Raw genomic sequence first — 110,776 nt, 5'->3', positions numbered from 1 at the left:
GTTCTCCTACGAGTTCCCACCCGGGACCACCGCCATCGTGGGCCCCTCGGGTTCGGGAAAAACCACGCTCCTCAACCTGCTGGCGGGTTTCGACCTCCCCAGCGAGGGCGAGGTGTACTTGGCCGATCTCCCCCTCCACACGCTCTCCGAAGATGAACGGGCGGAAGCCCGCCTCACCTACGCCGGGTTCGTGTTTCAAAGCTGGAACCTCCTGCCCACGCTCACCGCGCTGGAAAACGTCGCTTTTCCCTTGCTTTTGAAAGGCACGCCGAGAAAGCAACGCTTGGAGCGCGCGGCCGAGCTGTTGAACCAGGTCGGCCTCGCCGCTCGGGCCAACCACTTCCCCAACCAGCTCTCGGGAGGCGAGCAGCAACGGGTGGCCATCGCCCGGGCGCTGGCGCTGGAGCCGCTGGTCATCTTCGCCGACGAGCCCACCGGGAACCTCGACACCGCCGCCGGGCGCAAAGTCCTCGAGCTGCTCAAACGCCAGGCCCAAAACGGCCGCCGACTGGTGCTGGTGACCCACGACCTCGAGGTCGCCTCGAGCGCCGACCGGGTGCTTCGCCTTAAAGACGGCCGCCTGGTCGAGGTTACAGTCGCAAAGAAACCCGGCGCGGGCTCACTTGGCGATTAAGGCGAGCCCTCGAGCCTTGGCCTCATACATCCGGGAGTCGGCGATCCGTAAGAGCGTCTCGGGGTCCTCGGCGTCCTCGGGGAAAACAGCGACGCCGACGTTGGCCCCGAGGCAGATCTCACCCACGCACACTTCGGCGATCTTGGCCACGTAGCGCCTGGCGGCGGCGATCACACCCTTTCGATCGGTGTGGGGGAGCAGGATCGCGAACTCATCGCCCCCCCAGCGAAAGGCGAGGTCGCCGTTGCGCCGCGTCTTTTCCAGGGTCCGCGCCACCCGGATGAGAGCCTCGTCACCGACCGCGTGTCCGTAGAGGTCGTTGATCTCCTTGAAGTGGGTAAGGTCGATGACCATGAGTCCGAGGGGGTAACCGTAGCGCTGAGCGCGAGAGACCTCTTCTCTCAGGAAACGGTCAAAGGCCCGGCGGTTGGGCAGACCGGTGAGGAAATCATTGAGCGCGGCCTCCTCCAGCCGCCGCCGCTGGCGGGCCTCGTGCAAAAGGGTCGCCACCTGGACCACGAACACCCGCACCGCCTCGAGCGAATCGTCGCCAAAGGCCTTGGGGTCGGTGAGCGAGTCGAGGTTCAGCACCGCCAGCGGCTCGCCGCCATAGGGGATGGGAACGCAGAGGTTGGCCTTGAGCTCGCCCACCCGTCCGGCCGGCCTTATGATCTCGGGCGGTGCGGAGTGGGCGCTGAGCGCCGCGAGATCGACTTCCTCCGAGGTCAGGATGCGGGGCACCCCCCCATTCCATTCCTTCTCGCTCCGGCCGTACCACTCGTCTCGGACCTGCTCGAGGGTAAAGGCAACGTCTTTGAGCGCCTCGGCATCGTAGCCCACCACCGCGCCAAAACGATAGCGCGACCCTTCGCGCACGAGGAGACTGCCCGCCTCGGCCCCGGGCACGAGCTCGACCGCGGCCTGGAGCAGCTTGGGGTAGAGATTTTCGGGCTCCTCGGCCACCAGCTCGCGCTCGAGGTCGAGCAGGGCCTTGAGCCGGGCCGCGTCCTCGTGACGCGCGAGCATGATGCCCAGGATCTGGGCGACCACCTCGAGCAGTTTCTGATCTTCCCGCAACCAAAACCGATCGGGCCGGTAGCGGAGGGCGAGGACGCCTCGAGGGCGGGGCGCCCTACCGAGCCAAACCGGCTGCAGAACGAGGCGCCAGCCCTCCCTTTTCTCGCAAAGGCCAAACCCCAGATCGTCCTCGGCCGGGAGTTCGCTGAAGATGGCCTTGCCGTTTTGGTAGGCCTGCCACAAAAGGCCCTGGCCGAGCGGCAGCCCGCTCCGGAGCCGTGCCCGCTGGGCCTCGCTCATCTCACCGTCCACGGCCAGGGCGAGGAAGCGGGACCGCCGCTGCAAAAAGAGCGCCGCCACATCCCCGCCCAGAACGCCCCGGAGACGGGTCACCGCTTCCTGGGCTGCCTGGTAGAGATCGTCGCTGGAGGCAAGTAGGTAAGAGATCTCCGCCACCAACCCCGATTCCCTGCGTTCGAAAACGACCTCGAGCATCTGGGTTACGGTGCGGGCGAAATGCTCGAGCACCCTGCGCTCGGTGCGACCAAAGGGCTCGGCTCGTTCGATCGTCACCACCGCGACCACCCGCCCTTTGACCTTCAACGGGAGCGCGATCTCGGCGCCAAAACCGCCGCCCTCGGGCGGAACGTAACCCTCAGCGCCCCGGACGTCGTCGTAGCACACCGTGCGACCGAGCCTGTAGGCTTCCCACACGACCCCCTTCGGCCCCAAAAACTCGACCGAGGCCGCGCCGGCGTAGGCCAGGCGCCGCATGCCCTGTCCGTCGGGCCGAGGTTGCCACACGCTGACGTGGACCCAGCCCTCGGCGTGCCGGGCCAGGACCTCGGGGAGCGCACCGAGCAACGCATCCGGGCTCGGCTGGCCCGATAATTCCGAGAGCCCCTCGATGAGGAACGAAAGGTACTCCCGCAGTCTCTTTTGACTCCGGTAGGCCTGCCGCAACACCGAGCCGCTGAGCCCGCCGGCGAGGCTGGCGACGAGGAGTGCCCCGCCAGTCCAGACTGAGAGATCCCGAAACAGGGCGGCCTCAAAAGCAAAGGCGACCAACGCGGCAAAAAGTCCCCAGCCAAGTCCATAGCCCACGGCCGCCGAGGCCACGGGCACCACAGCGAAGGCCAGGCCCACGGGGTTACCGAAGACCCAGGCAACGAGCGCCAGGAAGGCAGCACTTATGGAGAGGACCCAGGCCAGCAAGATGTACCTTCGCACCTTGGGCCAAGTTTACCCCGCCGTCCCAGGGCCAGGTGACCACCAGGTCACAAATTCTTAGAGTCACCGGTTGCAAAAACGCAGCCGACCGCGATTGGCCCCGACGAGCTCCGACGGGGTTTAACCAAACCGCCCGGTGATGTAGGCCTCGGTCCGGGGATCGGAGGGGTTGGTGAAGATCTTTTCCGTGGGGCCGAACTCGACCATCTCTCCGTTGAGGAAGAACGCGGTGTGGTCGGATACCCGGGCCGCCTGCTGCATGTTGTGGGTCACGATGACGATGGTGACCTGGTTTTTGAGCGTGCCGAGCAGATCTTCTATGGCCTGGGTCGAGATCGGATCGAGGGCGCTGGTCGGCTCGTCCATCAGCAGCACCTCGGGCTCAACCGCCAGCGCCCGGGCGATCGAAAGACGCTGCTGCTGCCCGCCGGAAAGCCCCACCGCCGGTTCGGAGAGCCGGTCTTTGACCTCGTCCCAAAGCGCCGCTGCCTTGAGGGCCCGCTCAGCCGCTACCCTAAGGCGCTCGCGATTTCGCTCGCCCACCAGGCGCAGCCCCGCCACCACGTTGTCGAAAATGCTCATCGTGGGGAAGGGCGTTGGCCGCTGGAAAACCATCCCCACCCGCCGGCGAACGACCACCGGGTCGACCTCCGGGGCGTAGATGTCCTGGCCATCAAGGCGCACCTCGCCCTCGACCCGCGCCCCTGGCGTGAGGTCGTGCATGCGGTTGAGGGCGCGCAAGAAGGTGGTCTTGCCGCAGCCCGAGGGGCCGATCAGGGCGGTGACCTGGTGGTCGTAAATCGGGAGGGAAACCTCTTTGACACCAGGTGTCTTACCGTAATAGACGCTGAGTTGCCTGGTCTCCATGCGAAGCTGCAATCCCATCAACCTCCTTGCCCGCGGGCACGAAGCGCCCGGCGCGCGAGATAGCTCGAAATCATGATCAAAAATGCCAGGAGAAGGGCAGCGCCCCAGGCCTGACGATGCCAGTCCTCATAAGGCGAGACCGCGTAGACGAAGATCTTCAGGGGTAGGGTGTCCATGGGCTTCAAGGGGTCAAAGACGAGGAAGGGATTGCCGAAAGCGGTGAACAAAAGCGGCGCCGCCTCCCCTGCGCCTCGAGCGAGCGCCAGCATCAGGCCGGTCAGGATTCCCCCCTTCGCCGCCGGGAGTACCAGATTCAGGATGACCCGCCACCTGGGGAGCCCGAGGGCCAGCCCCGCCTCGCGGAGTTCCCAGGGGATCAGCCGCAGTACCCCTTCCGTGGCTCGGGCGATGATCGGGATCATGAGCAAAGCCAGCGCCACCGCGCCCGAGAGCCCCGAAAAATGCCCCATCGGTCTGACCACCAGGGCAAAGGCCACGAGCCCCATAAGAATCGCGGGGAGCCCGGCCATGACGTCGGAGACCAGCCTGAGCAGGGGGTTCAAGCGGTGATCGGGATACTCGGCCAGAACGACCCCGGCCGCGAGCCCGAAGATCGCGGCAATGGCAAGCGCGATGAAGTCGATGATCAACGAGCCCACGATCGCCGGCAGCATGCCGCCGCCCGTTTCGCCGGGCGGCTTCGGTCGCTGGGTAAAGAAGTTCCAATCCAAAGCCCCGATTCCCTGAACAAAGACGTAGACGAGGATCATGACCAGTGGCAGCAACACCAAAAGCGTCCCCAGGAGCAAAAGGCTCACCATCAGCCCGTCGCGGAGGCGCCTCCGTCGTAGGTTCACCGCGTTACCTCCTTCGAGCGCAAGCGGGCCAGAACCAGGTTCGCGCCGAGGTTGGTTAGGAGTGCGATCAGGAGGAGCACGAACCCCAGCGCCAGGAGCGATGAGAGGTGGAGGTCTCCCGTCGCCTCGGTGAACTCGTTGGCGATGGCGCTGGCCATGGTGGCAGCGGGGCCGAAGAAGGTGAATGGCAGCTGCACGCTGTTGCCGATCAGCATGGTCACGGCCATGGTCTCGCCGAGGGCCCTGGCCAGGGCGAGGACCACGCCGGCGAAGATTCCGCCGCGGGCGTAGGGAACCATCACCAATCGCACCACCTCCCAGCGGGTGGCACCCAGGGCGTACATGGCCTCTTTCTGTTCTTTTGGAACCAAATCGATAGCATCCCGGGCCAGCGAACTCGCATAGGGAACGATCATGAGGGCCAGCACCAGCACCGAGGAAAGAAGTCCGATACCGGTCGGTGGACCGAGGAGTGGCACCAGCCAAGGGGCCTCTGCCGCCGCCCAGGTAAAGAGCGGCAGTTCGAAGGCATTGCGAACCAGCGGAGCCAAAACGAAGATGCCCCAAAGACCGTAGACCACGCTGGGGAGCGCCGCGAGCAAGTCAACCATGAACGCAAGCGGCTCACGCAACCATCGCGGCGCGTACTCGACGGAAAAGATGGCCGCCGCCAGGGAAGGGAAAAAGGCCAGGACGAGCGCGGCGGCGCTGGTGAGGAGGGTGCCCAATAGCGGCGGCCAGGCACCGAAGCGCTCGCTCACCGCGTTCCACTCCCGCCCGGTCAAAAAGCTCCAAAAGCCAAAGGTGCGAAACGCCAGCCACCCCCCTCGCAAAAGCTCAAAAGCCACGAGAAGGGCCGCCAGAACAACGCCAAAAGCGAGCAAAAGGACGACCCAGGCAAAGACCCGATCGCCGAGTTTTCGGTAGAGCCAGTGCGGCATGCCACCTCCAGCGTCAGGGCGGGGGCGATCCGCCCCCGCCGCTTTCCGCTTACTGCAAGGGCTGGTTGCCGTACCTGAGCGATGCGATATTCTTTTCGCTCACCCGCACCACCACTTCCGGCAAACGCGCGTAGTGCAATTGCTCGTTGTACTGCTGTCCCTCGTGGATCACCCACCACAGAAGATCGCGCACGGCCTTGGCCACCCTCACATCCTTCACCGCGCGGTTCTTTGCCATGTCCTGGTAAACGAGCAGCCAGGTGAAGCTCGAGATCGGATAGCCGTTCTCGGCCGGGGTATCGGTGAGCGAGACCCGGGTGTCTTGGGGGATGCGATCGAGGTTCGCGGCTTCCCTCACCGACTCCAGGCTGGCCAGGATGAACCGGCCCGAACGGTTTTTGACCGCAGCGTAGGGGATTTTACTCTGGATCGCGTAGATGAGCTCGTTGTAACCGATGGCCCCGGGGACCTGGCGCACGAGCCCGGCCACGCCTTCGTTCCCCTTCCCACCGAGTCCGACCGGCCAGGCCACGCTTTTGCCAAACCCGACCCTGGTCTTCCACTCAGGCGAGACCTTTGCCAGGTACTCGGTCCAAATGTAGGTGGTGCCCGACCCGTCGGAGCGGTGAACCACGGTGATGGGCAACGGCGGGAGCGAAACGCCGGGGTTCAAGGCCGCGATCTTCGGATCGTTCCACGTGGTCACCTTGCCCAGGAAGATCTCGGCCAAAATCGGGCCGCTCAGCTTCAAGGGCTGGGTCAGACCGGGCAGGTTGTAGGTCGGCACCACGGCGCCGAGCGCGGTCGGGATGTGCAGAATTTTGGTTCCGTAAGCGTCTTCAAACTTCTTGAGCTCCGCGTCCGAGAGCGGGGCGTCCGAGGCGCCGAACTGAACCGTCTGCTCGAGGAGCTGGCGGATCCCTCCGCCGGAGCCGATCGACTGGTAGTTGACACGGACCCCCGTCTCCTGGCTGTAGACGTCGAAGTACTTGGCATAGAGGGGATAGGGAAAGGTGGCCCCGGCCCCGGTGAGGGCCACGCCCTGAGCCAGCGCCAGCCCTACCGCCAGGGTCAGGATTCCAAGCGCGCGTGCTGCGATCGTCTTCAACAACCTCACCTCCGCCGTCAAGGTAATGCCCCTATGTCATGGCCCTGTCAGCGGTTCGGCGTCTCTCCGGTGATCCAGAAGATGACCCGTTCGGCGATGTTTTCCAGGTGGTCGCCGAGGCGTTCGTAGCTCCGCGCCACCCTGAGGAGGACCAGCGCCTTGGAGATGGTGCGGGGATCCTCGAGCATGTAGGTGATCAGCTCCCGGGTAATCTGCTCGTAGGAGTCGTCCACCTCGTCATCGGCAAGGAGCACGCCGCGCGCCGCCTCGACGTCGTGCTCGGCCACCGCTTTGGCCACGCTTTCGATCATCATCGCCGTCCGCTCCGCCATCCGCGGCAACAGCACGTAGCGTTTGAGCGGCGGTTCCTTGGCCAGCACGATCGCGTCCTCGGCCACGTGGGCGGCGTAATCCCCCGCGCGTTCGAGGTCGGTCACCGCCTTGAGGATGCTCACCAAGAAGCGGAGGTCACCGGCCACAGGCTGGTGACGGGCGATGGTGGCGATCGCCTCGTCGTCGATCCTGGCCTCGAGGCCATCCACCTCCGCGTCCATGGCCATCGCCGCCCTCGCCTTCTCAATGTCCGCTTCAACCAGCGCCGCGTTCGCCAGCTTGACCATCTCCTTCACCATGCTGGCCATGGTGAGGAACTTCTCGCTGATCGAAGCGAGTTCCCGGTCCAAAACCTCTCGCATACCTTTCCCTCCTAAGGATTTCTCTCCGCCAGCACCGCCGCCGGCAGCACCACACCGAACGCGTTTTTCCCCTCAATCCGCCGCCCGTACGCGTCGCCCCCGAGCCCCCGGGCGATCCGGCGTACGATGGCAAGTCCCAGACCGCTCCCCCGCACGCTCGCGGCGTGGACCCCGCGCTGTCCGGGTTGAAACAAACGCTCGTAGTCCGAAAGCGGGGGCCCGGCATCCCGCACCTCGATCCGGAGCCCTTCTTCGGTCACCTCGCTGGTGACCGAAACCGGCGCCTTGCCGTACTTGAGCGCGTTTTCCACCAGGTTGAGGAGGATTTGAAACACCGCGTCTTCCTCGACCACGACCTCGTGTCGAAGCGAGAACTCGACCGAGGCCGCCTCGGGCACTAAGCGCAAGAGCCGCTCGCGGAGACTGGCGAGGGGCCACGGCGGAACACCGAAACCCAGCGCATCTCCCCGCACCAGCCGTTCGAGGCGCAGGACCTCCTTGCGCACCAGCTCGAGGATGGCGTCGCGCTCAGGGCGCTTTGGGTCCTGGTCCAGGGCCTCGAGCAGGGCTTTAATTCCAGCCACCGGCGTGCGCAGCTCGTGGGCCAGGAGCTCTCGGGCGAGCCGGGTTCGGGAAAGTTCGCGCTCGCTCTCGGTGACATCGAGCAAATAGAGCGCCCCCGGGACAGCGCGGACCAGGAGGATCCGCCCACCGAGCTCGACCCGCCCCTCTCCCCCGCTCGCGGCTATGGCAGCCAGCCGATGATCGCGCAGGGCAAAGAGGAGGGGCTTACCCGCGACGCGGTCGCGATCGACCGCCAAAAGGGCGCTGGCCGCCGGGTTGATGTAGACGACATGGCCCTTTTCATGGAGGACGAGCCCCTCAAAGGCTGACTCCCAGGCCGAAATCAAGGTTCGATCGCTCAAGATTCCTCTCCCCGGAAACGATAGCCCCGGCCGCGTACGGTTTCGATCCAGGAAGGCCCCAACTTTTCCCTGAGCTGGGCCACGTGCTGATCCACGGTGCGCGGGGTGCCGAAGTACTCCACCCCCCACACCGCATCGAGCAGGGTCTCGCGATCGAAGACCCGTCCCGGATGGCGGGCCAAAAACACCAGCAAATCGAACTCGCGACGGGTAAGCCCCACTTTCTGCCCGCCCAAATGGACCTCGGCCGCCTCGAGGTCGAGGATCAGGGCCCCGAACACCAGCCGGTTTTTCCGCCCCGACCGCCGCAGCAAAGCCTTAAGCCGGGCCGCCAGCTCAGCCAACGAAAAGGGTTTGGTGAGGTAGTCGTCGGCGCCGCGTTCAAGCCCCTCGACACGATCAACCTCCCTGGCCTTAGCGGTCAGGATCAGCACCGGGAGATCGGCATAGGCTTCGCTCTTGCGCAAACGCTCGAGGAAACGCACGCCCGGCTCATCGGGGAGCATCCAGTCGAGGACCACGACGTCGCACTCCGCCAAACGGGGCCAGGCCTGAGCGGCGTTTTCGGCCTCGATCACGTGAAAACCCCGGCCCTCGAGCCCGAGCCTGAGGCCCATGCGCACGCTCGCTTCGTCCTCAACCACCAGTACCCGCGCCACGTCCAAGTTCAGTCTAGCGCGGGTGCGTCATGGCCTTGTCATCGGCACCGGCATAGACTGGTCCCATGGAACCAACGCTGACCGCCTATGGGGCGGCGAAAACCGTCACCGGAAGCTGCCACCTCCTCACTTACAAAGGGACGCGGATCCTCATCGACTGCGGTCTTTATCAGGGCGAGGCCGAGGCCCAAAACCACGCCCCGTTCGGCTTTGACCCGCGAGCGGTCGAGGCAGTGGTGGTGACCCATGCCCACCTCGACCACATCGGACGGCTCCCCCGGCTCATACGCGAGGGCTACCGGGGGCCGGTCTACGCCACCGAACCTACCCTTTTGCTCGCTCGCCCGATCCTCGAGGACGCCCTGAAGCTCATGCTCGAGGAAATCCACCGTGCCGAGCGGAAAGGCAAAAAAGCCCCCGAGCTGCTTTGGAACGAAGACGACCTGCACGCGCTCTACGAACGCTTTTCCCCCTGGCCCTACTACCAGCGACTCGCCGTGGGCCCGTTTGAGATCGAATTCCGAAATGCCGGCCACCTGCCGGGCTCGGCCATCGTCGTGGTTGAGGTCGGGGGGCGACGGGTGGTTTTCTCCGGCGATCTGGGGAACCGCCGTAAGGAAGTCCTGCCCGACCCCGACTACCCGCCCCAGGCCGATCTCGTGGTCTCGGAGGGGACCTACGGCGACCGAAACCACAAACCCTTGCAGGCCACCTTGGAAGAGTTCGCGCAGGTCATGGCCCGGGCGCTGGGACGCGGGGGCAAGGTGCTGATTCCAGCCTTCGCCATGGAACGCGCGCAGGAAGTTCTCTTCTATCTCCGCGAATTCGAATCCGCGGGTCGAATTCCGGTGCACCCGGTTTACGTCGACTCGCCGCTCACCACCCGGGTGACCGAGGTCTTCGAGCGCGTACGAGGGGCCTTCTCGTTTAAAGTCCAGCAGCTCTACGCCAGGGGCATCGACCCCTTCAGGCCCCAGCACCTCCACCACACCACGAGCGTCGAGGAATCGAAAGCGATCAACGACCTCGAGGGCCCAGCCACCATCATCGCCGGCAGCGGGATGCTCAGCGGTGGGCGAATCCTCCACCACCTGCGGCACCATCTCCCCGACCCCCGGGCCAGCCTCATCCTGGTCGGTTATCAACCCCGCGGTGGGCTCGGGCGGCGTCTGATCGACGGGGAAACCCCTATCCGCATCCACGGGCACACCGTCCCGGTCAGGGCCGAGATCCACACCCTGGGTGGGTTTTCCGGCCATGCCGACCGGGACGAACTCCTCGACTGGCTCGAGGTGGCCTCGAACGTGGTGCTGGTGCACGGCGAGGCCGACAAACTCGAGCGCCTGGCGAGCGGTCTTTCGGAACGAAAAAAACGCGCCACGCTCGCCGAGTTCGGCCAGGCCATACCCATTGGGGCCTAAAGCCGCGCCGGGTTCACGGGAGATCGCTTGGTGTATTGACGTTGGCGAAGAGGTCGGGGTCGAAATCGCCAGCGAGCGCTTCCCAGGGAACGCGCACCGCCTGGGCGGCCTCGAGCACCGCCCCGACCCGCAGCTCTCCCTGCTGAAGATGGCGGGTCACGATCGGGAGCACCGCCTTGGAATACAGCGCCGCCAGAGGCTCGGGGTAGCCCGAAGGCCCCAGCGCGACCACGGCCAGTCCCTGGCCGCGGGCCTCGAGGAGACGCCGCCAAAAGCGGGCGTCGAGCCGGGGCAGATCGCAGGCCGCCACCGCAACCCAGGGCGATCGGGCATAAAGCAGCGCCGCATGGAGCCCCGAAAGGGAGTCGCCTCCGGGGATGACGTCGGGATAAACGGGGAGGCCGAACTCGGGGTAAGGGCGGTTAGCGACGATGAAGCGCTCATCGGCCTCCTCCAGGCTCTCAAGGACATGTTGCATGAGCGGTTTCCCCCGCCAGATGAAGCGAGCCTTATCGGCCCCGAACCTGGCCGAACGCCCGCCCGCGAGGACTGCGCCGGAAAATGTCATCGTCTTACCCCGGAACCTCGGCCACCACGCGTGTCCCGGAGCCGGGCGCGCTCTCGACCGAAAAGCGCCCGCCCTGGGCGAGGATTCGCTCGTTCATCTGGGCGAGACCAAAATGCCCCTCCTTGGGCACCGCCTGCGGGTCAAACCCCACCCCGTCGTCCTCGACCACGAGCCTCGCACCCCCTTCGGGGAGGGGATCGAGCCTCACCCGCACCTGATGGGCACGAGCGTGCTTGGCAACGTTGTTGAGCGCTTCCTGGAGCACCCGAAAGAGCGCCAGCTCCGACGCCTGAGTCAGATCGACCTCGGCGGGAACATCGACCTGAATGCGAAATCCAGCCTGCTCAGCAAAGGCCTCGGCGTACCGGCGCAAGGACTCGAGAAAGCCGTAGCGCTCGAGGTCGATGGGCCGAAGGGCGAAGATCGACCGCCTGACCTCGCGGATCTGCTCCCTGAGCGTTTGCTGCACCCTTTGCATCTCCCGCTCGGCCCGGGACGGGTTCTTGGAAAGCAAACGCTGGGCTAAATCGAGCTTCAAGGCCATGAAGGCCAGCGCCTGGGCAAGCCCATCGTGGATCTCGCGGGCGATGCGCGTGCGCTCCTCGTGAATGGCGAGCTCCTCGGCCCGCAGGTAAGCCTGGGCGTTTCGCACCGCGAGGGTCACCTGCGAAGCGAGGAGTTTCAGGAACGGCAGCTCGCTCTTCAGCCGCTGGTGCTCGCCGAGCAAAAGCAACACCCCCACCGGATCCTTATCCCCAAGGGGCACGGCCAAACGCCCCGGACCGAGAAAGACCGGCCGCCTGAGGGCGTCGCGCCACGGCCCCTGAGGCAAGAACGCCCTGCGCCCGGGCGCGTAACCCACCGAGGCCCAGAGCTTGAGCACCCCGCCCTCATCCAGCAGGTACACGGCGCCCCCCTCGGCCCCCGCCCACTCCAAAATGCGTCCGAGGAGGCGATCGAGAAGCTTTTCCAAATTGGCTTCGGCGCGCAGCGCCTCGTCGACTTCAAAAAGGGTCAGGAGATCGCGGGTTCGGGCCTGGGCGGCCTCGATGACCGAGTCCACCTCGCCGGCGAGGATCTCCAGAAAGCTCGCCTCGGCCTCTCCAACGAAGCACAACCTTCCCCCACTCCGGGGAAGATCAACGTAGATCACCCCGGGCGCGTCGCACCCTCCCGGGGGAAAGCCGGCGGTGGTGTAGCGAAAGTCTTCCAGCTCGAGGGCAACCTCGCCGTGCAGGGCCTCGCGGATGGCCTCGGCGACCGCCCGCATGACCTCATCGAGGTTCTCGGCCTCAAGAGCCCGGTGCACCACGGTTCGCACCGCCGAGAGCCGGCGGTTGGCCTCGAGCAGCGCCTGCTCGGCCTGCTCTCTGGCCCTGAGCTCATCGGAGATCCAGTCAAGCGTCAGGTACACCACGAACGGCCCCATGAGGCCATAAAACCCAAGCATCAACCAAAAGGCGTGGGGGTCGGAAAGGCTACCGCGCAGGGTGAACTGAAAGACGAGCACGAAGAGCCCGATGATGGGAGGAAGGATCAAACGCGCCGCCCGTACCCGGCGGGCAAGGCCTTTTAAGCTCTCCTGGGGTACCATCACCCGCCTCCACGCCCAGCCGCCCACCTGGTCTGGCGCACCAGGCCCCGGAGCATGGCCAGCTCGTTCGGGGTCAGCAAGGCCTTGTGGAAGATGCGGCGAAAGGTGCGCATGACGTGGGGCATACGCTTTTCGTCGGCATAGCCGATCTCGAGCAGCATGGTCTCAAAATCGGAGAAGAAGGCCTCGAGGCCCTCGACCGGCGCCGGCCTGGGCGCGGTGAAGGGCTCGGATCGGGCCGAAAAAAGCTCATAGGCCACGACCAAAACCGCCTGGGCCAGGTTCAGGCTTTTGAAATCGGGGGCGGTGGGAATGCGCAGCACATGGTGGCAGCGGGCGAGTTCATCGTTGGTCAGGCCCGATCGCTCGCGCCCGAAAACGAGAGCCACCTCGAGCCCTTCCTCGGCCGCCCCCCGCAGGATGGGCGCGGCCTGCCTCGGGGTCATGAGCGTTCCCGGGTAGACCTCTCTCGCCCTCGCGGTGGCCCCGGCACAAAGCTCGACCCCGGCCAGGGCCTGGGACAGGTCGTCGACGACCGTGGCGCCCTCGAGGACGTCGCGGGCGCCGACCGCGAACTTCAAGGCCTCGTCGTTCACCCTGGCTTCCGGTGAAACCAGCACCAAACGGCGCAGGCCAAAATTTTTCATGGCCCGGGCCACCATGCCCAGATTGCCGGATTCCTGGGTGCCGACGAGAACCACGCGTACGTGCTCCACGGCAACCATCTTAAAGCCCTTCGGGCCCCTTGCCGGTTGCCCGGAAAGAGACCCGAAGGGCACGGCCGGCGAATCAGCTCAAAAGCCAGCGCACGAGCGTGCGCACGCCAAAACCCGTTCCTCCCGCCGGACCGAGCGCCCAGGCCTGCTTTTGGAACGCGGGACCGGCGATGTCGATGTGCACGAAGGGATCGCGGACGAACTCGGTGAGGAACAAAGCAGCCTGGATGGCGCCGCCTTCCCGGTTCCCTACGTTGGCGATATCGGCCACGTCGCTTTTTAAAAGCTGCTTATAATCCTCCTCCAAAGGCATGGGCCAGAGCTTTTCGCCCTCAACCGCCCCGGCGCTCCGCAGCGCCTCGCCGAGCCGCTCGTCGGTGGCAAAAAGCCCGGCGATGTCCTTCCCGAGCGCCACCACCGCCGCTCCGGTGAGGGTGGAGAGCTCCACGATCGCATCCGGAGCCTCCCGGCCGGCGTAGACCAGAGCGTCCGCCAGCGTGAGGCGCCCCTCGGCGTCGGTGTTCTTGACCTCAATGGTCTTGCCGTTCATGGCCCGGATGACCTCGTCGACCACGTAGGCCGACCCGCTGATCTTGTTCTCGGCGGCGGCGACGTAGGCGTGGACCTCGACCGCGGGCTTGAGACGGGCGATGGCCTGCATGGCCCCGAGCACGGCAGCCGCGCCACCCATATCGCCCTTCATGTGCTTCATAAAGTCGGTCGGCTTCAGCGAATAGCCGCCGGTATCGAAGCAAAGTCCCTTGCCCACCAGCGCCACCTTGCGCCTCGGCTTCACTTCCGGGCGGTAGGTGAGGTGGATCAGGCGGGGCGGGTTCGACGAGCCCCGGGCCACCGCGAGCAACGCCCCCATGCCCAGGGCCTCCATCTCTTCCGGTCCCAAAACCTCGATCTCCAACCCCGACGCTTCGGCCAGGCGCCGGGCCCGCTCGGCGAGCGCCTCGGGCGTCAGGACATTGGGGGGCTCGTTGACCAGGTCGCGGGCGAAGGCCGTGGCTTCGGCCATCACCAGGGCTTCGGCCACCGAGCGTCCCCGGCCACGGGCGATCCAGTAACGAACCCGCGGCGCGCGCTCGCCGGATTTGTATTTCACGAAGCGGTAGCTGCCGAGGTAGAGCCCTTCCGTCAGCGCATAGCTGGCCTCCGCCTTGCCCAAACGGTCGGCGAAGAAGTTTTCGACCGCCACCTCCCGCACCTTCAGGCGAAGCGCTTCCCGGGCCACCACTGCCCCGGCGCGGCGTACGCGGTCCGCCGACACCCCACGCTTGCCACCAAGCCCCACCAGGAGCACGAAGGTTTCTCCCTGGGCCAGGGTGAGGGTTTCCCCCACGTTGCCCTTGAACTTGCTGCGCCTCAGCGTCGCGCTCAGCTGTCCGCCAAGCGTCTCGTCGAGCGCCAGGCCTTCTTCGGTGAGCGCTCCAGCCACCACGCCGACGGCCCGCATGCGGGCAGGAAGCGCCTCAAGCGGACGCCGGGCCGAACGTATATCGATCTTCATCATGGTTTTGAGCATAGCATGCAAAAATTCCTCGACAAAAGGGGCGAAACATAGGAAAATACGGGCGTGAAGCAGATTGGTGGAAGTGCCGCCCTCGAGGGCGTGATGATGAAAGCCCCGGATGCATGGGCCCTCGCGGTCCGCCTCCCTTCCGGAGAAATCCACGTCGAGCGCCACGAGGAAGCCTCGCTCGCCTCCCGCTACGCCTGGGCGCGCTGGCCCCTCATTCGAGGGGTGATCGCGCTTTTTGACGCGCTTTCGGTTTCCTACACCGCACTGGCGAAAAGCGCCCAGCTCGCCGAAGGCGACGACGGGCCCGCGCTGAGCAAGGGTTCGCTCTACGCCACGATGGCCCTGAGTACGGCGGTCGGCATCCTGCTCTTCATCGTTTTGCCGGCGTTCGTCGCCGGGCTTTTTACCGACGCCAAGAACGCCCCCTGGCTCTACAACGGCGTCGCCGGCCTCATCAAAACCGGCCTCCTTGTCGGCTACCTCCTCTTTCTCCGCCGTTTCGAGGATACTCGGCGCTTCCTCATGTACCACGGCGCCGAACACAAGGCCATCCACGCCTACAGCCTCGGCCTGCCGCTGACGGTCGAAAATGTCCGGGCCCAGCCCCGCTTTCACCCCCGGTGCGGGACCACGTTCATCGCCTTCGTCATCGTGGCCTCGATCTTCGTCTACAGCTTTTTGCCCCACGCCGAAATTCTCTGGTGGCGGCTGGCGGGGCGGGTGGTGCTCTTGCCGCTGGTCGCGGCGGTCGCCTTCGAGATGCTCCGCTACTCCTCGTCCCACGACGACCCGTTCAGCCGGGCGCTGCGCTGGCTCGGGTTTCAATTCCAGGCGCTCACCGTGGACGAGCCCACCGACGACATGATCGAGGTGGCCATCGAGAGCACCAAGGCCGCGCTCGGCACCTCCGACCGCGAACGCCTGGTGGCCTGAGCACCGACGCCAGATTTTCGGTCTTTTAACCTTCCCTGGGGCCCCGCCGTGGCCTTTGCCACGGCGGTCTATTTAAGCGCCCCGGTTTCGCAAATATTCCGCCAGCGCCCGGGCGTGGTTACAGCGTTCGTTTTTAGCGGCGTAGATCAGGGTTACCGGGCCTTTCGCCAAAGCACTCAGAACCGGCCTCAGGGCCTCGGGATTTCGATCGAGCTCGGCGAAGTACTTGGCCTTAAAGGCTTCCCACCGCTCGCAGTCGTGGGAAAACCAACGTCGCAAATCCTCCGACGGGGCGACCGACTTGAGCCAGAGATCAATCCGCAGGGCTGATCGCGAACACCCCCTTGGCCAGTAGCGGTCCACCAGGATGCGCACGCCGTCAGACGGATCCGGCGGTTCGTAGGCCCGCTTGACCTTGAGTTCCATCGCTTTCTCGAGGCTAAGGGGTTCCAGCGCGCTTTTTCAATGCGCCGTGCGCAAAAGCACCGGCCCAGGGAACCGCCGATCGAGCTCACCTTGTAGCCACCCGCCAGCAGGTAGACTGAGAGCTCGTGAGCGATCGGGTGGTCCTCGGCATGTCGGGTGGGGTGGATTCCTCCGTCGCGGCCCTGCTGCTCAAAGACGCGGGCTTCGACGTGGTCGGGGTCATGCTGAAGCTCGAGTCCGGCGAGGCGGAAAATTCCTGTTGCAACACCGCGGCCCAGGCCCGGGCCGCGCGGGTGGCCGGGCAGGTTGGCATCCCCTTCGTCGTCGTCGACGCCCAGGAAATCTTCCGGCGGCAGGTCATCGAGCCCTACCTGGAGGCGCACGCCCGGGGCCAGACCCCAAACCCCTGCGTCCGCTGCAACCCATTCGTCAAACTGAGCGGGCTTTTGCAGGTGGCCGATCGGATCGGCGCCGCGTACATCGCCACCGGCCACTACCTGGAACGCCGGGAGGCGCGCTTTTTCCGGGGGCGCGACCGCCGAAAGGACCAGAGCTACTTCCTCTGGGCCATCGAGCGCAGGGTGTTGGAGAGAACCCTCTTCCCCCTCGGATCAATGCACAAGGCCGAAATCCGTGCCATCGCCGAAGCTCACGGCCTGGTGGTCGCCGGAACGCCCGAGAGTCAAAACCTCTGCTTCGTCCAACAAAGCCCCAAGAACTTCCTGCTCCAGCGGCTCGGGGGAACCCCCGGGCCGGTGGTGGACCTTTTGAGTGGGGAAGTGATCGGCCAGCACCAGGGGGCCCACCTCTACACCGTGGGCCAGAAACGCGGCCTCGGCCTCTACCAAAGCCACCGCGTCCGCTACGTGGTCCGGGTGGACATCGAACACAACACGCTCTACGTAGGACCGCGCGAGGCAGCGATGTGGCTCGGCCTCGAGGGCGTGGCCCTGAACGCCATCCAACCCCTCGAGTCATGGCCGGAGGAAATCCTGGTGCAGATCCGGTACCAGGCCCGCCCGGTCGCCGCCCGGGTGGTAAACGTCAGCGAAGACGCCTTGACCCTGGCGTTCCGCGAGCCGGTCTTCGCCGTCACCCCAGGGCAATCGGCGGTGTTTTACAACGGGGATGAACTCCTCGGCGGGGCCATCATCAAAAAGGCGAGGGAAAACCTCCTCGCGTTGAAGCAAGATCGGCAAGACGCGCCGCGAACTGTGGGGGCCTAAAGGAAAGGGGCGCGAGCGCGCGGTAAATGCTGTAGCTGGCCATCACCTTGGCCAGGTATTCCCGGGGCTCGTCGCGGGCAAAGCGCAGGAAATCCTCAAAGCTGCCGTGGGCGCTGATCCCGCGACGGACGTAGCCGGGACCACCGTTATACGCCACGATCGCTTCCGGTAAGCGGCCGCCAAAATACCGAAGCAGCCACGCCAGGTAGCGTGCGCCGTAGCGGATCGAGGTCTCGGGGTCAAAGGGGTCGCCCGGAGACTCCCCGAACCAGCCAGCGACCTCGCGCCAGGTGGGATCGATGAACTGCATCAGCCCCTTCGCCCCAGTGGGACTCACCGCCCGGGGATCGAACGCCGATTCGGTGCGCATCACCGCGTAGATCAGCCAGGGGTCGATCCCGTTCCGGTCGGCCTCCCGCCGCACCGCATCGAGGTAGGGCCGCGGATAGCGGAGCAAGATCGCCTCCCGCCCTTCAAGCCCAACCGCCAGCTGCATCGCACCGCGGACGTCGCCGAGCGCATACAAAGCCCAGGCCCAACCAAGCCGCGCCTCCCCTTCGGCCCTCTGCCCGCGCCAACGGACCTCGCCCGAAGCCCACGCCTTGTGGCGGGCGCCAAGGAGCGACCGGACGGTGTCCAGGCCAGCCGGGGGGGGCAGCGTTCGAGGACGGACCGAGATCGGGGCCAAGGGTTTCCCCGCGAGCAGCCCGAGCCCGCCGCCCAGCCGGTCATAGGCCTGCTGACGGAGGTCGTCCCGCCCCAGCCGGCCAGCGAGCACCCAGGCCCGAAACGCCGCGTCGTCGGCGTATCGCGACCGCCCGCTTGCGAGCTCGAGGTAAAGGCCAATCGCCCGCAGCGGGTCTGTGGCCTCGAGCAACCCCGCGGCGGCGAATTGCCCCCTCGCACCGGCGTTCAGGTAGGCGGAAACGGCGGCCTGGACCTTGCCCTCGGCCTGGTAGATGCGGGCCTCGCCCCAAGCGCCGGCAGCGCCCCCGAGCCTTTGGTAAAGATCGAGGGCAGCCCGGCGCTCACCGAGGGCCCAAAGGCTGTCGGCCAGGGCCAGACCACCGGCCCGGGAGCCTTGAGCCCAATCCCGGAGGGGGGCAAGCGCCTCGCGCAACCGCCCGAGTCCCAACAACGCCCGGGCTCTCAGGTCAGGTCGATTGCGAGGCGCGAGCGCCAACACCTTGGAAAAGGCCCGTGCCTTGAGCAAACCCTCGAGGGCCACCAAGCTTCCCGAATCGGCAAGGCGCGAAAGCGCTTCCTTCGCTTTTGCCTCGGGCAAAAGGCGTACCCAAAGCGCCGCCGCCCGGTCCAACTCGCCCAGGGCCTCGTAGCGGGCCGCCGCCCAGGCGTAAGCGTGCCTGCCCTCGAAATCGGTGACCACCTGGACGTACTTCAGGCGTTCACCAGGCGGAACAGAGGGCAACTCTGCCAACGCCCTGGCCGCCACCACGCGGGCGTAGGCATCGCTCTCAGCGAGCTTGCGAAGACCTTCGACGTCACGCGCCTTCAAGGCCACCACCAACGCGTCATACGGCTCGGGTAGGCCGGTGGCGCCCGGTTTCACCCGCCAAAGCATCAGAGCGAGGCCGGCGAGCACCAGGAGAAAAAGGGCGGCGGCTCGGCGCACACCTCCAAGGTACGGCATAGGCGCGAGCGGGGCTGGCGGCTTTTCCTTGGACGGGACGACGCTCGAAAGGCACCACCCTTCGCCGAAAAACAGACGGGCACTCCCCTAGCCAAGCTGGAGCCCCCGTGCTAAAATCCCCCTTGGCACGGGGGCCGTTAGCTCAACTGGTAGAGCACCGGTCTCCAAAACCGGGGGTTGGGGGTTCGAGTCCTCCACGGCCCGCCAAAGACCGCCCAGCAACGCGCTGGGCGGTTTTCGTTTTTCTTCGTGTGGTTCAGTGGTGGCCGCAGCCGCATCCCCCATCGTGGTGATGGTGGTGCTCAGCCTCGGCGCCCCCGTGAATGACGAACCCCCGCCGGTGGCCTTCATCGACAAAATCCAGCACCCCGCCCTCGAGGGCGGCCGCGCTTTTGGGGTCGAAGAGAAATCGGACGCCCTCGATCTCAAGGACCCGGTCCCCTTCCCTCACCTCGTCGTCGATCGCCATCCGGTAGCGCGAACAGTTGCAACCCTTTTCCTTAACCAAAATCCGAATCGCCGCCTGCTTGGCACCCAGGCGCTGAAGAACGCTTTGAGCCTCAAGCAATGCCCTTGGGGTCACTTCGATCATCGCACCCTCCCTTTCATACCCCTCTGCCACCAACTATCCCAGGTGAACGCCTGAAGCGTGTATGACCCCGGTTACACTGAAAGCGTGATCACCAAGATTCAAAAGGGACTCCAAGCAACCGGCGCCGACGCCTGGCTGGCCTACGACTTCGCGGGTCAGAACCCGGCGGTGCTCGAGGCCCTCGGCCTTGAGGATCTCCACCTCACGAGGCGGTTTTTCTACCTGGTTCCCGACCACGGCGAACCAGTGCTCATCGCCCACACCATCGAGGCCGACCACCTCGCCCCTCGCCTTACGGGCGAGGTCGTGCGCTACACGAGCTGGAGCGAGCTTCGAACCGCCCTCGCTGCCGCGCTCGAACCCTTTTCCCGGGTGGCGATGACCTACAGCCCCGGGGGGCACATCCCCTACCTTTCCCGAATCGACGGCGGTACGATCGAACTCATCCGCAGCTTCGGCGTCGAGGTCGTCTCCGACGCCATGGTCCTCCTCCAGTTCCAAACCTGGGATCAAAAGGCCTACCGCGCCCATCTGGAGGCGGCCCTGGGCGTTCTCGCGGCAAAGGACGCCGCCCTCGAGCTTTTGCGGCGACGCCTGCCGGAAGACCCGCCGAGCGAACTCGAAATCCAGCGCGAGATGCTCCGGGTGCTCTCCGAACGGGGCCTGCAAACGGACCATCCGCCAATCGTGGCCTTCGGTGCCCACGCGGCGAGCCCGCACTACGCGCCGAGCGAGGCCACCGACGCCAGGCTCGCGCCAGGCGAGGTCGTTTTGCTCGACGTGTGGGCGAAAACCGCCGGTGGCCCTTACGCCGACATCACCTGGATGGCGGCCTGGGCGCCCGGCGAGGAAGTTGTCCGGGCGTTCGAGACGGTCAAGCAAGCGCGCGACCGCGCGGTCGCCTATGTGCGGGAAGCCTACGCCGCCGGGCGCTACCCGCTGGGCTTCGAAGTCGACCGGGCCACGCGGGAGGTCTTACGCGACCACGGGTTCGAGACCGCGATCCGCCACCGCACCGGTCACCACCTGGGCTGGCGAAGCCCCCACGGCGGCGGAACGCACCTCGACGACCTGGAAACCCACGACACCCGACCCCTCATCCCCGGGCTTGCCTTTACCGTTGAACCTGGGGTGTATCCGGGCCCCTTTGGCATTCGGAGCGAGATCGATGTGTTCTTGGAAGCCAGCGGCCCGGTGGTCACGACCGAGGTCCAGTCAAACCTGGAGATCCTGGGATCCCCCTGAGGGAAAGCTTCCGGCCCCGCGTGGATCGATAGACGGCCTCGAGAACCAGCGCCAGGGCGAAAGCCAGCTGGGTGGTCCAGAATGCCGCCGGGCTGGTTCGCCACTGGTAGGACTCAAGGGCAAAGAACGCCACCAAAACCGCCAGGAAGGCCAACGTCACCACCACGATCCGGCCGGGAACCTGCCCTTTGGCGATCAAGTGCCCGTGGGCAGCGATGACGAAGAGGTAGATCACCATGAACACCGTGCTCGTCATGCCCGCAATCCCCGCGAGGTCAAAGCCCAGGGCCAGCACGAGCCCCAATGCCGCGGTGATGTAGAGGCCCTCGGTGGTCCCAAACCAGACCTTTCGCTCAAAGACCTCCGGTAAGTCGCCATCCTTGGCCAGGGCATAGGCCACGTTGGCCCCGCCATAGAGGGTGGCGTTCAAGGCTGAGGCAATCGAAAACAACGCCCCCACCGACACCAAGACGTAACCGAAGCGCCCCAGCGTCGGCTCGGCGGCCCGGGCCAGGGCGTACTCCTGATCCTGGATCAAATCGGAAAGCGGAAGGGTCCCCACCGCCACCACCGCGACCAGGACGTACACCACACCCGCAATCGCGATCGCCAGATAGATGGCAAGCGGCACGGTTCGCTCGGGGTTTTCCACCGCCTCGCTGGCATTGGTGACCAGGCCAAAGCCCATGTAGGAGAGGAAGAAAATCGACACCGCCGAGAGCGTCGCCCCGAGGTGCGCGGCGTCGAGGCTGGGCGCGATCCACTCCGGACGCACCGCACCCAAGCCAACCACCACGAAGAGCCCGAGCACGAAGAGCTTCACCACGACGATCCAAAACTCAGCCCGCCCCACCGACTTGGCCCCGAAAAAATTCAGGGCCACGAAGAGCGAAATGGCGCCGGTCTCGGTTAGGCCCAGCCCCAAGGGAGAGAGCGGCAGCCCGAAGAGCGGCAGGAAGTAACCGCTGAATCCCTTGGCAAAAAGGGCAATCGAGACGACGTAGGTGAACCACATCAAGATCGCGAGCGCCCCGCTGACCACACCGTCGCCAAACCCGGCCACGACAAAGGAGATCGGCCCGGCGTTGGAAACGATCCGCGAACCAAGCTTGGCGTAGGAATACCCCACCAAAAACGCCAGCAATCCCGAGAGGACGAAGACCAAGGGCAGGTTCCGGCCGGCGATCTCGGCGCCGAGACCCAGCATGGTGAAGATGCTGGCACCGATCATCGTCCCCACGGCGAGCGCGACGACCTCGAGCAGGCTGAGCTTTTTCATACCCCTTTTCTACCACCATCAAAAAAAAGCCCGGCGCTTGGCCGGGCTTTGGTGGAGGCGGCGGGACTCGAACCCGCGTCCGAGAGCCCCTCCGGTGGGGATCTACGAGCGTAGTCCGCGTACTCAGTGTCGCCCTGACTTGGCCCACGGACAGGCGGTCAGGGCCGAGCCCCCTTGAGGTCTCGCCGAGGCTTAGAGGGCGTCGCCTCGGCCAGCCGGGCTTTGGGAACCCGTCAGATGAGCCCCCGGCAGGCTATCCGACGGGTTGGCGGGGATTAAGCCGCCAGAGCGTAGGTGCCGTTGTCGTTGGCACTTGTCAGCTTGCGGGTTTTTTACGAGGCCACCCGCACCTCGGCTCGCACCCGCACCTTCGGTGACCCCCGTCGAACCCAGGATCGCCCCCAGGCAACCTCATTCTACCACACCGGGGCTTCCCTCCCGAAGCTCCGTATAATCCCGATATGGATCGCCTTCGCATCGCCCTTCTGGGCGCCGGCACGGTCGGCGCATATTTTCTCAAGCTGCTCGATGAACACAGAGATCGCCTCGAGGCCCTCTCGGTAGACCTCGAGCTCACCGGAATCCTGGTTCGTGACGCCGAAAAGCCCAGGCCCGAATGGGTTCCGAGGAACCTCCTGACCACCGACCCGAGCGCCCTGCTGGATGAGGCCGACCTGGTCGTCGAGCTCATCGGCGGCACCGAACGCGCCCACGAACTGGTCGAGTACGCCTTGGAACAGGGACTCCCGGTCATCACCGCCAACAAAGCCCTCCTGGCCGAAGCCTGGGACGCGCTCAGGCCCTTTGCCGAAGACGGCATGCTCTACTACGAAGCCGCGGTCATGGCCGGCACACCGGCCGTTGGCCTCGCTGCCGACGCACTCAAGGGGAACCGTACGCTCGAGCTCCACGCGATTTTGAACGGCACCTCGAGCTACATCCTTTCGCGCATGGAAGCCGGGCACGGCTTTGCCGAAGCGCTCCGGGAAGCCCAGCAAAAGGGCTACGCCGAAGAGGACCCGCTCTTCGACGTGGCCGGAATCGACGCCGCCCACAAGCTCACCGTGCTGGCGCGGCTCCTCGTCGATCCCGAATTCCCCTGGGAGGCGGTCCGGTCGAACACCCGCGGGATCACCCACCTCCACGCGCGAGAGGTCATGGAGGCCGCGGACCAGGGCACGCCGATCCGTCTGGTCGCGAGCCTTTTTGGCGAAAACGGCCAGTGGCAGGCAAAGGTCCGTCCGGTGAAGGTCCCGTCAACCCATCCCCTCTTTTCCCACGGTGTCCAAAATGCCCTCCTCTACCGGGGCGACGCCGTGGGCGAGGTCCTGATCAAGGGGCCGGGTGCGGGCGGCGCGGCCACCGCCAGCGCGGTCCTGGCCGACCTCATCCGGTTCCTCGAGGGCCTCCCCGGACACACCCCGCTCCCGGCCCCGATCGCGGCCCCGACCCAGCACCAAGCTCACTTCGAGGAGGTCTAAGGTGAAGCGGCCGCTCATCGAACGCTACCGGGACCGGCTCCCGGTCACCGAAAAGACCCCGGTGATCACGCTCTTCGAGGGCGACACCCCGCTGATCCCGCTCAAAGGCCCGCCCGAGGCCACCGCCAGGGGGATCACGCTCTTCGCCAAGTACGAGGGACTGAACCCGACCGCGTCGTTCAAGGATCGGGGGATGACCCTGGCGGTCAGCAAAGCCGTGGAAGCCGGCGCCGAGGCGGTGGCGGCCGCGAGCACCGGAAACACCTCGGCCTCGGCCGCGGCCTACGCCGCCCGCGCCGGAATCAAGGCCATCGTCGTCCTCCCCGCCGGTCGGGTGGCGCTCGGCAAGCTGGCCCAAACCCTGGCCCACGGGGCGGAGTTGATCCAGATCGACGGCAACTTCGACGACGCCCTGCGCATCGTGGTGGAGCTCACCGAGGCCTTCCCCGTCGCGCTCGTCAACTCGCTCAACCCCTACCGCATTCAGGGTCAAAAGACGATTGCCTTCGAGGTGGTGGAGGCTCTCGGCGACGCCCCCGAGTTCCACGCGCTGCCGGTCGGGAACGCGGGCAACATCACCGCCCACTGGCTCGGCTACACCGAGCTCTTCGAAGCTGGGTTGATCCCCAAACGCCCCAGGATGCTCGGCTTTCAAGCCGAAGGGGCGGCCCCCATCGTCAAGGGGCACCCCGTCGCCCGACCGGAAACCGTGGCCACGGCCATCCGCATCGGCAATCCGGCCAGCTGGGAAGGGGCAATCCGGGCCCGAGACGAGTCGGGCGGCGCCATCGAAGCGGTCTCCGACCAAGAAATCCTCGCCGCCTGGCGCTACCTGGCGGCGAGCGAGGGGGTGTTCGTCGAACCCGCGAGCGCCGCTGCCCTGGCCGGGGTCTGGCGCTGGCTCAAAACCGGGCGAATCCCCGAGGGCAGCCGGGTGGTCCTTACCCTCACCGGCCACGGACTCAAAGATCCCCAAACCGCCGAGCGAGAAGCCAAGCTCCCCGGGGTCGTCGCGGCCAGCCTCGAGGCGGTAGCCCGCGCGGCGGGACTTGGGTAGACTCAAGAGCATGGAAGCGAAGCGGTCGCGCGAGCCCTTCCCCGGCGCCTACTACGTGGGGCTCGCCATCACTCTGGTTGTGCTCTACTTCACGGTCGCCCTCGCCAGCGGGATGCCGCCCGGGCTCGGCGGGTTTTTTGTGGCCTTGTTCCTCGGCCTCACCGTGAACCCGCGCTACGCCGTCATCTTCCTGGTGATCGGCCTCGTCAGCGTCATCCTCGGCGCCTTGGGTCAGGAACCGGAAGTCGCCTGGGGCGGGGTGGGCCTGGCGCTGGCCCAGATCGCCCTGATCTTCAAGGGTGCCCGACGGCCATGAAACCTGCCTGGCTGAGCCGAACCCTGGTTTGGGCGGGGACCCTGCTCTTCGTCTACTGGGCGCTGATCAACCCCAATCACGAAGGCGCGGCCTACGCGGTGGGGCTCATGATCGGCGCCGGCACCTTCGTTTACGGTGGCCCCCGGCCCCACTTGGTCCCGCTCATGGTGGTCTTCGTGGTCTTGATCGGGGCGCTGGAGCTCGTCGCCCCCGTGTACCTCAAAAACCAACAGGCAAGCCCCGGTGGCTTTTTCACCGGTTACCTCACCGGATTGATCGCCCCCTACATCGCTCACCGGCTGCGCAAGTAATCGATCGCCGCCTCGAGCGCCGACTCCGGCTCGACGAAAACGTCGGGCTGGACGCCGCGCCCTTCCCAGGTTGGCCCCGAAATCGGCGCAAGGACGCCGGCGGCGACCAGGGCCACCGCCCCCTCGGGGAAGCAATAGGGGAGCACGATCTCGGTGTTGCCGGCGGTAGGCTGGCCGAAGAGCCGCGCCCGTCCCGCATCTTTGAGCGCACCGGCCAGACCCTCGGCGGCCGAGTTCACTCCACCGTCGATGAGCACCGCCAGCGCCGCGCTCGCCTCCGGCTTCCCCCAAAAGGGAATGGTCGGCTGGGGCATCGCCGCGCTGCCCCGAACCACCAGTCGCCAGGGCCAGCCACGCATGAAGAGCGATGCCACCTGAGCCATGCGCAGCGCGAGCCCGCCGGGGTTGCCCCTGAGATCAAGGACGTAGCCCCGCACCCCCGGCTCTGCCGCGATGGCCCGGCGCAGGGTGGCATAGGCCTCAGCGCTCACCAGCTCGGGCAGCCTCAGGTAGAGGATATCCCCCATCCGCCGGGCTTCGGGCGGCGCCCACGCCCTCGAGGCCCCCGCCCTTCCTTCCCCAGCCTGGACCGGCGGGGCCGGACGCTGCCAGACCTCGGGATAGGGCACCGGGTAGCAGGCCCCCTGGCCGAGCAGTCCCGCAGCCGCCTGCGGTGAGAGGAAGCGGGTATGCCCATCGCCAATCTGGAGGTACATCTCGTCGATGAGGTCGTAGAGCTCGTTCCAAGAGCTCACCGTCGATGCGCGCCGGAGGTACGTCTGTCGAATCCCCTCCCAATCGACGCCGCCGAAGGTTCGATCGTAGTAAAGATCGTGGACCAGCCGCCAGGCGACCTGAAGCCGCTCCCGGTACGTCGGGGTCGAGTCGGCGCCGGTTCCCGGGGCGGCGAAGGCCGGGAAGAGGAGCAAAAGAGCCACCCCCAGCCAGAACCGGCGCCTCACTCGAGGACCTCCCGCAGCGGAGGCACGTTCGCGAGCCGTTCGACCAAAACCTCAAGCCCCTTTTCAACCGCTTTATCGTGGCTTTCACCGGGAATGATGGGGATTCCTGCCGCCTCGGCGATCTCCAGGAGATAGTCCTGAATCCAGCGGATTTCCTGAAAGTGGCGTAAATATCGGGCTCGGGAACGCTTCTTGCCGGTCTCGCGCTCCCGCAGGAGGAATCGGGAGCGGTGCACCTCCTCGTCGGTCAAAACCACGATCATCGGAACCTGGATCACCGAATCCTGGTCGGGATGGTCGAGCTGGTGAGGCAACACGTGGACCCCTTCCATCACCATCGAGGTGGCCTCCCGGGCGCTCCGGGCCTGGATCGCCCGCAACCCGACCGCGACCCGGGAAACCTGGTCCAAAAAGCCGCGCAAGACCCGATCCGGCGTCGGTTTTTCATCCTCATCGCCCCAGGCCAGGACCCGCCAGGCCTCGAAGGTCGAAACGTGAAGGGTTGGCAGGAGGTCTTTGGGCACGGTCGAACGCAAGATTTCCCGGACGCTGTCGGAACTGATCAAGCGGGTGATCCCGAGCCGCCAGGCGAGGGCCGAAGCTAGGGCGCTCTTCCCTACCCCGGTCACGCCCCCGATGAGGATGTGCAGGGGACGATCGAGACGCCGGGCCATCCGCAAGAGCAGGTAGCGGCGGGCGATCTCCTCCCCCGCTTCCTCGACCAGGCGCTGGTAGACGATATCGCGCAGCTGGTCACGGGTGATGACCTTCCTCCCCGACTCAGAGAGCGCCCGCTCCACCTCGCGAGCGATGCGGTAGGCGCGTTCGGGGCTGAGCCCGGCGCTCATAACCGACTGGGCCAAAACCCCCTTGGAAAAGGGGACCCGGGGCTCACCCTCGGGTTCGGCGACGAAGACCGAGCCCATAAAGCGCAGCCGTTCGCGGTAGCGGGCGCTGGCCTGGGGCCCGTAGCGCCGCTCGATCTCTTCGGCGACGACCGCCTCGAGGTTTTGCCCGCAGATCCTCGAGATCCCCTCGGCCCGGAGCCGCTGCTCGACGCTTTTCGCGAGCTCGTAGGCCTCGCGCAGGGAAAAGCCGACGTCCTCGAGGCTTCGCACCAACAGCCCCTTGGAAAAGGGCCGGCTCCCCTCCTCGTCCTCGACGACGACCTCCTCGAAACTCTGGGTCTGCTGCGCAAAACGCGAGGCTACTTCGGCAAACCCGCGCCGGCGCAGTTCGTTCGCGATGCGTCTTTTGAGCTCCTCAACGTGCACGACACGCCGACCCTCCATGAGCAGCGAGGCCTCGACGGCGTGCGCGAGGGCGCTGGCCTCCTCGGCATCGAGCCCGGCCCGGATGAGCGACTCGGTCACCAGGCCCTTTGAAAAAGGCCAGCGGTAGCCCCGTTTGGTTTGTACCTCCAAACCCCGGTCCATCATCGAACGCCTCAGATCCCGCCTTGGTTGACGGCGGCCATGACGCATGCTAGCATGCCTTTTGGCTGCGGGGCGCCGTAGCCAAGTGGTAAGGCAGAGGTCTGCAAAACCTCCATTCGCCGGTTCGAATCCGGCCGGCGCCTCCAAAAGGCAAGGGCGCGTAGCTCAGGTGGCTAGAGCGCCGTCTTGACACGGCGGAGGTCAGAGGTTCAAGTCCTCTCGCGCCCACCAAAGAAGGCCCCTTCGGGGGCCGCTTTCATTGGAAACCCTGGAGGCGGTAAGCGCCGGAGATCGAAAACAAAACGCCGGAACTGTTCCCGAGCGCGCTCACCTCCACCCCCCACTCCGGCCACCAGTAGGCCACGCCCCCGCCCCAAAGGCCGAGCCCGTAGTCCCGTCCGAGAAGCCGGATCCCCGCGTAGACGCCTTTGGCGAAGAACGTCCAGGAACCCCGGTCAACCAGCAGCGCGGCGTCAAACGCCGGTCCCGGCAGCGAAGCGCCCCCCATGAGCGAGACCCCCTCGGCGAGCTCGGCCCTGGCGTATCCCCGCAGCGCCACCTGGGCCGAAACGCCATAGGCCAGGCCATCCCTCCCCCACTCGACCGACACATAGGGCAGCGGGACGACCTGGAACTGCCCCTGGCCAACGGAAAAGGCCGCCGTGGCCCCAAGGGTGGCCCCGAGTCCGGGCTGAACCGCCGCCGGGGTCAGTGTGGCAAAGGGCGCGCAGGCGGAAAGGAGAACCGACAGCATGAGAAAGAACAAACCGGTACGCCTTTTCATTTGCCATCACTCTACGAAACCTCCGCCGGGAAGACAACGTGATCCGGCCTCCGATCGGGCCTTTTTGGTAAAGTGAGCCCCAGCTTGGTCTTGGGAGGCCCGAAGATGAAGATACGTCTTCCCGACGGAAAAGAACTCGAACTCCGGCCCAACGCGACCGCCGCCGACGTGGCCGACGCGCTTGGAGGTCGGTGGCGAAAAGAGGCGGTCGGGGCCATCGTTGACGGCGAACTCTACGACCTTTTGAAGCCACTTCCAGACGGAGCCGAGGTTCGGCTCCTCACCAAGAAGGATCCAGAGTTCCAGTACCTCTTCCGGCACACCCTGGCCCACGTCCTCGCGCAGGCGGTCAAGGAATTCTTTACCAAAAAAGGCTATCCCGAGGACGCGGTCAAGCTGGGGATCGGTCCGGTGATCGAAAACGGCTTCTACTACGACATCGATCCCCCAGAGCCCATCTCCGATGCCGATCTCCCGGCGATCGAGGCCATCATGCGCGACATCCTGCGCCGCAACCTCCCCTTGAGCCGCTTCGTACTCTCGCGCGAGGAAGCGCTCGAGCGCTACCAGGATAAAGACCCCTACAAAACCGAACTCATCGGCGACATTCCGGAAGGCGAGCCGATCAGCTTTTACGCTCAGGAAGGCTTCACCGACCTTTGCCGGGGCCCCCACGTCCCCCGGACGGGAATGATCCCCCCGCACTTCAAGCTGACCCACGTGGCCGGGGCCTACTTCAAGGGCGACCACACCCGCCCCCAGTTGCAGCGGGTCTACGGCGTGGCTTTCCGGACCAAAGAGGAACTCAAGGAACACCTTTGGCGTATCGAGGCGGCCAAGCAACGAGACCACCGCAAGCTGGGGCGTGAGCTCGAACTGTTCCTGATCGACCCGATGGTGGGGAAAGGGCTGGTGCTCTGGCTGCCCAAAGGGAACGTGCTCCGCGAGGAGCTCATGACCCTCATGCGCAGCGAGCAGAAAGCCCGGGGGTATCAGCTCGTGACCACGCCCCACATCGGGAGCCTCGAGCTCTACAAAACCAGCGGCCACTACCCCTACTACGCCGAGAGCCAGTTCCCGCCCATGGCCCTCGAGGACGACGAAGCCTACCTGCTCAAACCCATGAACTGTCCTCACCACATCCGCATCTTCGCCGCCAAAAAGCGTTCGTACCGGGAACTCCCCCTGAGGCTTGCCGAATTCGGAACCGTCTACCGCTTCGAGCAGTCCGGAGAGCTGCACGGCCTGACCCGGGTCCGCGGGTTTACCCAGGACGACGCCCACATCTTCTGCACCCCCGACCAGGTCAAGGATGAATTCAAAAGCGTCATCGAGCTGACGCTCCACGTCCTCAAGATCCTCGGCCTGAGCGACTTCCGCGCCCGAATCGGCACCCGCGAACCGGGTTCGGACAAATACGTGGGCGACGACGCTCTGTGGAGCCGGGCCGAACGGCAGATCCAGGAGGCGGCGGAAGAAATGGGGCTCGATTTCACCATCGAGGAGGGCGACGCCGCTTTTTACGGCCCCAAGCTCGACTTCGTGGTCAGGGACGCGCTTGGCCGCGAGTGGCAACTGGGCACGATCCAGGTGGACTACAACCTCCCGCAGCGCTTCGACCTCACCTACACCGGCCCCGACGGCACCCCCCACCGGCCGGTGATGATCCACCGGGCGCCCTTTGGTTCCATTGAACGTTTCGTGGGCATCATCATCGAGCACTTCGCGGGGGAGTTTCCGCTCTGGTTGGCGCCCGTTCAGGCGGTCATCATCCCCATCACCGATCGTCACACCGAATACGCCCAGAAGGTCAACGCTCGACTCAGCGCCGCTGGCCTGCGCAGCGAGGTGGATAGCCGCCAGGAGCGGATGCAGGCCAAGATCCGCGACTGGGAAAAACAGAAGGTCCCCATTATCCTGGTGGTAGGTGACCGGGAAATGGAGGAAGGCACGGTGGCGGTCCGTGATCGCCGGAAGAAAACCCGTTACGTGATGGCCGTCGACGAGCTGATTCAAACCCTCAAAGAACGCATTGCCGAACGACGTTTAGAATAGTGCGCGCTCGATCAACACTCTTCACCCTCTTTATGGAGTTTTTGTGGCCCACCAGCCGGGCCCCGGTCTGGCTCCTGGTCCGCTGGATGGAGCATCTCGGGTTCTCAGAACCCGCCGTGCGGGCCGCGGTCTCCCGGAGCGCCGCTCGGGGCTGGCTGGTTCGCGAAGACGGGCCCCGGGCGGTCTACCGACTCTCGACCCGCGTGCAGTGGCAGGTGGCGCGGGTACGGGAACGTCTTTACGGAGCGCCCGAAGAATGGGACGGGTTGCTTCGGGTTCTTCTCTACCACGTACCCGAGGAACGTCGGCCCGACCGGGATCGTTTCCGCAAAGAGCTCGCCTTGCTCGGGTTCGGCACCCCCAGCCCTGGGGTCTGGATCACCCCGAGCCCGAGGCTGGACTCGGCGCTCGACCTGGTCCGCTTTTACGACCTCGAGGGCTACGTCGAGCTCTTCGAGGCCAGGCGATTTTCACCCCGCCCCCTCGAGGAGCTCATCCGCCAGAGCTTTGACCTCGAGGCGGCCCGTGGCGTCCACGCCAACTTCCTCGACCAGGCCTGGTCGGTTCCCAAAACGCCCGAGGCCGCGTTCGCCAACCTGGTGCGGCTGGTCCACCAGCGGAGGAAGACCTTTTTCACCGACCCGGGCCTCCCTAAAGCCCTTCTCCCCGAGCCGTGGCCCGGGGAGAAGGCGCAGGCAAGGTTTCTCTCGCTCAGGGAAACGCTCTACCACCACGCCGAGCCGATCATTCGGCTTCGGGAGTCCACCTGAGGACGGGCCTGCGGTTGGCGCGGACCTCGTCGAGCCGACGGACCGGCGTGGTGTAGGGGGTCCCTTCGAGCCAGCCGGGATCGGCCAGGCCTTTTTGCGCCGCCTCGCCGAGCGCCTCGGCAAAACGCTCCAGCGTTTCCTTGGCCTCGGTCTCGGTCGGCTCGATCATCATGGCCTCTTTGACGATCAGGGGAAAGTAGATGGTGGGAGGGTGAAAACCAGCGTCGAGGAGAGCTTTGGCCAGGTCGAGCGCCCGCAGCCCCTCCGGCGGCTGGGCCACGAACTCGTGCATGGTGGGCCCGTCGTATGGGACGCGAAATCCCTTTTCCTTAAGCAAGGCCTTTAAGTATCGGGCGTTGAGCACACTGAGCGCCGCGGCCCTTTTCAAACCGGCAAGCCCCAGCCTACGAATGTAAGCGTAAGCCCGGACCAAAACCCCGAAGTTGCCGTAAAAGCTCCTGACCCGTCCGATACTCTTTGGCAGGTCCTCGTCGAGGACATACGCCGACCCGCGCTTGCGGATGAGCGGCACGGGCAGATAGGGCGCGAGGTGCGCCTTGACACCCACAGGCCCCGACCCCGGACCGCCCCCACCGTGGGGGGTGGCGAAGGTCTTGTGGAGGTTGAGGTGGACGACGTCAAAGCCCATGTCGCCGGGGCGAACCCAGCCCATGATCGCGTTCAGGTTGGCGCCGTCGTAGTAGAGCTGGACCCCGGCCTGGTGCGCCGCCTCGGTGAGCTCGAGAATCCGCTTTTCAAAAAGCCCCAGGGTGTTGGGGTTGGTGAGCATGATCGCCGCCACGTGTGGCCCGAGCTCGCGCTTTAAAGCCTCGGTATCGACCTCGCCATCGGGCCCCGAGGGCACCTCCCGGACCTCAAAACCGGCCATCGAAGCCGTGGCCGGGTTCGATCCGTGGGCACTGTCGGGCACCAGGACCACGCGCCGGCGATCGCCTTCCCCGCGATCCTCGTGGTAGGCGCGGATCACCAGGATCCCGGTGAGCTCGCCGTGAGCACCGGCCGCCGGCTGCAGGGTCATCTCATCCATGCCGGTGATGGCCTTGAGGTACTCGGCGAGCTCGTACATGAGCTCGAGGGCCCCTTGCGCCGTCTCCGGGTCCTGGTAGGGGTGCAGCCCGCCAAAACGCGCCGCAGCCGCCTCGAGCAGCCGGGGGTTGTACTTCATGGTGCAGGAGCCCAGGGGGTAAAAGCTGGTGTCGACCCCGATCTGCCGCCGGGAAAGCAGGGTGTAGTGGCGCACCACGCCGAGCTCGTCCACCTCGGGCAGCTTCGGCGGGGTTTCCCTTAAGTTCTCCCGGCCAAAGAGCGCTTCCGGATCCGCATCTCCGGCCGAGGGGGGGCGGACCCCCCGACGCCCCTTTTGCGAACGCTCGAAGATGAGGGGAAAGGCCCGATCTTCACGTCGGTCCATCAGAGAACCTCCCAAAATGCCCGGGCAAAGGCCTCGAGGTCCTCGGGGCGCGCCCGCTCGCCGGCGGCAAAAAGCGCCGCCCCCTTGCCGTATTCAGGGATCGGGTAGGCGCCGTGGAAGCCGCGCCGGGCGAGCAATCGGCGCACTTCCCCAGCCGGCTTCGGCAGCGCCAGCGCGAACTCGGCGAAAAAGGGCGGCCGGGTCAGGGGCTCGACGCCGGGGGCCTCGAGCAAGAGCTCGTAGAGGCGGCGGGCGTTGGCGGCGCTGGCCAGGGCCACTTCGGCGAGCCCCTTTGGCCCCAGGGCAGCCATGTGTATCGTCGCCCGCAGGGCGGCGTTTTGGCTGTTGGTGGTGATGTTCGATTTGGCCTTCGAGCGCCGGATGTGCTGCTCGCGGGCGGAAAGCGCCAGCACGAAGCCCCGCCGGCCCTCGCTGTCCTCGGTCATGGAAACCAGACGGCCCGGGAGCTGCCTGAGCAGTCGTTCGCGGACGGCGATGAAACCGAAGTGGGGACCGCCGTAGCTCATGGCGTTGCCAAGCGGCTGCCCCTCCCCCACGGCCACATCGGCCCCCCAGTCCCCCGGCGGACGAAGAACGGCGAGCGCCAGCGGGTCGGCGACGGCGACCACCAGCGCCCCGGCCCGGTGGGCGGTCTCGGCGAGGGGGGCCAGGTCTTCAATCGCGCCGAGGAAGTTGGGGTTCGCCAGCACCACCGCGCCCACGCCGTCCCCGATCTCGAAGGCCGGCGTCCGGTCTCCAGCAAGGGCAACCGTTTCCAGCGTCGCGCCCACGGCGTGCAGGTAGGTGGCGAGGACCGCCCGGTATTCCGGGTGAACGCCCTGACTGACCACCACCCGCATGCGTCGGGTCGCCCTGAGCGCCAGCAAAACCCCCTCTGCCAGCGCCGTCGCCCCGTCATAGAGCGAGGCGTTGGCGACATCGAGCCCGGTCAGTTCGGCGATCATGGTCTGGTATTCGAAGATCGCCTGCAGCACGCCCTGGCTCGCCTCGGGCTGGTAAGGGGTGTAGGCGGTCAAAAACTCCCCCCGGCTTGCCAGTTCATCGACGATCGCCGGCACGAAGTGGTCCCGCACCCCGCCCCCAAGGAAAACGGGCCCGCCGCGATTTTTCGCCGCGAGCCCATCGATCACCCGCAGCACCTCGTCCTCGCTCAGGGGTTCTGGAAGCGGGATCTCGGGATTCAGGAGCGAGGGGGGGAGGTGTGCGTAGAGGTCCTCGAGGCGCGAAAGCCCAAGCGCCTCGAGCATGGCCCGAATCTCCTCCTCGGTGTGGGGGGTATAGGCCATGCTACCCCTCTTCCTCGAGAACCTTCAGGTACGCGTCGGGGTCGAGGAGGCTCTCGAACTCGGATGGGTCCTTGGGCCGGATTTTGAAGAGCCACCCCTCGCCATAGGGGTCCTCGTTGACCCGCTCGGGGCTCTCCTCGAGGGCGCCGTTGGCCTCGACGACCTCGCCGCTCACGGGCGCGTAGATGTCGGATGCGGTCTTCACCGATTCGACGACGGCCACCGCCTCCCCAGCTTCGACCTCCCGCCCCACCTCGGGCAGTTCGACGTAGACCACGTCCCCGAGTTCGTGCTGCGCGTAGTCGGTGATGCCCACCGTGACGACCTCGCCCTCGAGCTTGGCCCACTCATGGGAGCTGCGGTATTTCCGATCCGCTGGTACGTTCATCGCCTACCTCCGAATAAAGGGTAACGGATGGACGCGGGCTTGGTGCTCGCGTCCCCGAACCATGACCGCGAGGTCCGCCTCGCCCTCGAGGACCTCGCTCTTGACCCAGGCCAGGGCGATCCCCTTGCCCAGAACGGGCGAGAGCGTGCCCGAGGTCACCCGCCCGACTTCCTCTCCCTCCGACACCACCGGGTAGCCTTCGCGGGGAATCCCGCGCTCGAGCACGAGTCCAACCAGGCGCGTCTCGCACGCCTGCCCGAAGATCGCATCCCGACCGAAAAACGGTTTGTCCTTGACCACCCAGGCATAGGGCGTGCAAAGGGGGTTGGTCGCGTCGTCAAGCTCGTGGCCGTAGAGCGGGAACCCCATCTCCAGCCGCAGCGTGTCCCGGGCGCCGAGCCCCGCAGGCCTTGCCCCGGCCTCACGCAGCGCGGTAAAGACGTGGGGCGCGTCTTCCGGCTTCAAGAAGATCTCGAAGCCGTCTTCGCCGGTGTACCCCGTCCGGGCCAGCATCGCTTCCTTGCCCGCCACTCGGGCGAAGAACACCGAGTTCTTCTTGTAGGCTCCGAGATCGACGTCGCACAGGTCACGAAGGCGTTCCTCAGCTTCGGGCCCCTGCAACGCCAGGAGCGCGGTCTCATCGCTCCGGTCGGCAAGGCGAACGTCGAAGTCGCGGGAGAGGGCCTGGAGGTGGTCCCAGTCCTTGGCCACGTTGGCCGCGTTCACGACCAGAAGATAGCGCGCGTCATCGGGTCGGTAGAGGTAGGCGTCGTCGACCACGCCCCCTGTAGCGTTCGGAAACATCGTGTACTGAGCCCGGCCGGGTTTGAGCCGGGCGGCTTTGTTGGTGGTGACGTACTCCAAAAAGGCCAGGGCCTCCGGCCCCTCGATCCAGAACTCCCCCATGTGGCTAACGTCAAAGAGGCCAGCCCCCTGACGAACCGCCAGGTGCTCGGCCTTGATCGACCCGTAATCGAGGGGCATGGCCCAGCCAGCGAAATCGACCATGCGGCCACCCAACTCTCTATGGAGCGCATCGAGCGGTGTCTTTTTCACGGCTCAAGAATACTTCACGAAAGGCCGTCCACCGGCAGCGTCTCGAGCGCCCGGACGCGATCCCGTACCGCCTGGGGCAGGGGCGTCGGACGCCCGTCCTTCCCCAGCCAGACATGCACGGTCTTGGCCTTGGCGGCAAGCGCCCCGTCGGCCTCGATCTGGTAGAGCATGTCAAAGCTGCTGCGACCGAGCCGTGAGACGCGGGCCCCCACCCGCAGCCTGGCGCCCAGGAAGATCGGGCGCTCGTAATCCACCTCCGCCCGGGCCACCACCGGCGCCGCGTCGCCACGGACCACGTCGGCGCCGAAGGCCTCGAAATATCGCACCCGGGCCAGCTCGATATACGAGAGATACACGGCGTTGTTCACGTGACCGAGGGGATCGAGGTCCCGGTACCTGACTTCGAGCTCTACGACGATGGGAAAACCTTCCATGTCCCCATTAAATAACCCATTATCGCCCCCTGTGGCCGGGGCAAATGTCGCATTGCCAGCGATGCCCCCCGTGGGTATCATTTCGGCATGCGAGGCGTTCTCATTCTCGTTCCACTTCTCCTGGTCCTTCTCGCCGCCTGTCAGCCCAAAGGACCATCGCCCCTCGGCGCTGAAATCACCTTTGATCCAAACCCACCGGTGCTCGGCCCAAACCGGATCACGATCCGGGTCGACACCAAGAAAAAACTTAGCGAGCTCAAGGTGGTTGGAGACATGACCCACGCCGGGATGGTCCCGGTCGAGGCCGAGGCCAGGCGGGTCTCCCCCGGCCTTTGGGAGACACGGGACTTCAAGTTCACCATGCGGGGCGACTGGGTGATCACCCTCGAGGCCAAGGACAGCTCCGGAAAACGCTACCAGCAAGAGGTACGCATCACGGTGCCATGAAGACCCTGCGTTTCGACCTCTTGAGGCTCCCCCTCCTGGGACGTTTCCTCCGCTGGCGCTACAGCCGATTCGCGCTGCAGCTGCCGTTATTGCTCGTCGCCCTGCTTGCCCTCTACGACGGCTTTTTCGGCCGGCAGCTCGCCCCCAAAAACTTCGCCACCGTCTCCGTGTGGCTCCACTACCGGGGATTGCTGGTGCTGGCTGTGGCGGTGGCGGGGAACCTCTTTTGCGCCGCCTGCCCCCTGCTCCTCGTTCGCCGCCCCACCCGTTTCGCAAAACGCTACCTACCTCAGTTCACCTGGCCCGTCCGCCTGCGCAGCAAGTATTTCGTCATCGCGCTCACCCTCGTCTATCTCTTTGCCTACGAATACTGGGACCTCTGGGCCAGCCCCTGGCTTACGGCCTGGCTCATCGTTGGCTACTTCGGCGCCGCCTTCGTGGTCGACGCGCTCTTTCCCGAAGGCACGTTCTGTAAATACGTCTGCCCACTCGGCAATTTCAACTTCGCCCTGAGCACCGCAAGCCCCAGCCAAATCGGTGCTCGCGACCCCGAGGTCTGCCTTCGCTGCGAGGGCAAATACTGCGTCAACGGGCGGGTCGACACCCCCGAGGGGCCGAAGACCCTCAAAGAGGCCCCAACCGAGAGCGCACTCCGTTACCCCGGGTGCGAAACCAAGCTCTACGTGCCCCAAATCCGCTCCAACATGGACTGCACCTTTTGCATGAACTGCGTACGGGCCTGTCCTTACGACAACGTCGCCTGGGGCCTGCGCTGGCCGGGTCTCGAGTGGGTACGGGCGCGCTACAAGCAAGACGTGGTGTGGCTTGGGGTGTTGCTCTACTTCGCCGGGTTCATGAACGCATTCGGCATGATCCCCGCCTACTACAGGTTGGCGGAAGACCTTTCCCGACTCCTGGGCACGCGGAACGAAGCCTTGCTCTTGGGCAGCATCTACCTCCTGTGGACCGGGCTCGGCGTCGGCCTGACCCTTGGGGTCTCGGTGCTCGCCGACCGGGTCTCGGGAAGGCGGGACCGCCCTTGGCGTTCGCTCAGGCGATGGGGCATCGCCTACTTCCCCATGGCCTTTGCCATGTGGGCCGGCCACTACGCGTTTCACTTCCTTACCGGCTGGGCCTCGATCGTCCCCGTGGCCCAGCAGGCTCTCCTCCACCTCGGCCTGCCGCTCGGGCAGCCGGACTGGACGCTCGCCGCCCTGGTGCCTGAGAACTGGCTCTACCCTCTCCAGGTCGCCATCATCTACCTCGGCCTGGCCGGGGCCAGCTACACCCTCTTCACCCGAGCCAAGCGCGAAGGCGCGACCGCCGGCGCCGCCGTGATCTTTGCCTATCTGCTCATCCTTGCCACCCTCACCCTTTGGGTGCTGGCTCAGCCAATGGAAATGCGGGGCACGCTGCTTCTCTCTCCCTCGACGTAAGGGTAAGGTGAAAGCCGTGCGTAGATGGATTTTACTGCTCGCCATGACCCTTTTTTCCGGCCTCGCCGGGGCACACTCGGAGCCCGTGCAGGTGGTGGCCATGCTCGAGCATGGCAACGGTGGCCTCGAGATCAAGGTCAACCTGGTCGGTGAGGTGAGCACGCTGCCGATCCGGGGCGCGGTCCTCGAGGCCCGCCTCACCAAAGCCGACCCTGGCATTCTGGCCTGGATGCAAAACGGCGCCTTCGCCAGAACCGGGAAAGCCAGTCTCCCCGCGGAGGTGGTCGCCAAGACGGCCTTGCAGGAGGGCAAGGCGGGTGAGTACACCGGCCGCCTCGAGGTCCCCGGACCCGGCGCCTACGTCTTCGTTCTCGTCGACACCACATTCCGCGCAGAAGCCACGATGACCGGTTGGCGCCTCGATTTACCCTTGCCTTCCACGCCCACCATCTTTACCGGACTAATGCCCAAAACCACCACGCCGAGCCGCTACCTCACCTACGCCCTCATCGGCCTTGCGGTCCCAGCGCTGATTGGGGTGGTTTTCGCACTGCTCGCGAGAAGCGATCAACGCCTTTAGGAGACAGGTATGGACCGGGAAATTGAAGCCCTACTGGAACAAAAGCTCAAGGAAGCCCGGGAAAACACCGAAAAAGCCCTGGCCTACATGGCCCGCTTCGGGATACGGCCCGAGGGAGAAGTTCGCCTTTTCTACCCTCCGGAATCGCGAAGAACCAGCATCGACCGCATTCCCTACAGCCGGAACGTCCGGGAAGTCGTCGTATACCAAACCGAACCCGGGGAGTTCTCAGCGGTCTGCCCCTACTCGGGGCTGCCCGACTACGGCGTTTTGAGGGTGGAGTACGTGCCCGGCAGCTGGCTTTTGGAGCTCAAAAGCCTCAAGTATTACCTCATTTCCTTCCGGGAAATCGGAATCACGCAGGAGGAAGTGACGGCGATCATCTTCGAAGACCTGATGAAACACCTCGAAGACCCTGAGTACTTGCTGGTCGAGACCGTCTACAACGTCCGCGGTGGCATACGCACCACGGTGGTCGTCGACAGCCGGGAACAGCGGAAACGTTCCAAGTCTACGTGATAAACTGATCGCACTATGATTGAGCCATCGATCGCCCTCTTCGGAGAAGCATTCGAAGAGGCGAGCCGGGTCCTGGAACGGCTCCTGGAGGAAACCCAGGCCCGCTACGCCCTGCTCGTGGACCGGAAAGGCTTCGTGCTCACCCACCGCGAATCGCTCTGGGCTCCGCCGCCACCCGCGCTGGATTCCATCGCCACCCTCGTGGCCAGCAATGCCGCCGCCACTCAGGCCCTGGCCGACCTCCTCCAGGAGGATCGGTTTTCCGAACTCGTCCACCAGGGCAAGGACCAGGGAATTTACGTCGAGGAGGTCAACGAGCTCGCCCTTTTGGTGGTGATCTTCGACAAGGACTCCCCCATCGGGCGCGTCAAGCTCTACGGCAAGCGGGCGGCGGCGCTGCTCGATCGCATCACGAAAAAGGCCACCGTCGACGCGGGGGCGGGCAAACGCAATATCGGACTTGACCGCGAATACCGCGAGTCAGCTTCGGCCATGCTCGATGATCTCTTTGGGGAAGCATGAGCACCATCAACTTCGCGACGCGGGAGATCAACTTCAAAATCGTCTACTACGGCCCCGGCCTCTCCGGAAAAACCACCAACTTGAAGTTCGTCTATGAACGAATTCCCGAGGATCGAAAGGGCGAGATGGTCTCGCTCTCGACCGAGGACGAGCGCACGCTCTTTTTTGACTTCCTCCCGGTGGACCTCGGGGAGGTTAAAGGGTTTAAAACCCGCTTCCACCTTTACACCGTTCCGGGACAGGTCTTTTACAACGCCTCGCGAAAGCTCATCCTGCGGGGCGTCGACGGGCTGGTCTTCGTGGCCGACAGCGCTCCGAATCGCCTGCGGGCGAACGCTGAGAGCATGCGTAACCTGCGGGAAAACCTGGCCGAGTACGGGCTCAGCCTCGAGGACGTCCCCATGGTGCTCCAGATCAATAAGCGCGACCTCCCAGACGCCCTCCCGGTGGAGATGATCCGCGCCGTCATCGACCCCAAGCAGCAATACCCCCTGTTCGAATCGGTGGCCACGCGTGGGGTCGGCGTGTTCGAGCCGCTTCGGGAAGTGAGCCGCCTGGTCCTCGCCCGGCTCGCCACGCCCAGCGAAGGCTAGGCCGTTTGGAGAATTCAGCCGTCCGCGTTTCCCAGCCCCCCGCCGCGGAAAGCAAGGGCGGGGGGGCTTGAGCTAGCGGGCTTCCGGGCGAAAGGGCGAGCGCAACCCGGCCTGGGCAATCTCCCGCGCCTCCCGAGGCACCCAGCCAAGCGCCAGCACGCCTCGGTAGGCCCGGAGCGCGCCGTCTCGGTCACCCACCAGGTCGCGGAGCTGGCCCAGCCGGGCCAGGGCGTAGCCGGGGAGGTAGGCGGGTTCGTGAAAGTCTCCGGCCACCACCTCTTCCAAAAGCGTCAGGGCATCTTCCGCCTGCCCCGCAGCCAGGTAGATCTGTGAGGCCAGATAGCCGGCTTCCGGGCTTGCGATCTCCCGCAGCTGGGATAGGAGCGCGGCGAAGTCATCAGCTTCCGAAAGCTGCCAGGCCCGGTCGAGAATCGCGCGCTGGCGCTCGGCGTCCGTTGGCTGGTGAGGCCCCGGGAGCACGGCCCCGGGCACCCTCGAAAGGAGGGAGGGGTAATCGGTCAGGTCGACCCAAACCACGAGCCGATCGAGGTTCGCCGAGGCGATCTTTTGGGCCACCCCCCGCATACGCTCTTCGCGAAACCCGGTCGCCGGACCTTCGCCGAAGCGTTCGGCCACCTTTTCCAGGTAGGCATTGAGCGGTGAGAGGACTTCCTCCCGTGCCCAATCCTCCGGCTGGCGGGGCGTGGCGAGCACGGCCTCGAGGGGCGCGCGCCACCCGGCCTCCTCGCGCAGGTAGGCCTGCCCCTGTTCGAACTCCTCAAGATAAAGCCGGAAGCGCTCGGCCTCGCCTTTCAGCGCTTCCGCGTTCTCACCAACCCCAACCACCGGCACTTCCATACGCTCCGCCCAGGGCAGGAGGAAAAAAAGCCCGAGCTCTTCGTCGTCGCGCCATACCCCTTCCGCCAGCCCTTCGGCGCTGTAGGAGGCGAGCCAAACCGCGTCGGGGCGAAACGCCCTCGTCAACTCGACCAACGTCACCGCGTTGTAGCGGGGATGGAGCATATGCAAGGGCCCGAGCGTCGGCAACAACAGTACATCCACGCCCCCATCCTAAGCCACGCCCCGAAGGTCCTTGCATACTCAAGCGAAATCTCACACCCCCAAATGGGGGGATGGGGTAAGTTAAAAAACAGATGCCGCCTGACAGCGCTCCATTGATGCACCCGCATTGAAGGGTATTCTTTTTGCCATTGGCCGGTATTTCAAATCCATCATCACCTACCGTGCAGGCGCGCGGAAGGATATTTATTGCTTTGAATACAAGCGATAATATGATCTAGCCACAATTCACTCGATGTCTATAGTTGCTATATTCTATTGACACCTCCTCACCGTCATTCTAGTATAGGGGCAGGAAAAGAAAAAGTCCTTAAGAAGGACGAAGGGGGGAGTAGAAGATGAAAAAGGCGATCGTGAAACTGTTCGGACTGGTACTCGGTTTGTTGGCGATGGCGATCTCCGCGGGCGCGAGCATCACCTACCGGCCGTAATAAAGGCTCGCAGCAACATAGCAGGGGCTCTAGCCCCTGCTATGTTATTATGATGCCGTATGCCCGACCAACGAAAGGATAGAACGAAGGGGCTCAGGGTTTATACGTATAATTCAATTCTAACGATTCTGGCTGTTTCCCTCTCGTATATTCTTTATGTTGTAGAACCACGCCCATTTCCCTCACTTATTGACGTTCTCTTCTGGGGTGGGATGATTGCATGGGCTTCATACACACAGGTAAACCTGTTGTTTAAAACAGCAATAAGCCTACTTTTTGTAGTTGCACTCGCCTCATTATTCGTATTCCCTTATTGGCTTGTGCCTATATTAGTATTTTTGTTCTATTTTGATCCGGGTTGGTTCGATAACCCAAATCAGTCGTTGTGGGCAGATTATTTTAATCGCGCACAGAATGCCGTAAGCATTGCGTCTGCCGCACTTGCTTATTACATTTTTACGCACTATGCCTCCTTGAGCCTATTTGGCATAAATATCACATACCTCCTTGGCATAATTCTTGCAGGATTTCTTTTTTTTCTTATCAATGTTGTCTTGGTAACAGAAATGGTAGCAATAGATACACGTAGTACGTTTCAAAAAATTTGGAGGGAGAACTTTAGTTGGCTAGCCTACAGCTATATCATTTTAATTCCGGTAGCTCTGTTGCTCGCACGACTTTATGACGCAACCCCCCCCTTAATTGGCAAATGGGGAGGATGGGCTGTAATACTCTTCCTCATCCCTTTGTATTACGCTCGGTATCACTGGGATGAGTATGTCAAAATACGCGAATCGTTCTCCCAAACTGTTGAGGCTTTGATGGCTGCCCTTGAAGCGAAGGACTCTCATACACGACTGCATTCAGAGCGCGTAGCATCAATCGCAAACGATATCGCTATTGCCATCGGGCTTGACGAAGCTGACACACAACAAATCAAGCTCGGGGCACGCATACACGATATCGGGAAGATAGGCATCCCCGACTCAATTCTTCTAAAACCTGAAAAACTATCTGATGAAGAAATGGAGATCATAAAACAGCATCCCACTATTGGCGTTCAGCTCTTACGGAATATAAGATTTTTCAAAAGCGTACTTCCAATAGTCAAGTACCATCATGAAAGATGGGATGGTGGGGGCTACCCCGACGGGCTTGCCGGGCAGGATATCCCTTTGTGGGCCCGAATTGTCGGACTCGCCGACGCCTACGAAGCCATGACCGCGGGCCGGCCTTATAAGCCCGCGAAGACCCCCGAGGAAGCCCTGGCCGAGGTTGAGAAATTTTCGGGCATCCAGTTCGATCCGAAACTGGCCAGGGTTTTCAAGGAACTCTGGGAGCAAAATCCGGTTTGGCGCGACAGGGAGGTGTTCCTACGGGCATATTCATCGCGGGCATCATCGTTGGGTTTGCCCTCGCCCTTGCAAAAGGTGTCCGAATCGGCGACTACCAAAGAGCGGAGCTAAGGGCGGGCTGGGTCTTCGTGGCGGCGGCGGTGCTGGAATCGCTCGCCACGAGGCTTTCGGTGAGCGGGCGGATCGACCCGGCCACCACGGGAACCCTCTTCGAACTCACGGCGCTCGCCCTGATCGCCTTTGGACTCTGGCGGAACCGGTTTTTGCGCGGGCTGTGGGTGGTGACCCTTGGCTATGCCATGAACACCCTGGCGATCCTGGCCAACGGGGGCAAGATGCCGGTTACCGCCGAGGCCCTCGAGGCCGCCGGCCTCGCCGCCGCTATTCCCATCCTCGAGCGAGGGGGCGACGCGCTCCACGTGGTCGTCGGCCCGGGCACCCGCCTGGTGTGGCTGAGCGACATCATCCCTCTTTCGGGGTCGGTGATCAGCGTGGGCGATATCTTGATCACCATCGGTCTCGCCCTGGCGGTCGTGGAGATTGGACTCCGGGCCAAACATCGTGACGAAAAGGCATTAGGATAGACGCATGACCGAACGCGTCTACCGCATTACCCTTATCGAAGGCGACGGCATCGGGCATGAGGTCATCCCCGCGGCGCGGCGGGTCCTTGAAGCCACCGGTCTTACCTTCGAGTTCATCGAAGCCGAGGCCGGGTGGGAAACCTTCCAAAAATACGGCACCTCGGTGCCGGAAGAAACGGTGGAGAAGGTGCTGGCCGCGGACGCCACCCTCTTTGGCGCCGCCACCAGCCCGACCCAGAAAGTCCCCGGCTTTTTCGGTGCCATTCGGTACCTGCGCAAGCGGCTCGACCTCTACGCCAACGTCCGCCCCGCGAAATATCACCCGGTTCCGGGTGCGGTGGAGGGCACCGACCTGGTCGTGGTGCGCGAAAACACCGAAGGGCTCTACGTCGAGCAGGAACGGCTGTATGCCCGGGGGCGGGTCGCCATTGCCGACCGCGTGATCACCTATGAAGCCTCGTACCGCATCGCCGAATACGCCTTGCGCCTGGCCGAAAAACGTCGCGGCCGCCTTGCGCTGGTCCACAAGGCCAACGTGCTCCCCATGTCCGACGGTCTTTTCCTCGAGGCCGCTTACGACGCCGCCAAACGCCACCCCACCGTGGAGGTCTACGAGGTGATCGTTGACGCCTGCGCCATGCGCCTGGTCCGTAACCCCAAGGACTTCGACGTTCTGGTCATGGAAAACCTCTTCGGCGATATCCTCTCCGACCTCACCGCCGGGCTGGTTGGCGGGCTCGGCATCGCCCCCAGCGGCAACATCGGCGAGCGGGCGGCCATTTTCGAACCGGTGCACGGCTCGGCCCCCGACATCGCGGGCAAGGGGGTCGCGAACCCCACCGCGACCATCCTCTCCGCTGCGATGATGCTCGACCACCTCGGTGAAACCGAAATGGCCAGGAAGATCGAACGCGCGGTGGATATCGCGCTTGAGCAAGGCCCGCGCACCCCGGATCTGGGTGGCCATGCCACCACCGAAGCGTTCGCCGACGCGGTCATCCGGGCGCTGGTCGAAACCGGGACAAAGTGATAACAGTTCCATGGTAGCCTGAGGGAGCGCGGGAGGAAAGCGTGGCGTCTTGGCTCGAGAACTTCTTCAGGTCAGGAACCGAGGCTCTGGGCCTTGAAGTGGGGACGGCGAACCTCAAGGTGGTCGACCTCCACGGGCCAAGGCTGGTGCTCCGCGGCTACGCGATCCGACCCACGCCCCCAGGCGTGATCCAGGGTGGGCTCATCACCGAACCGGCGGCCCTCAGCGAAGAGATCCGGGCCCTGATCTCCGACGCCAGAACCCGCAAGAAACATGTCGTCACCACGCTTTCGAACGACGCCGTGGTGACGCGCATCCTCAAATTTCCAAAGGGCATGGAGGAAAAGGAGATCGGGGAAGCCGTTCGCTGGGAGGCGGAACCCCACATTCCCTTCTCGGTTGACGAGATCACCTACGACTACGCCATCCTGGGCGAGAGCGAGGACGAATCGGGCGGTGGCGAGATCGAGGTGCTCTTCGCCGCTGCCCGAGAAGAAACCGTGGTCCAGCTGGTGGAGATCCTGCGCGATGCCGGGCTGGAACCGATTGCGGTGGACCTCAAACCCTTCGCCAGCGTCCGTGTGCTCGAACCTGAGCTGGCCCCCAGGGAGGACGGCAGCCTGCCCCTCACCGTGGTGCTGGAGGTCGGCGCGGAGTCATCCTCGATCGTGTTCCTGAAGGGCGAGCGACCGCTCATGACCCGGCACTTCCCGGTGGCCGGGAACGCCTTCACCGCGGCGCTCGCCCGCGCCTTTGGCCTGGAAATCGAGCAGGCCGAGAAGATCAAGCGCGAATACGCCCTGGCCAGCGGCACGCTGGATGACGAGGAAGCGCTGCTCAGCATCGACACCGTATCGGACCAGCCGAGCCCCACCGACATCTACGACGCTTTGCGTCACGTCCTGCTCGACTTCACCACCGAGGTCCAGCGAAGCCTCGATTTCTTCAACAATCAGTTCGGCGAGGCCGCCCCCGACCAGGCCTTCATCGGCGGAGGCGGCATCAAGCTCGCCGGGCTCAAAAACCTCATCGCCGACGCCATCGGGATCACCTTCACCGAGATCAATCCCTGGAACCGGCTACGCGTTCCCGGCAACCGCTTCCCCGCCACCAAGCTCGCCGACGTAGCGCCGGAGTTCGTGATCCCCGTTGGCCTGGCGATTCGGGGGGTGAGCGGCGTTGATTAACCTCAACCTGCTCCCGAAGCGCTACCGAAAACGCACGCTGCCAAGCGCCTGGCGCCTGGCCACGTTCGTCGCCGGAATTTTGGTCCTAGGCAGCGTCGGATTCGTACACTATCAAACCCAAGCCAGTATCAATCGCCTCGAAAACCAAAAAGAGCAGCTCCGCCTCGAGGTCGAGCTCCTTCGTAGCTACATCGCGGAGCAGAACAAACTGCAGCAAAAGCAACGCGAGCTCGAGGCCCTGGCAAGCGTTTCCCGCCAGGTCCGGGCCAAGTTCCGCCCCTGGGCCGATTACCTGGCCCGGTTTTTGGTCGAGCTTCCCTCGAAAGAGGGTCGCCTCGAGGTCCGCCTCGAAACCCTCAGCGTCAAAGCCATCGACCCCAATAAGGCCAAGCAGATCTACGGCATTCCCGCCGACGTCGAGTTCACCTTCCGCGGCCGGGCGGCCTCGAGGAATGTCCTGGTCCAGATGGTCAAGACCTTCGAGACTGACCCCGGCTTCGGGATTGACTTTCAAAAAGCCGAACACGACCTCAAGACCGGCATCTACCGTTTTAGCGCCAGTGTGGGCATGATCGCCAAGGTGGAAAATGAAGCAGCTCGTTAAAGACCCCCGCACGCAGTTCATCCTGGCGCTCGCCTTGTTCGCAGTCCTGGCGGGTATCTGGTACGTGGCCTGGTACCAACCCGCCCAGACGCGGATCCAGACCCTGGAGCGGGAAGTCAAGAACCTCACGAAGCAAAGGGATCGCGGCCTGGCAGCCAAGCGCAACCTCCCCAAGCTCAAGGCCAAAATCGCAGACCTCGAGCGCGAAATTTCGAACTTTCTGGCCGCGCTGCCCAATGAAGAGCGTTTTTATGAAGTGCTCGATCTTTTAACCAAGAACGCCGAGGACGCCGGCGTCACCCTGAGCTCGATCTCGCGAAGCCCGGCAAAGAGCGAGATCCCCGGGGTGGGCACCATCGACGTCACCATCGATATCCGCGCGCCGTTCCCGGCGCTTTACGACTACTTGAAAGCACTTGAAAACCTCAAACGCTACAGCTCCATGGACGGGGTCACGCTCAACCCAAGCGGTGGCGACCCGACCAACCCCGAGATCGGCACCAAGCTCAAGGTCCACTTCTACGTCTATCAAGCGAACAAGCCGGGGGGATCGCCATGAAGCTCACTCCGCGAACCAAAATCCTCGTCACCGTCTTGCTCTTGGTGGTCGCGGTCGGGGCCTGGTACGCCCTTTACAGCGCCGGAACCCAAATTCCGGCCGCCACGCCCGCGCCCGAGCCCCCCAAACGCGTCGCCAAAGCGGTGGAAAAACCCACACCGGCCAAGGCCACGGTGGCCACCTCGACCAGCGCTCGCGTTCTCGAGGTCCTTCCCCTTCCCTTCCTGGTGACCGAAGCCCCGGCCGAAGCAACCGCGCCACCGCCGGCGACACCCGAAGCCGTTGCCGAGGCACAAAAAGAAAAAACGCTCCCAAACCCCTTCGCCCCGCTCAAGGCAGAGCTTGCCCAGAAGAAGGCCACCAAACCCGCGCCCATCCCCATCCAGAAAACCCCGGTCAGCGTATCGCTGCCGCCACGTGTTCCAACGCCGCGCGTCGTCCGGGTTCAGCAGGGAACGCCGGATGTCGCTCTACCGTCGCTGACCCAAGAAGGTGCCCTGCCACTGAGGCTCGGTCCCATCGACCGCGAGGTCCGGCCGCGCGCGCCAAAGGCGGCCGAACCCCGCCCCAAACCAGCACTCAGCCTGCCCGAGAGTCGCCTCGATCGCCTGCCCCCGGCTCCCGGCGAGACCGGCGGTTCGGAGCCCAGCGCGACGCCACTTGCGATGCCGATCGTTTCTCAATCGGCCCCAGCCCCAGCCCCGAGCAAGGCCAACCCCTTGCTCGAGTGGGCGCAAATGCGGGGCTGAAGCTCTCCGGGGTCGCCCTAGGGCCGGTGAGCGTCGCCATCTTTAAAACCAGCACGGGATATCTCACCCTCTCGGTCGGTCAAAGCTTCCCCGGAACCGACATCATCCTCAAATCGGTGACCGCCGAGCGGGTCCTCCTGACCCAAGGCCCCTACACGCTTACGCTGGAATACGGAGGCGGTGAGTAAGTATGAAACGATGGCTTTTGAGCATGTTGCTTCTGCTTTCGCTGGCGATCGCCGGCGGATTTCCCCAAGAAGCTCGTTTCGATCGCCCGGTTACGATCAAGACCTCGGCGAATGGCGATGGCCTCGAGGTGGTCTTGAGCGCGCTCGCGGAATCGGTGGGGCTTACCCCGGTTCTCAAGCTGCCACAAGACCTCGCCAACCTCAAAGTTCGCCTCCAAATCGCCGACAAACCCTTCCGGGAAGTCTGGACGGTCATCATCGAAACCTACGGCGAAGGTAAGCTCGATTACGCCCTGCTCAAAAGCGACATCGTCCTGGTCGCGAGCCCGGAGGTCGTGGCCCAGGCCGTCCAGGCGATTCGAACGCAAAAGGCGGTGGAAAAACGTATCTTTGCGGTCCGGTATCTGGATCCAGAGAAAATCGCCCCCTTCATTGAAGCCCAGGTCAGCGAGGTTCAGGCAACCCCAATCCCGGGGCAAAAGGCGCTCATGGTCACGGGCCCCAAAAACAAACTCGACGAAGTCGCGGCGCTGCTTGAGAAAACCGACGTCCAGGAGGCCACCGGACCCGCGCTTTCGCAAAAGACCTTCCGCCTGGCGTATGCCAAAGCCGAGGACCTGGCCAAGATCCTCCAGGCCGCCCTGGCCGCCCAGGCGCAAAACGGCCCCAACCAACCCTCGGTTCGCATCGTCGCCGACCCCCGAACCAACGCCCTGATCGTGACCGGCACCCCCGAAGCGCTTGCCTTTGTGGCCAATCTCCTCGGCCAGCTCGATCGACCGGTTCAGCAGGTCAGCGTCCAGGTGCGCATCCAGGAAGTGAGCACCAACGTCCTCCGGAGTCTGGGCCTGAACTGGCAGGCGGCAGGGGGCAACCTGGTGGCCGCCATCACCGATGCCGGCATCCAGCTCATCTTCGATGCGACCCGCTCGCTGGCTTCGCTCAACATTGGGGCCACCCTCAACGCGCTCGAACGGCAGGGGCTTTCCCGGAAGGTGACCGACGCCAACCTGACCCTGCTCTCCAACCAAACCGGCAAGATCCAATCCGGCTACCTCTACCGCCTCCCCATCCAGGTCAAAGACAGCCAGGGCAACGTGACCACCGACTACAAGGAGTTCAACGGTGGCGTCACCGTTGAAATCACGCCTCAGCTCACCCCGGATGGCGAAATTACCTTAAAGCTCAACACCAAGGTTACTTCCATCGCCCAAAAGGACGTCAGCGGGCTTCCCACGCTCGAGAACATTCAAAACGCCAACACCGTTTTGCGGCTCAAAGACGGCCAGACCGTCGTCCTCGGCGGGCTGATTCAGAGGAAAAACAGCCAGTCCAAACAGGGCATCCCCTTCCTCTCCGATATCCCGCTGCTCGGAGCGCTCTTTTCCCAAACCTCCAACGAGAGTGAAGATAGCGAACTGCTCATCGTGATCAAGGCGCGCCGCGTCACCGAGCCCAACGACACCTGCCCTTCCCGAGTCACATCCCCGTGCCTGCCGAAAGCCACGCGCCCCTAGACCGGCCTCGTGCTAGGCTCTTGATATGCGATTTCTGACGGCTGGGGAATCCCACGGGCCCGCGCTCTATGCCATCATCGACGGGCTTCCCGCCGGCCTCGATTTGACGGCGGCCGACATCGACCCCTGGCTCCAAAAGAGGCAAGGAGGCTACGGCCGTGGCCGCCGCATGCAGATCGAGGCGGATCGGGTTCAGATCACCTCGGGGGTTCGCGCCGGGAAGACCACCGGCGCCCCGGTCACGCTGGTCATCGAAAACCGCGACCACCGGAACTGGAAGGACATCATGGACCCTGCCCCGGGCAACCTGCCGCGGCGAAAGGCGCTCACCGCCCCCCGGCCGGGACACGCTGACCTGGTGGGCGGGTTCAAGTATGGGCACCGCGACCTCCGCGATGTGTTGGAGCGAGCCTCGGCGCGGGAGACGGCCTCGAGGGTCGCCGTTGGCGCGGTCGCGGCCAAGCTTTTGCGGGAATTCGGCGTGGAGAGCGCGAGCTACGTCGTGGGCCTGGGCGGTGTCTGGGCGAAAAAGCCCTTCGAGTGGGAAAGGCGAGCCGAGGTCGAAGCGAGCCCCTTGCGCACCCCCGATCCCGAGGCCGAAGCCGAGATGATCGCCGCCATCGACCGGGCCAAAGCCGAAGGCGACACCCTGGGCGGCATCGTCGAGGTGCGATTTAAGGGGCTCGTCCCCGGGCTCGGCAGCTACGTTCATCCGGACAGAAAGCTCGACGGCCGCATCGCCCAGGCGGTGATGAGCGTTCCCGCCATGAAGGGGGTCGAGATCGGGCCCGCCTTCGAAAACGCCATGCGGCCTGGCTCCGAGGTCCACGACGCCATCGCCTGGCAGGAAGGCCGGGGGTATTACCGGGACACAAACCGGGCCGGCGGGCTCGAGGCCGGCATGACCAACGGCGAAGAACTCGTGATCCGGGCGGCGATGAAACCCATCGCCACCCTCATGCGCCCGCTGCCTACGGTGGACATCACCGACCATAGCCCGAAAGACGCGGCCCGCGAGCGCTCGGACACCACCGCGGTCCCGGCAGCCAGCCTCATCGTCGAGGCGGTGGTGGCCATCGTGCTCGCCCAGGCCTACCTGGAAAAGTTCGGCGGCGATACCCTCGAGGAGATCCTGGATCGCCTCGAGGCCTACCGCCGCCGCTGGCGGGAGTACTGATGCGCTGCATCGAGGTCGACCGGCCGGTGACCTGGGTGGCCCTCACCGGATTCATGGGTGTGGGGAAAACCCGAATCGGGCGTGAACTGGCGAAAGAGCTGATGCTCCACTTCGTCGACCTCGATCGCTACATCGAGCGCGAGGCTGGACTTACGATCCCCGACATCTTCCGCTACCTGGGCGAGGAGACTTTCCGCAAAATCGAGCGCGAGGCGGTCGCCGAGCTGGTGACCAAGGACATGATGGTGATCAGTTTGGGCGGCGGTACCTTCGTCGACGACCAAAACCGGGATCGGCTTTTAAAGCGCGGTCCGGTGGTGGCGCTTTGGGCCAGCCCGGAGACGATCTACGAGCGGGTGCAACGCCGGCCCGGAAAGCGCCCCCTGCTCGACACGCCCGACCCCCTGCCCCGCATCAAGCGCTTGCTGGCCGAACGGGAAGCGCTCTACCGCCAAGCCCCGATTCACGCCACGAGCGAGGGCCGGTCGCCCAAACAGACCGCCGAGGCAATCGTGGCCGAACTCTGGAGGTGGCGTGAGGCTCAAGGTTCATAACCCCCCATACACGGTCGAGATCGGGCGCGGTCTCCTGCCGACCCTGCCCCCCGAACCGCGGGATGCGGTCTTGCTCTATGACCTCGCTGTCGAGGCCGTCGCCGAAGCCATCGCGCATCAGGCCAGCATCACGGCCAGGATCGGGGTTGCCGGCGGCGAGCGCGCCAAGACCCTCGAAACCTACGCCAGGCTCCTTTCAGACCTCGCCAAAAGCGGTCTCGGTCGCGATGGCGTGCTCTATGTGGTCGGCGGCGGGACGCTCACCGACCTCGGCGGCTTCCTGGCCGCGACCTATCTGCGAGGCATCGTTTACCAGAGTTTCCCCACCACCACGCTGGCGATCGTCGACGCCAGCGTGGGCGGGAAAACCGGGCTCAACCTTCCGGAGGGGAAAAACCTGGTCGGCGCCTTCCACGCCCCGGAACGGGTCACGGCCGACCTCGACTGGCTCGTGACCCTCCCCGAGCGGACCTTTAAAGAAGGGCTGGTCGAAGCCTACAAGCACGGCTTCATCGCCGGTGACCCCGATCTCCTTGACCCCTTCGACCTCCACCCCGAACACCCGCGTCTGGAGGCCTACCTCAGCAAGGCGGTGGCCGTGAAGATCGCCGTGGTGAGCGCCGATTTCCGCGAAAAGGGCGAGCGGAGGAAACTGAACCTGGGGCATACCCTGGCCCATGCCCTCGAGGCGGTCACCCATCACGCGCTGACCCACGGGGAAGCCGTGGCCTACGGCCTGCTCTTCGCCTGCCTTTTGGGACGAAGGCTCGGGGGTGAGGACCTGGTGGACCGTGCCCTCGACCTCCTCGACTGGCTGGACGCGCCGCCGCTCCCTCCCCTGTCCTGGTCGACGCTTTTGCCCTACCTGGAGCGGGACAAGAAAAAGGCCGAAGGCGAGATCCACTGGGTCATCCCCCTCGAGCTGGGCAAACTCACGATCACGCCGCTTGAGGGTAAGCTTTTGGAAGAAACGTACCAATCGTTGGAGGAGGTGCTCCGGTGATTCTTGTGTTGCATGGCCCGAACCTCAACATGCTGGGGCGGCGCGAACCCGAAGTCTACGGCACCCTCACCTTCGAAGAGCTCGAGGAACACCTCGAGGCCTGGGGCTCGGAACTCGGGGTCAGCGTGGTCAGCCGCCAATCGAACCACGAGGGCAGCCTGGTGGAGTGGATCCAGCGGGCCTCCGACGACGGATTTCGTGGCATCGTCCTCAACCCCGGCGCGCTGACGCACTACTCCTATTCGCTCCTCGACGCCATCCGGTCGCAGCCGTTGCCGGTGGTCGAAGTCCACCTTTCCAACATCTACGCCCGCGAACCCTTCCGAACGCACTCGGTCACCGCCGCCGCGGCCGCGGGCGTGATCAGCGGGCTGGGGATCCTCGGCTACCGATACGCCCTGGAGTACCTGCTGCAACGCCATTGACGAAAGCAGCGGCGAATCCTATACTCACCCCTGGGTGTGGCCCCGTGGTGTAGATTGGTTAGCACACCCGCCTGTCACGTGGGAGGTCGCGGGTTCAAGTCCCGTCGGGGCCGCCAAAAGCCGCGCAAGCGGCTTTTTTCTTTTCCCCTTCCGGCAGCGGTATAATTGAGCAAGGGTCTATGGCTCGCCCCATGCAGGCATCAGGCGCCAGATGAGCGCGCTTTTTTTGTGAGGAGAACATGGCAGAGATCGTTCCTGTGGAGATTACCGAAGAAGTCAAGCAGAGCTTCATCAACTACGCCATGAGCGTCATCGTCGACCGCGCCCTTCCCGACGTTCGGGACGGGCTCAAACCGGTGCAACGGCGGATCCTCTTCGCCATGTACCAGGAGGGGCTGCTCCCCAACCGGAAGCACTCCAAAAGCGCCGGCGTGGTCGGCGAGGTGATCAAGAAATACCACCCCCACGGGGACCAGGCGGTCTACGACGCCATGGTGCGGCTGGCGCAGGCGTGGAACCTGCGCTATCCGCTCGTCGACGGTCAGGGGAACTTTGGCTCCATCGACGGCGATCCCGCGGCGGCGTACCGCTACACCGAGGCCAGGCTCTCCCCCATCGCCCTCGAACTCCTTCGCGACATCGACAAGGACACCGTTGACTTCAAACCCAACTTCGACGGCACCACCGAAGAGCCCGAGGTGCTGCCGGCCGGGTTCCCCAATCTGCTGGCCAACGGTGCCAGCGGGATCGCCGTGGGGATGGCCACCAGCCTTCCGCCGCACAACCTGAGCGAACTGATCGACGCCTTGGTGGCGATGATTGAAAACCCGGCGATCACGCTGGATGAGGTCATGGCCCACCTTCCGGGCCCCGACTTCCCCACCGGCGGTCGTCTGAACCGCGCCGGAATCAAGGACGCGTATGCCAAAGGCCGCGGGAGCCTGCGTCTCAGGGCCAAGGTCTACATCGAGGACAAAAAGGGGCGGCCGGTCCTGGTGGTCAGCGAAATCCCCTACCAAGTCAACAAGTCGAGCCTCATCGCCCAGATTGCGGCCCTGGTCCGGAACAAAAAGATCGAGGATATCTCGGCGCTTCGCGACGAGTCGGACCGGCAGGGCATGCGCATCGTCATCGAGCTCAAACGGGGCGCCAACCCCGAAGTCGTGCTCAACCAGCTCTACAAGCACACCGCTCTGCAAACCACCTTCACCGTCAACCTGCTGGCGATCGTCGACGGCGAGCCCAAGGTGCTCTCGCTGCTGGAACTGATGCGCCATTTCCTCGACCACCGGCGCGAGGTGATCACCCGCCGCACCCGGTTCGAGCTCAAAAAGGCCGAAGACCGCGCCCACGTGCTCGAGGGCCTGCTCATCGCCCTCGACAACCTCGACGAGGTGATCGAGCTCATCCGGGCCTCGAGGGACGCCGGCGAAGCCAAACGGGCCTTAATTGAGCGCTTCTCGCTCACCGAGATCCAGGCCCAGGCCATCCTCGACATGCGTCTGCAACGCCTGACCGGGCTGGAGCGGGAGAAGCTCCAGGCCGAGCACCGGGAGCTCCTCGAGCGCATTGCCTGGCTGCGCGCCATCTTGCAGGACGAAGGCCGGCTCTGGGGGGTGGTCAAAGACGAACTCCTAGAGATCAAGGCCAAGTACGGCGACGCCCGCCGTACGGTGATCACCACCTTTGCCGAAGGCTTTGCCATCGAGGACCTCATCGAGGACGAGCCCATGGTCATCACCATGACCGCCGCCGGCTACGTCAAGCGAACGCCGCTTGAAGCCTACCGGGCGCAAGGCCGGGGCGGCATGGGGGTCCACGTGGGGCGCAGCAAGGATACCGACGAGGCCACCCGCGTCTTCGTGGCCCAGATGCACGACCAGCTCCTCTTTTTCACCAACCAAGGCCGTGTGTACGGCACCAAGGTCTTCGAACTCCCCGAGGCCTCGCGAACCGCTCGGGGCAGCCACGTCCGTCAGTTTCTCCCCCTGGCCGATGGGGAGGAGGTGGCCGCGCTCCTTAGCATCAAGAACCTGAGCGAACCCGGGGACTTCGTCTTCGCGACCCGGAACGGCACCATCAAGCGAACGCCCATCCAGGAGTACCAAAACCTCAACGCCGCCGGCCTCATCGCCATTCACCTGCAACAGGGCGACGACCTGATCGCCGTGGCCACGGCCAGGCCCGGAGACGACGTGGTGCTGGCCAGCAGCCAGGGAAAAACCATCCGCTTTGCCCTCTCCGAGGTGCGCCCCACCGGCCGGGCCAGCCGGGGCGTTCGCGGCATACGCCTGCGTGAAGGCGACCGCGTGGTCTCTCTGGCCGTCATCCCCGAGGTCTGGGAAGGCGATCTCCTGGCGGTGGGCGCCAAGGGTTACGGGAAACGCACCCCCGCGGGCGAATACCCCCGCCAGGGAAGGGGCGGCCAGGGGGTCATCGGGTTCAAGGTCAGCCCCAAGGTCGGCCGGCTCGCGGCGCTGCTGCCGGTTCAGGGCAACGAAGACCTGCTCGTGCTCTCCCGCAAGGGCCAGGCGATCCGCACCCGGGTCCGGGGCATCCCCTCTTACTCCCGCTCCACCGGTGGCGTGCGCATCATCAACCTCCCCGAGGGAGACGAGGTGGCCTCAGCCTTCGTGATCGCCGAGGACTGAACCCACGCCTTCAAAATCAACCCCCGGGCCCGTCGTGCCCGGGGGTTTATAGAGTAAGGGCATGCAAGCCTACGTGGTTTTGGTCACCGCTCCGAAAACGACCGATTCCGGTGAGTCTTCCGCCGAAGCGCTGGCCCGAAAGCTGGTCGAAGAAAGGCTCGTCGCCTGCGTCAACATCGTCCCCGGCCTTACCTCGATCTACCGCTGGCAAGGATCGGTGGTCACCGACGAGGAAGTCCTCTTGATTATGAAAACCACGGAGGGCCGTCTGAATTCGCTCATCGAGCGGGTCGCCGAACTGCACCCTTATTCCGTCCCCGAGGTCCTGGCGCTCCCTGTCGACCGGGGGTATCCGCCGTACCTGGAATGGCTCGCCGAGTCCACCCATCCAGAGAACGGCGAGCGGTAGATTTTTTCGTAACCTATATGTTTACAAATTGGCCCCGGCGTGCTAGCCTGGGGATGGGAGGGAATTGTGACCAAGACCAGGATTACCGACACCCAGACCTTCGCCCCAGGCGAGGTCATCCTCTACCCGGGCGTCCCGGGGCCGAAAGAGCCCCTGATGCGGGTCCGCGAGGGCCTGGTGCGTATCCAAAACGTCGACGACGACGGGAACACCCTGACGCTTCGTTTCGTACGGCCGGGCGAGTTCTTTGGCGAAGAGGCGCTCGTGGGCGCGGAACGCCGCTACTTCGCCGAGGCCGTGACCCACACCGCGATCGACACCTACGACCCTAAAAACCTCGGCCTGGAGGAGTTCCGTGAATTAACCGTGCACATGATCGGCGCCCTCAACCAAACCTACCGCCGAATCGAGCGGCTGGTGAGCCAGCGCCTCAAAAACCGAATCGCGGCCGCCCTCATCGAGTTCAGCGACACCGCGGTGGCGGAACGGAGTCCTGAAGGCCAAACTGTCATCCGACTGACACACGACGAGCTCGCGGCTGCGGTAGGATCGGTAAGAGAAACCGTCACCAAGGTGGTCGGGGAGCTCTTCCGGGAAGGGTACATCCGTTCGGGGTACGGGAAGATCACCATCCTCGACCGTAAGGGTCTGGAAGCGCTGGCAAAGGTCAGGGAATAGCGGGGCGCTCGAGGTGTCAGAACCGGAAACCACCGATCTCCTCATCGTCGGGGCCGGGCCAACCGGACTCGCCGCCGCCTTCTACGCCGGGATGCGGGGCCTCACCGTTCGACTGGTAGATCCCCTGGAGGAAGCCGGCGGTCAGCTGGTCGCGCTCTATCCGGAAAAATTCATCTACGACGTCGTGGGGTTCCCCAAAATTAAGGCCGCCGAGCTCGCGGCCCGGCTGGTGGCCCAGCTGGCGCCGTTCCATCCCCGCTACGCGCTCGGCGAACGCGCCGAACGCCTTTTACCCGAAAACGGCGGTTTCAAGCTCACCACCGAGAAAGGCCGCGTCTACCGCGGTCGGGCGGTCATCATCGCCTCCGGCCTTGGCATCTTCGAACCCCGGCGCGTCGGCGCAGAAGGCGAGCTTGAGTTCGAAGGAAAAGGGCTTGAGTACGCACTCCGCGACCCGAAGGCCGTCGAGGGCAAACGGGTGCTCATCGTCGGCGGCGGGGATTCGGCGCTCGACTGGGCGCTGACGCTCAAACAAACCGCGCGCGTGACCCTGATCCACCGGCGCAACAGCTTCCGCGCCCACGAGCGATCGGTCGAGGAGCTCAGAGCCGCCGCCGAGGCGGACGAGCTCGAGGTCCTCACCCCCTACGTCCTCAAGGCCGTCCGCGGCGGCGATCGGGTCGAGGCAGTCGAGATCGAAAACCTGCAAGATAAGCACAAGCGTACGCTCGCCGCCGACGTGGTACTGATCCTGGCCGGTTTCCTCACCAAACCCGGCCCCATCCAGGCGTGGGGCCTGACCATGGACAAGGGGAAGATCGTCGTCGACACCCGAATGGAAACCAACATCCCCGGTGTCTTCGCCGCGGGCGATACCGTCACCTACCCCGGGAAGCTGAAACTCCTCCAGGTCAACTTCGGCGAAGCCGCCACCGCCGCCAACTACGCCGCCTCCTACATCACCGGCGAAAAGGCCTTCCCCGGCCACTCCTCGGACCGTCCGCTGACCCCAAGCTAAACGGGCGCTCAAGGGGCCGCCGTGGTGTTTGCCGCGGCGACTGGCCCCATTTTTCAACCCGGGCCCCGTTAACTCCCCTAGAATGGGGACCGGAGGTGATCATATGAAGCGGTTCCTTGTTCTTGTGGCCGCTCTGGCCATGGGCGTCATGGCCTGGGCGGGCGAGTTCTCCATCGTCCACTTCAACGACGTCTATGAGATCCAGCCGGTCAAGCGGGGAAAATTCGGTGGAGCAGCCCGGGTGGCCACCCTCATTCAATCCCTGGGCGGCCAGGACAACCTCATCCTCTTCTCGGGCGACACCCTGAGCCCCTCGCTGATGTCCAGCGTCTTTAAGGGCAAACAGATGATCGACGTCTTCAACCGGCTCGGGGTGGACTATGCCGCCTACGGTAACCACGAGTTCGATTTCGGTCCCGAGGTGGCGGCCGAGCGGGTCAAGGCCTCGAGGTTCACCTGGATCGCCACCAACCTGGTCGACGGCAATGGCCGCCCCCTGGCGGGCGCCGCCCGTTGGGCACTCGTTGAGTGGCACGGGGTCAAAGTGGGCCTCCTCGGACTCGCCGATGACTGGCTCGAGCTGACGAGCCCCGGCCCCGGTGCCAAGTACCTCGACTTCGTCAAGACCGCCCGCACCTACGCCAAGCTGCTCCGCTCGAAAGGCGCGGAGGTCGTCATCGCCCTCACCCATATGGACATGGTCAACGACGAAAAGCTGGCGGCGGAGGTTCCTGAGATCGACTTGATCCTCGGCGGTCACGATCACGAGCCGATGTGGAAGGTGGTGAACGGCACGCTGATCTGGAAGACCGGCTCCGACTGGCGCTGGCTGTCTCAGCTCAAGGTCTACACCGTGCCCGGCCAGAAACCTATCGTCGTGCCCACCCTCTACACCGTCGACGCCAGCATTCCCGCCGATCCTCAGATGACGGCGGTGGTCGCAAAATACGCCGAGGCGCTCGATAAAGCCATGGCCGAGCCGATCGGGGAAACCAAGGTTGCCCTCGATGCCCGCCGCAAAACCGTCCGTCGCGAGGAGTCCAATCTCGGCAACCTGATCGCCGACGCCATCCGGGACTACGCCCAGGCCGACTGCGCCATTCAAAACGGGGGCGGTATCCGCACCGACCGTCTCTACGGCCCCGGCACCCTCACCAAGAAGGATATTTTCTCGATCCTGCCGTTTGGCAACGTGGTGATCAGCGTCAAGGTCACGGGGGCCGACCTGAAGGCCGCGCTCGAAAATGGCGTCTCGCAGTGGGAGCGGACCAAGGGCCGCTTCCCGCAGGTCTCGGGCATCCGCTTCACCTTTGACCCCAAACGTGCCCCCGGTGAGCGTGTGCTCGAGGTCTCCGTCGGCGGAAAGCCCCTCGATCCGGCGAAGACCTACACCTGCGCCATCAACGACTACATGGGGCGCGGTGGCGACGGCTACACCATGTTTAAAAACGCCCCCCGCGTCATCGACGAACGGAGTGGGCGCCTGCTGGCCCAGGTGGTGGTGGATTACATCGAGGCCCATAGCCCGGTGGCGCCAAAGGTGGAAGGCCGAATTATCCGGAAATAGGCACTGGGCCCAAGCAGCGGGGGCGGGTGGCGTTGCCACCCGCCCCTTTTTTCGCACCCGAGTCACCCGGCGGCCATTGCCACGGCGGGGTGCTTAGAGGTCGTAGTAGAGGTGGTACTCGATCGGCGACGTGCGCAGGCGAACCTCGGCTGCCTCCTCGCGCTTTCTCGAGATCCACTCCTCGAGGATGGCCTCGGTAAAAACGCCGCCCTCGAGGAGGAAGTCGTGATCGCGCTCCAGGGCATCCAGCGCCTCGTCGAGGCTTTTGGGGAGGGTCTTGATCCGCCGGGCCTCGCTGCGGGAGAGGGCGTAAAGGTTTTTGTCCACCGGCTTCGGCGGCACCAGCTCGCGCCGGATCCCATCCAGACCTGCCATGAGCATGGCGGCGAACGTCAGGTAGGGGTTTCCGGAGGGGTCAGGCGCCCGGTACTCGATGCGCTTGGCTTTGCGGAACTCGGGTCCGCTAAAGTACATGGGAACCCGGATGACCGCGGATCGGTTGCGCTTGGAGATGATCAGGTTCACCGGCGCCTCGTAACCGGGGACCAGCCGGCGGTAGGAGTTGACGGTAGGGTTGGTGATGGCCGCGAGCGCTGGCCCGTGGGCCAGCAGGCCAGCGACGTAGTGCATGGCCAGCTGGGAGAGCTCGGCGTACCCTTCGGGATCGTAAAAGAGCGGCTCGCCCCCCTTCCAGAGCGACTGGTGGGTGTGCATTCCCGAGCCGTTGTCGCCGAAAAGCGGCTTGGGCATGAAGGTCACCGTCTTCCCGGCCCGGGCGGCGGTCTGGCGCACCGCGTACTTGTACTTGAACACCTTGTCGCCGATCCGGGTCAAGGTATCGAAGCGAATGTCGATCTCGGCCTGACCGGCGGTCGCGACCTCGTGGTGGTGGAGCTCGACCTCGACCCCGATGGCCTCGAGGTTCTTGACCATCTCGCTCCTGAGGTTCTGGTTCTTATCGACCGGTGGCGCCGGGAAGTAGCCTTCCTTAGGCCGGATCCAAAGCCCGTCACCCCCGCCCTCGCTCTCCCAGTGCGCTTCTTCAGACGCAACCCAGAACCCCGACTGGTGGGGCGCCACGGAAAAGCTCACCTGATCGAAGATGAAAAACTCGATCTCCGGGCCCCAGTAACTGGTATCGGCGACGCCACTTTGCTTGAGGTAAGCCTCGGCCCGCTTGGCCACCCCCCGGGGGTCCTTCTCGTAGAACTTCTGCTCCACCGGGTCATACACATCGGCGATCACGACCAGGGTCTTGTGCTCCAGGAAGGGGTCGACGAACGCCGTGCTGACGTCCGGAATCAACAGCATGTCGGACTCGTTGATCGCCTGGAAGCCCTGGATCGACGACCCGTCAAACCCGACGCCTTTGGTAAAGAAGGCTTCGTCGGCTTCGCGGGCGGGAACGGTGAAGTGCTGCCACCGCCCCGGGAGGTCGGAAAACCGTAGGTCAACGAACTCAATCCCCTGCTCCCGTATGTATCCGATGGCCTCAGCTGCGTTTTTGAACACCGCCACACCTCCGCGCAAAATATTACACATTGAGCCTACATATCGGTCGCAGATGCGTCAAGCCTTTTATGATCTTCGTTGGCGTTATGCGTAACGCTATGTCCTTTTCTCGCCCTTGTTCATATTTCTGTGCCAGCTCTCGTGCACGTTGCGCATTATTTCATGGCCGCCTGCGCTATTTCGCAGGGGCGCATATACATTCAGTTCGTCTTGGGGTAAACTGCAGTCATGGGTTTGAGCAAAGCAGAAATCCTCAAGGAGATGGAGAAGCATAACGTCCGGTTCCTGCGCCTTCAGTTCACCGACATCCTCGGCATCAACAAGAACGTCGAGGTGCCGGTGAGCCAGTTCGAGAAGGCGCTCGATGGGGAGATCATGTTCGACGGTTCCTCGATCGAGGGATTCACCCGCATCGAGGAATCCGACATGCACCTGGTTCCCGACTACAACTCGTTCGTGATCTTCCCCGATACCCTCGAGGACCCCAAGCGCGGACGCGTCGCCCGCCTCATCTGCGACGTGACCTACCCCGACGGGCGGCCCTTCGAGGGGGACCCGCGCCAGGTGCTCAAGAGGCAGATCGAACGGCTCCGCGCGCTCGGCTTCGACGATATGTTCGCCGGACCCGAGCCCGAGTTCTTCCTCTTTATGCGGGACGACGGCGGGGTACCCACAACCCTGACCCACGACCAGGCGGGCTATTTCGACCTCGCCCCCATCGACAAGGGCGAGGAGGCCCGGCGCGATATGGTCAACGTTTTGGTGGAGATGGGCTTCGAGATCGAAGCCGCCCACCATGAGGTCGCGCCCGGACAGCACGAGATCGATTTCAAGTACGCCGATGCCCTGACCACCGCCGACAACATCGCCACCTTCAAGTTCGTGGTGAAGAGGGTCGCCCTCCTCCACGGCCTGCACGCCACCTTCATGCCCAAACCCATCCGGGGCATCAACGGCTCGGGGATGCACACCCACCTCTCAGTCTTCAAAAAGGGCGAAAACGCTTTCTACGACCCCAAAGCCGAATACCAGCTCTCGGAGGTGGCCCTCAACTTCATCGCCGGGCTGCTCACCCACGCCGCGGGTATGGTGGCGATCACCAACCCCCTCGTCAACTCTTATAAACGCCTCACCCCGGGGTACGAAGCCCCCACCAACATCGCCTGGTCGGCCTCCAACCGCTCGGCCATGATCCGGGTCCCCGCCCGGCGCGGCGTGGGCACGCGGGCCGAGCTGCGCATGCCCGACCCCAGCGCGAACCCCTACCTGGCCCTCGCGGTCATGCTCGCCGCCGGCCTCGACGGCATCGAGCGTAAGCTCACCCCGCCGCCGCCCATCCAGCGCAACATCTTCCAGATGGGCATCCGTGAGCGGCGGCGTCACAAGATCAAGGAGCTGCCGGGAACCCTGCGCGAGGCCCTGGAGGCGCTGGAAAAAGATGAGCTGATCAAGGGTGTACTTGGTGAACATATCTACGAACACCTGGTCAAGGCCAAGCGACTTGAGTGGGAAGACTACCGGATCAGCGTGCACCAGTGGGAGCTCGACCGTTACCTGGCGAGCTACTAAGGCCTCACACGCTGAAAAACCGCGGGGGAGGGCTCCCGCGGTTTTTTATTGACAAGCGCGGCGTATTTTTTTGTAAAATACCGGTGCGAGACAAGATAGAACTCGCACGAAAAGGAGGGGGATATGAGGAAAAGTATACTCCCAGCGTTGCTCGTGGCCTTTGGTGCACTGGCATTTGCGCAGTCCAACGTCATCAAGATCGCTACGGTGTCGCCGCTGTCGGGTGAGCAGGCCGCCCTGGGCGAGATGATCAAGCTCGGGGCTCAGCTCGCGGTCGAAGAGGCGCAGCCCGAGTTCGAAAAGCTCGGCTTCCGGCTCGAGCTCGCGCCACAGGATGACCAGGCGAACCCCGACGTCGGCGTGGCCGTGGCCCGTCGTCTGGTCACCGACCCCGACGTCCTTGCCGTGGTTGGCCACCTGAACACCGGTGTCGCCATCCCGTCCTCGGAAGTCTATAAAGACTACCAGCTGCCCATGGTATCCCCGGCCAACACCGGTCCCGCGGTGACCGACCGCTGCTACCTCAACATCGACCGCCTCGTGGGCCGTGACGACGTTCAGGGCCCGGCGGGGGCCGAGTTCGCGGTGAAGACGCTCGGCGCCAAGCGGATCTTCGTGGTCCACGATAAGACCACTTACGGTCAGGGCGTGGCCGAGCAGTTCAAGATCAAGGCCGAAGAACTCGGAGCCAAGGTCGTGGCCTTCGTCGGCACCGAGGAAAAGTCCAACTTCCAGGCTTTGATCCTTCAGATGAAGGCCAGCCGTCCTGACTTCGTGTACTTCGGTGGCATCTACAACCAGGGTGCGGTGCTCCTGAAGCAAATGCGCGAGCGGGGCATCAAGGCCACGTTCATGGGTCCCGACGGGCTTGACTCCTCCAAGTTCGTCGAGATCGCCGGCGATGCCGCCAAGGGTGCCTACTACACCACCGTCGCCGGTCCCATCGACCAGTACCCCAAGGCCAAGGCCATGGCCGAGAAGTTCAAGCAGCGCTTCGGAAAAGAGCCTGAGTCGTTCGCCATCTACGGCTATGACTCGGCCAACGTCGTGATCGCCGCCCTCAAGAGCTTCATCGAGCAGGCCAAGCGTAAACCTACCCGGGCCGAGCTCTCGATGCTCATCCGCCAGACCCAGATCAGCGGGGTAACCGGCGACGTGGCCTTCGACTACAAGGGCGACCGGAAGAAAGCGGATTACTTCGTCGTCCACCTGGCCGAGGCGAAGTACCCGGGCACGGTGGCGAAGGTCATCTCCTTCCCCGCCCCGGCGAGCGTCTGCAAGAGCATTCGCTAATGTCTTGAGCAAGGTGTGATCCAGGGGGCGCTGCGGCGCCCCCTCACTCGTGGACCGGAGACAAAGCGGGGAACATATGCTAACTTATTCGTTGTGATGAGAGTTTTAACCCCATCGGGAGGTGTGTCTTGTTCGAAGTCTTGATCTCGCTACTGCCGAGCGTCCTCCTCGAGGGCCTCATCCTTGGCTTCGTGTACGCCATGATCGCGCTGGGCTACACCATGGTCTACGGCGTCCTGGAGCTCATCAACTTCGCCCACTCGGAAATTTTTATGTCAGGCGCGGTCGCCGGTGCCGAAACCTTCATCCTGCTCAAGGGCACCATCGCCAACCCCTACCTCTTGCTGCTGGTCGCAATCGCCATCGGCGGCGCGGTCGCGGCCTTCGTCTCAGTATCGGTCGAGCGGCTCGCCTACCGCCCGCTTCGAAAACGCGGGACCACCAACCGGCTGGTGCCCCTCATCACCGCCATCGGCGCGTCGTTTTTCCTTCAGGACCTGGTGCGCCTCATCGAGGGCCTATGGAACAACGCCTTTTACCGCCGTTATCCCACTTTCGACGCCTTTGAACGGACGTATAACTTGCCGGTATGGCTCGGGGATATCGTCATCATCCTTAGCCTTTTCACCTTCTTTTTCGCCATCGTCTATCTCATCTACTGGGTCGGGGTTCGGCTCGTCCGGGCTAAGCACAAACACCCAAGCCGCAACATCCTCTATGCCCTTTCCGGCCTGTCGATCCTCTTCACGGTTTTGTTCTCGCTGAAATATCGCGAGGTCCTCACCACCGACATGGGCCTCTCGATCCAGATGAAGTCGCTGCTGGTCATCGTGGTGTCGCTCGCCATGCTCTTTGGCCTCAACTGGCTGGTCAACAAAACCAAGCTTGGGGTCGCGATCCGCGCCGTCGCCCAGGATGCCCAGACGGCGAGCCTGATGGGAATCAACCCCGACGTCATCATCTCGCGGACCTTCCTCATCGGCGGCTTTCTCGGAGGCGTGGCCGGGGTCCTCTTCGGTCTGCTCTACACCCTGGTCCACCCCTACGTGGGCTTCATCCCCGGCATCAAGGCCTTTACCGCCGCGGTGCTCGGGGGGATCGGGAACATCACCGGCGCCGCGGTGGGCGGGCTGGTGCTCGGCATGCTGGAGATGCTCGGCGGCACCTACCTGACCTTCCTCACCAACGGCGCCATGGGCACCGAGTACAAGGACATCCTGGCCTTCGTGATCCTCATTTTGATCCTTCTCTTCAGGCCCCAGGGCATCCTCGGCCAGCAGGTGGGTGAAAAAGTATGAAGAACCTCGCCAGAAACCAGCTCCTGCTCAGCCTGGCCATCGCTTTGGTCGCGGTGGCGTCGGGGTTTTGGTTGCTTTCGGATCCTCGAGGCACCCTTCCCTTCCTCCTGACCCTCGCCTCCCTGCTCGGAGCATTTTTGCTGCCGATCTCCAAATGGTTGAAGGTGCTCATCGGCGGCGCCATTTTGCTCATCGTGGTCCCCGCCGCCGGCTTCCAAAACTCCTTCCTCTTCGAGCTCGGCGTCCAGATCGGGATCTACGCCGCCATGGCGCTCGGGCTCAACGTCGTGGTCGGCCTCGCCGGCCTGCTCGACTTGGGGTATGCGGCCTTCTTCGCCGTAGGCGCTTACACCTGGGCCATCTTCGGGTCCAAGCAGGCCAATGAGTTCATGCCGGTGAAGATCTTTCCGCTCCCCGGGGAATACTTCTACCTCTTCATGCTGCTGGCGGTGGTCGCGGCAGCGATAACCGGCCTCATCATCGGTCTGCCGGCGCTCCGGCTCAAGGGCGACTACCTGGCCATCGTCACCCTGGGGCTCGGTGAGGTGGTGCGCGTTTTGGCCAACAACCTGGACCAACCCATCAACATCACCAACGGCCCCCAGGGCATCACCCCCATCCAGCGCCCGCCGGTCGACTGGTTCATCGCCCTCTTCAACCAGTTCGGGATCCAGCTCGACAAAGCCCAGGCCTACCCGCTCTTCTTCTACTTCCTGGTCCTCGGCATTATCGGAATCGTCACCCTGGTGAATATCCGCCTCGACCACTCGCGCTTTGGCCGGGCCTGGATCGCGATCCGCGAAGACGAGATCGCGGCCCGGGCCATGGGAATCCCGCTACTTCCCACCAAGCTGCTGGCCTTTGCCACCGGGGCGAGCTTTTCCGGAGCCATGGGGGCGCTCTTCGCCGCCAAGCAGCTCTACGTGAGCCCGGAATCGTTCACCCTGATCCAATCCATCATCATCCTGGTGATGGTGATCCTGGGTGGCATGGGCTCGATCCCGGGGGCCATCCTGGGCGCGGCCACGGTCACCATTCTCAACGTCGACGTGTTGAAAACGGCCTCGGAATATTTGGAAGGGCTTCGCAGCAGCGGCTTTACCATCAACCTCGGGTTTTTCAAGTACAACTTCGCGAACCTGCCCACCCAGCTCGAACCCGCGAAGTACGAGCGGATGGTGTTCGGCCTCATTATGGTGTTAATGATGATCTACCGACCCGAGGGCATCATCCCCGAAAAGCGGCGGGTGCTCGAGATGCGGGAGAGCGAGTGAGCCGTCCCCCAGTGAAGGGAGTCGAGCGATGAGCCAGAACACGGACGTGATCCTCGACGTGGAAAAGGTCACCAAAACCTTCGGTGGCCTGGTAGCGGTCAACGACGTGAGCATGCAGATCCGGCGCGGCGAGATCTTCGCCGTCATCGGACCCAACGGGGCCGGCAAGACCACCTTCTTCAACCTCATCACCGGCATCTACAAGCCCGACCGCGGGAGCATCCGCTTCGACGGGGAGGACATCACGGGGAAAGACCCGGCCTGGATCGCGGCCCGCGGCATGGCCCGGACCTTCCAGAACATCCGTCTCTTTGGCGCCATGACCGCGCTCGAGAACGTCATGGTCGCGCGCCACGTCCACACCAGGACCAGCTACGCCGACGCACTCCTCCACACGCCGCGCTACCACCGCGAAGAGAAAAAGGCGCTCGAGCGCTCGATGGAACTGCTCGAATACATGCAGCTCGGCCACCGGGCTCAGGAGCTGGCGAAGAATCTGCCCTACGGCGAGCAGCGCCGGCTCGAGATCGCCCGAGCCCTGGCCCTGGAACCCAGGCTGCTGCTCCTCGACGAGCCCGCCGCCGGGATGAACCCCCAGGAAACGGAAGAACTGCAAGATCAGATCGTCAAGGTCCGCGACGATCTGGGGATCACCATCGTTTTGATCGAGCACGACATGAAACTGGTTATGAGCATCTCCGAGCGAATCGCGGTCCTCGACTACGGTAAGAAGCTGCTCGAGGGCACGCCCAAAGAGGTCCAAAACGACCCCCGGGTCATCGAGGCCTACCTTGGGCGGGGCGCGGTGGAGGGCGCACAATGAAGAAGGTCCTCGAGCTCAAAAGCGTTCACACCTACTACGGGCACATCCACGCCCTCAAAGGGGTGAGCCTCGAGGTCAGGGAAGGCGAGATCGTCACCCTGATCGGGGCCAACGGCGCGGGGAAGACCACCACCCTGCGAACCATCTCCGGGATGGTCCACCCGCGTGAAGGGGAAGTCATTTTCGAGGGCAAGCGGGTCAACCACCTGCCGGCTTATGAAATCGTCAAACGGGGCATCGGCCACGTCCCCGAAGGCCGGCGAATCTTCCCCCGATTGACCGTCGAGGAGAACCTCGAGATCGGCGCCTACCTCACCAACGACCGCCAAACCGTGGCCGAGCGCAAGACCGAGGTCTTCGACCTCTTCCCCCGCCTGGCCGAGCGCCGCCGCCAGCTCGGGGGCACGCTCTCGGGCGGCGAGCAGCAGATGCTCGCCATCGGCCGCGCGCTCATGCAGGACCCCAGGATCCTCCTCCTCGACGAGCCCTCGATGGGACTCGCCCCGGTGCTGGTCGACGCCATCTTCGAAATCATCGTCGAGCTCAACAAACGCGGCAAGACCATCCTGCTCGTCGAGCAAAACGCCCTGCTCGCGCTCAAGGTCGCGCACCGCGGCTACGTCCTGCAAACCGGAGAGATCACCCTCGAGGGCCCAGCGGAAGAGCTCGCGCGCAACGAGGAGGTCAAAAAAGCCTATCTGGGTGGATAAAAATTCTACCTCAGCGTTGCCGCCCCCGCCTGGGGGCGGTTATACTTTGAAGCGCAATTGAAACTGGAGGTGTGTATGAAAAAATTACTCATCGGCATCATGTCGCTTTTCCTGGTCGCGGGAATGGGCTTTGCCCAGACGCTGGTGTACGGGCAGTCCGACCTGCCCAAAACCCTCGACTCCGCCGACGCCCAGGACGGCAACTCGCTGCGGGTCGCCAAGCAGGTGGTGGAGACCCTGGTGGCGTTCAAACCCGGCACCGTGATCCCCATCCCCGGTCTGGCGGTGCGCTGGGAGGCCAACGACGACTCGACGGTCTGGACCTTCTACCTCCGAAAAGGGGTCAAGTTCCACGACGGCACCCCCTTCAACGCCGAAGCGGTGAAGTTCAACTACGACCGCTGGAACGATAAGCAAAACCCCTACCGGGGCAACAAGCAGTTCGTCCCCTTCACCTGGGTCTTCGGTGGCTTCAAAGGTGAGGGGTCGGTGATCGACAAGGTCGAGGTCGTCGACGACTACACGGTCCGCTTCTACCTCAACAAACCGGTCGGCTTCTTCCCGCAAATGGTCGCCGCGAGCTACTTCGGCATCGACAGCCCCACCGCGGTCAAGGCCGATCCCGACCGCTACGGTACCCCCGACGTCGGCATCGTAGGCACCGGCCCCTTCGTGTTCAAGAGCTGGTCCATCGGCGACAAGGTCATCCTCGAGCGCAACGAGAACTACTGGGGCGAAAAGGCCAAAGTGAAGACCCTGGTCTTCCGGGGCATCCCCGAGCCCACCTCGCGTCTGGCCGAGCTCCGGGCGGGCTCGATCGACATCGCCAACAACCTCTCGCCCGAGGACTACCAGACCATCAAGAACGACCCCAACCTGGTGGCCGTGGTCCAAAAGGGCCTCAACATCGGGTACCTGGCCTTCCACCAGCAAAACAAGCCGCTCGACAACCTCAAGGTGCGCCAGGCCATCGCCATGGCCGTAGACTGGCAGGCGATCGTCGACGCCTTCTACGGCGGACTGGGCGAGCGGGCCACCGAATTCGTTCCTCCGGCCATGTGGGGGCGCGCCGGCGACATCAAGCCCTTCACCTATGACCCCGAAAAGGCCAAGCAGCTGCTCGCCGAAGCCGGTTACCCCAACGGCTTCGAGACCGAGATCTGGTACATGCCCGTCTCACGCCCCTACTTCCCGGCCCCACAGCCGATCGCCGAGACCATCGCCACCTACCTGGCCGACGTGGGCATCAAGGCCAAGCTCAAGACCGAGGACTGGGGGACCTACCTCTCCGACTACGACCAGGGCAAGTTCCCCATGTACATGCTGGGCTGGAGCCCCGACTACCCCGACCCGGACAACTACCTCTACACCTTCTTCGGCCCCACCTCGATCAAGACCAACCTCGGCTGTGAAACCGACGTCTGCAAGGAAATCGGCGATCTGATCCTCAAGGCCCGGGTGACGGCAGACCTCGATCAGCGCAAGGCCCTCTACGCCAAGGCCCAGCGTCTGGTCCACGACAACGTGCTCTCGATTCCCGTGGCTCACAACAACCCCCTCCACGCCACCCGCAAGAACGTGAAGAATTACATCCCGAGCCCCTTGGGGTCGGAAGAGCTCTACATGGTGGAAGTCAAGTAGCAAGCGCACCTTCCAATGGGCCCGGCGCGTCCGGGCCCTTTATACTTTTCCTCGTGGCCGCATACGCCTTACGAAGATTCCTGAGCCTCATCCCCGTGCTCTTCGGTGTCAGCCTCCTGGTCTTCACCTTCGTCCACCTCATTCCCGGTGACCCCGCCCGCGTCATGCTGGGCCAGCGGGCAACGCCCACGGCGGTAGAGCGATTACGCAAGGAGCTCAACCTCGACAAACCCCTCTTCCTCAACCTCAAGGCCTTTCGGGAAAGCGGGGAGGTGAAAAAGCTCTTCGACAGCCAGTACCTCGCGTTTCTTTCCCGCACCCTTCAGGGCAACCTCGGCCGCTCGATCTTCACCAAGGTCGACGTCAGCCGCGAGCTCAGGGCAAGGTTTCCCGCCACCCTCGAGCTGACGCTGGGGGCAATGGCGGTGGCCCTCTTCGCCGGAATCCCTGCCGGAATTCTCGCGGCACTGAGAAAGAACAGCCTCTGGGATCTCATGGTCATGACCGGAGCGCTGGTCGGGGTCTCGATGCCGATTTTCTGGCTCGGCCTCCTCCTCATCTACATCTTCGCCGTCAATCTCCACTGGCTCCCGCCTTCGGGGCGGCTGGGGCTTGGCTTCAATTTCGAGCCGGTGACCGGTCTGCTCCTTTTGGATGCGCTCTTGCGCCTGCGGTTCGACGTCTTCTTTGATGCCCTCCGCCACCTGCTCCTGCCCTCGCTCGCGCTCGGCTCGATTCCCACAGCGGTCATCGCCCGCATGATGCGGAGCGCGATGCTCGAGGTCCTCTCGCAGGACTACGTTCGCACCGCCCGGGCCAAAGGCCTGCCGGAACGGGTGGTAGTCTGGAAACACGCCCTCAAAAACGCCATGCTTCCGGTCATTACCATCATCGGCCTGTGGTTTGGCACCCTGCTCACCGGGGCGATCCTGACCGAGACCATCTTCAACTGGCCGGGTATCGGCAAGTGGCTCTACGAGGCCATCCAGGCCCGCGATTATCCCATCGTCCAGGGCGGCACCCTCTTCATCGCCACCATCTACGTTATCGTCAACGCCCTGGTCGACCTCTCGTACGGCCTTTTGGACCCCAGAATCCAGTATCGCTAGGAGGAACATGACTGTCGCCGCTCGCACCCCTACCCAGCAAGCGCTGAAGAGGTTCTGGCGATCGAGCCCGGGCCGGGCCGGTCTCTTCATCGTGACCGCGTTTATTCTGCTCGCCATCCTGGCCCCGCTGCTCGCGCCTTACAACCCGACCAAAGACCGGAACCTCCGGGCCAGGCTCAAACCCCCTTCCATCGAGCACGTGATGGGCACCGACGAACTCGGTCGCGACATCTTCATCCGGGTTTGGCACGGCGCCCGGATCAGCCTTCGCGTTGGTGTGGTGGCCGTGGGGCTGGCCCTGGTCGTGGGCACGCTGCTCGGACTCATCGCCGGGTATTTCGGTGGCAGGCTCGACATGCTGATCACCTGGCTCATCGACATCATGCTGGCCTTTCCCTCTATCCTCCTCGCCATCGCCATCGTCGCGGTGATTGGCCCAGGCATCGCCAACGCGATGATCGCCGTGGGCATCGTGCAAATACCGATTTTTGCCCGGCTCGCGCGCAGCAACGTACTCTCGCTCAAAGAGCAGGAGTTCATCGCCTCAGCCCGGGCCCTGGGCGCCACCAACACCCGGATCATCCTCAAGCACATCCTTCCCAACGGCCTCTCCCCCATCATCGTCCAAGCCACGCTCTCCATCGCCACCGCCATCCTCGACGCGGCCGGGCTCGGATTCCTCGGCCTCGGCGCCCAGCCCCCGGCTCCGGAGTGGGGGGTCATGATCGCCCGGGGCTTCCAGTACTTCACCACCGCTCCCTGGATCAGCCTCTTCCCGGGCCTTGCGATCATGCTCGCGGTGCTGGGATTCAACCTACTCGGTGACGGGTTGCGGGATGCCCTCGATCCTCGCAACGTGCGCTGAGCCCCGGGCGAACGGCGTATAATCTTGCCCGTGCTGGCGAAACGGATCATCCCCTGCCTCGACGTCCACGACGGACGCGTGGTCAAGGGGGTTAATTTCGTCAACCTGGTTGACGCCGGCGACCCCGTCGAGGCGGCCAAGGCCTACGACGCCGCCGGGGCCGACGAGCTGGTCTTCCTCGACATCACCGCCACGGTTGAGGCGCGGTCGACCATGCTCGAAATCGTGGCCAGGGTGGCAGAATCGGTGTTCATTCCTTTCACCGTTGGCGGCGGGATCCGGAGCCTTGACGACGCCCGCGCCCTGCTGCTTGCCGGGGCGGACAAGGTCAGCGTGAACTCGGCCGCAGTCTTTCGCCCAGAGCTCATTACCGAACTCGCCTCCCATTTCGGGTCTCAGGCCGTGGTGCTCGCGATCGACGCCAAAAGGCGTGGCGAGGGCTGGGAGGTTTTTGTGAGGGGCGGCCGCGAACCCACTGGGCTCGACGCCGTAGCCTGGGCCCGGGAGGGCGTGCGACGCGGGGCGGGCGAGATCCTTCTCACCAGCATGGACAAAGACGGAACCAAGTCCGGCTTCGACCTCGAACTCACCCGCGCCGTGAGCGAGGCGGTTGAGGTTCCGGTGATCGCTTCCGGCGGAGCGGGCACCCCCTCGCACTTTGCCGACGCCTTCAGCCGGGGCCGCGCCGACGCCGCGCTGGCCGCGAGCGTTTTCCATTTTGGTGAAATCCCCATTCCAGAGCTCAAGCGCTACCTGGCCAAACACGGCCTGGCCGTTCGCCTGGAGGATACCCATGGAGCTTGACGCCATTCGTTTCGACGAAAACGGGCTCGTCCCCGTGGTCATGCAGGATGCCGGAAGTGGCGAGGTGCTCACCCTGGCGTATGCCAACCGGGAAGCCCTCGAGCTGACGTTGGCCACAGGGTTTGCCCACTTTTTCTCGCGCTCCCGGAAGAGGCTTTGGAAGAAAGGCGAAACCAGCGGCAACGTCCAAAAGGTCGTCGAGGTGGTCCTCGACTGCGACGGCGACGCTGTGCTCTATAAGGTCGACCCCCAGGGACCGGCCTGCCACACCGGCGCGCGAAGCTGTTTCCACAACCCGATCCAACCCGCGGTGAAAAGTGCGGTTGAGAGCGATCTGGGCAAGGTCACCGAGCGCGTCTTTCAAACCATCCAGGATCGCTTGCGAGCACTCCCCGAGGGCTCCTACGTCGCCACCCTTCACCGCCAGGGGCTCGACCGACTGCTCAAAAAGATCGGCGAAGAAGCCGGGGAGGTCATCATCGCGGCCAAGAACTCAAACCGTGATGAACTGGCCTGGGAAGCGGCAGATCTCTATTTCCATCTCCTCCTCGTTCTGGCCGAACTGGACCTCTCACCAAAGGACCTGGCCAAGGAACTGGCAAGGCGGCACAAACCGGAGTGAGCCATGTTGAATGCCAGCCGGTCACGGGAACGCAATCGGGTCGTCGCCATCTTCTGGATCCTCTTGTTTCTATTGGGTTCCGTCCAGGCAGCGAGCCTCGCCAAGGTCAGCATGGGCCTGCCGCAACCGGGCTTCAACCCCAGCGACCTCAGGACCTACCGGATCGCCAAAGCGACCCAGACGTTCAACGGCGACGCCGGGGCCGTGGTGTTCATCACCTCCTGGCGCTTTTCCGAGAGCGATGCCGGCGAGCGGGCCTTCGAGATGTACTTGATCTCCCCCCGGGACACCGTCGAACGAGCAGGCTACACGCTCACCGTCCGCAAGAGCTGGGCCGGAAAGGTGATCCCGACCTTCTGGTATTTCCGCATTACGCCGGAAAAGGCACGGATCTTCGAAGGCACCTGGACCGTCTACTTCCTCTTTAACGGCGAGCTCATGGGGAGCGCGAGCTTTCGGCTCAGCCCTTGAGGGCTCACCCCGACCCGACGTGGCCAAGTCCCGGGCGCGGTCCTTAAAATGGGGCCTATGGTCACGACCCGCATCGCGCCATCGCCAACCGGAGACCCCCACGTGGGAACCGCCTACATCGCCATCTTCAACTACGTCTGGGCGAAGAAAAACGGGGGGCGCTTCATTGTTCGCATCGAGGACACCGACCGCCAGCGCTACGTCCCCGGCGCCGAAGCGCGCATTCTCGCTATGCTCCACTGGCTGGGCCTCGACTACGACGAGGGTCCGGACACGGGCGGTCCCAACGGTCCCTATCGTCAGTCGGAACGCCTCGAACTCTACCGGCACTACGCCGAGATCCTGCTCGAACGCGACTGGGCCTACCGGGCCTTCGAAACCCCTGAGGAGTTGGAACGTATCCGCCGGGAAAAGGGCGGCTACGACGGCCGGGCCCGCGATATTCCAAAAGAGGAGGCCGAGGCGCGGGCGCGGGCCGGGGAACCCCACGTCATCCGCCTGAAAGTCCCAAGACCTGGCACCATCGAAGTTCACGACGTCTTGCGGGGTCTGGTGCGCTACGACAGCGGCGAGATCCCCGACGTGGTGCTGCTCAAGTCCGACGGCTTTCCCACCTATCACCTGGCGAACGTCGTCGACGACCACCTCATGGGCGTGACCGACGTGATTCGGGGGGAAGAGTGGCTGGTCAGCACCCCCATCCACGTCCTCCTCTACCGGGCCTTTGGCTGGGACGTTCCGAAGTTCTACCACCTACCGCTCCTCAGGGCCCCTGGAGGCGCCAAGCTCTCGAAACGCACCGGCCACACCAGCGTGGACCACTACCGAGAGGAAGGCATCCTCCCCGAGGCGCTCAGGAACTACCTCTCCTTGATGGGCTTTTCCATGCCCGACGGCCGCGAGGTCTTCACCTTAAGCGAGATGGTCGAGGCCTTCTCCTGGGACCGGGTCAGCCTCGGTGGCCCCGTCTTCGACTGGGAAAAGCTGGTGTGGATGAACGGCAAGTACATCCGAGAGGTGCTCTCGCTCGATGAACTCGCCGAACGGGTCAAGCCGTTCATGGCCAAGGAAGGCCTGGCCTGGCCATCGGAGGCGTATCTCCGAAGGGTCCTCGAGCTCATGCGTCCCCGCTTCGAGACCCTCAAGGAATTCCCGCAAAAAGCCGTGTACTTCTTCCGCGACGATTTCGAGTACGAGGAAAAGGCCCGGAAAGAAATCGCCAAGGGGGCTGAGCTCTTGAAGGCGCTCAGGGAAGCGCTGGCGGGTCTTTCCGATTTCAGTCAGTCACGCACCGAGCCCCTCATCAAGGCCTTCGCGGAAGAACACGGCAAGAAGCTTCGCCACGTGATGCAACCCCTGCGCGCCGCCATTACCGGCCGCCTGGCCACCCCGGGGATGTACGAGATGCTCGAGGTCCTGGGCAAGGAAACCGTCCTCCGGCGTATCGATCGGGCGCTGGCTCTCGTAGAATCATAGGCGTGTCTTGGTTTGCTCGCCTCAAACAGGGCCTGAAGAAAACCGCGGAGAACCTCAGCAAGGCCGTTCCCTGGGGCGGCGACCCCGAGGAGGTGCTCGAGGAGCTCGAGTACGCCCTGATCGCCGCCGACGTGGGGATCGAGGCCACCGAGGAGATCCTGGCTGAGGTCAGGGAATCATCGCAAAAAAACCTCAAGGAAGCGGTCAAGCTGGCGATCATGCTGCAGCTGGAACCCGACGAGCGCCGGAGGAAGCTGCGCAAGCTGGGGTTTAAGCCCGACGCCACAAAGAAGTTCGTAGCCCCCAAAGGCCACGTCGTCCTCATGGTCGGCGTCAACGGGGTGGGGAAAACCACCACCATCGCCAAGCTCGGTCAGTACTACCAACGCGCTGGGAAAAGGGTGCTCTTCGCCGCCGGCGACACCTTCAGGGCCGCCGGCGGCGCCCAGCTCAAGGTCTGGGGCGACCGCCTGGGCATCCCCGTGATCCAGGCGCCGGAAGGGGCCGACCCCGCCGCCCTCGCCTACGACGCCACCCAGGCCCGAAAGGCCCGGGGCCACGACCTTCTCCTCGTCGACACCGCCGGACGGCTCCACACCAAGCACAACTTGATGGAGGAGCTCAAAAAGGTCAAAAGGGCCATCGGCAAAGCCGAGCCGGGCGAGCCGGGCGAGGTTTGGCTGGTCATGGACGCCACGGTGGGCCAAAACGGCATCAACCAGGCCAAAGCCTTCCACGAAGCGGTCGGGCTTACGGGGGTCATCGTGACCAAACTCGATGGCACCGCGAAGGGGGGGGTTTTGGTGCCGATCGTGCGGGCGCTCGGCGTGCCCATCAAGTTCATCGGCGTGGGCGAGGGGCCCGAAGACCTCCAACCCTTTGACGCCGGGGCCTATGCCGAAGCGCTTCTCGAGGGCCCGGCTTCGTAGCCCACCGAGGCAAACGCGAGCGACCTCCGACCTCGTCCCATCATGTCGAAAAGCACTTGGACGCCCACTTCGCTGCCCCGCTTGCACCGCCTGCCCCCTTTGCGTAACCTTGGGGGGATGTCGGCAATTGGGATCCGGGCCAAGCAGATCACCATCTGGGGCACCGTCGTTGCGCTGCTCACCGCGCTGGCCAGCGCCCAGCAAACCCCCGTCCGCCCGGTGGAGGCCATCCTCGAGGCCCCGCCGCGGGTTGTGTTTGAAGACGGCCGGGCGGTATTGACACTCGAGACCACGATTCCGGTCGCCTGCGTCGTGGTCTACGGCCAAACCCCCGATTTCGGGGCCATGGCCTTCGACCAGGGAATGGGTCAGAGCGCCCACCGGGTGCACCGGGTGGTCTTCCCGAAACTCAAAGCCGGAAGTCGCTATTTTTACCGCCTCCAGGGCAGCGACGCCCGGGGAAACCTCTACCAGAGCCAGATTTACACTTTTTCCACCCCCGGCGAGACGAAAACACCGCCTGGTCCCTACGGCAGCAACCTGGCCCTGGCCCGGCTGGGAACCCGGGTGATCGCCAAGAGCAGCAACTACGCGGGTGCGGCGGACGACGAGCCCTGGGGCGCGCAAAACGCAATCGACGGGGACCCGAGCACCGAGTGGTCGAGCAACGGCGACGGAGACCGGGCCTGGATCACCGTCGCCCTGCCCAGGCCGGCCGAGATCCGGGCGGTCGGGTTTTGGACCCGCACCATGGGGGATTCGGCCCAAATCGAAAGCTTTCGCCTCGAGGACGAAAAGGGCCGGGTCTACGGGCCCTTCCGTCTGCCCGACGCCAAACGGCTCTACGTCTTCCCGCTGACGGCCCGGGGCCAGCGCTTTACCTTTCGGGTGGTCCGCTCCAGTGGAGGTAACACCGGGGCGGTTGAGATCGCCCTGTTCGGGGAGTTTCTGCCATGAAACGTGAAGATCGGGACGCGTTGATCCTCGCCTTTGCCTGGCTGGTGGCCATCGCCGCCACCGGCGGCAGCCTTTATTACTCGGAGATCAGGAAGTTCATCCCCTGCGAGCTCTGCTGGTACCAGCGAATCTTCATGTACCCGCTGGTGCTCATCTTGGGCATCGCCCTCTACCGCCTGGATACCAAAATCCGCCCCTACGTTTTGGGTATGACGCTGGTGGGCGGCAGCATCAGCCTCATCCACTACCTGGAGCAAAAAATCCCCGCCTTTCAGCCCACCGCCTGCGACGCCACGCCGATTCCCTGCAGCCTCCAGTACGTGAATTACTTTGGCTTCGTGACCATTCCCCTGATGGCGCTCACCGCCTTCGTCCTGATCGCGATCAGCATGCTCTTCCTGGGACGGAAATAGCCCCCCTTCCGGGGGGCTGGCGAGGCCCCAAAGCCATGCAGCCTTCACGTTTTTTCGGGCCCCGCCGTGGCAAACGCCACGGCGGGATGCTCAGGAAGCCACGGCGACGTCTTCGGCCTTCATAGAAACGCCGAAATCCTCCAAAGCGGCGAGCACCGAGGCCATTCCCGTGACCGCGTGTTTATAGACCACCACGCCTTCGTCCTCGAGTACCACCACCGCCACCTCGTGCGCCCGGGCCGCGAGCTCAGGGGTGGGGGCGTTTTCATCCCGGCTGCTCCAGATCGGAACGCCCTCGCGATCAAGCAGCACCAACGTCGCCCCGTAGCCCACGCGCTCGCGCAAAGCCGGCGGCAGCTTGCCCGTGGCGTCCGAACCCAGTTCTACGGCGAAATAGCGTTTCCCGTTCATGGCAGCGTCAAGTTAAGGGCTGGACGTAAAGCTGTTGTAAAAAACCCCGAGCCGTCCGGCCCGGGGCCTCGGCTCACCTGCCCTCAGGCGGCGAGCGACGCTTTCGCCTCGTCCAGCGCCTTGAACAAGCGCGCCTTGGTCAGGGGCTGGCCCTCGAGGACCAGCGCCCCTTCGTGGAAGTGCAGGTGCCAGTAGATGTGCGCTTTGAGGAAGCGGACCTCAACGCCGTGGCTACGTGCATCGGGCTGCGACACGCTCGCCAGCACGAAACGCTCTCCCCGGGCGTCGGCGAGCGAAACGCTCATCCACCGGGTGGGCAGATTCCAGGGCTTGGTGAACCGATAGATGGTGTCGGGAAAGTACGCCTCGACGATGAAGCGCACGCCTTTTTCCTTGGCATACTCCTGCATCCAGGCGATGAGCTCGGCCCAGGCCTGATAGAGCCCCTCTTCGCGTTCCATGCCTCCATGGTATACACGCCGACACGGCAGCGCCAGCCACACACCATCCGCGCCCCAAAGCCTAAACTGGGCACGATGCGGCACGCCGACCTTCCCCTTCTTCCCCACGCGCCGGGCGTTTACATTTTCAAAAACGCCCGTGGCGTGCTGTACGTGGGCAAGGCCAAGGACCTGCGCGCGCGGGTCAGCAGCTACTTTCACGCTGACGAAGGGAAGGCGCAAAAGCTGATCCAGGCCGCCGAAGCCCTGGAGTACATCGTCACCCGCGACGAGGTGGAGGCGCTGCTCCTGGAAGCCAACCTCATCAAGTCCCACCGGCCACCCTTCAACGTGCTCCTCAAGGACGACAAGCACTACCCCTTCCTCAAACTCACCAACGAACCCTTTCCCACGCTGCGGATCGTCCGCCGGATCAAGGACGACGGCGCGCGCTACTGGGGTCCCTTTCCCAACGCGGGCACGGTTCGCAAGATCAAGGACCTCATCGACCGCACCTTCCCGCTGCGGAAAAACTCCGGCGTCCCCATGAAAAAGCGGCGAAAACCCTGCCTGAACTACGCCATGGGCCGGTGCCTGGCCCCATGTGCCGGGCTCGCCGATCCCAAAGCGTACCGACAGGTGGTCCATAACGTCGAGCGGGTCTTGAGCGGTGAGGTCGACGCCCTGATCCGGGATCTCGAGGCGGAAATGAACCAGGCGGCCCGCGAGACCAACTTCGAGCGTGCCGCCACGCTGCGCGACCAGATCCGGGCGCTCAAGGCCTTCTTCGCCACCGAACAGCAAGCAGTCCTCACCCAGGAGGTGAACCTCGATTTTCTGGGCTTCGCCCGGGCCGGGGCCTACGCCACCGTCCAGCTCTTCCAGCTGCGCTCGGGGCGAATCCTGGGCCGCGTCTCCCGCTTCGTCGAGGGTGTTGAGGAAGCCAGCGACCAGGAAATCCTTGCCGCGTTCTTAAGGGACTACTACCTCGAGGCCACCCCCCTCCCCAAGCTGGTGCTGCTCCCCTTCGAGGTCGAAGGCCAATCGACGCTGGCGACGGCGCTGACCTCGAGGGCCGGGCGCAAGGTGGCGCTCAAGGTCCCCAAGCGGGGGGAGAAGAAAAAGCTCATCCAACTCGCCCAAAAAAACGCCCAGAGCGCCCTGGAAACCGAAATGGCGCGCCTTGAGCGCAAGGGCGACCACCCCGCGCTCAAGGCGCTGGCCGAGGTCCTCGCCCTCAGCGCCCGCCCCTACCGAATCGAGGGGTTCGACGTCTCCACGCTCTTTGGCGAGGCCACGGTCGCGGCCATCGTGGTCTTCGAGGGCGGGCGGCCAAAAAGGCGCGACTACCGGCACCTCCGCATCCGAAGTCAGGCCCAGGCCGACGACTACGCCGCCATCGAGGAGGCGGTCTACCGCCGTTTCGCCGGGCGCCTTTCGGAGACCATGCCCGTCCCCGACCTCCTCCTCATCGACGGGGGGTTGGGGCAGGTGCGGGCCGCGCTCCGGGGGCTTGAGCGGGCGAAGATCGCCATTCCCACCGTCGGCCTTGCCAAGCGCGAGGAAACCCTGATCCTTCCCTCGGGCGAGGCCATTCGCCTCCCCCTGCACCACCCGGCGCTCAGGCTCCTCATCTACATCCGTGACGAGGCCCACCGCACGGGCGTCAGGCGAAACCGGAAGCTCAGGCGCAAAAAGGCCCTCCGGAGCATCTTCGAAGACATCCCCGGCATCGGCGAGCAGCGGCGGCGGGTGTTGCTGGAATCGTTTGATAGCCTCGAGGAGATCCGCCAAACCCCCCTGGAAACCCTGGCCAAGCTTCCAGGCATGAACCGCAAGGCGGCGGCTGCCTTGAAGGCCGCTTTGGAGGCCGAAGGGCAAAATGCGACCCCCTCGTAGTAGGATGGGGCCTCGATGCGTGACGTCAAAGCCCCACTCGAGACCGCTTTGCGCCAGGCCCTCCATTCGCTGGGCATCGAGGCGCCAGGGCCCGTTCCGGTCGATCTTGCGCCCAAGGGAAAGCCCGGAGATTACGGCAGCCCGATCGCCTTCCAGCTCGCCCGGAAACTCAAGAAATCGCCGGTCGAGATCGCGAGCGCCCTTCGCGACTCGCTCCCCGAAATCCCCGGCGTCACCGAAATCCACGCCGTCGGTGGCTTTTTGAACTTTACCTTCGATCCCGCCTACCTGGTCACCGCCGCCAGCCAGCCCCCAAGCCCGAGCCCAAAACGCGGCGAGAAGGTGCTCATCGAGCACACCTCGGTCAACCCCAACAAGGAGCTCCACGTCGGCCATCTGCGTAACGTCGCCCTGGGCGACGCCATGGCCCGCATCCTCGACTTCGCCGGTCACCCGGTCGAGGTGATCAACTACATCGACGACACCGGCGTGCAGGCCGCGGAAACCCTCTTCGCGCTCGATCACTACCACCTGGACGACCCCAGCGGCGAAAAGTACGACCACTTCGCCGGCAGGGCCTACGTGCGCTTGCACCGGGACCTCGAGGACGAAAGCGTGCAGGCGGCGCTGGGGCCCAAGATCCGCGAGGTGGTGCGGCGTCTGGAGCAGGGCGAATTGCGGGAGGCGGTGGCCCGGATCCTCGACGCCCAGCTTGAGACCATGTGGGCCCTCGGCGCGAGTTACGACGCGCTGGTATGGGAATCGGACATCGTCCGCGAAGGCCTTTTGAAAAAGGCGCTCGACACCCTAGCCAAAACCCCCTACGTCCGCCGCATGGACGAGGGGAAGTATCGGGGCGCGATCGTTTTCGACACCTCCGAGTTCATTCCCGGTCTTGAGGACCCCTACCTGGTGCTTTTGCGCTCGGATGGCACCGCCACCTACACCGCCAAGGACATCGCCTTCCAGCTATGGAAAATGGGCGTCCTCGAGGGCCTCCGCTTCAAGCCCTACACCCGCCAACCCTCGGGGAAAACCCTCTACACCAGCGCACCTGACGGCCAGCCCATGGCCTTTGGCGGAGCCAAACGGACGGTCAACGTGATCGACGTCCGCCAAAGCTACCCCCAAGCCGTGCTCAAAGCCGCCCTCAAGGCGCTCGGCCGCGAGGACCTGGCCGAGGGACACGTCCACCTCGCCTACGAGACCGTCCTGCTCGAGGGCCGGCCCCTCTCCGGCCGCAAGGGTCACGTGGTGAGCGTGGACGAGCTCCTGGAGGAGGCCACGCGGCGGGCCCGGGAGGTCATCGCGGAAAAGAACCCCCACCACCCCGACCCCGAACGCGCAGCCCGGCAAGTGGGCCTGGGCGCGGTTCGCTTCGCCATGGTCAAGACCGAGCCCCGGCGCCAGATCGACTTCCGCTGGCAGGCCGTGCTCTCCTTCGAAGGAGACGCCGCCCCCTATTTGCAATACGCCCACGCCCGGGCCGCGTCCATCCTGCGCAAGGCGAAAGCCGAGGGCCTCGACTGGCGGCAAGGCGCCGACCCCTCCCTCGCCACGCCGCACGAGGTGGCCCTGGCCAAGGCCATGCTGGGCTTTCCCGAAGCGGTGGAAAAGAGCGCCAGCGAACACACCCCCCACCTCCTCGCCAACCACCTGCTCGACCTGGCCGCGGTCTGGAACGCCTACTACAACGCCAAGGAAAACGGCCGTCCGGCGACTCCGGTGCTCGGGGCGCCGCCCGGCCTGCGCGAACTCCGGCTTTCGCTCGTCGAATCACTCAAGGAAACCCTGCGCACCGGCCTCACCCTGCTCGGTGTCCCCGCGCCGGAGGTGATGTAAGGCGCGCGCAACGCGCTGGCAGCGATACGACTTATACTTTAGACAGATGAAGTTCGTTTTCGCCGCACTCGCCTTCATCGGATCGGCGCTCGCCCTCCTCACCGACCCCGCCGAGGTGGCGCGGGTCCGGGTGGTGCAGGCCGCGCTCCCGGCGGTGGTCCGGGTGCAGGGCCAGTCCAGCTTCACCGACAACCCAGGGCCGGTGTGGGGTTCAGGCTTTTTCTACGCCCCGCACCGGATCGTGACTAACTTCCACGTCATCGACGGTCTGCAAAAAATCACCGTAACCCTGAACGACGGTGAGAGCTACCCGGCCCGGGTCTACGCGGTCGACAAAGGGCTCGACGTGGCCATCCTCGAGGTCGACGCCAGCGCCCAGGCCACGCTCGCCTTCTCCGACGAACGGCTGCTTCCCGGGCAAACCGCGATCCTCATCTCGAGCCCCTACGGCCGGCGCAACCTGGTCTCGGTTGGCGTGGTCGCCGGGGTAGGACCGTTTGAGGACGCGGCCCAGCTCGGCGGCGACGTGGGGCTTGAGATCTTCGAGGTCGTCTACACCGACGCCATGATCGAACCCGGGAGCTCCGGCGGCCCCTTGCTCAACGGCCAGGGTAAGGTCATCGGCCTCGTCGACGCGGTGTTGGGAGGGCCGAGCGGGATCTCCGGGGTGGGGATGGCCATCCCGGCCGGGCTGGTGAAGCAGAGCATCGAGGACCTCGAGCGCTATGGGGTTCCGCAACGGGGGTGGCTGGGTGCGACCCTGATCGACCTCACCGAACTCGACCCCCTACTTCTCAAGGCCCTGGGCCTGGTGGGGGTGAAAGGGGTCATGGTGGACCGCGTCGAGCCCAACTCTCCGGCCGCTCGGGCCGGGGTCCGGGGCGCGGACCGCGACGAACTGGGCAAGCTGGTGGCCCTTGGCGACGTGATCCTGGCGGTCAACGGACGCCCCATCCAAAACCGTTTCGAAGTGATCCAGGAAATCGCCCGCTACCGCCCGGGGGACGTGGTGCGGCTTCTCATCTGGCGTAACCGCGAACGGGTTGAGATCCCGGTCACCCTAACGGTGCGCCGGTAGTTCGGGTAGGGGGCACCTTGGACGACCTGCAAGCCCTCTTCCAAGCCCTGGGGACCAGAGCGCCACGGCGCAAAGTCACCGGCATCAGCCACGACACCCGACGGCTCCGCCCCGGGAACATTTACGTTGCCCTCAAGGGGCAGCGCTTCGACGGGCACGACCTCGTCGACGAAGCGCTGCGGCGGGGGGCGGTGGCGGTGGTGGGCGAGCGCCCGCTCAAGCTCCCCGTGCCGTATGCCAGGGTCGGAAACGCCCGCAAGGCCCTGGCGAAACTGGCGGCGCACTTTTACGACCTGCCAGCAACGCGCCTGAAGGTGATCGGCGTCACCGGCACCGACGGCAAGACCACCACCAGTCACCTCATCCACCATCTCCTGAACCAAAACGGCCGCCCCACCGGGCTCATCGGCTCGGTCGGGTACGCCTTCGGCCATCGCTGGCGTTTTCCCGAAGGCCACTTCACCACCCCCGAGGCACCGGCGCTGCAGGCCGCCCTGGCGGAGATGCTGGGCGAGGGGCTCAGGGCCGTGGTCCTCGAGACCAGCTCCCACGCCCTGGCCCAGCACCGGGTCGACGAGGTGGACTACGACCTCGCGGTCTGGACACACCTCTCTCCCGAGCACCTCGACTTTCACAAAGACATCGAGGACTACTTCAAAGCCAAGGCCAGCCTCGTCGAGCGCGCACGATTCGCCGTGCTCAACCTGGCCTGCCCCTACGCCCGACGACTGCGTAGCCACCCCCACCTCAGCTACGGACCGGGGGGCGATTTCACGGCGAGCCGGGTCCGGGAAGACGCCACCGGGCTGCGTTTCATGCTGCAGGCCCCTGGCTTTTCCGGGCAGGTTTCCCTCCCCATGATCGGCGCCTACAACGTCGAAAACGCCCTGGCGGCGCTGGCCGCGGCGTTTCAGTTCGGCATCGATCTCGCGGGGGCCGTCCGTGCCCTCGCCAGCTTTCCTGGCGTACCGGGGCGGATGCAGATCGTAACCCGGAGACCCGTTCGGGGGGTGGTCGATTTCGCCCACACCCCAAGAGCCCTGGCCAAGGCCCTGGAAACCCTCAAGAAGACCACCCAGGGAAGGCTGATCGTGGTGGTGGGGGCGGCCGGCGAGCGCGATCCGGGCAAACGAAAGCCGCTGGGCAAGGTCGCCGCCACCCTGGCCGACGTCGCGGTCTTCACCGAGGAAGACAGCCGCAGCGAACCGGTGGAAGTGATCCTAAAGGCCCTCACTGCCGGGGCCCGCGAGGGCAGGGCCGAGGTCCACATCGAACCCGACCGCCGGCGGGCCATACGCCTCGCAAGCCGCCTCGCCCGCCCGGGGGACACCATCCTCCTGGCCGGGAAGGGCCATGAACGTACGCTGGAACGAGCCAACGAGGTCCTTGCCTGGGACGAAGTGGCCGAGCTCAAGGCCGCGCTTGGTCTAAACTAGACCCATCGATGCGCGAGCCGCTCTACCGCACGCTCGAGGGCCTCGAGGCGGCGATCTACCTCTTCGCCGGCCTCATCCTGGCGGTTGCCGCCGGCCTCATCCTTTTCTTTGCCGTTCTCGAGGGCGGCGGGGCGCTCTTGCGGGGCGAGGTCGCCCGGGGCATCATCCTCCTCCTGGACCGGGTGCTCCTGGCGCTGATGCTGGCCGAGGTGATCTACACCGTCGTCCGGTTCGCCCGCGAGGGCACCATCGAGGCCGAGCCCTTCCTCATCATCGGTATCATCGCCAGCGTCCGGCGCCTGCTCGTGATCACCGCTGAAGGGGTGGCCGACGCCAGCCTCGATAATCCCCGCTTCGCCGCCATCCTGGTCGAGCTGGGCCTGCTCTCGATCGCGGTGCTCCTCTTTGCCCTGGCCATCTTTTTCATCCGCCGGAGGTAAACTGGGGCCGGCGCAACCCGCGCACGACGCGGCCAACCAAGGAGTGAAGATGCGAAGAGACGAGCTCGTGGCCTGGTTGAACGACTACCTCAAGATCGACGCCATACCCGATGCGAGTTTGAACGGCTTGCAGGTCGAGGGCAAGGATGAGGTCCAGTTGATCGGGGTCGCTGTCGACGCCAGCCTCTCCACCTTCCGCCAGGCGCAAAAAGCCCGCGTCGATTTCCTGATCGTTCACCACGGGCTTTTCTGGGGTAAGCCCGAGCCAATCACCGGACCGCTCAAGCGCCGGCTCGAAACGCTCTTCGAGGGCGGCATCAGTCTCTACGCCGCCCACCTGCCGCTCGATGCCCACCCCGAGGTCGGCAACAACGCGGTGCTGGCCCGCCACCTCGGGCTCGTGGACCTCGAACCCTTCGCCGAGCACGCCGGGAGCGCGCTCGGGGTCATGGGCAGGCTCAAAACCGCGACCCGCCTCCACGACATCGCCGACGCCCTGGGCCAGCTCACGGGCATGCAGGCCCTGGTCCACCAGGGAGGAAGCGACCTCATCCAAAAGGTGGCGGTGGTCTCGGGCTCGGGCTCCGCTTACATCGGCGAGGCCGCGGCCAAGGGCCTCGATCTCCTCGTGACCGGCGAGCCCAAGCATAGCGCGTTCCACGAGCCCTTCGAGCGGGGCATCAACGTGATCTACGCCGGCCACTACGACACCGAGGTCTTCGGCGTCCAGGCGCTGGCGGAAAAACTGCTGGCCAGTTTCGGCCTGCCCTGGACCTTCCTCGACCATCCCACGGGGTTGTGATGACGATGGGTGAAACCGCCGACCAAGCCCGCCCAGTCTCCGGAGGATTCTTCGTCACCTTCGAGGGCCCCGAAGGCTCGGGGAAGAGCACGCAGGCCGCGAGGCTCGCCGCCTGGTTTCAATCCCGCGGCGCGGAAGTGCTCCTGACGCGCGAGCCTGGAGGCACCCCGCTCGGCCTCGAGGTGCGCAAACTCTTGCTCACCACCCCCATGACCGCCGAGGCCGAGTTCCTGCTCTACCTGGCCGATCGTGCCGAACACGTCCGGGAAAAAATCCGCCCCGCGCTCTTAAGCGGCCAGGTGGTGATCTCCGACCGCTACGCCGACTCCTCTTACGCCTACCAGGGCTTTGGCCGGGGGCTCTCCCTGACCTGGATGCGCCGGGCCACCGAGGGTGCGACCGGGGGGCTCGTTCCCGATCTCACCTTCCTCCTCGACCTGCCGCCGGAGGTGGGCCTGGCCCGGGTCGAGGGGCCGAAGGACCGCCTCGAGGGCGAGGCGTTGAGCTTCCACCGCCGGGTACGCGAGGGTTTTCTCACCCTGGCCGAGCTCGAGCCCGAGCGCTTCGTGGTCCTCGACGCCCAAAAAGACCCCGAACGCCTCTTTGCCCGTATCGTCCGTGAAGTGGAGCGAAGATGGCACGGCTGAAGTGGCTCGTCATTACCGCCCTGGTCGGTCTCGCGGTCGTGGGCCAGGTCTTCTGGCTGCGGGCCCAGCAACGCCCCGAACCACCAAGCCCCGCCCTGCGCCCGCTCTCCATCACCCGCGAGGATGGAAGCAAGGTGCAGCTTTTCGTTGAGGTGGCATCGACCCCCGAGGCCTGGGAGCGGGGGCTGATGTTCCGCAAAGAACTGCCCCAAAACCAGGGCATGCTCTTCGTCTTCCCCCAGGCTTCGGGTTCACCGTTTTGGATGAAGAACACGCTCATCCCCCTTTCCATCGCCTTCGCCGATGGCGAGGGGGTGATCCTGCGCATCCTCGACATGACGCCCTGCCTGAGCGACCCCTGCCCCACCTACTACCCCGGCGTGGCCTACCGGCAGGCCCTCGAGGTCAACCAGGGCTGGTTCCGGCAAAACGGAGTTCGCGAAGGCGACCGCTGGAGGCTCGAGTGAGCATCTCACTGGTGAACCACCCCTTCCGTTTCGACCCGAAAAACCCGCCCGATTACAAGCCCCTCGAGGCCTACGGCTTGATCGGCGACAACCGGACCGCAGTGCTGGTGGGCGCCGATGGTCACATCGACTGGGCCTGCCTGCCGGACTTCGATTCGGAAGCGGTCTTCGCCGCGATTCTGGACCCCGAAGCCGGGACCTTTGCCGTGCGTCCCAGCGAACCCTTTGCCGCTCGGCAGTTCTACGAACGGGGCACCAACATCCTGGTGACCGAGTTCGTCACCGCAAACGGCACCGTTCGTCTGCGCGACTTCATGCCGTACGTCCCGGGGCGCAAAGTGCCCACCGCCGAGATCCACCGCCTGGTCGAGGGGGTCAGCGGGCAGGTCTCGATCGAGGTGATCTTCGAGCCCCGCTTCAGTTTCGGCCTCTACCCGCCGATCCTGGAGATGTCTCCATACGGTGCCAAGGCCGCCCACCCCCGCGAGGGCTCGATCACGCTCTCGACCGACGTGCCCCTCAGCATCGAGGGCCACCGAGTGGTGGGGCGGGTGCAGGTCGAGGCCGGCGACGAGGTGTGGATGGTGGCCGACTGGGGTTCAAGCACGGTGCACCCGGTCCGCTCCTACCAGCCGCCGCGTCAGCTCTGGATGACCCGGCAGTTCTGGCGCAGCTGGATCAACAAGCTCCGCTACCAGGGGCGCTACCGGGAGGCGGTCGAGCGCAGCCTCCTCACCCTGAAACTCCTCATCTACGAGCCCACCGGGGCCATCGTGGCCGCCCCCACCACCAGCCTGCCCGAATGGCCGGGCGGCCCCCGGAACTGGGATTACCGCTTTACCTGGGTGCGGGACTCGGCTTTCGTGTTGCGGGCCCTCTTCCAGGCCGGCTACGTCCAGGAAGGCACGGCTTATTTTGACTGGCTTTTGCAGCAGGTGCTCGAGTCGGGCTCCGATCTGCAGGTGCTCTACAGCATCCGGGGCGAGCGCGAGCTGCCGGAAAGGATCCTACCCCTCAGGGGCTACCGCGACTCAAAGCCGGTCCGGGTCGGCAACGCCGCCACCGAGCAGCTCCAGCTCGACATCTACGGCAGCCTCCTCGACGCGGCCCTGCGCTACGACCGCTTCGGCGGGGTTCTCACCATCACCGAGTGGGAAAAGCTCGCCGAGCTCGTCGAGGTGGTCCGCCGGCGCTGGCGCGAACCCGACTACGGGATCTGGGAAGCCCGGAGCGACCCCAAGCCCTACACCTATTCCCGGGTCTGGGCCTGGGTCGCCCTCGACCGGGCCTCGCAGCTGGCGCTCAAGCTCGGCGTCAACGCCCCCATCGACGATTGGGCCCAGGAGGCGGCCCGGATCCACGCCGAGGTGATGGAGCACGCCTGGAACCCGGATCTTGAAGCTTTTACCCAGTACTACGGCGCCGAGGTCCTCGACGCCTCGGTCCTGGTCATGCCGGAGGTGGGGTTTCTGCCCTCGACCGACCCCCGTTTCGTGAAGACCCGGGAGCGGATCATCGAGAAACTCACCGCCGGCCGCTACCCCCTGCTCTACCGCTACCCGCCGGAGGAGGCCGACGACGGCATCGGTGGCCCCGAGGGCGCCTTCCTCCTGGTGTCGTTCTGGCTGGTGGACGCGCTCACCCTGGCCGGGGACCTCAAGCGAGCCCGGGCAGCGCTGGAATCGCTCTTGCTCACCTCGGGACCGCTGAGACTGTTTTCGGAAGAGGTGCACCCCGAGACCGAAGGCCTGCTCGGCAATTACCCCCAAGGTTTTTCCCACCTCGGCTTTTTGAACGCCGTGTTCCGGCTCGACCACACCCGCCGCCGGCGAGAGGGGTGGGACATGCCCCTCGGCTGAGGGCCATACAGTAGAATGCCCCCGGTATGGAACGGACCTTTTGCATGATCAAACCCGACGGCGTTCGCCGCGGCCTGGTGGCCGAGATCCTCTCCCGCTTTGAGAAAAAGGGCTTTCGGATCGTGGCCATGAAGCTCATGCGCATCGACCGCGAGCTCGCCGAAACCCACTACGCCGAGCACCGCGAAAAGCCCTTCTTCGAGCCGCTGGTGAACTTCATCACCTCGGGTCCAGTGGTGGCCATGGTGCTCGAGGGCCCCGGCGTCATCGCCGAGCTGCGCAAGATGATGGGCGCCACCAACCCGGCCGACGCCCTGCCAGGAACCATCCGGGGCGATCTCGCGACCAGCATTGACGAGAACGTGGTCCACGGCTCGGCCAACGCCGAAGACGCCGAGCGAGAAATCGCACTCTTCTTTAAAGCCGAGGAATTCGTAGCCTGAGCCCATTTTCCCCCCCCGCCCCGGGCGCTGCCCGGGGCGGGGGTTTTTAAACGCCGAAGGGGCCTGCGTTTTTCTTTTCGACCGGTTGGCCCGACGGCGCTTCAAAGGCCAGGACCTCTTCCAAAAAGCGGCGGAAAAGGTAGCGTGCGTCGTGGGGCCCGGGGCTCGCCTCCGGGTGGTACTGGACCGAAAAGACCGGGTAGCGCTCGTGGGCCATGCCCTCAAGGGTGCCGTCGTTCAAGTTCACGTGGGTGGCCCTGAAGCCCTCGAGGCTCTCGAGTGAAACCGCGTAGCCGTGGTTCTGGCTGGTGATCTCGACCGATCCGTCGAGCAGGCTCTTCACCGGGTGGTTCGCCCCCCGGTGGCCGAACTTCATCTTGAAGGTCCGCCCCCCGGCGGCGATGGCAAGCAGCTGGTGGCCGAGGCAGATGCCGAAGGTCGGCAAAAGCCCCATGAGCTCGCGCAGGGTCTGGTGGGCGTAGGTGGGGCCAAAGGGGTCGCCGGGGCCGTTTGAGACCAAAAGCCCGTGGGGTTCCAGGGTCATGATCTGTCCCGCCGGGGTGTTGCCGGGGACCACGATCACCTCGAACCCGAGCGTCCCCAGCTGCTCGACGATGGCGTGCTTGATACCAAAATCCATGACCACCACCCGCTTCCCCGAGCGCAGCGTGGGGAAGGCGTAAGGCAGGGGGGTGGTCACCTCGGGGGTCATGTCCCGTCCGTCGATGTCGGGCCAGGCCCGGGCCTCGGCGGCCAGGATGCGGAGCTCCTCCTCGGCGAACGGCTCGTCGGGGGCCTTGGCCAGGGCGCTGGCGTGGGCGATGACCCCTTTGAGAACACCGCCCTCGCGGATCTTGCGCACCAGCTTGCGGGTATCGATCCCCTCGATGGCCACGACCTTGTGCTCGCTCATGAACTCTTCCAGGGTCCCCTGGGCGCGGGGGCTCGAGGCCACGCGGGAGAACTCGCGGGCCACAAACCCCCGCACCCACGGACGGTTGGACTGCATGTCGTAGACGTTGACCCCGTAGTTGCCGATGTGGGGGTAGGTCATGACCACGATCTGCCCGTGGTAGCTGGGATCGGTCATGATCTCCTGGTAGCCGGTCATGGCGGTGTTGAACACCACCTCACCCAGCGTCTTGCCCCGGTAGCCGAAGGCAAACCCCCGGTAGACCTCGCCGTCCTCCAACACCAAGACCGCACCCTCGCGCTCGAACATCCGATCACTCCTCTTTGAGTCGCTTCAGAACCGGCACCTCCGGACACTGGTCCTGAAACGGACAGTCATTGCATTCAAACCACACTTTTCGCGGAAAGGCCTCCGCCGGTGCGATCTGATACCCCAGCTTCTGGAAAAACCCTTCCTGGATCGTGAAGGCGAAGACTTTGGGCAAACCCAGATCACGGGCCTCGCGCTCGGCGGCCAGAACCAACCAGCGACCCAGGCCCTCCCCTTGCCGCTCAGGGTGAACCGCCAGCGAGCGGATCTCGGCCAGATCCTCCCAGATCACGTGCAAAGCCACCGTACCCACCACGACGCCATCGGGATCGACCAGAACCTGGAAATCCCTGAGGTGCTCGTAGAGCTGGCTGCGGGAGCGTACCAGCATGAATGAAGCCCGGGCCCAGTACTTGATCAGGTCGTGGATCTGAGGCACGTCGCCGACCCGGGCCCGGCGCAAGTTCACCGGGGTCCCGCGCTCGGTCTTTGGAAGCGCGACCGGTTTGATCTCCAGCTTCATTCGCTCTGCCAAAGCGCCTTCGCCTCCTCAAGCTGCCGCCTCACCGCCTCCGGCGCGGTCCCCCCGTAGGAGGTGCGCCGAGCCAGCGCCCCCTCGAGGGCGACGAGCTCGAGGGCATCCTCGCCAAAGAGCGGGTGCGCGGCTCGCAACTCATCAACTGTAAGCGTATCCAATTCTCTGCCCTCAGATGCAAGTTTACGCACGATCGAGCCGACGACCCTGTGCGCCTCGCGGAAAGGAAGCCCCTTTTTGGCCAGGTAATCGGCCAGGTCGGTGGCCAGCGAAAACCCCGAGACCGCCGCCCTGCGCATCACCTCATCCCGCCAGTTGAGCTTTGGCAGCATAGCGGCGAGCAACCGCACCGAGGGCAAAACCGTATCGAAGGCGTCGAAAAGCGGCTCCTTATCCTCTTGCAAATCCTTGTTGTAGGCGAGCGGCAACCCCTTGACCACCGAGGCGAGCGTCACGAAGTCGCCGAGAACGCGCCCCGCCTTGGCCCGAACGAGCTCGGGGATGTCGGGGTTTTTCTTCTGGGGCATGATCGAGCTGCCGGTGGCGAAGGCGTCGGGGAGCTCAACGAAGCCGAACTCGAAGCTCGAGTACAAAACGAGCTCTTCGGCCAACCGCGAGAGCGTCGTTTGCAAGATGGCCAAGGCCGCGAGCGCCTCGAGGGCAAAGTCGCGACTGGCCACCGCGTCGAGCGAGTTGGGCACCGGGCGCCGGAAGCCGAGCTCGCTCGCGGTCATGTGGCGGTCGATGGGGAAGCTGGTCCCGGCGAGCGCCGCCGCCCCCAGGGGCGATTCGTCCATGCGCCGAAGGGCATCCCCAAGTCGCGAGGCATCCCGGGTCAGCATCCAAAAGTAGGCCAAAAACCAGTGCGAGAGCAGCACCGGCTGGGCCCGCTGGAGGTGGGTGTAGCCGGGGAGAACGCGGGGCGGATCGAGGTGACGCTCGGCCTCCTCGATCAGCACCCCCCGCAGCGACCGCAGGGCGCTTTTGAGCTCGCCAAGGGCATTTTTGAGCCACAGCCGCAGATCGGTCGCCACCTGGTCGTTCCGGCTGCGGGCGGTGTGCAGTTTCTTCCCCACCTCGCCCACGAGCTCGGTGAGCCGGGCCTCGATGTTCATGTGCACGTCTTCATAAGCATCGCGCCAGGGGAAACGGCCCGCTTCGATCTCGCGCTCGATGGCGTCGAGGCCCTCGAGGATCTTCTCCAGCTCCACCTCGCTCAAGATGCCCCTCGCAGCGAGCATCCGGGCATGGGCCCGCGAACCGGCAAGGTCTTCCCGCCACAAGCGGCGGTCGAAGGGCAGCGAGTTATTGAAGGCCGCGGCCAAGGCGTCGGTCTCCTCGGCGAAACGCCCGCCCCAAAGCTTTTTACTGCCCGAATCCATCGACTAGCGCCCCCCGGCCCGTGCCCTAACCTTGAGCCGCAAGGCGTTGATCTTGATGAAGCCCTCGGCGTCCTTCTGATCGTAATCCCCGGCCTCGTCGAAGGAAACCAGCGACTTCCGGTAGAGCGAGACCGGCGACTTGCGCCCCACGATCAGGGCCTGGCCTTTATAGAGCTTGAGCCGGGCGGTCCCGGTCACGTCCTCGGCGATCGCATCCACGAGGCGCTGGAGCTTTTCCCGTTCGGGCGCGAACCAGTAGCCGTTGTAGACCAGCTCCGCGTACTTCACCGCGAGCTGGTCCCGAAGGTGAAGGGCCTCGCGATCCAGGGTAATGGACTCCACCGCCCGTCGCGCGTGATAGAGGATGGTCCCCCCCGGGGTTTCGTACACGCCCCGCGATTTCATGCCCACGTAGCGGTTCTCCACCATGTCCACGCGGCCCACGCCGTGACGCCCACCGATATCGTTGAGCCGTGCCAGGAGCGCCGCCGGAGAGAGCCGCTCGCCGTTGACCGCCACCGGGTCACCGGCTTCGAACTCGACCTCCACGTATTCGGGGTGATCCGGCGCGTCCTCGGGGTTGGTCGTCATACGGAACATGTCGGCCGGAGGCTCGGCCCAGGGGTCTTCCAGGATGCCGCCCTCGTAGGAGATATGCAGGAGGTTTGCGTCCATCGAATAGGGCTTTTCCTTGGTTACCCCCACCGGAATGCCGTGCTTTTGGGCGTAGGCAACGAGGTCGGGCCGTCCCGAGAATGCCCAGGTGCGCCAAGGGGCGATCACCTGAATGTCGGGATTGAGGGCATAGGCCGAAAGCTCGAAGCGCACCTGGTCGTTGCCCTTGCCCGTGGCCCCGTGCGAGACCGCTTTTGCGCCTTCGTCTTCAGCGATCTTGACCATGTATTTCGCGATCAAGGGGCGGGCAATGGCCGTGCCGAGGAGGTAATACCCTTCATAAAGCGGCGCGGCGCGCATCATGGGGAAGACGAAGTCGCGAACGAACTCTTCCCGTAGGTCCAAGGCATAGGCCTTACTCGCGCCGGTGGCCAGCGCCTTTTCCCGGGCCTCCTCCACCTCTTCTCCCTGCCCGATATCGGCGGTGAACGCGATCACCTCGGCACCGTAAGTCTCCATCAGCCAGCGCAGGATCACGCTGGTATCGAGCCCCCCGGAGTAGGCAAGTACGATCTTCATCTGCACGAATATACATCAGTTCGTGGACCCCTGGTCCAACAACTGCTGAATCCCCACAACAGACCCTCCGGTATACTCAGCAGCGTGAAACCGACCAGCGTCGCCGTGCTGCACCGAAAGCCGCCCTTACCGCACCCCATCCCCTCAGAGGCCCTGGCGCTCCTCCAAGATCTTGGTCAACGCGCCATCCCCTCCATCGCGAAAAACGAAGCACTCGTAGAAAGGCTCATGGCCGCTGCCCAAGACAGGGAAAGTTCGCACGACCTCCTTTTGGGTGATAGCCGCAAACACCTCCGAGCCATTCCCCGCGCATCTGTTCATCTCGTGATCACCTCACCCCCCTACTGGACGCTCAAAACATACGAATACGCCCCAGGACAGCTGGGCGCCATTCAGGATTACGAAGCTTTCCTCGACGCTCTCGATGAGGTGTGGGAGGAAGTCTACCGGGTCCTCGTGCCCGGGGGGCGCCTGATCGTGGTCGTCGGTGATGTCAACATCCCGCGCAAGGATCCCGTTTTCAAACGCCACCTCATCTTTCCCCTCCACGCTTCCATTCAAGAACGCGCTCGAAAACTGGGTTTTGACAACCTCGCTCCGATCATCTGGCATAAAATCGCGAACGCCCGATTTGAGGCGGGAGGTGGTGGCTTCTACGGAAAACCCTACGAACCAGGGGCAATCATCAAAAACGACATCGAATATATCCTGTTCCTCAGGAAACCGGGGGGCTATCGCAAACCTACCCCCGAGCAACGATTGCTTTCCATCCTCCCCTCATCAGCGCAAAAAAAGTGGTTTCAACAGATATGGAAACTGACGGGCGCACAAACCAAAGATCACCCCGCACCGTTCCCTCTACAGCTCGCTGAACGGCTTGTTCGAATGTTCAGTTTCGTTGGCGATCTGGTCCTTGATCCGTTTATGGGCACCGGAACGACGAATCTCGCCGCACTGAAGTGGGGCAGGAACAGCATAGGGATCGAACTTGTTGAAAAGTACTGGCTCATAGCAAAAGAACGGCTTCTCGCTTATCCGGGGACCCACGAGGACCCATCACTCGGCGATATGGGCAAGACGGGCGGCGAAGAAAGCCAGCTCGCCTAGGAAAACGTCGAGCCCGAAATCGTCAAAGGTGGCAGCATTTCTGTCTGCCAAAACCACGGCGGCAGCATCGTAAAGCCCCGCCATCACCAGCCGCTTTGCAAAAAGCTTATACCGATCCCAGTACGAAACAATCCGGCCATCCTCCAAAAACGACTCATCAACAGGGAATAAGGCCCGGGCCTTTTTCCCCGGCTTTAACACCTCTTCGTCGTTCGCAAGAACCATCAGCCAGCCCCGAAATGGGCGCCGCAAGCCCTCGCTGGGAACAAATGGCTGTAATACACCCTCGCGCATCGCCCAATTTAAGTCATGTGCCGACCCCACAGCCTCTTCGATGCGGTTGTTGAAGTTGTTCCCGTAGGAACCAACATGCGATTTGAGCTCGACCGCAATTGCGAGTTTTCCCCTATACACAACCACGAAGTCCCATTCCTTCGTTGGCCGAAAGTAACCGGGAAGAACAGCTCGCTTATGAACGAAGACTTCCGCCTCCCGTAACCCCGCGGCTACGACGAGACCACGAAGTACCTCGATCAGCGAATCGAGGTGGCGGCCGGAAGTAGCTTCGCCTCTCCCCGATTTCTCCCCGCTCCTTTCGCGCGCCGCCTTCCTCGCCTGCCAGAAAGCGGCCAGTGCTTCGCCGATCGCCTGGCGAATGCGATTCGAGTCCATACCCGTCACTATACGAACGCCATCGCGTACCCCTCGACCCGCCGGGCAGCCTCGAGGTCCTTTTCGGTCACGCCCCCCGCCGAATGGGTGACGTAGGCCACCCGCACCCGCTTCCACAAAAGGGTGAGCTCGTCGGGATGGTGATCGTGACGCTCGGCGTCGAGGGCCACCCGCATCGCGAACGCCACCTCATCGGCGTAGCTCATAAAGGCAAAGGTCTTCTCGATCCTGCCGCCGACATACGCCCAGCCGGTGAGCTCGGAAAGTGCTCGTTTGATCGTTTCTTGATCCAGTGCCGACATACCTTACTCTACGCTCTGGCCAGAGGCTCCGCCCTGTCGACGATACGAGGCCGCCGGCCCCGTGCTGAGCGATTCCACCCCTGGCTCTTCGCCTGTCCGTATGCTATACTCCTCGCTGGCACCTCGCCCAGGGCTTCCCCCAAAGCCCGTTCGTCCTGGCGCGAGGAAGTGAGTCTGAGCAAAGGGAGGGCGCCTCGTGAAAACCTACGTGCCCAAGAACGTAGAAAGCAAATGGTACGTCGTTGACGCGGAGGGCAAAACCCTTGGGCGCCTCGCGGCCAAGATCGCCCATATCCTCCGCGGCAAGCACAAACCCGACTTCACCCCCAACATGGCCACCGGGGATTTCGTGATCGTCATCAACGCCGAGAAGGTGCGGCTTACCGGGAAGAAGCTCGAGGACAAGATCTACACCCGCTACTCGGGCTACCAGGGTGGCCTCAAGCGGATCCCTGCCGGTGAGATGCTCAAGCGTCACCCGGAGCGGGTCATCGAGCACGCCGTCAAGGGCATGCTCCCCAAGAATCGCCTGGGGCGCAAGCTCTTCAAGCGGCTCAAGGTGTACGCTGGGCCCAACCACCCGCACCAGGCCCAAAAGCCCGAGGTGCTCGAGCTGGAGGTTAAGTAATGGAGCAGTACTACGGGACCGGACGCCGTAAAGCCGCCGTGGCTCGCGTCTTCCTCCGACCCGGGGAAGGCAAGATCGTCGTCAACGGCAAGGACTTCCAGGAATACTTCAAGGGCGTGATTCGGGCGGTCAGCGCGCTTGAACCGCTGCGGGTGGTGGACATGGCGGGGAAGTTCGACGCCTACATCACCGTCCGTGGTGGCGGCACGTCGGGCCAGATCGACGCCATCAAGCTGGGAATCGCCCGCGCCCTGGAAAAGTACAACCCCGACCTGCGCCAAAAGCTCAAACCCGCCGGCCTTCTCACCCGCGACGCCCGCGTGGTCGAGCGCAAGAAGTACGGCAAGCACAAGGCCCGCCGGGCACCCCAGTACTCCAAGCGTTAAAGGCATCGCCGAAGTCGGGCCGGGGTCTTTCCCGGCCTTTTTTGTTCATGGCCACCGGCATCCGATAAGTTGATGGCATGGCGAATTTTGAAGAACTGGGACGCCGGGTTCTTGAAAGCCAGCCCTTCAGCCGCTTCCTGGGCGCCAGGCTCCGGCGCTTTGAAGAAGGCGTTGTCGAGCTGGTCCTCGAGGTCCGCCCGGAATTCCTCCAGCAGCACGGCTTCGTGCACGGCGGGGTGTTGAGCTATTTGGTCGACAACGCCCTGACATTCGCCGGAGGTTCGGTCTTCGGCGAAAACGTGGTGACCGCCGAGTTCAAAATCAACTACCTGCGCCCCGCCAAAGGCCCCGTGCTCTTGGCCCGGGCCCGAAGCCTTCACCGCGGCAGCCGCATGGCGGTGTGCCAGGCCGAGGTCTTCGAGGAGGGCGAAGTGCCCAGGCTGGTGGCCGTGGGCCAGGGGACGATCGCCCGCACGAAGGTCTGATTTAGGATAGCGGCTATGGACGTTTTCCAAGCCATCATCCTCGGGATCGTTCAGGGCCTCACCGAGTTCCTTCCCGTTTCGAGTTCGGGCCACCTGGTCCTCGCCGACCGCTTCCTCTTCGGGGGGCAACAGCTCCCGCTCTGGGTGGACATCGCCACCAACACCGGGACCTTCCTTGCCGCGCTGGTGGTCATGCGCCGCGAGGTGGCCGAAGCGCTGACGGGGTTCTTCGGCGGGCTCTTCGACCCCGCAGCCCGAAAAGGCGCGGGGTGGCGGCTGGCCTGGCTGGTGATCGTCGCCTCGATCCCCGCAGCCGTGGTTGGGCTTTTGGTCAAGGACATCTTCGAGACGTTCAACACCCCCTTTTTCGTCTCGCTCGGCCTTTTGTTCACCGCCTTCGTGCTCTGGACCACGCCGCAAGGCGGGAGCAAGAACACACCCCACGCGGTGGGCTACCTCGACGCCATCCTCGCCGGACTGGCCCAGGCGCTCGCCATTTACCCCGGGGTCTCCCGATCGGGCACCACCATCAGCGCGTTGATGCGGCTCGGGGTGAACCCCGGGTTCGCCGCCAGGCTCTCGTTTTTGATGTACGCGGCGGCAAGCCTCGGCGTGACCCTGCTCGGGATCAAGGACGGGCTTCCCCCGGGGATCAGCCCCGCCCCCTTGGCCTCGATGGTGATAGCCTCATTCGTCAGCGGGTACCTGGCCATGCTCGCGCTGTTTGGGATCCTCAAGGCCGGGCGGTTTCGCATCTTCGCCCCTTACGTGCTGCTCGTCGCCATCCTGACCCTGATCTTCGGCTAAGTACCGGCTGAGGGTCGGCCTGCCGCGGAGCTTGTCCACCCTCGCCGAGCCCGGACGGGCGCGGAGCCCGTCCGGATTCTTTTACACATAGCGCACTAGTGTTATAGTGCACTCAGGAGGTCAGTTTGCACTGGCGGATAGACCCAGAAGCAGGTCCGATCTTTCGCCAGATCGTCGACTCGGTGAAGGCCGGTCTGGCCCGAGGGACGCTCTCCCCTGGCGCGAAGCTCCCCTCGGCCCGGGCCCTCGCCGAAACACTCCGGGTCAACCCCAACACCGTCATCCGCGCCTTTGAAGCCCTCGAGCGCGAGGGGATTACCGAAACCCGGCGGGGGCTTGGCACCTTCATTCGGGCGGCGGTCGACGTGGTGGCGATCCGGGAAACGCTCATCCGCCAGGCAGCGCGGCGCTACCTGGAAGAAGCCCGAGCGCTGGGGCTCACCGACGACGAGGCGCTCTTGGAACTCAAGGAGGTCATGCATGCTGGCGAAGGTTGAAGGGGTGGAGAAACGCTACCTCAATCATCAGGCGTTAAGCGGGGTCAACCTAAAGCTCGAGGCCGAACAGGTGGTGGGGCTTTTAGGACTCAACGGCGCAGGTAAGACCACCCTGCTCAAGCTGCTCGCCGGGCTTTTGCTTCCCGATCGGGGCCAGGTCGAGGTCCTCGGCCGGCCGCCAAGGCGGGTTCGGGGGCAGATCGTCTACCTTCCCGAACAGGACCCCTGGCCCGCATGGGCAACACCTGGAGAACTGGCCCGGCTCGTGAATGCGCTCTTTCCCGATTTCGATTCCGCCCGCTTCCATGAGCTCATCGCCTTCATGGAGGTACCCAAACGACCGCTGGGGCAGATGAGCCGGGGCCAAAAAGCCCGCGCTCGCCTAGCCCTGTCCCTTTCGAGAAGCGCCAGGCTCTATCTGCTCGATGAACCGCTCGCCGGGATCGACCTGATCAGTCGCGATCGCATCCTCAAAGCCTTGGTCCGCGAATGGCAGCGCCAGGCGACGATCGTCCTGTCGACCCATGAGGTGGGCGAGGCGGAAGGGCTTTTTGATCGGGCCATCTTTCTCAAGGAGGGCCGGGTGGTGCTCGACGCCGAGGTCGAGGCCCTCAGACAGGAGGGGAAGAGCGTAGTCGAGACCTTCAAGGAGGTACTGGCATGAAGGCCTGGGTCCAACTCGTCGCCTGGGAGCTCCGGCAGTCCCGAAAGGCGCTCCTGTTTCTGGGTGCGCTGGCGCTGGTGCCTCTGCTTAAGGCCTCGACGCTCTCATCGGCCGCCGCCGTCGGGGTCTTTTGGGGCTCAACGCAGCTCGTGCTCTGGGGCGGGGGCACCGTGCTTTTGATCTATGGATTCCTCGGCCCGCTGCGCGACGCGCGCTCGGGCCGCCTGGCCCAGTTCATACTCTCGCCTCACCCTGGCCCGGTCCACGCGCTGGCTCGCCTGGCCGCGACCTGGCTCGGGTTGGGCTGGGTCACGCTTCTCATCACCGGCGCCAACGCCCTGATCCTCGGCCGCTTCTTTCCCGAAGCCCCGGGGGAACTCTTTCGCCTCAGCCTGTATATGCTGGTGACGCTCGGACTTCCGCTTTCAGGGCTTTTACTCCTCGCCGGCACGGTCGGGGTCGCCTACGAGCTTTCCCGCGCCGGTCTTTTGGTCGGCGCCTTCTTTTTTCTCGGCGCGCTGAAAGGTCTTACTGCGGCGCTGGTCCTTTTCCAGGCCGTGCTCGGCGCCTGGGGCGGGGTCTGGATCGGCTCGCTGACCTGGAGCACGGCATTCGTCGCCAACCTGGGGTTTGCCCTGTTCAACGGAACGCTGCCTCTCTTCCCCCTCATCATCGGACCCACCCTCGCCCTGGTCTTTGCCCTGCTGGCGGGGCGGGTCCTCGAGGAGGTGGAGCTCTAATGGATCTCGGCAACCTCCTTTACGGACTCATCCTCTTCTACGTCACCTACCTCGCGATCTTTCGCAGCAAGAGTCAAACCGCCAAGGCGCTGGCGCTCATTGCGATGGCCACGCTGATCTATTTCTGGCTTGCCAGTTCGCTCTGAACGCCAAACGCCGGATTCTCCCTCCTTCCGGCCGGATCGGAATCGGGCACAGAGGTGACGACGAGCAAACCCTTCGAGCCGTTTCCGGCCCTCAAGGTCCACCGCTAAAACGCCCGGTTCGAGATCGTCTCCGGGCCATGGCAGATCGAGGGCGCCAAAAAGGCCAGGAACCCCGTGGCGCTGGCAGCCTTGCGGCTGATTTCGACCCGTTCGGTCGGAAGACTTCGTCTTGCCGCCAAAGGCGAAGGAACACACCGGTCTTTTTCGATCCAGTTTCGGGTCCCGCGTCCGGCCGCGGCCCGAATCGAAGCGGTGAACAGATCGCTCCGGATCGAACCGGATACCGTCCACAGCCTTAACGCGAAACTCGGCAACGGCAAGGTCACGAGCGACGGCTTTTCTCCGCGAGCGGATCGCCCACTCGAGGTGCCAAACGGGACGATCTCCCCGACCGGCTTCGCTCCCGAGGTACCCTGCCGCATCGAGGTGATCAATGGGGAGCTGGACCTTGCAACCAAAACCCCTATCCGCCTCGAACTCAGTCTCACGAACGGCATCCTCGAGCTCGCGGGGCAACGATCCCAGCGGGTGGCCGGGAGCCTCCGCCAAACGGTGGGGCCTGAAAAGGCGCTCCCGTCCGAGTCAATATCACGAACGGCCGCTTCCATATGAGCGAGACTTCGGGACAATAGCGTTGGAACCCACGATGCAAACGCCCCAGCCCTTCCCCGTTTGACACGGTAAGCTCAAGACATGAGCATCGAACGCGAGCTGGCACTGGAGATCGTGCGGGTCACCGAGCAAGCGGCGCTCGCCGCCGGGCGCTGGACCGGCAAGGGCGACAAGCACATGGTCGACGAGGTCGCCACCGAGGCCATGCGAAAAGTGCTCAACGACCTCGCCATCCAGGGCACCGTGGTCATCGGCGAAGGCGAGATGGACGAGGCGCCGATGCTCTACATCGGCGAGTCGCTGGGCAAGGGCGGCCCCGAGGTGGACATCGCGGTCGACCCGGTCGAGGGCACCACGGTCGCGGCCAAGGGGCTCCCTAACGCGGTCACGGTCATCGCGATCAGCGAGAAAGGCGGGCTTTTCCACGCCCCCGACATCTACATGGAAAAGCTCATCGTCCCCCCGCCGGCCGCCGGCAAGGTGGGGCTCGACTGGCCGGTGGAAGCGAACCTGCGGGCGATCGCGCTCTCCCTCAACCGGGCGGTTGAGGACCTGGTGGTGGTGGTCCTCGACCGGCCCCGCCACGAAAAACTGATCTCCGATATCCGCAAGGCCGGGGCCCGGGTCAAGCTCATCGGCGACGGCGACGTGATCGCCGCCCTCGCCGCGGCGATGCGTGGCACCGGCGTGCACGCGGTCATGGGCATCGGCGGCGCGCCGGAAGGCGTGCTGGCCGCCGCCGCACTCAAAGCCCTCGGCGGCGAAATCCAGGCCCGCTTCTACCCCGAGGACGACGAAGAACGCGAACGTCTCAAATCGATGGGCGTCGACGAAAACAAAATCTATACCACGGAAGAGCTCGCTCCCGGCGAGGAGGTCGTGTTCGCCGCCACCGGCATCACCGATGGCGACATCCTAAGGGGCATCCGCTACTTCGGCAGCGGCGCCCGCACCCACTCGCTGGCCATGGGATATGCCACTCGCACGGTCCGCTTCATCGACTCGGTTCACCTCTTGAACGACGGCGCCCGGGTTACGATCCGGATTTAGTCCAACCTTGGACCATGCCCCATACCCCCAAATGGGGGTATGGGGAAAAAATTTCCCTTCCTACAATGAGAACAGGCTGAAGGGCCAGCGAAAGGAGGAGGAACCATGAAGCGGAACAGGACCAAAGGTTTCACCCTTATTGAGCTGCTGATCGTCATCGCGATCATCGCTATTTTGGCTGCAATCCTTATCCCTAATGCGCTGAACGCGAGGAATAGGGCCGTTCTGTCTGCCGGCAAACAATACGCGCAGGATGTCCTGGGAGCCCTGAATAACCTCGCTGCTGACAACAGCCTCTATTTCCCCGATGATTTTGATGCCACTTCCCTTACTACGATCGCCACCACGACCGGAAGCGTGATTTCCGCCAGTGACATCTCAAGCAGTGTCAACTTTGGGACCACCGCGGGCTCCCTCGACCCCAGCCCTTACCTTGACGCGCCAAGCTCTGCCACCCGAATTACAGGTGTTTACTATGTATACGGCAGCAACAAAAAGGGTTATATCGGTGTTCAGCAAAAGATTGGAGACACCACCTACTGCACTTACCTGAACGTGTCGGACAAGAAGTTCACAGTCAAAAAGGGCTCCTGCTCTACCGTCATGAGTGGTCTGTAAATTCCCACAGGTTAAGTTATGCAAACGAATACTTCAGGCTTGTCGGGCACTCGTTTGAGTGCCCGACTCTTTTTGAGAACAAAAACAGATATGTAAAGCCCTACATATACCCATGACCCCAATTCCCATCCTTTTCCTTCTCTTAAGCATCACCCTCGCCTACCTCCCCACCGAAGGCGACCCGCACACCCGAACCCAGCTGGCCAAGTTCTATTTCATCCTGGGCTCCGGGTTTTTGGTGGGCCTCTGGGGGTTTTTGAAGGGCCATGGGGCGGCGCGGTATGCGGCGCTTGTTTCCGCGCTCCTCCTCGCGCTCGGCAGCTTTCTCCCGCCCACGACCGCGCCCGGTCGCTGGTTCTGGGGCGGCGATCTGCAGTTTTACAGCCAGGCGGTGGCCGGGTGGCTGGGTGTTGCGGGAACGGCCTTCGGCCTTGCCGCGCTGCGGCCGAAGGGCAACGCGACGGCCATCGTGGCCTGGTGGCTGCTCCTTACCTTCGCCGCCGGGTGGGCGGGAGCGCGGGGATGGCTCGAGGCCTTCGGCTATGCCCCCTACGGACCCTTTACCAAGGACTTCTTCTCCACCATGCTCACCTGGCCCTCGCCCGGCTACCTGGCCGGGGCCCTGGCCTTCGGCGCGGCCTACGTGCTCGGCTCCCGAAAAGGGTACCTGGGCCTCGCCGCGGCCGCCGCGGCCGCGGCGCTCATGCTGGCGGGCGGCAACCGCTCGGGGCCTCTCGGCTTTTTCCTGGCGCTCCTCTTTCTCGTTTTCACCTGGCCGCCCCCCGTGCGCACCCGCCGCCTGATCGCCTTCACCTTACTCACCGCCGCGCTGTTCCTCGCCTACCCGAAACCACCGAAGGCGGTGCCCACCTTCGCCCGGCTGGACCAAAACGTCAGCACCCTCAACTCCCGAACCTACCTTTGGAAAGCCGCCTGGGCAGTTCTGAAACGGCGGCCACTGGGGGTCGGCCCCGACGGCTTTGCCTCGGCGCTCAGCCAGGCCGCCCCCGAAGAGCTCATCTTCATAGTCAGGAAGTTCGGCTTCGTGCCCAAAGAGGCCCGCGAAGTCAGGATCATCACCGCAAGCCCCATGCTCGGTTATACTGACGGCAGCGGGGAAATGCGGTTCGTGCGGGTCCGGGAGATCCTGGCCCATAACGCCTTTCTTGACTGGGCGCTGGCCTACGGCCTGCCGGTGGCGGTATCCCTCTACGCGATCTGGCTCGCCTTTTTGGTCTGGCTCTATCGCCGCGGAGAATGGTCACTTTTCGCCCCACACCTTGCCTTTTTCGTATACCTTCAACTCTGGCCACCGATCTTCCCCAACCTCTTCATCGTGGCCATGATCACCGCACTCCACCTCGCTGCACCTGGAGGCGCCCGTGAGGAGAGATCAAGGCTTTACCCTCTTTGAAATGCTCGTCGCGATCGTGATCGTGGCCTTACTCTCGGTTATTTTTCTCCCTCGCATCAACAACGCGCGCCAGTACGCCTATCACAAGGCCGCCTACTTCTGTGCTTCGGATATCCTGCAAAAGGAACTGGCCTATTACAGCGAGAACTTCCGCTACGCCACCCCCCAGGAACTCGTCGACGCCGACCTCACGCCCTCCTGCCTGGCGCCGCCCTGCGAAGATCTACAGCCAAGCCCCACCCCCGGCGCAAACCCCGGCAGCCTGGCCTGCCGGAAGGGCGGTGTGTGGTGGTTCGTCAACGATTGGTCAACGGTCCCCAAGGACATGGGCGTCTCGATCAGCGTCTGGCGGACCGGTTCCAACCGATCGGCCACCGCCTACATCAACGAGGACAGGTCGGAAGTTCGCTTTGAGGTTCTGGGCCAGTGACTTCACCCGACCCCGATCACCGAGAAGCAAGGACCCGCCCCTCGCGCAAAGCGCGCTTCGCGAGTGCTACGCGCTCCAGCTCATCCTCGGTGTAAACGAGCAAATCGATGGGAAAGTCGAGATCTTCAAAAAGCGGGAGGTACTTGCCTGATCTCTGCAGAAACGGGCCGGCTTCCCGAACCACGAAGATCAAATCGGCATCGGAGCGGGGCGTCGCATCGCCTCTGGCCAGAGAACCGAAGAGGATAACTTGGAGCACCTCGGGAAACCGTTCGATCGCCTCCCGAGCCTTTCCCTCGAGCGCCTCAACGAGGCCTACCCGGTCGAGCCAGAACACCCTGACCGAACCGTAAGAGCGCTTCTGAACAAAAGATGGCACGCCTCGCCTCCTCTTCCCCGTAGAAATCGAACGGGGCACCGCCTTCCCAGCTGTCAGGATATCGGGTCGGGATGTACAAACGATCCAGCTCTAAAGCGCACTGCTTAAGCCGTGCATCGACAGGAAGCTTATCCTCCAAACCAGCGAGCATGCTTCTTAGAACGTGCCCAAACGCATCCCCACCCAGGTGCAGATACGCGGCTTTGAGCGCCTTCTCGGCGGCCTGATGCGCAGCAAAACACGCCCAATCAAAATCGCCCGCCTCAAAGCTCTTTCTCGCGTGCGCGAAATCGTGTTCGGCCTGGCGCATCCAATCCCGAGCCCGATTCATCCTTTAACCTCGAGGATAGAGTATACCCTGTGCAGATGAACCGCCTGATTCGCCCCCTGCGCCGGGAGCTCGAGGACGGCTGCCGCGACCGCGTGGTGGCGGGGGGGCTGGAGCGCCTGGTCGAAAACCTGGCCAGGGATAAACCCGAGATTCGTCGGCTCCTCCGGGGCTACGGCAAACTGCCCCAGGAAGTACGCTGTCAAAGACTGGTCGAGGCCCTGCGGCGACTGGGCGTGGAAATCGAAGCCCCCGAAGTTCGTGAAGAAACCGAGGTCGGCCTTTCCCAGGGCGAAGGCAAGCCCCTGGACACCCCGCTCGAGACACTGTCCCTTGGTCGGGGTGCCAAGAAAAGGCTCAGCGACCTCGGACTGAAGACCCTCCGCGATCTCATCTACCACCTCCCCCGGCGCCACGAGGACCGGCGCACCCTGCCCGCCTTCCACCTGCTCTGCGAGGGCCAGAAGGTCACGGTCAGGGGGCAGGTTGCGAGCAAGGATCTGGTGCGAACGCCGCGCAAAGGCATGCAGATCGTACAGGCCCGACTCGTGGACGCCTACGGCTACGGGCTCACCGCGGTGTGGTTCAACCAGCCCTGGGTCCTCAAGCAAATCCGCGTGGGAGAAAACATCGTCGCCACCGGCCGCCTCACCCGCCGCGGCCGCAGCAGAACCCTCATGGTCGAATACTTCGAGCCCGAGGAAGGGGAGTCGCTCTCCACCGGCCGCATCGTCCCCGTCTACCCTTCCAAAGAGGGCATCAGTCAGGCCTGGCTGCGCCGGGCGATCTGGCGCGGCCTCGCCCTGGCCCGCCCCATTGCCGACCCGTTGCCAGAGGTGTACAGGGAACGTCTCCAGCTCCCTGACCTTGACTCCGCCCTGGCCCACTATCACTTTCCCCCCGATGAGACGGCCCTCGAGGCCGCCCTCAAACGGCTCAAGTTCGACGAGTACCTCTTCCTCGAACTCCGGGTCATGATCCAGTCGGGGGAGAGCGCCCTCGTTGGCCGCGTTTTCGAGGTGCGCGAGGCGTGGCTGCGTGAATTTACCGAAAGTCTCCCCTTCACCCTGACGAAAGCCCAGCAAAGGGTCATCGACGAGATCCTCGCCGACATGCAATCCGACCGCCAGATGGCGAGGCTCCTGCAGGGGGATGTGGGCTCGGGCAAAACCGTGGTCGCGGCGCTCGCGCTCTACATCGCGGCCAAAAACGGCTTACAGGGCGCGCTCATGGCCCCGACCGAAGTGCTGGCCAAACAGCACTTCCAAAACCTGAACCGCTACCTCATGCCGCTCGGGGTGCGGCTTGCGCTGCTCGTGGGCTCGATGCGGGAAAAGGACAAGGACGCGGTGAAAGAGCAGATCAAAAGCGGTGAAGTCGACGTGGTGGTGGGCACCCACGCCCTGATCCAGGAGGGGGTGACCTTCCGCGCGCTGGGCCTTGCGGTGATCGACGAGGAACACCGCTTCGGGGTGATGCAACGCCGGGCGCTGCTAAAGGGCCGGCCCGACGTGCTGGTGATGACCGCGACCCCCATCCCCCGTTCGCTCGCACTCACCCTCTACGGGGACCTCGAGGTCAGCGTTCTCAACGAGCTCCCGCCGGGGCGCACGCCGGTCAAGACCCGTGTCCTCTCGCAAAAGACCCGGCCCCAGGCCTACCGGTTCGCGCTGGGTGAGATCGAAAAGGGGCGCCAGGTCTTCGTGGTGGCCCCGATGATCGAGGAGTCCCAGTCCGAGCAGTTCGCCGAGATCAAGGCCGCGACCGAGCTCAAGGAAGAGCTTGAGGCCATGCTGCCCCAGGTTCGGATCGGCCTGCTCCACGGTCGCATGAGCCCGCAGGAGAAGGACGAGGTCATGGACGCCTTTCGCCGGCACGAATTCGACCTCCTGGTCTCCACCACCGTGATCGAGGTGGGGGTCGACATCCCCAACGCCACGCTGATGATCGTGGAAAACGCCGAGCGCTTCGGTCTGGCCCAGCTCCACCAGCTCCGCGGCCGGGTGGGGCGGGGCCAGCACCCCGGCTACTGCGTCCTCATCGCCGGCGAAGCCTCCAGAAAAACCATGCGCCGGCTCAAGATCCTCGAGGAGAGCAACGACGGTTTTTACGTCGCCGAGATGGACCTGAAGCTGCGCGGCCCGGGCGAGCTCAGGGGCGTGCGGCAGTCGGGACTCCCCGACCTCAGGGTCGGGGAACTCGCCAAGGATTCGGAGATCATCGAAGCCGCCCGGTCGTTGGCCAAAGAAATCCTTGAATCCGACCCAACGCTTAAAAAACCGGAGCACCGGGCCCTGCGCGAGGAACTCAGCCAGCGCAGTCAGGCCCTGGGCCTCAGGGAGGTGATCTAGGCGCACGCCCTCCCCCACCCCACGCTGCCGGCCTACGCCACGAGCGGCCTCCTGGTCCGGGCCCGGCACCTCCAGGCCTACCTGCTGGCGATGCAGCGGGGCCTCAGCCAGGCGCTTGCGCACCGGGACTGGCCCCGGGTGACCCTTTACGTCCTGGATGAAGCCGACTGGCGAGCCCGGCTCAAACTCCCCTACGGTTACCCGGCGGCCCGGGTGCGGGGTGCGCTCGCCGTCTACGCGCCGGCCAGGGCCCCCGACCGTCTGGTGATGCGGTTCCTCGAGGTCCTCACCCGGGCGAAGATCCGACCCCCGGGACCGGCGAGCGAGTTTTTCGACCTGGTCACCGGCCACGAGTACGGCCACGCGCTCGCGGTGGGGGCCGGTCTTTTGGCCCGGGTGCGCGAGCTCGACGAGGCGCTCGCCAACCTCCTTTGGGTGTTGGGGCTGAAGCGAGGGCAGCCTGAGGCCTTCGCCCGCCTCACGCTCTGGGCCAGCGCCCTGGCCCGGCTCCCCAAGCCCCCGGCCAAACCCCGCGCCTTTGGCCAGCAGCTGGCCTTCCAGGGGCGGATTCTCATCGGCGCCATCGAGCACCTCGAGGGCCAGGCGCCCACATGGCTTCAAGACCTCGTCGCCGACCCGCCGCCACCCGAGCGGCTCAAAAGCATTCTCCGCTCGCTTAATCTAGGCGTATGGCCAAGGTCTTCGTCACCCGAAAGCTCCCAGGAAACGCCCTAGATCGAATTCGGCAGGCGGGTTATGACCTCGAGGTCTGGGAGGGCTTTTGCTCTCCCGATCGCGACACCATGCTGGCGAAGGTCGCGGGGGTCACGGGCCTCGTGACCCTGCTCGAGGACCGCATCGACGCCGAGGTGATGGACGCCGCCGGCCCCTCGCTCAAGGTCATCGCCCAGTACGCGGTCGGCGTGGACAACATCGACCTCGAGGCGGCAAAAGCCCGCGGCATCCGCGTCACCAACACTCCCGGCGTCCTCACCGACGCCACCGCCGACCTCGCCTTCGCCCTGCTGGCTGCGGCCGCCCGGCGGGTGGTCGAGGGGCACGGGTACGTCAAGGCCGGCGAATGGCGCTGCTGGCACCCCGAACTTCTGCTCGGCCCCGAGCTCCACGGCGCGACCGTGCTGGTGGTCGGGTTTGGCCGCATCGGCCAGGCCTTCGCCAAACGCGCCCGAGGCTTCGATATGACCGTGCTCTACACCAGCCGGCGCGAGCGGCCCGAGGCGGCGGCGCTCGGGGCCAGGCGGGTCAGCCTGGAAGAGGGGCTGGCCCGGGCTGACTTTGTGAGCCTGCACGTGCCCCTGACCCCAAAGACCCACCACCTCATCGACGAGGCCGCATTCCGCCGGATGAAACCGGGGGCCCTACTCATCAACACCGCCAGGGGCAAGGTGGTCAAGACCGAAGCCCTCATCGAGGCCCTCAAAGCCGGCCACCTCGGCGGCGCCGGGCTCGACGTCACCGACCCCGAACCCCTACCGCCCGATCACCCACTGCTGGAATTCCCCAACGTCGTCGTCACCCCCCACGTGGGCTCGGCCGGCCGGGCCACCCGCGTCCGCATGGCCGAGATGGTGGTCGATGACCTCCTGGCCGTGCTCGCCGGCAACGAACCCGAAAACCCAGTGGTTTAATATTGCTTTTACATGAGAAACCTACATTCTCATGTGATATGATGGGGACCATGGAAGCACCGCTCATTCTGATCGTCGAGGACGAGAAGGACATCGCCCGGTTCCTCGAGCTCGAACTCGAGGCCGAGGGCTACCAGACCGAGGTGGCCTACGACGGGGTCACCGGCCTTTCCAAGTTCCGTGAAAAGCAGCCCGACCTGGTGATCCTGGACCTCATGCTGCCGGCCCGAGATGGCCTCGAGGTGGCCCGCATCATCCGCAAGACCTCGAACGTACCCATCATCATCCTCACCGCCAAGGATCGGGTCGAGGACAAGGTGGAGGGCCTGGACGCCGGGGCGGACGACTACCTGGTCAAGCCCTTTTCCATCGAGGAGCTCTTGGCCCGGGTCCGGGCCCACCTGCGCCGGGTCACTCCCGCGATCACCGGCGAGATCCGGGTGGCCGACCTGATCGTTAACCTCGAGGGCCGCGAGGTCTTCCGCGGCGGCCGTCGAATCGAGCTCTCCAACAAGGAGTTCGAGCTGCTTGAACTCCTGGCCTCCAACCCAGGCAAGGTGTTTTCCCGCTTTGAGATCGAGGAAAAGGTCTGGCCCGGCTACCAAGGCGGCTCGAATGTGGTCGACGTCTACGTCGGCTACCTCCGCAAAAAGCTCGAGGCCGAAGGTGAACGCCGGCTGATCCACACCGTCCGCGGGGTGGGGTACGTCTTGCGGGAAGACTAGGACGTGGGGCCCAGCCCCCACGTGGCATTCCGATGACGCTCCGCACCCGCATCACGTTGCTCACCGTGGCCCTGCTCGCGGCGAGTCTGCTCGCCATCGGGGTCTCGGTCTACTCGCTGCTCGCCCGCTACATGTATCAGGGGCTCAAAAACGAGCTCGACGACGCGCTGGGGCAGGTGGTCCGGCTGGTGAACCGCGGGGGCAAGAGCCTCCTCGACATCGCGCTGCCACCGACCGTCTACGCCGAGGTCGAGGTCGTCCTCTCGCTCCCGCCCCTGGCCCCCGAGGACCTGGCCCAGGCGGTTCCGCTGGTCCGGAGCCCCTCGCTGGCTTCCAAAAACCTCACCCTCGCCGACAAGGACTACGCCCTGCTCCTGCGCCGGGGCATGATCTGGACCCGCACCCTGCTCCCCCGGGCGACGGAGAAACCGGTGCCGCTCTTGGTCCGGGCCACCCTGCTCCAGGCCCAGGGCCCGCCACCCCTCGAACGCATCCCGGTGGTGGTGCTGGTGGCCAAGTCCACCGAACCCATCGAGGCCACCCTCGACCAGCTGGTCAGGATCTACGCCGTCACCGCGCTGCTGGTCCTCCTGTTCGGCGGCTGGCTCGCCTACCTGCTGGTGGCCCGCACCCTGGCGCCCCTCGAGGCCATCGCCCGCCAGGCGGAAGAGGTCTCTGCCAGATCCTTCGCCCCGCTCCCCGAACCCGAAGGCCGGGACGAGGTGGCCACCCTGGCCCGGGCCTTAAACCGCATGCTCGCCCGACTCGAGGCCGCCTTCCAGGCGCAAAAGCGCTTCCTCGCCGACGCCTCCCACGAACTTCGCACCCCGATCACCGCCATCCTGGGCCACGTGGGCTACCTCAAACGCCGCACCAACCCCACCGAGGCCCAAAAGGAAAGCCTCGAGGTCATCGAGCGGGAAGGGCAGCGGATGCGAAAACTGGTCGGCGACCTCCTCGATCTGGCCTCGAGCGAGGCGGGGTGGCGCTTTGAACCCCGAATCATCAACCTCACCCAGGTCCTTTCCGAGGTTGCCGAGGAGTACGAGCACACCTTCAGTGGCGAGATCCGGCTCGAGGTCCCAGAGGTGGCCTGGGTCAGGGGCGATGCCGACCGGCTCCACCAGGTCTTCGCCAATCTGGTGTCCAACGCCATCAAGGCCGGTGCCACGACCATCACCCTCCGCATCCACGCCCCGCGCGAACGCATCATCGCCCAGGTCGCCGACAACGGGCGCGGGATTCCGAAAGAACACGTTCCCCACCTCTTCGAGCGGTTTTATCGGGTCGATAAAGCCCGCGACCGCGCCCAGGGGGGCTCGGGGCTGGGCCTGGCCATCGTCAAGGCCATCGTCGAGGCCCACGGTGGTGAAGTCTGGGTCGAGAGCGAACAAGGCAAAGGGGCGACCTTCAGCGTTGCCCTAAGGCGCGTAGACGGGCCGCCGCCTCCTCAGGGGTAATCTCGCCGCGCTCGAGGGCATCGAGCACCGCCTGTCGGGCCTGGCCGAGGTCGGGCGCCGCTTCATAGCCGAGGACCCGCAAGAGCTGCTCCAGGCGCGCCCGCACCGTGGGGTAGGAGACGCCGAGCACCCGCTCGACCTCCTTGAGGTTGCCCCGCGCCTTGACGAAAAGGCGCAAAAACTCGAGCTGTTCGGGCGGGAGGGTGGCGAACTCGTTGGGCAGGAAACGGCCTTCCAATCGGGTGCCGCACCCCGGGCAGGCGAGTCCGGTCACCTCGAGCCGTTCGCGACACACCGGGCACGTGGCCGGCATCGGATACTTGGCGCTCATCGCCACTCACGCCCCTTCCTTGCCCGAAAACCGGGCCTTTTCAGTCTGCCATAAAGCGACAAAGGCTCACACCACCTCGATGAGAATGCGGGTCTTCTCCCCGTCCTCATCCACGTCGACCTCGAGCAGCTTGCCCTCGGCCTCGGGCGTGAGCTCGGCCAGGAGCTCATCGAGCGAGACGTCCGCCGCGCCCAGTGCCGAACGCGCCTCTTTCGGCAGGAAGCGGGCGGCAAAGCGAGCCAGGGTCAGGGGGATGTGGACCTTGACCTTGTCGTCAGGTCCCTGAATATCGATGCGCACGAATCGC

The 110,776-nt window shown here is 64.6% G+C and carries 117 protein-coding genes, 4 tRNA genes, 1 other RNA gene and 1 pseudogene (2 of these 123 running past the window's edge); 84 read left to right on the top strand and 39 right to left on the bottom strand.

The genetic code is table 11. The features are described from left to right. Positions 1–634: the 3' portion of an ABC transporter ATP-binding protein gene (locus ACZ5BT_RS09225; protein WP_464884298.1), read on the top strand. The gene continues 116 nt to the left of window position 1, outside the view; the window shows 634 of its 750 coding nt (coding positions 117–750); its start codon lies beyond the left edge, outside the window; it ends in the stop codon at positions 632–634. Here ACZ5BT_RS09225 and ACZ5BT_RS09220 read toward each other — a convergent pair. From ACZ5BT_RS09220 to ACZ5BT_RS09185, 8 genes are all read right to left on the bottom strand, one after another. Further along, positions 620–2,881 carry a diguanylate cyclase domain-containing protein gene (locus tag ACZ5BT_RS09220; protein WP_464884297.1) on the bottom strand — a complete coding sequence of 754 codons (2,262 nt, stop codon included), beginning with the start codon at positions 2,879–2,881 and terminating at the stop codon, positions 620–622. The genes ACZ5BT_RS09225 and ACZ5BT_RS09220 overlap by 15 nt on opposite strands. Positions 2,882–3,001: 120 nt before the next feature. After that, positions 3,002–3,766: a phosphate ABC transporter ATP-binding protein PstB gene (gene pstB, locus ACZ5BT_RS09215; protein ID WP_464884296.1), complete on the bottom strand. Its 765-nt coding sequence runs from the start codon at positions 3,764–3,766 to the stop codon at positions 3,002–3,004. Beyond that, complete coding sequence (pstA, locus tag ACZ5BT_RS09210) at positions 3,766–4,605, bottom strand: phosphate ABC transporter permease PstA (protein ID WP_464884295.1); 840 nt, start codon at positions 4,603–4,605, stop codon at positions 3,766–3,768. The genes pstB and pstA overlap by 1 nt, the downstream gene beginning before the upstream one ends. Further along, positions 4,602–5,546, bottom strand: a complete 945-nt coding sequence (gene pstC, locus ACZ5BT_RS09205) for a phosphate ABC transporter permease subunit PstC (protein WP_464884294.1) — start codon at positions 5,544–5,546, stop codon at positions 4,602–4,604. Before pstC ends, pstA begins: the two co-directional genes overlap by 4 nt. Before the next feature lie 49 nt (positions 5,547–5,595). Then, entirely contained in the window at positions 5,596–6,654 is a 1,059-nt protein-coding gene (gene pstS / locus ACZ5BT_RS09200; RefSeq protein ID WP_464884293.1) for a phosphate ABC transporter substrate-binding protein PstS, read from the bottom strand. A 47-nt stretch (positions 6,655–6,701) separates the two neighbouring features. Then, positions 6,702–7,349 (bottom strand): phosphate signaling complex protein PhoU, encoded by a 648-nt coding sequence (gene phoU / locus ACZ5BT_RS09195; RefSeq protein WP_464884292.1) that lies wholly within the window; start codon positions 7,347–7,349, stop codon positions 6,702–6,704. Between the two features lie 11 nt (positions 7,350–7,360). Continuing rightward, positions 7,361–8,275, bottom strand: coding sequence for a sensor histidine kinase (locus ACZ5BT_RS09190; protein WP_464884291.1), 915 nt, complete (start codon positions 8,273–8,275; stop codon positions 7,361–7,363). Continuing rightward, a complete protein-coding gene (locus tag ACZ5BT_RS09185) occupies positions 8,272–8,934 on the bottom strand; it encodes a response regulator transcription factor (RefSeq protein ID WP_464884290.1) in 663 nt (220 codons plus the stop codon). Before ACZ5BT_RS09185 ends, ACZ5BT_RS09190 begins: the two co-directional genes overlap by 4 nt. Before the next feature lie 65 nt (positions 8,935–8,999). On the opposite strand from ACZ5BT_RS09185, the gene ACZ5BT_RS09180 reads away from it, so the two are divergent. Further along, the gene (locus ACZ5BT_RS09180; RefSeq protein ID WP_464884289.1) at positions 9,000–10,355 is read left to right on the top strand and encodes an MBL fold metallo-hydrolase; all 1,356 of its coding nucleotides are present in this window, start codon (positions 9,000–9,002) and stop codon (positions 10,353–10,355) included. A 13-nt stretch (positions 10,356–10,368) separates the two neighbouring features. Here ACZ5BT_RS09180 and mobA read toward each other — a convergent pair whose 3' ends face one another. The 4 genes from mobA to ACZ5BT_RS09160 form a co-directional block, all read right to left on the bottom strand. Continuing rightward, the gene (gene mobA / locus ACZ5BT_RS09175) at positions 10,369–10,923 is read right to left on the bottom strand and encodes a molybdenum cofactor guanylyltransferase (protein ID WP_464884288.1); all 555 of its coding nucleotides are present in this window, start codon (positions 10,921–10,923) and stop codon (positions 10,369–10,371) included. 4 nt (positions 10,924–10,927) lie between these two features. Continuing rightward, on the bottom strand, positions 10,928–12,517 hold the full coding sequence (locus tag ACZ5BT_RS09170) for a sensor histidine kinase (protein ID WP_464884287.1): 1,590 nt from the start codon (positions 12,515–12,517) through the stop codon (positions 10,928–10,930). After that, on the bottom strand, positions 12,517–13,242 hold the full coding sequence (locus tag ACZ5BT_RS09165) for an RNA methyltransferase (protein WP_464884286.1): 726 nt from the start codon (positions 13,240–13,242) through the stop codon (positions 12,517–12,519). The genes ACZ5BT_RS09170 and ACZ5BT_RS09165 overlap by 1 nt, the downstream gene beginning before the upstream one ends. A gap of 64 nt (positions 13,243–13,306) precedes the next feature. Beyond that, the gene (locus ACZ5BT_RS09160; protein ID WP_464884285.1) at positions 13,307–14,752 is read right to left on the bottom strand and encodes a leucyl aminopeptidase; all 1,446 of its coding nucleotides are present in this window, start codon (positions 14,750–14,752) and stop codon (positions 13,307–13,309) included. 102 nt (positions 14,753–14,854) lie between these two features. Between ACZ5BT_RS09160 and ACZ5BT_RS09155 the strand changes: the two genes are divergently transcribed. Continuing rightward, entirely contained in the window at positions 14,855–15,694 is an 840-nt protein-coding gene (locus ACZ5BT_RS09155) for a DUF1385 domain-containing protein (protein WP_464885811.1), read from the top strand. Between the two features lie 72 nt (positions 15,695–15,766). On the opposite strand, the gene ACZ5BT_RS09150 is transcribed toward ACZ5BT_RS09155, so the two are convergent. After that, positions 15,767–16,120 (bottom strand): DUF488 domain-containing protein, encoded by a 354-nt coding sequence (locus ACZ5BT_RS09150; protein WP_464884284.1) that lies wholly within the window; start codon positions 16,118–16,120, stop codon positions 15,767–15,769. A gap of 125 nt (positions 16,121–16,245) precedes the next feature. Here ACZ5BT_RS09150 and mnmA point away from each other — a divergent pair, with 125 nt between their 5' ends. After that, complete coding sequence (mnmA, locus tag ACZ5BT_RS09145; RefSeq protein WP_464884283.1) at positions 16,246–17,346, top strand: tRNA 2-thiouridine(34) synthase MnmA; 1,101 nt, start codon at positions 16,246–16,248, stop codon at positions 17,344–17,346. Here mnmA and ACZ5BT_RS09140 read toward each other — a convergent pair. Then, positions 17,273–18,979, bottom strand: coding sequence for a lytic transglycosylase domain-containing protein (locus ACZ5BT_RS09140; protein ID WP_464884282.1), 1,707 nt, complete (start codon positions 18,977–18,979; stop codon positions 17,273–17,275). The genes mnmA and ACZ5BT_RS09140 overlap by 74 nt on opposite strands. A 149-nt stretch (positions 18,980–19,128) precedes the next feature. Between ACZ5BT_RS09140 and ACZ5BT_RS09135 the strand changes: the two genes are divergently transcribed. Beyond that, a tRNA-Trp gene (locus ACZ5BT_RS09135) sits at positions 19,129–19,204 on the top strand. 49 nt (positions 19,205–19,253) lie between these two features. On the opposite strand, the gene ACZ5BT_RS09130 is transcribed toward ACZ5BT_RS09135, so the two are convergent. After that, complete coding sequence (locus tag ACZ5BT_RS09130; RefSeq protein WP_464884281.1) at positions 19,254–19,589, bottom strand: HesB/IscA family protein; 336 nt, start codon at positions 19,587–19,589, stop codon at positions 19,254–19,256. A gap of 84 nt (positions 19,590–19,673) precedes the next feature. On the opposite strand from ACZ5BT_RS09130, the gene ACZ5BT_RS09125 reads away from it, so the two are divergent. Beyond that, positions 19,674–20,834 carry a M24 family metallopeptidase gene (locus ACZ5BT_RS09125; RefSeq protein WP_464884280.1) on the top strand — a complete coding sequence of 387 codons (1,161 nt, stop codon included), beginning with the start codon at positions 19,674–19,676 and terminating at the stop codon, positions 20,832–20,834. Here the strand turns inward: ACZ5BT_RS09125 and ACZ5BT_RS09120 are convergent. Both ACZ5BT_RS09120 and ssrA read right to left on the bottom strand, forming a co-directional pair. Further along, on the bottom strand, positions 20,788–22,113 hold the full coding sequence (locus tag ACZ5BT_RS09120; RefSeq protein ID WP_464884279.1) for an APC family permease: 1,326 nt from the start codon (positions 22,111–22,113) through the stop codon (positions 20,788–20,790). The genes ACZ5BT_RS09125 and ACZ5BT_RS09120 overlap by 47 nt on opposite strands. A gap of 49 nt (positions 22,114–22,162) precedes the next feature. Next, positions 22,163–22,516: a transfer-messenger RNA gene (gene ssrA, locus ACZ5BT_RS09115) on the bottom strand. 58 nt (positions 22,517–22,574) lie between these two features. On the opposite strand from ssrA, the gene ACZ5BT_RS09110 reads away from it, so the two are divergent. From ACZ5BT_RS09110 to ACZ5BT_RS09095, 4 genes are read left to right on the top strand one after another with little or no spacing between them, the layout of a single operon-like run. Beyond that, positions 22,575–23,594 carry a homoserine dehydrogenase gene (locus tag ACZ5BT_RS09110; RefSeq protein ID WP_464884278.1) on the top strand — a complete coding sequence of 340 codons (1,020 nt, stop codon included), beginning with the start codon at positions 22,575–22,577 and terminating at the stop codon, positions 23,592–23,594. 1 nt (position 23,595) lies between these two features. After that, a complete protein-coding gene (gene thrC / locus ACZ5BT_RS09105) occupies positions 23,596–24,651 on the top strand; it encodes a threonine synthase (protein ID WP_464884277.1) in 1,056 nt (351 codons plus the stop codon). A gap of 10 nt (positions 24,652–24,661) precedes the next feature. After that, entirely contained in the window at positions 24,662–24,967 is a 306-nt protein-coding gene (locus ACZ5BT_RS09100) for a hypothetical protein (protein WP_464884276.1), read from the top strand. Further along, positions 24,964–25,278, top strand: coding sequence for a hypothetical protein (locus tag ACZ5BT_RS09095; RefSeq protein ID WP_464884275.1), 315 nt, complete (start codon positions 24,964–24,966; stop codon positions 25,276–25,278). The genes ACZ5BT_RS09100 and ACZ5BT_RS09095 overlap by 4 nt, the downstream gene beginning before the upstream one ends. On the opposite strand, the gene ACZ5BT_RS09090 is transcribed toward ACZ5BT_RS09095, so the two are convergent. Then, positions 25,260–26,240 (bottom strand): S41 family peptidase, encoded by a 981-nt coding sequence (locus ACZ5BT_RS09090; protein WP_464884274.1) that lies wholly within the window; start codon positions 26,238–26,240, stop codon positions 25,260–25,262. The two genes, ACZ5BT_RS09095 and ACZ5BT_RS09090, sit on opposite strands and share 19 nt — an antisense overlap. Then, a complete protein-coding gene (locus tag ACZ5BT_RS09085; protein ID WP_464885810.1) occupies positions 26,237–27,676 on the bottom strand; it encodes an ATP cone domain-containing protein in 1,440 nt (479 codons plus the stop codon). The genes ACZ5BT_RS09090 and ACZ5BT_RS09085 overlap by 4 nt, the downstream gene beginning before the upstream one ends. 71 nt (positions 27,677–27,747) lie before the next feature. On the opposite strand from ACZ5BT_RS09085, the gene ACZ5BT_RS09080 reads away from it, so the two are divergent. Together ACZ5BT_RS09080 and ACZ5BT_RS09075 are read left to right on the top strand one after the other, a co-directional pair. Beyond that, positions 27,748–27,822: transfer RNA gene (locus ACZ5BT_RS09080), tRNA-Cys, on the top strand. A gap of 8 nt (positions 27,823–27,830) precedes the next feature. Continuing rightward, positions 27,831–27,907, top strand: a tRNA-Val gene (locus tag ACZ5BT_RS09075). 25 nt (positions 27,908–27,932) lie between these two features. Here ACZ5BT_RS09075 and ACZ5BT_RS09070 read toward each other — a convergent pair. Next, a complete protein-coding gene (locus ACZ5BT_RS09070) occupies positions 27,933–28,460 on the bottom strand; it encodes a hypothetical protein (RefSeq protein ID WP_464884273.1) in 528 nt (175 codons plus the stop codon). A 105-nt stretch (positions 28,461–28,565) separates the two neighbouring features. On the opposite strand from ACZ5BT_RS09070, the gene thrS reads away from it, so the two are divergent. Both thrS and ACZ5BT_RS09060 read left to right on the top strand, forming a co-directional pair. Then, positions 28,566–30,515: a threonine--tRNA ligase gene (thrS, locus tag ACZ5BT_RS09065; RefSeq protein WP_464884272.1), complete on the top strand. Its 1,950-nt coding sequence runs from the start codon at positions 28,566–28,568 to the stop codon at positions 30,513–30,515. Next, entirely contained in the window at positions 30,515–31,285 is a 771-nt protein-coding gene (locus ACZ5BT_RS09060; protein WP_464884271.1) for a PaaX family transcriptional regulator, read from the top strand. The genes thrS and ACZ5BT_RS09060 overlap by 1 nt, the downstream gene beginning before the upstream one ends. Here the strand turns inward: ACZ5BT_RS09060 and gcvPB are convergent. From gcvPB to ACZ5BT_RS09035, 5 genes are read right to left on the bottom strand one after another with little or no spacing between them, the layout of a single operon-like run. Continuing rightward, positions 31,260–32,717: an aminomethyl-transferring glycine dehydrogenase subunit GcvPB gene (gene gcvPB, locus ACZ5BT_RS09055; RefSeq protein ID WP_464884270.1), complete on the bottom strand. Its 1,458-nt coding sequence runs from the start codon at positions 32,715–32,717 to the stop codon at positions 31,260–31,262. The two genes, ACZ5BT_RS09060 and gcvPB, sit on opposite strands and share 26 nt — an antisense overlap. Beyond that, positions 32,717–34,024: an aminomethyl-transferring glycine dehydrogenase subunit GcvPA gene (gene gcvPA, locus ACZ5BT_RS09050; RefSeq protein WP_464884269.1), complete on the bottom strand. Its 1,308-nt coding sequence runs from the start codon at positions 34,022–34,024 to the stop codon at positions 32,717–32,719. Before gcvPA ends, gcvPB begins: the two co-directional genes overlap by 1 nt. 1 nt (position 34,025) lies before the next feature. After that, on the bottom strand, positions 34,026–34,412 hold the full coding sequence (gene gcvH / locus ACZ5BT_RS09045) for a glycine cleavage system protein GcvH (protein ID WP_464884268.1): 387 nt from the start codon (positions 34,410–34,412) through the stop codon (positions 34,026–34,028). A 3-nt stretch (positions 34,413–34,415) separates the two neighbouring features. Beyond that, positions 34,416–35,468: a glycine cleavage system aminomethyltransferase GcvT gene (gene gcvT, locus ACZ5BT_RS09040; RefSeq protein WP_464884267.1), complete on the bottom strand. Its 1,053-nt coding sequence runs from the start codon at positions 35,466–35,468 to the stop codon at positions 34,416–34,418. Between the two features lie 14 nt (positions 35,469–35,482). Next, the gene (locus ACZ5BT_RS09035) at positions 35,483–35,902 is read right to left on the bottom strand and encodes an acyl-CoA thioesterase (RefSeq protein WP_464884266.1); all 420 of its coding nucleotides are present in this window, start codon (positions 35,900–35,902) and stop codon (positions 35,483–35,485) included. An 87-nt stretch (positions 35,903–35,989) separates the two neighbouring features. Between ACZ5BT_RS09035 and ACZ5BT_RS09030 the strand changes: the two genes are divergently transcribed. Genes ACZ5BT_RS09030 through mglA form a run of 6 tightly spaced genes read left to right on the top strand, consistent with a single transcriptional unit; the run spans position 35,990 to position 39,999 of the window. Next, positions 35,990–36,349, top strand: a complete 360-nt coding sequence (locus ACZ5BT_RS09030; protein WP_464884265.1) for a FixH family protein — start codon at positions 35,990–35,992, stop codon at positions 36,347–36,349. Further along, positions 36,346–37,785, top strand: coding sequence for a 4Fe-4S binding protein (locus ACZ5BT_RS09025; protein ID WP_464884264.1), 1,440 nt, complete (start codon positions 36,346–36,348; stop codon positions 37,783–37,785). The genes ACZ5BT_RS09030 and ACZ5BT_RS09025 overlap by 4 nt, the downstream gene beginning before the upstream one ends. Positions 37,786–37,801: 16 nt before the next feature. Then, positions 37,802–38,365 carry a hypothetical protein gene (locus tag ACZ5BT_RS09020; RefSeq protein WP_464884263.1) on the top strand — a complete coding sequence of 188 codons (564 nt, stop codon included), beginning with the start codon at positions 37,802–37,804 and terminating at the stop codon, positions 38,363–38,365. Between the two features lie 9 nt (positions 38,366–38,374). Next, on the top strand, positions 38,375–38,884 hold the full coding sequence (queF, locus tag ACZ5BT_RS09015; protein WP_464884262.1) for a preQ(1) synthase: 510 nt from the start codon (positions 38,375–38,377) through the stop codon (positions 38,882–38,884). Between the two features lie 15 nt (positions 38,885–38,899). Beyond that, positions 38,900–39,406, top strand: a complete 507-nt coding sequence (gene mglB, locus ACZ5BT_RS09010; protein WP_464884261.1) for a GTPase-activating protein MglB — start codon at positions 38,900–38,902, stop codon at positions 39,404–39,406. Then, complete coding sequence (gene mglA, locus ACZ5BT_RS09005; RefSeq protein ID WP_464884260.1) at positions 39,403–39,999, top strand: GTPase MglA; 597 nt, start codon at positions 39,403–39,405, stop codon at positions 39,997–39,999. Before mglB ends, mglA begins: the two co-directional genes overlap by 4 nt. 72 nt (positions 40,000–40,071) lie before the next feature. On the opposite strand, the gene ACZ5BT_RS09000 is transcribed toward mglA, so the two are convergent. Next, complete coding sequence (locus tag ACZ5BT_RS09000; protein ID WP_464885809.1) at positions 40,072–41,022, bottom strand: YfgM family protein; 951 nt, start codon at positions 41,020–41,022, stop codon at positions 40,072–40,074. Positions 41,023–41,569: 547 nt separating this feature from the next. Between ACZ5BT_RS09000 and ACZ5BT_RS08995 the strand changes: the two genes are divergently transcribed. The 19 genes from ACZ5BT_RS08995 to ACZ5BT_RS08905 all read left to right on the top strand — a co-directional run bounded on the left by ACZ5BT_RS08995 (position 41,570) and on the right by ACZ5BT_RS08905 (position 58,765). After that, positions 41,570–42,976 (top strand): HD-GYP domain-containing protein, encoded by a 1,407-nt coding sequence (locus ACZ5BT_RS08995; RefSeq protein WP_464884259.1) that lies wholly within the window; start codon positions 41,570–41,572, stop codon positions 42,974–42,976. A 29-nt stretch (positions 42,977–43,005) separates the two neighbouring features. Continuing rightward, positions 43,006–43,449, top strand: coding sequence for a DUF5317 domain-containing protein (locus ACZ5BT_RS08990; RefSeq protein ID WP_464884258.1), 444 nt, complete (start codon positions 43,006–43,008; stop codon positions 43,447–43,449). 4 nt (positions 43,450–43,453) lie between these two features. Further along, positions 43,454–44,479, top strand: coding sequence for an isocitrate/isopropylmalate dehydrogenase family protein (locus ACZ5BT_RS08985; RefSeq protein ID WP_464884257.1), 1,026 nt, complete (start codon positions 43,454–43,456; stop codon positions 44,477–44,479). Between the two features lie 41 nt (positions 44,480–44,520). After that, on the top strand, positions 44,521–45,666 hold the full coding sequence (gene pilM / locus ACZ5BT_RS08980) for a type IV pilus assembly protein PilM (protein WP_464884256.1): 1,146 nt from the start codon (positions 44,521–44,523) through the stop codon (positions 45,664–45,666). Then, the gene (locus ACZ5BT_RS08975; protein WP_464884255.1) at positions 45,659–46,270 is read left to right on the top strand and encodes a flagellar protein FliT; all 612 of its coding nucleotides are present in this window, start codon (positions 45,659–45,661) and stop codon (positions 46,268–46,270) included. Before pilM ends, ACZ5BT_RS08975 begins: the two co-directional genes overlap by 8 nt. After that, positions 46,254–46,829, top strand: a complete 576-nt coding sequence (gene pilO, locus ACZ5BT_RS08970) for a type 4a pilus biogenesis protein PilO (protein ID WP_464884254.1) — start codon at positions 46,254–46,256, stop codon at positions 46,827–46,829. The genes ACZ5BT_RS08975 and pilO overlap by 17 nt, the downstream gene beginning before the upstream one ends. Further along, complete coding sequence (locus tag ACZ5BT_RS08965) at positions 46,826–47,578, top strand: hypothetical protein (protein WP_464884253.1); 753 nt, start codon at positions 46,826–46,828, stop codon at positions 47,576–47,578. The genes pilO and ACZ5BT_RS08965 overlap by 4 nt, the downstream gene beginning before the upstream one ends. 26 nt (positions 47,579–47,604) lie before the next feature. After that, positions 47,605–47,766, top strand: coding sequence for a hypothetical protein (locus ACZ5BT_RS08960; RefSeq protein ID WP_464884252.1), 162 nt, complete (start codon positions 47,605–47,607; stop codon positions 47,764–47,766). Positions 47,767–47,768: 2 nt separating this feature from the next. Next, positions 47,769–49,283 carry a type II secretion system protein GspD gene (locus ACZ5BT_RS08955; RefSeq protein WP_464884251.1) on the top strand — a complete coding sequence of 505 codons (1,515 nt, stop codon included), beginning with the start codon at positions 47,769–47,771 and terminating at the stop codon, positions 49,281–49,283. Positions 49,284–49,308: 25 nt separating this feature from the next. After that, entirely contained in the window at positions 49,309–50,460 is a 1,152-nt protein-coding gene (aroC, locus tag ACZ5BT_RS08950) for a chorismate synthase (RefSeq protein ID WP_464884250.1), read from the top strand. Next, entirely contained in the window at positions 50,460–51,014 is a 555-nt protein-coding gene (locus ACZ5BT_RS08945) for a shikimate kinase (RefSeq protein WP_464884249.1), read from the top strand. Before aroC ends, ACZ5BT_RS08945 begins: the two co-directional genes overlap by 1 nt. Beyond that, positions 50,995–52,017: a 3-dehydroquinate synthase gene (locus ACZ5BT_RS08940; RefSeq protein WP_464884248.1), complete on the top strand. Its 1,023-nt coding sequence runs from the start codon at positions 50,995–50,997 to the stop codon at positions 52,015–52,017. Before ACZ5BT_RS08945 ends, ACZ5BT_RS08940 begins: the two co-directional genes overlap by 20 nt. Further along, positions 52,014–52,442 carry a type II 3-dehydroquinate dehydratase gene (aroQ, locus tag ACZ5BT_RS08935; RefSeq protein ID WP_464884247.1) on the top strand — a complete coding sequence of 143 codons (429 nt, stop codon included), beginning with the start codon at positions 52,014–52,016 and terminating at the stop codon, positions 52,440–52,442. The genes ACZ5BT_RS08940 and aroQ overlap by 4 nt, the downstream gene beginning before the upstream one ends. Before the next feature lie 38 nt (positions 52,443–52,480). Next, positions 52,481–52,558 (top strand) — tRNA-Asp (locus ACZ5BT_RS08930). Positions 52,559–52,681: 123 nt separating this feature from the next. After that, complete coding sequence (gyrA, locus tag ACZ5BT_RS08925; protein ID WP_464884246.1) at positions 52,682–55,093, top strand: DNA gyrase subunit A; 2,412 nt, start codon at positions 52,682–52,684, stop codon at positions 55,091–55,093. Positions 55,094–55,154: 61 nt separating this feature from the next. Beyond that, positions 55,155–55,502 carry a divalent-cation tolerance protein CutA gene (cutA, locus tag ACZ5BT_RS08920; protein ID WP_464884245.1) on the top strand — a complete coding sequence of 116 codons (348 nt, stop codon included), beginning with the start codon at positions 55,155–55,157 and terminating at the stop codon, positions 55,500–55,502. Between the two features lie 66 nt (positions 55,503–55,568). After that, positions 55,569–56,180 (top strand): helix-turn-helix domain-containing protein, encoded by a 612-nt coding sequence (locus ACZ5BT_RS08915; protein ID WP_464884244.1) that lies wholly within the window; start codon positions 55,569–55,571, stop codon positions 56,178–56,180. 13 nt (positions 56,181–56,193) lie between these two features. Next, positions 56,194–57,198, top strand: coding sequence for an NAD(P)/FAD-dependent oxidoreductase (locus ACZ5BT_RS08910; protein ID WP_464884243.1), 1,005 nt, complete (start codon positions 56,194–56,196; stop codon positions 57,196–57,198). A 103-nt stretch (positions 57,199–57,301) separates the two neighbouring features. Continuing rightward, positions 57,302–58,765, top strand: a complete 1,464-nt coding sequence (locus ACZ5BT_RS08905; protein ID WP_464884242.1) for a bifunctional metallophosphatase/5'-nucleotidase — start codon at positions 57,302–57,304, stop codon at positions 58,763–58,765. A 93-nt stretch (positions 58,766–58,858) separates the two neighbouring features. On the opposite strand, the gene glnA (ACZ5BT_RS08900) is transcribed toward ACZ5BT_RS08905, so the two are convergent. Next, on the bottom strand, positions 58,859–60,283 hold the full coding sequence (glnA, locus tag ACZ5BT_RS08900) for a type I glutamate--ammonia ligase (RefSeq protein ID WP_464884241.1): 1,425 nt from the start codon (positions 60,281–60,283) through the stop codon (positions 58,859–58,861). A gap of 222 nt (positions 60,284–60,505) precedes the next feature. On the opposite strand from glnA (ACZ5BT_RS08900), the gene glnA (ACZ5BT_RS08895) reads away from it, so the two are divergent. The 16 genes from glnA (ACZ5BT_RS08895) to ACZ5BT_RS08820 all read left to right on the top strand — a co-directional run bounded on the left by glnA (ACZ5BT_RS08895) (position 60,506) and on the right by ACZ5BT_RS08820 (position 76,531). Continuing rightward, positions 60,506–61,846, top strand: a complete 1,341-nt coding sequence (gene glnA / locus ACZ5BT_RS08895) for a type I glutamate--ammonia ligase (RefSeq protein ID WP_464884240.1) — start codon at positions 60,506–60,508, stop codon at positions 61,844–61,846. Between the two features lie 123 nt (positions 61,847–61,969). Then, positions 61,970–63,139: a branched-chain amino acid ABC transporter substrate-binding protein gene (locus tag ACZ5BT_RS08890; RefSeq protein ID WP_464884239.1), complete on the top strand. Its 1,170-nt coding sequence runs from the start codon at positions 61,970–61,972 to the stop codon at positions 63,137–63,139. 128 nt (positions 63,140–63,267) lie between these two features. Further along, a complete protein-coding gene (locus ACZ5BT_RS08885) occupies positions 63,268–64,437 on the top strand; it encodes a branched-chain amino acid ABC transporter permease (RefSeq protein ID WP_464884238.1) in 1,170 nt (389 codons plus the stop codon). Further along, the gene (locus tag ACZ5BT_RS08880) at positions 64,434–65,711 is read left to right on the top strand and encodes a branched-chain amino acid ABC transporter permease (RefSeq protein WP_464884237.1); all 1,278 of its coding nucleotides are present in this window, start codon (positions 64,434–64,436) and stop codon (positions 65,709–65,711) included. The genes ACZ5BT_RS08885 and ACZ5BT_RS08880 overlap by 4 nt, the downstream gene beginning before the upstream one ends. 28 nt (positions 65,712–65,739) lie before the next feature. After that, positions 65,740–66,534: an ABC transporter ATP-binding protein gene (locus ACZ5BT_RS08875; protein ID WP_464884236.1), complete on the top strand. Its 795-nt coding sequence runs from the start codon at positions 65,740–65,742 to the stop codon at positions 66,532–66,534. Further along, a complete protein-coding gene (locus ACZ5BT_RS08870; RefSeq protein WP_464884235.1) occupies positions 66,531–67,244 on the top strand; it encodes an ABC transporter ATP-binding protein in 714 nt (237 codons plus the stop codon). Before ACZ5BT_RS08875 ends, ACZ5BT_RS08870 begins: the two co-directional genes overlap by 4 nt. A gap of 75 nt (positions 67,245–67,319) precedes the next feature. After that, entirely contained in the window at positions 67,320–68,885 is a 1,566-nt protein-coding gene (locus ACZ5BT_RS08865) for an ABC transporter substrate-binding protein (RefSeq protein ID WP_464884234.1), read from the top strand. A gap of 53 nt (positions 68,886–68,938) precedes the next feature. Continuing rightward, positions 68,939–69,994 (top strand): ABC transporter permease, encoded by a 1,056-nt coding sequence (locus ACZ5BT_RS08860; RefSeq protein WP_464884233.1) that lies wholly within the window; start codon positions 68,939–68,941, stop codon positions 69,992–69,994. Positions 69,995–70,001: 7 nt separating this feature from the next. Continuing rightward, positions 70,002–70,859, top strand: a complete 858-nt coding sequence (locus ACZ5BT_RS08855) for an ABC transporter permease (protein ID WP_464884232.1) — start codon at positions 70,002–70,004, stop codon at positions 70,857–70,859. Between the two features lie 30 nt (positions 70,860–70,889). Then, on the top strand, positions 70,890–71,663 hold the full coding sequence (hisF, locus tag ACZ5BT_RS08850; protein ID WP_464884231.1) for an imidazole glycerol phosphate synthase subunit HisF: 774 nt from the start codon (positions 70,890–70,892) through the stop codon (positions 71,661–71,663). Next, complete coding sequence (gene hisIE, locus ACZ5BT_RS08845) at positions 71,653–72,285, top strand: bifunctional phosphoribosyl-AMP cyclohydrolase/phosphoribosyl-ATP diphosphatase HisIE (protein ID WP_464884230.1); 633 nt, start codon at positions 71,653–71,655, stop codon at positions 72,283–72,285. The genes hisF and hisIE overlap by 11 nt, the downstream gene beginning before the upstream one ends. A 3-nt stretch (positions 72,286–72,288) precedes the next feature. Continuing rightward, the gene (locus ACZ5BT_RS08840; protein WP_464884229.1) at positions 72,289–72,756 is read left to right on the top strand and encodes a hypothetical protein; all 468 of its coding nucleotides are present in this window, start codon (positions 72,289–72,291) and stop codon (positions 72,754–72,756) included. Between the two features lie 57 nt (positions 72,757–72,813). Next, a complete protein-coding gene (gltX, locus tag ACZ5BT_RS08835; protein ID WP_464884228.1) occupies positions 72,814–74,232 on the top strand; it encodes a glutamate--tRNA ligase in 1,419 nt (472 codons plus the stop codon). A 2-nt stretch (positions 74,233–74,234) separates the two neighbouring features. Then, positions 74,235–75,161 carry a signal recognition particle-docking protein FtsY gene (ftsY, locus tag ACZ5BT_RS08830; protein ID WP_464884227.1) on the top strand — a complete coding sequence of 309 codons (927 nt, stop codon included), beginning with the start codon at positions 74,235–74,237 and terminating at the stop codon, positions 75,159–75,161. 117 nt (positions 75,162–75,278) lie between these two features. Then, a complete protein-coding gene (locus ACZ5BT_RS08825) occupies positions 75,279–76,118 on the top strand; it encodes a discoidin domain-containing protein (RefSeq protein ID WP_464884226.1) in 840 nt (279 codons plus the stop codon). Then, complete coding sequence (locus tag ACZ5BT_RS08820) at positions 76,115–76,531, top strand: disulfide oxidoreductase (RefSeq protein WP_464884225.1); 417 nt, start codon at positions 76,115–76,117, stop codon at positions 76,529–76,531. Before ACZ5BT_RS08825 ends, ACZ5BT_RS08820 begins: the two co-directional genes overlap by 4 nt. A 90-nt stretch (positions 76,532–76,621) precedes the next feature. Here the strand turns inward: ACZ5BT_RS08820 and ACZ5BT_RS08815 are convergent, their stop codons facing one another. Both ACZ5BT_RS08815 and ACZ5BT_RS08810 read right to left on the bottom strand, forming a co-directional pair. Next, the gene (locus tag ACZ5BT_RS08815) at positions 76,622–76,942 is read right to left on the bottom strand and encodes a hypothetical protein (RefSeq protein WP_464884224.1); all 321 of its coding nucleotides are present in this window, start codon (positions 76,940–76,942) and stop codon (positions 76,622–76,624) included. 83 nt (positions 76,943–77,025) lie between these two features. Next, a complete protein-coding gene (locus ACZ5BT_RS08810; RefSeq protein WP_464884223.1) occupies positions 77,026–77,403 on the bottom strand; it encodes an NADH-quinone oxidoreductase subunit 15 in 378 nt (125 codons plus the stop codon). Positions 77,404–77,478: 75 nt separating this feature from the next. Here ACZ5BT_RS08810 and uvrC point away from each other — a divergent pair, with 75 nt between their 5' ends. The 10 genes from uvrC to ndk are packed head-to-tail and all read left to right on the top strand — an operon-like array spanning position 77,479 to position 88,295. Further along, complete coding sequence (uvrC, locus tag ACZ5BT_RS08805) at positions 77,479–79,281, top strand: excinuclease ABC subunit UvrC (protein ID WP_464884222.1); 1,803 nt, start codon at positions 77,479–77,481, stop codon at positions 79,279–79,281. Between the two features lie 15 nt (positions 79,282–79,296). Continuing rightward, complete coding sequence (locus tag ACZ5BT_RS08800; RefSeq protein ID WP_464884221.1) at positions 79,297–81,123, top strand: arginine--tRNA ligase; 1,827 nt, start codon at positions 79,297–79,299, stop codon at positions 81,121–81,123. Positions 81,124–81,169: 46 nt separating this feature from the next. After that, positions 81,170–82,201 carry a S1C family serine protease gene (locus tag ACZ5BT_RS08795; RefSeq protein WP_464884220.1) on the top strand — a complete coding sequence of 344 codons (1,032 nt, stop codon included), beginning with the start codon at positions 81,170–81,172 and terminating at the stop codon, positions 82,199–82,201. A gap of 17 nt (positions 82,202–82,218) precedes the next feature. Beyond that, complete coding sequence (locus ACZ5BT_RS08790) at positions 82,219–83,637, top strand: UDP-N-acetylmuramoyl-L-alanyl-D-glutamate--2,6-diaminopimelate ligase (protein ID WP_464884219.1); 1,419 nt, start codon at positions 82,219–82,221, stop codon at positions 83,635–83,637. A gap of 8 nt (positions 83,638–83,645) precedes the next feature. Further along, positions 83,646–84,077 carry a phosphate-starvation-inducible PsiE family protein gene (locus ACZ5BT_RS08785; protein ID WP_464884218.1) on the top strand — a complete coding sequence of 144 codons (432 nt, stop codon included), beginning with the start codon at positions 83,646–83,648 and terminating at the stop codon, positions 84,075–84,077. Between the two features lie 49 nt (positions 84,078–84,126). Then, on the top strand, positions 84,127–84,879 hold the full coding sequence (locus ACZ5BT_RS08780; RefSeq protein ID WP_464884217.1) for a Nif3-like dinuclear metal center hexameric protein: 753 nt from the start codon (positions 84,127–84,129) through the stop codon (positions 84,877–84,879). Next, positions 84,879–85,526: a dTMP kinase gene (tmk, locus tag ACZ5BT_RS08775; RefSeq protein ID WP_464884216.1), complete on the top strand. Its 648-nt coding sequence runs from the start codon at positions 84,879–84,881 to the stop codon at positions 85,524–85,526. Before ACZ5BT_RS08780 ends, tmk begins: the two co-directional genes overlap by 1 nt. After that, a complete protein-coding gene (locus ACZ5BT_RS08770) occupies positions 85,514–85,993 on the top strand; it encodes a DUF192 domain-containing protein (protein ID WP_464884215.1) in 480 nt (159 codons plus the stop codon). Before tmk ends, ACZ5BT_RS08770 begins: the two co-directional genes overlap by 13 nt. Then, complete coding sequence (locus tag ACZ5BT_RS08765; protein ID WP_464884214.1) at positions 85,990–87,852, top strand: glycoside hydrolase family 15 protein; 1,863 nt, start codon at positions 85,990–85,992, stop codon at positions 87,850–87,852. Before ACZ5BT_RS08770 ends, ACZ5BT_RS08765 begins: the two co-directional genes overlap by 4 nt. Positions 87,853–87,878: 26 nt before the next feature. After that, positions 87,879–88,295 (top strand): nucleoside-diphosphate kinase, encoded by a 417-nt coding sequence (gene ndk, locus ACZ5BT_RS08760; RefSeq protein WP_464884213.1) that lies wholly within the window; start codon positions 87,879–87,881, stop codon positions 88,293–88,295. A gap of 46 nt (positions 88,296–88,341) precedes the next feature. Here ndk and carA read toward each other — a convergent pair whose 3' ends face one another. The 4 genes from carA to ACZ5BT_RS08740 are packed head-to-tail and all read right to left on the bottom strand — an operon-like array spanning position 88,342 to position 92,628. Further along, entirely contained in the window at positions 88,342–89,517 is a 1,176-nt protein-coding gene (carA, locus tag ACZ5BT_RS08755) for a glutamine-hydrolyzing carbamoyl-phosphate synthase small subunit (protein ID WP_464884212.1), read from the bottom strand. Positions 89,518–89,521: 4 nt separating this feature from the next. Beyond that, entirely contained in the window at positions 89,522–90,040 is a 519-nt protein-coding gene (locus ACZ5BT_RS08750) for an N-acetyltransferase (protein WP_464884211.1), read from the bottom strand. Then, positions 90,037–91,434 (bottom strand): argininosuccinate lyase, encoded by a 1,398-nt coding sequence (argH, locus tag ACZ5BT_RS08745; protein ID WP_464884210.1) that lies wholly within the window; start codon positions 91,432–91,434, stop codon positions 90,037–90,039. Before argH ends, ACZ5BT_RS08750 begins: the two co-directional genes overlap by 4 nt. A gap of 3 nt (positions 91,435–91,437) precedes the next feature. Next, positions 91,438–92,628: an argininosuccinate synthase gene (locus ACZ5BT_RS08740; protein ID WP_464884209.1), complete on the bottom strand. Its 1,191-nt coding sequence runs from the start codon at positions 92,626–92,628 to the stop codon at positions 91,438–91,440. A 228-nt stretch (positions 92,629–92,856) separates the two neighbouring features. On the opposite strand from ACZ5BT_RS08740, the gene ACZ5BT_RS08735 reads away from it, so the two are divergent. Continuing rightward, positions 92,857–93,735 (top strand): DNA-methyltransferase, encoded by an 879-nt coding sequence (locus ACZ5BT_RS08735; RefSeq protein ID WP_464885808.1) that lies wholly within the window; start codon positions 92,857–92,859, stop codon positions 93,733–93,735. On the opposite strand, the gene ACZ5BT_RS08730 is transcribed toward ACZ5BT_RS08735, so the two are convergent. Continuing rightward, positions 93,685–94,407 (bottom strand): PaeR7I family type II restriction endonuclease, encoded by a 723-nt coding sequence (locus ACZ5BT_RS08730; RefSeq protein ID WP_464884208.1) that lies wholly within the window; start codon positions 94,405–94,407, stop codon positions 93,685–93,687. The two genes, ACZ5BT_RS08735 and ACZ5BT_RS08730, sit on opposite strands and share 51 nt — an antisense overlap. Before the next feature lie 8 nt (positions 94,408–94,415). Next, on the bottom strand, positions 94,416–94,709 hold the full coding sequence (locus ACZ5BT_RS08725; protein ID WP_464884207.1) for a 4a-hydroxytetrahydrobiopterin dehydratase: 294 nt from the start codon (positions 94,707–94,709) through the stop codon (positions 94,416–94,418). 196 nt (positions 94,710–94,905) lie between these two features. Between ACZ5BT_RS08725 and rplM the strand changes: the two genes are divergently transcribed. The 13 genes and pseudogenes from rplM (at position 94,906) to ACZ5BT_RS08660 (ending at position 103,246) form a co-directional block, all read left to right on the top strand. Beyond that, positions 94,906–95,337, top strand: a complete 432-nt coding sequence (gene rplM / locus ACZ5BT_RS08720) for a 50S ribosomal protein L13 (RefSeq protein ID WP_464884206.1) — start codon at positions 94,906–94,908, stop codon at positions 95,335–95,337. Then, positions 95,337–95,723 (top strand): 30S ribosomal protein S9, encoded by a 387-nt coding sequence (gene rpsI / locus ACZ5BT_RS08715; protein ID WP_464884205.1) that lies wholly within the window; start codon positions 95,337–95,339, stop codon positions 95,721–95,723. The genes rplM and rpsI overlap by 1 nt, the downstream gene beginning before the upstream one ends. Before the next feature lie 77 nt (positions 95,724–95,800). Further along, a complete protein-coding gene (locus ACZ5BT_RS08710) occupies positions 95,801–96,208 on the top strand; it encodes a PaaI family thioesterase (RefSeq protein WP_464884204.1) in 408 nt (135 codons plus the stop codon). 15 nt (positions 96,209–96,223) lie between these two features. After that, on the top strand, positions 96,224–97,015 hold the full coding sequence (locus ACZ5BT_RS08705) for an undecaprenyl-diphosphate phosphatase (protein WP_464884203.1): 792 nt from the start codon (positions 96,224–96,226) through the stop codon (positions 97,013–97,015). Between the two features lie 125 nt (positions 97,016–97,140). After that, positions 97,141–97,512 carry a GntR family transcriptional regulator gene (locus ACZ5BT_RS08700; protein WP_464884202.1) on the top strand — a complete coding sequence of 124 codons (372 nt, stop codon included), beginning with the start codon at positions 97,141–97,143 and terminating at the stop codon, positions 97,510–97,512. Continuing rightward, complete coding sequence (locus ACZ5BT_RS08695) at positions 97,496–98,176, top strand: ATP-binding cassette domain-containing protein (RefSeq protein ID WP_464884201.1); 681 nt, start codon at positions 97,496–97,498, stop codon at positions 98,174–98,176. The genes ACZ5BT_RS08700 and ACZ5BT_RS08695 overlap by 17 nt, the downstream gene beginning before the upstream one ends. Continuing rightward, positions 98,173–98,916, top strand: a complete 744-nt coding sequence (locus tag ACZ5BT_RS08690; RefSeq protein ID WP_464884200.1) for a hypothetical protein — start codon at positions 98,173–98,175, stop codon at positions 98,914–98,916. The genes ACZ5BT_RS08695 and ACZ5BT_RS08690 overlap by 4 nt, the downstream gene beginning before the upstream one ends. Continuing rightward, positions 98,916–99,062, top strand: a complete 147-nt coding sequence (locus tag ACZ5BT_RS08685; RefSeq protein WP_464884199.1) for a hypothetical protein — start codon at positions 98,916–98,918, stop codon at positions 99,060–99,062. The genes ACZ5BT_RS08690 and ACZ5BT_RS08685 overlap by 1 nt, the downstream gene beginning before the upstream one ends. 312 nt (positions 99,063–99,374) lie before the next feature. Then, positions 99,375–99,734 carry a hypothetical protein gene (locus tag ACZ5BT_RS08680; RefSeq protein WP_464884198.1) on the top strand — a complete coding sequence of 120 codons (360 nt, stop codon included), beginning with the start codon at positions 99,375–99,377 and terminating at the stop codon, positions 99,732–99,734. A gap of 81 nt (positions 99,735–99,815) precedes the next feature. Then, positions 99,816–100,784, top strand: a complete 969-nt coding sequence (glpX, locus tag ACZ5BT_RS08675) for a class II fructose-bisphosphatase (protein ID WP_464884197.1) — start codon at positions 99,816–99,818, stop codon at positions 100,782–100,784. Between the two features lie 105 nt (positions 100,785–100,889). Beyond that, a pseudogene (locus tag ACZ5BT_RS08670) lies at positions 100,890–101,013 on the top strand (prepilin-type N-terminal cleavage/methylation domain-containing protein); the annotation flags it as partial. Between the two features lie 501 nt (positions 101,014–101,514). Continuing rightward, positions 101,515–102,816, top strand: coding sequence for an O-antigen ligase family protein (locus ACZ5BT_RS08665; RefSeq protein WP_464884196.1), 1,302 nt, complete (start codon positions 101,515–101,517; stop codon positions 102,814–102,816). Then, positions 102,785–103,246, top strand: a complete 462-nt coding sequence (locus ACZ5BT_RS08660; RefSeq protein WP_464884195.1) for a type II secretion system protein — start codon at positions 102,785–102,787, stop codon at positions 103,244–103,246. The genes ACZ5BT_RS08665 and ACZ5BT_RS08660 overlap by 32 nt, the downstream gene beginning before the upstream one ends. Before the next feature lie 16 nt (positions 103,247–103,262). Here ACZ5BT_RS08660 and ACZ5BT_RS08655 read toward each other — a convergent pair whose 3' ends face one another. Beyond that, the gene (locus ACZ5BT_RS08655) at positions 103,263–103,625 is read right to left on the bottom strand and encodes a nucleotidyltransferase domain-containing protein (protein WP_464884194.1); all 363 of its coding nucleotides are present in this window, start codon (positions 103,623–103,625) and stop codon (positions 103,263–103,265) included. Beyond that, complete coding sequence (locus tag ACZ5BT_RS08650; RefSeq protein WP_464884193.1) at positions 103,552–103,935, bottom strand: HEPN domain-containing protein; 384 nt, start codon at positions 103,933–103,935, stop codon at positions 103,552–103,554. Before ACZ5BT_RS08650 ends, ACZ5BT_RS08655 begins: the two co-directional genes overlap by 74 nt. Before the next feature lie 56 nt (positions 103,936–103,991). Here ACZ5BT_RS08650 and recG point away from each other — a divergent pair, with 56 nt between their 5' ends. The 5 genes from recG (at position 103,992) to ACZ5BT_RS08625 (ending at position 110,138) form a co-directional block, all read left to right on the top strand. Then, complete coding sequence (gene recG / locus ACZ5BT_RS08645) at positions 103,992–106,304, top strand: ATP-dependent DNA helicase RecG (protein ID WP_464884192.1); 2,313 nt, start codon at positions 103,992–103,994, stop codon at positions 106,302–106,304. Between the two features lie 90 nt (positions 106,305–106,394). Beyond that, positions 106,395–107,039 carry a hypothetical protein gene (locus tag ACZ5BT_RS08640; RefSeq protein ID WP_464884191.1) on the top strand — a complete coding sequence of 215 codons (645 nt, stop codon included), beginning with the start codon at positions 106,395–106,397 and terminating at the stop codon, positions 107,037–107,039. Further along, complete coding sequence (locus tag ACZ5BT_RS08635; protein WP_464884190.1) at positions 106,994–107,953, top strand: 2-hydroxyacid dehydrogenase; 960 nt, start codon at positions 106,994–106,996, stop codon at positions 107,951–107,953. Before ACZ5BT_RS08640 ends, ACZ5BT_RS08635 begins: the two co-directional genes overlap by 46 nt. A 50-nt stretch (positions 107,954–108,003) precedes the next feature. Beyond that, positions 108,004–108,678 (top strand): response regulator transcription factor, encoded by a 675-nt coding sequence (locus ACZ5BT_RS08630; RefSeq protein WP_464884189.1) that lies wholly within the window; start codon positions 108,004–108,006, stop codon positions 108,676–108,678. A 32-nt stretch (positions 108,679–108,710) separates the two neighbouring features. Then, positions 108,711–110,138, top strand: coding sequence for a sensor histidine kinase (locus ACZ5BT_RS08625; protein ID WP_464884188.1), 1,428 nt, complete (start codon positions 108,711–108,713; stop codon positions 110,136–110,138). Here the strand turns inward: ACZ5BT_RS08625 and ACZ5BT_RS08620 are convergent. Both ACZ5BT_RS08620 and ACZ5BT_RS08615 read right to left on the bottom strand, forming a co-directional pair. Continuing rightward, a complete protein-coding gene (locus tag ACZ5BT_RS08620; protein WP_464884187.1) occupies positions 110,089–110,469 on the bottom strand; it encodes a DUF2089 family protein in 381 nt (126 codons plus the stop codon). The two genes, ACZ5BT_RS08625 and ACZ5BT_RS08620, sit on opposite strands and share 50 nt — an antisense overlap. Positions 110,470–110,535: 66 nt before the next feature. Next, positions 110,536–110,776, bottom strand: partial view of an SHOCT-like domain-containing protein gene (locus ACZ5BT_RS08615; protein WP_464884186.1) — the 3' portion only. It continues 113 nt past the right edge of the window; 241 of the gene's 354 nt are visible here — the last part of the coding sequence; the start codon falls outside the window, past its right edge — the gene reads right to left on this strand; its stop codon occupies positions 110,536–110,538.

The organism is Vulcanithermus mediatlanticus (genome assembly GCF_055385885.1).
Note: the sequence above shows the minus strand (reverse complement) of the source record. Positions and strands in the feature narration are given on the sequence as shown.

Coding starts and splice junctions, on each gene's coding strand:
- pstB (WP_464884296.1), bottom strand. CDS start 3,766: ATGGGATTGCAGCTTCGCATGGAGACCAGGCAACTCAGCGTCTATTAC.
- pstC (WP_464884294.1), bottom strand. CDS start 5,546: ATGCCGCACTGGCTCTACCGAAAACTCGGCGATCGGGTCTTTGCCTGG.
- phoU (WP_464884292.1), bottom strand. CDS start 7,349: ATGCGAGAGGTTTTGGACCGGGAACTCGCTTCGATCAGCGAGAAGTTC.
- ACZ5BT_RS09180 (WP_464884289.1), top strand. CDS start 9,000: ATGGAACCAACGCTGACCGCCTATGGGGCGGCGAAAACCGTCACCGGA.
- mobA (WP_464884288.1), bottom strand. CDS start 10,923: ATGACATTTTCCGGCGCAGTCCTCGCGGGCGGGCGTTCGGCCAGGTTC.
- ACZ5BT_RS09170 (WP_464884287.1), bottom strand. CDS start 12,517: ATGGTACCCCAGGAGAGCTTAAAAGGCCTTGCCCGCCGGGTACGGGCG.
- ACZ5BT_RS09165 (WP_464884286.1), bottom strand. CDS start 13,242: ATGGTTGCCGTGGAGCACGTACGCGTGGTTCTCGTCGGCACCCAGGAA.
- ACZ5BT_RS09160 (WP_464884285.1), bottom strand. CDS start 14,752: ATGATGAAGATCGATATACGTTCGGCCCGGCGTCCGCTTGAGGCGCTT.
- ACZ5BT_RS09155 (WP_464885811.1), top strand. CDS start 14,855: ATGATGAAAGCCCCGGATGCATGGGCCCTCGCGGTCCGCCTCCCTTCC.
- ACZ5BT_RS09150 (WP_464884284.1), bottom strand. CDS start 16,120: ATGGAACTCAAGGTCAAGCGGGCCTACGAACCGCCGGATCCGTCTGAC.
- ACZ5BT_RS09130 (WP_464884281.1), bottom strand. CDS start 19,589: ATGATCGAAGTGACCCCAAGGGCATTGCTTGAGGCTCAAAGCGTTCTT.
- ACZ5BT_RS09120 (WP_464884279.1), bottom strand. CDS start 22,113: ATGAAAAAGCTCAGCCTGCTCGAGGTCGTCGCGCTCGCCGTGGGGACG.
- ACZ5BT_RS09110 (WP_464884278.1), top strand. CDS start 22,575: ATGGATCGCCTTCGCATCGCCCTTCTGGGCGCCGGCACGGTCGGCGCA.
- ACZ5BT_RS09100 (WP_464884276.1), top strand. CDS start 24,662: ATGGAAGCGAAGCGGTCGCGCGAGCCCTTCCCCGGCGCCTACTACGTG.
- ACZ5BT_RS09095 (WP_464884275.1), top strand. CDS start 24,964: ATGAAACCTGCCTGGCTGAGCCGAACCCTGGTTTGGGCGGGGACCCTG.
- ACZ5BT_RS09085 (WP_464885810.1), bottom strand. CDS start 27,676: ATGGACCGGGGTTTGGAGGTACAAACCAAACGGGGCTACCGCTGGCCT.
- ACZ5BT_RS09070 (WP_464884273.1), bottom strand. CDS start 28,460: ATGAAAAGGCGTACCGGTTTGTTCTTTCTCATGCTGTCGGTTCTCCTT.
- thrS (WP_464884272.1), top strand. CDS start 28,566: ATGAAGATACGTCTTCCCGACGGAAAAGAACTCGAACTCCGGCCCAAC.
- gcvPB (WP_464884270.1), bottom strand. CDS start 32,717: ATGGACCGACGTGAAGATCGGGCCTTTCCCCTCATCTTCGAGCGTTCG.
- gcvPA (WP_464884269.1), bottom strand. CDS start 34,024: ATGGCCTATACCCCCCACACCGAGGAGGAGATTCGGGCCATGCTCGAG.
- gcvH (WP_464884268.1), bottom strand. CDS start 34,412: ATGAACGTACCAGCGGATCGGAAATACCGCAGCTCCCATGAGTGGGCC.
- ACZ5BT_RS09035 (WP_464884266.1), bottom strand. CDS start 35,902: ATGGAAGGTTTTCCCATCGTCGTAGAGCTCGAAGTCAGGTACCGGGAC.
- ACZ5BT_RS09030 (WP_464884265.1), top strand. CDS start 35,990: ATGCGAGGCGTTCTCATTCTCGTTCCACTTCTCCTGGTCCTTCTCGCC.
- ACZ5BT_RS09025 (WP_464884264.1), top strand. CDS start 36,346: ATGAAGACCCTGCGTTTCGACCTCTTGAGGCTCCCCCTCCTGGGACGT.
- queF (WP_464884262.1), top strand. CDS start 38,375: ATGGACCGGGAAATTGAAGCCCTACTGGAACAAAAGCTCAAGGAAGCC.
- mglB (WP_464884261.1), top strand. CDS start 38,900: ATGATTGAGCCATCGATCGCCCTCTTCGGAGAAGCATTCGAAGAGGCG.
- mglA (WP_464884260.1), top strand. CDS start 39,403: ATGAGCACCATCAACTTCGCGACGCGGGAGATCAACTTCAAAATCGTC.
- ACZ5BT_RS09000 (WP_464885809.1), bottom strand. CDS start 41,022: ATGCTCCATCCCCGCTACAACGCGGTGACGTTGGTCGAGTTGACGAGG.
- ACZ5BT_RS08995 (WP_464884259.1), top strand. CDS start 41,570: ATGCCCGACCAACGAAAGGATAGAACGAAGGGGCTCAGGGTTTATACG.
- ACZ5BT_RS08985 (WP_464884257.1), top strand. CDS start 43,454: ATGACCGAACGCGTCTACCGCATTACCCTTATCGAAGGCGACGGCATC.
- pilO (WP_464884254.1), top strand. CDS start 46,254: ATGAAGCAGCTCGTTAAAGACCCCCGCACGCAGTTCATCCTGGCGCTC.
- ACZ5BT_RS08965 (WP_464884253.1), top strand. CDS start 46,826: ATGAAGCTCACTCCGCGAACCAAAATCCTCGTCACCGTCTTGCTCTTG.
- ACZ5BT_RS08955 (WP_464884251.1), top strand. CDS start 47,769: ATGAAACGATGGCTTTTGAGCATGTTGCTTCTGCTTTCGCTGGCGATC.
- aroC (WP_464884250.1), top strand. CDS start 49,309: ATGCGATTTCTGACGGCTGGGGAATCCCACGGGCCCGCGCTCTATGCC.
- ACZ5BT_RS08945 (WP_464884249.1), top strand. CDS start 50,460: ATGCGCTGCATCGAGGTCGACCGGCCGGTGACCTGGGTGGCCCTCACC.
- gyrA (WP_464884246.1), top strand. CDS start 52,682: ATGGCAGAGATCGTTCCTGTGGAGATTACCGAAGAAGTCAAGCAGAGC.
- cutA (WP_464884245.1), top strand. CDS start 55,155: ATGCAAGCCTACGTGGTTTTGGTCACCGCTCCGAAAACGACCGATTCC.
- ACZ5BT_RS08905 (WP_464884242.1), top strand. CDS start 57,302: ATGAAGCGGTTCCTTGTTCTTGTGGCCGCTCTGGCCATGGGCGTCATG.
- glnA (WP_464884240.1), top strand. CDS start 60,506: ATGGGTTTGAGCAAAGCAGAAATCCTCAAGGAGATGGAGAAGCATAAC.
- ACZ5BT_RS08890 (WP_464884239.1), top strand. CDS start 61,970: ATGAGGAAAAGTATACTCCCAGCGTTGCTCGTGGCCTTTGGTGCACTG.
- ACZ5BT_RS08880 (WP_464884237.1), top strand. CDS start 64,434: ATGAAGAACCTCGCCAGAAACCAGCTCCTGCTCAGCCTGGCCATCGCT.
- ACZ5BT_RS08875 (WP_464884236.1), top strand. CDS start 65,740: ATGAGCCAGAACACGGACGTGATCCTCGACGTGGAAAAGGTCACCAAA.
- ACZ5BT_RS08870 (WP_464884235.1), top strand. CDS start 66,531: ATGAAGAAGGTCCTCGAGCTCAAAAGCGTTCACACCTACTACGGGCAC.
- ACZ5BT_RS08865 (WP_464884234.1), top strand. CDS start 67,320: ATGAAAAAATTACTCATCGGCATCATGTCGCTTTTCCTGGTCGCGGGA.
- ACZ5BT_RS08855 (WP_464884232.1), top strand. CDS start 70,002: ATGACTGTCGCCGCTCGCACCCCTACCCAGCAAGCGCTGAAGAGGTTC.
- hisIE (WP_464884230.1), top strand. CDS start 71,653: ATGGAGCTTGACGCCATTCGTTTCGACGAAAACGGGCTCGTCCCCGTG.
- ACZ5BT_RS08840 (WP_464884229.1), top strand. CDS start 72,289: ATGTTGAATGCCAGCCGGTCACGGGAACGCAATCGGGTCGTCGCCATC.
- gltX (WP_464884228.1), top strand. CDS start 72,814: ATGGTCACGACCCGCATCGCGCCATCGCCAACCGGAGACCCCCACGTG.
- ACZ5BT_RS08825 (WP_464884226.1), top strand. CDS start 75,279: ATGTCGGCAATTGGGATCCGGGCCAAGCAGATCACCATCTGGGGCACC.
- ACZ5BT_RS08820 (WP_464884225.1), top strand. CDS start 76,115: ATGAAACGTGAAGATCGGGACGCGTTGATCCTCGCCTTTGCCTGGCTG.
- ACZ5BT_RS08815 (WP_464884224.1), bottom strand. CDS start 76,942: ATGAACGGGAAACGCTATTTCGCCGTAGAACTGGGTTCGGACGCCACG.
- ACZ5BT_RS08810 (WP_464884223.1), bottom strand. CDS start 77,403: ATGGAACGCGAAGAGGGGCTCTATCAGGCCTGGGCCGAGCTCATCGCC.
- uvrC (WP_464884222.1), top strand. CDS start 77,479: ATGCGGCACGCCGACCTTCCCCTTCTTCCCCACGCGCCGGGCGTTTAC.
- ACZ5BT_RS08800 (WP_464884221.1), top strand. CDS start 79,297: ATGCGTGACGTCAAAGCCCCACTCGAGACCGCTTTGCGCCAGGCCCTC.
- ACZ5BT_RS08795 (WP_464884220.1), top strand. CDS start 81,170: ATGAAGTTCGTTTTCGCCGCACTCGCCTTCATCGGATCGGCGCTCGCC.
- ACZ5BT_RS08785 (WP_464884218.1), top strand. CDS start 83,646: ATGCGCGAGCCGCTCTACCGCACGCTCGAGGGCCTCGAGGCGGCGATC.
- ACZ5BT_RS08780 (WP_464884217.1), top strand. CDS start 84,127: ATGCGAAGAGACGAGCTCGTGGCCTGGTTGAACGACTACCTCAAGATC.
- tmk (WP_464884216.1), top strand. CDS start 84,879: ATGACGATGGGTGAAACCGCCGACCAAGCCCGCCCAGTCTCCGGAGGA.
- ACZ5BT_RS08770 (WP_464884215.1), top strand. CDS start 85,514: ATGGCACGGCTGAAGTGGCTCGTCATTACCGCCCTGGTCGGTCTCGCG.
- ndk (WP_464884213.1), top strand. CDS start 87,879: ATGGAACGGACCTTTTGCATGATCAAACCCGACGGCGTTCGCCGCGGC.
- carA (WP_464884212.1), bottom strand. CDS start 89,517: ATGTTCGAGCGCGAGGGTGCGGTCTTGGTGTTGGAGGACGGCGAGGTC.
- ACZ5BT_RS08750 (WP_464884211.1), bottom strand. CDS start 90,040: ATGAAGCTGGAGATCAAACCGGTCGCGCTTCCAAAGACCGAGCGCGGG.
- argH (WP_464884210.1), bottom strand. CDS start 91,434: ATGGATTCGGGCAGTAAAAAGCTTTGGGGCGGGCGTTTCGCCGAGGAG.
- ACZ5BT_RS08740 (WP_464884209.1), bottom strand. CDS start 92,628: ATGAAGATCGTACTTGCCTACTCCGGGGGGCTCGATACCAGCGTGATC.
- ACZ5BT_RS08735 (WP_464885808.1), top strand. CDS start 92,857: ATGGCCGCTGCCCAAGACAGGGAAAGTTCGCACGACCTCCTTTTGGGT.
- ACZ5BT_RS08730 (WP_464884208.1), bottom strand. CDS start 94,407: ATGGACTCGAATCGCATTCGCCAGGCGATCGGCGAAGCACTGGCCGCT.
- ACZ5BT_RS08725 (WP_464884207.1), bottom strand. CDS start 94,709: ATGTCGGCACTGGATCAAGAAACGATCAAACGAGCACTTTCCGAGCTC.
- rpsI (WP_464884205.1), top strand. CDS start 95,337: ATGGAGCAGTACTACGGGACCGGACGCCGTAAAGCCGCCGTGGCTCGC.
- ACZ5BT_RS08710 (WP_464884204.1), top strand. CDS start 95,801: ATGGCGAATTTTGAAGAACTGGGACGCCGGGTTCTTGAAAGCCAGCCC.
- ACZ5BT_RS08705 (WP_464884203.1), top strand. CDS start 96,224: ATGGACGTTTTCCAAGCCATCATCCTCGGGATCGTTCAGGGCCTCACC.
- ACZ5BT_RS08695 (WP_464884201.1), top strand. CDS start 97,496: ATGCTGGCGAAGGTTGAAGGGGTGGAGAAACGCTACCTCAATCATCAG.
- ACZ5BT_RS08690 (WP_464884200.1), top strand. CDS start 98,173: ATGAAGGCCTGGGTCCAACTCGTCGCCTGGGAGCTCCGGCAGTCCCGA.
- ACZ5BT_RS08685 (WP_464884199.1), top strand. CDS start 98,916: ATGGATCTCGGCAACCTCCTTTACGGACTCATCCTCTTCTACGTCACC.
- glpX (WP_464884197.1), top strand. CDS start 99,816: ATGAGCATCGAACGCGAGCTGGCACTGGAGATCGTGCGGGTCACCGAG.
- ACZ5BT_RS08665 (WP_464884196.1), top strand. CDS start 101,515: ATGACCCCAATTCCCATCCTTTTCCTTCTCTTAAGCATCACCCTCGCC.
- ACZ5BT_RS08650 (WP_464884193.1), bottom strand. CDS start 103,935: ATGCGCCAGGCCGAACACGATTTCGCGCACGCGAGAAAGAGCTTTGAG.
- recG (WP_464884192.1), top strand. CDS start 103,992: ATGAACCGCCTGATTCGCCCCCTGCGCCGGGAGCTCGAGGACGGCTGC.
- ACZ5BT_RS08640 (WP_464884191.1), top strand. CDS start 106,395: ATGCAGCGGGGCCTCAGCCAGGCGCTTGCGCACCGGGACTGGCCCCGG.
- ACZ5BT_RS08635 (WP_464884190.1), top strand. CDS start 106,994: ATGGCCAAGGTCTTCGTCACCCGAAAGCTCCCAGGAAACGCCCTAGAT.
- ACZ5BT_RS08630 (WP_464884189.1), top strand. CDS start 108,004: ATGGAAGCACCGCTCATTCTGATCGTCGAGGACGAGAAGGACATCGCC.
- ACZ5BT_RS08625 (WP_464884188.1), top strand. CDS start 108,711: ATGACGCTCCGCACCCGCATCACGTTGCTCACCGTGGCCCTGCTCGCG.
- ACZ5BT_RS08620 (WP_464884187.1), bottom strand. CDS start 110,469: ATGAGCGCCAAGTATCCGATGCCGGCCACGTGCCCGGTGTGTCGCGAA.